This is a genomic window from Bacteroides sp. 3_1_13 (assembly GCF_001185845.1).
Lineage (GTDB): Bacteria > Bacteroidota > Bacteroidia > Bacteroidales > Bacteroidaceae > Bacteroides > Bacteroides xylanisolvens.
On sequence record NZ_KQ236955.1, the window covers coordinates 3,075,937 to 3,191,279 of the forward strand.

Annotated in this window: 107 protein-coding genes, 1 pseudogene and 2 riboswitches (1 of these 110 running past the window's edge); of the genes and pseudogenes, 63 read left to right on the forward strand and 45 right to left on the reverse strand. The window is 46.7% G+C overall.

The window, feature by feature from the left end; genetic code table 11:
- Positions 1-266: 266 nt before the first annotated feature.
- Positions 267-491, reverse strand: a complete 225-nt coding sequence (locus HMPREF9009_RS11245) for a carboxypeptidase-like regulatory domain-containing protein (RefSeq protein ID WP_004314034.1) — start codon at positions 489-491, stop codon at positions 267-269.
- A 584-nt stretch (positions 492-1,075) separates the two neighbouring features.
- Between HMPREF9009_RS11245 and HMPREF9009_RS11250 the strand changes: the two genes are divergently transcribed.
- The 8 genes from HMPREF9009_RS11250 to HMPREF9009_RS11285 all read left to right on the forward strand — a co-directional run bounded on the left by HMPREF9009_RS11250 (position 1,076) and on the right by HMPREF9009_RS11285 (position 13,070).
- Positions 1,076-4,213, forward strand: coding sequence for a SusC/RagA family TonB-linked outer membrane protein (locus tag HMPREF9009_RS11250; RefSeq protein WP_049702156.1), 3,138 nt, complete (start codon positions 1,076-1,078; stop codon positions 4,211-4,213).
- Between the two features lie 40 nt (positions 4,214-4,253).
- Positions 4,254-5,807, forward strand: a complete 1,554-nt coding sequence (locus HMPREF9009_RS11255; RefSeq protein WP_049702157.1) for a RagB/SusD family nutrient uptake outer membrane protein — start codon at positions 4,254-4,256, stop codon at positions 5,805-5,807.
- Positions 5,808-5,828: 21 nt separating this feature from the next.
- Positions 5,829-6,740 carry a zinc-binding metallopeptidase gene (locus HMPREF9009_RS11260; RefSeq protein ID WP_049702158.1) on the forward strand — a complete coding sequence of 304 codons (912 nt, stop codon included), beginning with the start codon at positions 5,829-5,831 and terminating at the stop codon, positions 6,738-6,740.
- A gap of 28 nt (positions 6,741-6,768) precedes the next feature.
- On the forward strand, positions 6,769-8,076 hold the full coding sequence (locus HMPREF9009_RS11265; protein WP_049702159.1) for a DUF4302 domain-containing protein: 1,308 nt from the start codon (positions 6,769-6,771) through the stop codon (positions 8,074-8,076).
- A gap of 1 nt (position 8,077) precedes the next feature.
- Positions 8,078-9,256: a BACON domain-containing protein gene (locus HMPREF9009_RS11270; protein WP_049702160.1), complete on the forward strand. Its 1,179-nt coding sequence runs from the start codon at positions 8,078-8,080 to the stop codon at positions 9,254-9,256.
- Between the two features lie 259 nt (positions 9,257-9,515).
- The gene (locus HMPREF9009_RS11275) at positions 9,516-10,706 is read left to right on the forward strand and encodes a hypothetical protein (RefSeq protein ID WP_049702161.1); all 1,191 of its coding nucleotides are present in this window, start codon (positions 9,516-9,518) and stop codon (positions 10,704-10,706) included.
- A 37-nt stretch (positions 10,707-10,743) separates the two neighbouring features.
- Positions 10,744-12,531, forward strand: coding sequence for a hypothetical protein (locus HMPREF9009_RS11280; RefSeq protein WP_049702347.1), 1,788 nt, complete (start codon positions 10,744-10,746; stop codon positions 12,529-12,531).
- A gap of 20 nt (positions 12,532-12,551) precedes the next feature.
- Complete coding sequence (locus tag HMPREF9009_RS11285; RefSeq protein ID WP_049702162.1) at positions 12,552-13,070, forward strand: hypothetical protein; 519 nt, start codon at positions 12,552-12,554, stop codon at positions 13,068-13,070.
- Between the two features lie 244 nt (positions 13,071-13,314).
- Here the strand turns inward: HMPREF9009_RS11285 and HMPREF9009_RS11290 are convergent, their stop codons facing one another.
- On the reverse strand, positions 13,315-13,587 hold the full coding sequence (locus HMPREF9009_RS11290) for a DUF4248 domain-containing protein (protein WP_049702163.1): 273 nt from the start codon (positions 13,585-13,587) through the stop codon (positions 13,315-13,317).
- 366 nt (positions 13,588-13,953) lie between these two features.
- Here HMPREF9009_RS11290 and HMPREF9009_RS11295 point away from each other — a divergent pair, with 366 nt between their 5' ends.
- From HMPREF9009_RS11295 to HMPREF9009_RS11320, 5 genes are all read left to right on the forward strand, one after another.
- A complete protein-coding gene (locus HMPREF9009_RS11295; RefSeq protein ID WP_049702164.1) occupies positions 13,954-14,466 on the forward strand; it encodes an HU family DNA-binding protein in 513 nt (170 codons plus the stop codon).
- Positions 14,467-15,096: 630 nt separating this feature from the next.
- Positions 15,097-15,957 carry an Rpn family recombination-promoting nuclease/putative transposase gene (locus HMPREF9009_RS11305; protein WP_009038696.1) on the forward strand — a complete coding sequence of 287 codons (861 nt, stop codon included), beginning with the start codon at positions 15,097-15,099 and terminating at the stop codon, positions 15,955-15,957.
- A 287-nt stretch (positions 15,958-16,244) separates the two neighbouring features.
- A riboswitch (cobalamin riboswitch) is annotated at positions 16,245-16,434 on the forward strand.
- A gap of 31 nt (positions 16,435-16,465) precedes the next feature.
- Entirely contained in the window at positions 16,466-18,859 is a 2,394-nt protein-coding gene (locus tag HMPREF9009_RS11310; RefSeq protein WP_049702348.1) for an anaerobic ribonucleoside triphosphate reductase, read from the forward strand.
- Positions 18,860-19,053: 194 nt separating this feature from the next.
- A complete protein-coding gene (nrdG, locus tag HMPREF9009_RS11315; RefSeq protein WP_008026567.1) occupies positions 19,054-19,512 on the forward strand; it encodes an anaerobic ribonucleoside-triphosphate reductase activating protein in 459 nt (152 codons plus the stop codon).
- Positions 19,513-19,748: 236 nt separating this feature from the next.
- Positions 19,749-21,143: an MFS transporter gene (locus HMPREF9009_RS11320; protein WP_049702166.1), complete on the forward strand. Its 1,395-nt coding sequence runs from the start codon at positions 19,749-19,751 to the stop codon at positions 21,141-21,143.
- A gap of 84 nt (positions 21,144-21,227) precedes the next feature.
- Here HMPREF9009_RS11320 and rseP read toward each other — a convergent pair whose 3' ends face one another.
- The 7 genes from rseP to tsaB form a co-directional block, all read right to left on the reverse strand.
- Entirely contained in the window at positions 21,228-22,583 is a 1,356-nt protein-coding gene (rseP, locus tag HMPREF9009_RS11325; protein ID WP_049702167.1) for an RIP metalloprotease RseP, read from the reverse strand.
- A 124-nt stretch (positions 22,584-22,707) separates the two neighbouring features.
- Positions 22,708-23,877 (reverse strand): 1-deoxy-D-xylulose-5-phosphate reductoisomerase, encoded by a 1,170-nt coding sequence (locus HMPREF9009_RS11330; RefSeq protein WP_004317002.1) that lies wholly within the window; start codon positions 23,875-23,877, stop codon positions 22,708-22,710.
- A 97-nt stretch (positions 23,878-23,974) separates the two neighbouring features.
- Positions 23,975-24,835 (reverse strand): M23 family metallopeptidase, encoded by an 861-nt coding sequence (locus tag HMPREF9009_RS11335; RefSeq protein ID WP_004317001.1) that lies wholly within the window; start codon positions 24,833-24,835, stop codon positions 23,975-23,977.
- A gap of 139 nt (positions 24,836-24,974) precedes the next feature.
- The gene (rimM, locus tag HMPREF9009_RS11340) at positions 24,975-25,526 is read right to left on the reverse strand and encodes a ribosome maturation factor RimM (RefSeq protein ID WP_004317000.1); all 552 of its coding nucleotides are present in this window, start codon (positions 25,524-25,526) and stop codon (positions 24,975-24,977) included.
- Entirely contained in the window at positions 25,523-26,827 is a 1,305-nt protein-coding gene (gene murA / locus HMPREF9009_RS11345; RefSeq protein ID WP_008641268.1) for a UDP-N-acetylglucosamine 1-carboxyvinyltransferase, read from the reverse strand. The genes rimM and murA overlap by 4 nt, the downstream gene beginning before the upstream one ends.
- 171 nt (positions 26,828-26,998) lie before the next feature.
- Positions 26,999-27,610, reverse strand: a complete 612-nt coding sequence (locus tag HMPREF9009_RS11350) for a DUF4290 domain-containing protein (RefSeq protein WP_004316998.1) — start codon at positions 27,608-27,610, stop codon at positions 26,999-27,001.
- A gap of 29 nt (positions 27,611-27,639) precedes the next feature.
- Complete coding sequence (gene tsaB, locus HMPREF9009_RS11355) at positions 27,640-28,329, reverse strand: tRNA (adenosine(37)-N6)-threonylcarbamoyltransferase complex dimerization subunit type 1 TsaB (RefSeq protein WP_008026575.1); 690 nt, start codon at positions 28,327-28,329, stop codon at positions 27,640-27,642.
- Between the two features lie 89 nt (positions 28,330-28,418).
- On the opposite strand from tsaB, the gene HMPREF9009_RS11360 reads away from it, so the two are divergent.
- From HMPREF9009_RS11360 to nadD, 3 genes are all read left to right on the forward strand, one after another.
- Positions 28,419-29,297 carry a YicC/YloC family endoribonuclease gene (locus HMPREF9009_RS11360; protein WP_008641269.1) on the forward strand — a complete coding sequence of 293 codons (879 nt, stop codon included), beginning with the start codon at positions 28,419-28,421 and terminating at the stop codon, positions 29,295-29,297.
- 186 nt (positions 29,298-29,483) lie between these two features.
- Positions 29,484-30,053, forward strand: coding sequence for a guanylate kinase (gmk, locus tag HMPREF9009_RS11365; RefSeq protein WP_008641270.1), 570 nt, complete (start codon positions 29,484-29,486; stop codon positions 30,051-30,053).
- 208 nt (positions 30,054-30,261) lie between these two features.
- Entirely contained in the window at positions 30,262-30,852 is a 591-nt protein-coding gene (gene nadD / locus HMPREF9009_RS11375) for a nicotinate (nicotinamide) nucleotide adenylyltransferase (RefSeq protein WP_049702168.1), read from the forward strand.
- Between the two features lie 5 nt (positions 30,853-30,857).
- On the opposite strand, the gene HMPREF9009_RS11380 is transcribed toward nadD, so the two are convergent.
- Together HMPREF9009_RS11380 and HMPREF9009_RS11385 are read right to left on the reverse strand one after the other, a co-directional pair.
- Positions 30,858-32,147 carry an ATP-binding protein gene (locus HMPREF9009_RS11380; RefSeq protein ID WP_049702169.1) on the reverse strand — a complete coding sequence of 430 codons (1,290 nt, stop codon included), beginning with the start codon at positions 32,145-32,147 and terminating at the stop codon, positions 30,858-30,860.
- A gap of 197 nt (positions 32,148-32,344) precedes the next feature.
- A complete protein-coding gene (locus tag HMPREF9009_RS11385; RefSeq protein WP_369798459.1) occupies positions 32,345-33,448 on the reverse strand; it encodes a metallophosphoesterase in 1,104 nt (367 codons plus the stop codon).
- Between the two features lie 160 nt (positions 33,449-33,608).
- On the opposite strand from HMPREF9009_RS11385, the gene HMPREF9009_RS11390 reads away from it, so the two are divergent.
- Positions 33,609-34,502 (forward strand): 1,4-dihydroxy-2-naphthoate polyprenyltransferase, encoded by an 894-nt coding sequence (locus HMPREF9009_RS11390; RefSeq protein ID WP_004316990.1) that lies wholly within the window; start codon positions 33,609-33,611, stop codon positions 34,500-34,502.
- A gap of 3 nt (positions 34,503-34,505) precedes the next feature.
- Here HMPREF9009_RS11390 and rfbB read toward each other — a convergent pair whose 3' ends face one another.
- The 3 genes from rfbB to HMPREF9009_RS11405 all read right to left on the reverse strand — a co-directional run bounded on the left by rfbB (position 34,506) and on the right by HMPREF9009_RS11405 (position 37,128).
- Entirely contained in the window at positions 34,506-35,642 is a 1,137-nt protein-coding gene (gene rfbB, locus HMPREF9009_RS11395; RefSeq protein ID WP_008026598.1) for a dTDP-glucose 4,6-dehydratase, read from the reverse strand.
- Positions 35,643-35,664: 22 nt separating this feature from the next.
- Positions 35,665-36,534: a glucose-1-phosphate thymidylyltransferase RfbA gene (gene rfbA / locus HMPREF9009_RS11400; protein WP_004316988.1), complete on the reverse strand. Its 870-nt coding sequence runs from the start codon at positions 36,532-36,534 to the stop codon at positions 35,665-35,667.
- 99 nt (positions 36,535-36,633) lie between these two features.
- Positions 36,634-37,128 carry a metallophosphoesterase family protein gene (locus HMPREF9009_RS11405; protein WP_009038686.1) on the reverse strand — a complete coding sequence of 165 codons (495 nt, stop codon included), beginning with the start codon at positions 37,126-37,128 and terminating at the stop codon, positions 36,634-36,636.
- Between the two features lie 55 nt (positions 37,129-37,183).
- Between HMPREF9009_RS11405 and ppk1 the strand changes: the two genes are divergently transcribed.
- The 9 genes from ppk1 to HMPREF9009_RS11450 all read left to right on the forward strand — a co-directional run bounded on the left by ppk1 (position 37,184) and on the right by HMPREF9009_RS11450 (position 50,508).
- Positions 37,184-39,367 carry a polyphosphate kinase 1 gene (gene ppk1 / locus HMPREF9009_RS11410; RefSeq protein WP_049702170.1) on the forward strand — a complete coding sequence of 728 codons (2,184 nt, stop codon included), beginning with the start codon at positions 37,184-37,186 and terminating at the stop codon, positions 39,365-39,367.
- A 396-nt stretch (positions 39,368-39,763) separates the two neighbouring features.
- Positions 39,764-42,013, forward strand: a complete 2,250-nt coding sequence (locus tag HMPREF9009_RS11415; RefSeq protein ID WP_008017861.1) for an inorganic phosphate transporter — start codon at positions 39,764-39,766, stop codon at positions 42,011-42,013.
- A 235-nt stretch (positions 42,014-42,248) separates the two neighbouring features.
- The gene (imm9, locus tag HMPREF9009_RS11420; RefSeq protein ID WP_049702171.1) at positions 42,249-42,755 is read left to right on the forward strand and encodes an Imm9 family immunity protein; all 507 of its coding nucleotides are present in this window, start codon (positions 42,249-42,251) and stop codon (positions 42,753-42,755) included.
- Between the two features lie 283 nt (positions 42,756-43,038).
- Entirely contained in the window at positions 43,039-43,665 is a 627-nt protein-coding gene (locus HMPREF9009_RS11425; RefSeq protein ID WP_015531513.1) for an HU family DNA-binding protein, read from the forward strand.
- A gap of 116 nt (positions 43,666-43,781) precedes the next feature.
- The gene (locus HMPREF9009_RS11430; protein WP_008641278.1) at positions 43,782-44,720 is read left to right on the forward strand and encodes a tyrosine-type recombinase/integrase; all 939 of its coding nucleotides are present in this window, start codon (positions 43,782-43,784) and stop codon (positions 44,718-44,720) included.
- A gap of 403 nt (positions 44,721-45,123) precedes the next feature.
- Entirely contained in the window at positions 45,124-47,727 is a 2,604-nt protein-coding gene (locus tag HMPREF9009_RS11435) for a hypothetical protein (protein WP_049702172.1), read from the forward strand.
- 26 nt (positions 47,728-47,753) lie between these two features.
- On the forward strand, positions 47,754-48,620 hold the full coding sequence (locus HMPREF9009_RS11440; RefSeq protein ID WP_049702173.1) for a BT1926 family outer membrane beta-barrel protein: 867 nt from the start codon (positions 47,754-47,756) through the stop codon (positions 48,618-48,620).
- 84 nt (positions 48,621-48,704) lie between these two features.
- Positions 48,705-49,247 (forward strand): DUF4369 domain-containing protein, encoded by a 543-nt coding sequence (locus tag HMPREF9009_RS11445; RefSeq protein WP_049702174.1) that lies wholly within the window; start codon positions 48,705-48,707, stop codon positions 49,245-49,247.
- Between the two features lie 340 nt (positions 49,248-49,587).
- On the forward strand, positions 49,588-50,508 hold the full coding sequence (locus HMPREF9009_RS11450) for a hypothetical protein (protein WP_008026607.1): 921 nt from the start codon (positions 49,588-49,590) through the stop codon (positions 50,506-50,508).
- Between the two features lie 141 nt (positions 50,509-50,649).
- On the opposite strand, the gene HMPREF9009_RS11455 is transcribed toward HMPREF9009_RS11450, so the two are convergent.
- Complete coding sequence (locus tag HMPREF9009_RS11455) at positions 50,650-51,930, reverse strand: O-acetylhomoserine aminocarboxypropyltransferase/cysteine synthase family protein (protein WP_004306892.1); 1,281 nt, start codon at positions 51,928-51,930, stop codon at positions 50,650-50,652.
- 130 nt (positions 51,931-52,060) lie between these two features.
- On the opposite strand from HMPREF9009_RS11455, the gene HMPREF9009_RS11460 reads away from it, so the two are divergent.
- Positions 52,061-53,152, forward strand: coding sequence for an N-acetylmuramoyl-L-alanine amidase family protein (locus tag HMPREF9009_RS11460; RefSeq protein WP_049702350.1), 1,092 nt, complete (start codon positions 52,061-52,063; stop codon positions 53,150-53,152).
- Positions 53,153-53,757: 605 nt separating this feature from the next.
- Here HMPREF9009_RS11460 and HMPREF9009_RS11465 read toward each other — a convergent pair.
- The 3 genes from HMPREF9009_RS11465 to accC are packed head-to-tail and all read right to left on the reverse strand — an operon-like array spanning position 53,758 to position 57,360.
- Positions 53,758-55,293, reverse strand: a complete 1,536-nt coding sequence (locus tag HMPREF9009_RS11465; protein ID WP_004316078.1) for an acyl-CoA carboxylase subunit beta — start codon at positions 55,291-55,293, stop codon at positions 53,758-53,760.
- A 19-nt stretch (positions 55,294-55,312) separates the two neighbouring features.
- The gene (locus HMPREF9009_RS11470) at positions 55,313-55,822 is read right to left on the reverse strand and encodes an acyl-CoA carboxylase biotin carboxyl carrier protein subunit (RefSeq protein WP_004316076.1); all 510 of its coding nucleotides are present in this window, start codon (positions 55,820-55,822) and stop codon (positions 55,313-55,315) included.
- Positions 55,823-55,845: 23 nt separating this feature from the next.
- Positions 55,846-57,360 carry an acetyl-CoA carboxylase biotin carboxylase subunit gene (gene accC, locus HMPREF9009_RS11475; RefSeq protein ID WP_049702175.1) on the reverse strand — a complete coding sequence of 505 codons (1,515 nt, stop codon included), beginning with the start codon at positions 57,358-57,360 and terminating at the stop codon, positions 55,846-55,848.
- Positions 57,361-57,491: 131 nt separating this feature from the next.
- Positions 57,492-57,696: riboswitch (cobalamin riboswitch) on the reverse strand.
- Between the two features lie 276 nt (positions 57,697-57,972).
- On the opposite strand from accC, the gene HMPREF9009_RS11480 reads away from it, so the two are divergent.
- From HMPREF9009_RS11480 to HMPREF9009_RS11490, 3 genes are all read left to right on the forward strand, one after another.
- Positions 57,973-58,296: a thioredoxin family protein gene (locus HMPREF9009_RS11480; protein ID WP_004308986.1), complete on the forward strand. Its 324-nt coding sequence runs from the start codon at positions 57,973-57,975 to the stop codon at positions 58,294-58,296.
- A gap of 238 nt (positions 58,297-58,534) precedes the next feature.
- A complete protein-coding gene (locus tag HMPREF9009_RS11485) occupies positions 58,535-58,852 on the forward strand; it encodes a type II toxin-antitoxin system RelE/ParE family toxin (protein WP_004308987.1) in 318 nt (105 codons plus the stop codon).
- A 7-nt stretch (positions 58,853-58,859) separates the two neighbouring features.
- Positions 58,860-59,174, forward strand: coding sequence for a HigA family addiction module antitoxin (locus HMPREF9009_RS11490; protein ID WP_004308988.1), 315 nt, complete (start codon positions 58,860-58,862; stop codon positions 59,172-59,174).
- Position 59,175: 1 nt separating this feature from the next.
- On the opposite strand, the gene pncB is transcribed toward HMPREF9009_RS11490, so the two are convergent.
- A complete protein-coding gene (pncB, locus tag HMPREF9009_RS11495) occupies positions 59,176-60,342 on the reverse strand; it encodes a nicotinate phosphoribosyltransferase (protein ID WP_004308989.1) in 1,167 nt (388 codons plus the stop codon).
- A gap of 166 nt (positions 60,343-60,508) precedes the next feature.
- Here pncB and HMPREF9009_RS11500 point away from each other — a divergent pair, with 166 nt between their 5' ends.
- A complete protein-coding gene (locus HMPREF9009_RS11500; protein ID WP_049702351.1) occupies positions 60,509-62,185 on the forward strand; it encodes a toxin-antitoxin system YwqK family antitoxin in 1,677 nt (558 codons plus the stop codon).
- A gap of 214 nt (positions 62,186-62,399) precedes the next feature.
- The gene (locus HMPREF9009_RS11505; protein ID WP_004289313.1) at positions 62,400-63,530 is read left to right on the forward strand and encodes a site-specific integrase; all 1,131 of its coding nucleotides are present in this window, start codon (positions 62,400-62,402) and stop codon (positions 63,528-63,530) included.
- 60 nt (positions 63,531-63,590) lie between these two features.
- Here HMPREF9009_RS11505 and HMPREF9009_RS25935 read toward each other — a convergent pair whose 3' ends face one another.
- A complete protein-coding gene (locus HMPREF9009_RS25935) occupies positions 63,591-63,884 on the reverse strand; it encodes a hypothetical protein (protein WP_162129475.1) in 294 nt (97 codons plus the stop codon).
- On the opposite strand from HMPREF9009_RS25935, the gene HMPREF9009_RS11515 reads away from it, so the two are divergent.
- From HMPREF9009_RS11515 to HMPREF9009_RS11630, 24 genes are all read left to right on the forward strand, one after another.
- Complete coding sequence (locus HMPREF9009_RS11515; RefSeq protein WP_004294466.1) at positions 63,789-64,433, forward strand: hypothetical protein; 645 nt, start codon at positions 63,789-63,791, stop codon at positions 64,431-64,433. The genes HMPREF9009_RS25935 and HMPREF9009_RS11515 overlap by 96 nt on opposite strands.
- A gap of 198 nt (positions 64,434-64,631) precedes the next feature.
- A complete protein-coding gene (locus tag HMPREF9009_RS11520) occupies positions 64,632-65,006 on the forward strand; it encodes a helix-turn-helix domain-containing protein (RefSeq protein WP_004294465.1) in 375 nt (124 codons plus the stop codon).
- Positions 64,984-66,108 carry an AAA family ATPase gene (locus HMPREF9009_RS11525; protein ID WP_004289317.1) on the forward strand — a complete coding sequence of 375 codons (1,125 nt, stop codon included), beginning with the start codon at positions 64,984-64,986 and terminating at the stop codon, positions 66,106-66,108. Before HMPREF9009_RS11520 ends, HMPREF9009_RS11525 begins: the two co-directional genes overlap by 23 nt.
- Before the next feature lie 81 nt (positions 66,109-66,189).
- Positions 66,190-67,077, forward strand: a complete 888-nt coding sequence (locus HMPREF9009_RS11530) for a toprim domain-containing protein (RefSeq protein ID WP_004294464.1) — start codon at positions 66,190-66,192, stop codon at positions 67,075-67,077.
- A gap of 242 nt (positions 67,078-67,319) precedes the next feature.
- On the forward strand, positions 67,320-67,766 hold the full coding sequence (locus HMPREF9009_RS11535; RefSeq protein WP_004294463.1) for a hypothetical protein: 447 nt from the start codon (positions 67,320-67,322) through the stop codon (positions 67,764-67,766).
- A 1-nt stretch (position 67,767) separates the two neighbouring features.
- On the forward strand, positions 67,768-68,094 hold the full coding sequence (locus HMPREF9009_RS11540; RefSeq protein WP_017140656.1) for a DUF4134 domain-containing protein: 327 nt from the start codon (positions 67,768-67,770) through the stop codon (positions 68,092-68,094).
- Positions 68,095-68,171: 77 nt separating this feature from the next.
- On the forward strand, positions 68,172-68,537 hold the full coding sequence (locus HMPREF9009_RS11545) for a DUF4134 domain-containing protein (RefSeq protein WP_004294461.1): 366 nt from the start codon (positions 68,172-68,174) through the stop codon (positions 68,535-68,537).
- Between the two features lie 12 nt (positions 68,538-68,549).
- Positions 68,550-68,846: a DUF4133 domain-containing protein gene (locus HMPREF9009_RS11550; protein ID WP_004294460.1), complete on the forward strand. Its 297-nt coding sequence runs from the start codon at positions 68,550-68,552 to the stop codon at positions 68,844-68,846.
- 105 nt (positions 68,847-68,951) lie between these two features.
- Complete coding sequence (locus HMPREF9009_RS11555; protein ID WP_017140657.1) at positions 68,952-71,657, forward strand: TraG/VirB4 family ATPase; 2,706 nt, start codon at positions 68,952-68,954, stop codon at positions 71,655-71,657.
- 23 nt (positions 71,658-71,680) lie between these two features.
- A complete protein-coding gene (locus HMPREF9009_RS11560) occupies positions 71,681-72,088 on the forward strand; it encodes a DNA-directed RNA polymerase subunit alpha C-terminal domain-containing protein (RefSeq protein ID WP_004294457.1) in 408 nt (135 codons plus the stop codon).
- A 34-nt stretch (positions 72,089-72,122) separates the two neighbouring features.
- A complete protein-coding gene (locus HMPREF9009_RS11565; RefSeq protein WP_029429258.1) occupies positions 72,123-74,678 on the forward strand; it encodes a hypothetical protein in 2,556 nt (851 codons plus the stop codon).
- Positions 74,675-75,397, forward strand: a complete 723-nt coding sequence (locus HMPREF9009_RS11570) for a hypothetical protein (protein ID WP_004294455.1) — start codon at positions 74,675-74,677, stop codon at positions 75,395-75,397. The genes HMPREF9009_RS11565 and HMPREF9009_RS11570 overlap by 4 nt, the downstream gene beginning before the upstream one ends.
- Before the next feature lie 19 nt (positions 75,398-75,416).
- Positions 75,417-76,184: a DUF5045 domain-containing protein gene (locus HMPREF9009_RS11575; protein WP_004294454.1), complete on the forward strand. Its 768-nt coding sequence runs from the start codon at positions 75,417-75,419 to the stop codon at positions 76,182-76,184.
- A gap of 13 nt (positions 76,185-76,197) precedes the next feature.
- A complete protein-coding gene (locus HMPREF9009_RS11580) occupies positions 76,198-77,331 on the forward strand; it encodes a hypothetical protein (protein ID WP_007219889.1) in 1,134 nt (377 codons plus the stop codon).
- Between the two features lie 27 nt (positions 77,332-77,358).
- On the forward strand, positions 77,359-77,973 hold the full coding sequence (gene traK, locus HMPREF9009_RS11585) for a conjugative transposon protein TraK (RefSeq protein WP_004294450.1): 615 nt from the start codon (positions 77,359-77,361) through the stop codon (positions 77,971-77,973).
- A 13-nt stretch (positions 77,974-77,986) separates the two neighbouring features.
- Complete coding sequence (locus HMPREF9009_RS11590; protein WP_004294448.1) at positions 77,987-78,370, forward strand: hypothetical protein; 384 nt, start codon at positions 77,987-77,989, stop codon at positions 78,368-78,370.
- Positions 78,371-78,442: 72 nt separating this feature from the next.
- A complete protein-coding gene (gene traM, locus HMPREF9009_RS11595; RefSeq protein WP_004294447.1) occupies positions 78,443-79,594 on the forward strand; it encodes a conjugative transposon protein TraM in 1,152 nt (383 codons plus the stop codon).
- A gap of 13 nt (positions 79,595-79,607) precedes the next feature.
- A complete protein-coding gene (locus tag HMPREF9009_RS11600) occupies positions 79,608-79,961 on the forward strand; it encodes a hypothetical protein (protein ID WP_004294446.1) in 354 nt (117 codons plus the stop codon).
- Positions 79,958-80,800, forward strand: coding sequence for a DNA-methyltransferase (locus HMPREF9009_RS11605; RefSeq protein WP_004294445.1), 843 nt, complete (start codon positions 79,958-79,960; stop codon positions 80,798-80,800). The genes HMPREF9009_RS11600 and HMPREF9009_RS11605 overlap by 4 nt, the downstream gene beginning before the upstream one ends.
- Entirely contained in the window at positions 80,779-81,630 is an 852-nt protein-coding gene (gene traN / locus HMPREF9009_RS11610; RefSeq protein ID WP_004294444.1) for a conjugative transposon protein TraN, read from the forward strand. The genes HMPREF9009_RS11605 and traN overlap by 22 nt, the downstream gene beginning before the upstream one ends.
- Positions 81,627-82,139: a hypothetical protein gene (locus tag HMPREF9009_RS11615; RefSeq protein WP_004294443.1), complete on the forward strand. Its 513-nt coding sequence runs from the start codon at positions 81,627-81,629 to the stop codon at positions 82,137-82,139. The genes traN and HMPREF9009_RS11615 overlap by 4 nt, the downstream gene beginning before the upstream one ends.
- A gap of 58 nt (positions 82,140-82,197) precedes the next feature.
- A complete protein-coding gene (locus tag HMPREF9009_RS11620) occupies positions 82,198-82,818 on the forward strand; it encodes an Lcl C-terminal domain-containing protein (RefSeq protein WP_017140658.1) in 621 nt (206 codons plus the stop codon).
- A gap of 4 nt (positions 82,819-82,822) precedes the next feature.
- Positions 82,823-83,311, forward strand: coding sequence for a hypothetical protein (locus HMPREF9009_RS11625; RefSeq protein ID WP_004294441.1), 489 nt, complete (start codon positions 82,823-82,825; stop codon positions 83,309-83,311).
- A gap of 7 nt (positions 83,312-83,318) precedes the next feature.
- On the forward strand, positions 83,319-85,505 hold the full coding sequence (locus tag HMPREF9009_RS11630; RefSeq protein ID WP_004294440.1) for a type IV secretory system conjugative DNA transfer family protein: 2,187 nt from the start codon (positions 83,319-83,321) through the stop codon (positions 85,503-85,505).
- A 185-nt stretch (positions 85,506-85,690) separates the two neighbouring features.
- Here the strand turns inward: HMPREF9009_RS11630 and HMPREF9009_RS11635 are convergent, their stop codons facing one another.
- The 6 genes from HMPREF9009_RS11635 to HMPREF9009_RS11660 form a co-directional block, all read right to left on the reverse strand.
- Entirely contained in the window at positions 85,691-87,343 is a 1,653-nt protein-coding gene (locus HMPREF9009_RS11635) for an ATP-binding protein (RefSeq protein WP_004294439.1), read from the reverse strand.
- 273 nt (positions 87,344-87,616) lie between these two features.
- A complete protein-coding gene (locus tag HMPREF9009_RS11640) occupies positions 87,617-87,829 on the reverse strand; it encodes a hypothetical protein (protein ID WP_004294438.1) in 213 nt (70 codons plus the stop codon).
- 241 nt (positions 87,830-88,070) lie between these two features.
- Complete coding sequence (locus tag HMPREF9009_RS11645; RefSeq protein ID WP_004294437.1) at positions 88,071-88,448, reverse strand: hypothetical protein; 378 nt, start codon at positions 88,446-88,448, stop codon at positions 88,071-88,073.
- A 34-nt stretch (positions 88,449-88,482) separates the two neighbouring features.
- A complete protein-coding gene (locus HMPREF9009_RS11650) occupies positions 88,483-88,755 on the reverse strand; it encodes a hypothetical protein (RefSeq protein ID WP_004294436.1) in 273 nt (90 codons plus the stop codon).
- A gap of 10 nt (positions 88,756-88,765) precedes the next feature.
- The gene (locus HMPREF9009_RS11655) at positions 88,766-89,068 is read right to left on the reverse strand and encodes a hypothetical protein (protein ID WP_004294435.1); all 303 of its coding nucleotides are present in this window, start codon (positions 89,066-89,068) and stop codon (positions 88,766-88,768) included.
- Positions 89,050-89,247, reverse strand: coding sequence for a hypothetical protein (locus tag HMPREF9009_RS11660; RefSeq protein WP_004294434.1), 198 nt, complete (start codon positions 89,245-89,247; stop codon positions 89,050-89,052). The genes HMPREF9009_RS11655 and HMPREF9009_RS11660 overlap by 19 nt, the downstream gene beginning before the upstream one ends.
- Before the next feature lie 370 nt (positions 89,248-89,617).
- Here HMPREF9009_RS11660 and HMPREF9009_RS11665 point away from each other — a divergent pair, with 370 nt between their 5' ends.
- Together HMPREF9009_RS11665 and HMPREF9009_RS11670 are read left to right on the forward strand one after the other, a co-directional pair.
- Entirely contained in the window at positions 89,618-89,932 is a 315-nt protein-coding gene (locus HMPREF9009_RS11665; RefSeq protein ID WP_004294432.1) for a helix-turn-helix domain-containing protein, read from the forward strand.
- Entirely contained in the window at positions 89,929-91,227 is a 1,299-nt protein-coding gene (locus HMPREF9009_RS11670) for a type II toxin-antitoxin system HipA family toxin (protein ID WP_004294431.1), read from the forward strand. The genes HMPREF9009_RS11665 and HMPREF9009_RS11670 overlap by 4 nt, the downstream gene beginning before the upstream one ends.
- Positions 91,228-91,291: 64 nt before the next feature.
- Here HMPREF9009_RS11670 and HMPREF9009_RS11675 read toward each other — a convergent pair whose 3' ends face one another.
- On the reverse strand, positions 91,292-91,768 hold the full coding sequence (locus HMPREF9009_RS11675; protein WP_004294430.1) for a hypothetical protein: 477 nt from the start codon (positions 91,766-91,768) through the stop codon (positions 91,292-91,294).
- A gap of 137 nt (positions 91,769-91,905) precedes the next feature.
- Between HMPREF9009_RS11675 and HMPREF9009_RS26155 the strand changes: the two genes are divergently transcribed.
- Positions 91,906-92,274: a hypothetical protein gene (locus HMPREF9009_RS26155; protein ID WP_230589170.1), complete on the forward strand. Its 369-nt coding sequence runs from the start codon at positions 91,906-91,908 to the stop codon at positions 92,272-92,274.
- Here HMPREF9009_RS26155 and HMPREF9009_RS11685 read toward each other — a convergent pair.
- From HMPREF9009_RS11685 to HMPREF9009_RS11755, 14 genes are all read right to left on the reverse strand, one after another.
- The gene (locus HMPREF9009_RS11685) at positions 92,232-92,747 is read right to left on the reverse strand and encodes a DUF4313 domain-containing protein (RefSeq protein WP_004294429.1); all 516 of its coding nucleotides are present in this window, start codon (positions 92,745-92,747) and stop codon (positions 92,232-92,234) included. The two genes, HMPREF9009_RS26155 and HMPREF9009_RS11685, sit on opposite strands and share 43 nt — an antisense overlap.
- A 530-nt stretch (positions 92,748-93,277) precedes the next feature.
- The gene (locus tag HMPREF9009_RS11695) at positions 93,278-95,023 is read right to left on the reverse strand and encodes a ParB/RepB/Spo0J family partition protein (protein WP_004294427.1); all 1,746 of its coding nucleotides are present in this window, start codon (positions 95,021-95,023) and stop codon (positions 93,278-93,280) included.
- Between the two features lie 39 nt (positions 95,024-95,062).
- Positions 95,063-95,326, reverse strand: coding sequence for a hypothetical protein (locus HMPREF9009_RS11700; RefSeq protein ID WP_007219653.1), 264 nt, complete (start codon positions 95,324-95,326; stop codon positions 95,063-95,065).
- 462 nt (positions 95,327-95,788) lie between these two features.
- Complete coding sequence (locus HMPREF9009_RS11705; protein WP_004294425.1) at positions 95,789-96,043, reverse strand: hypothetical protein; 255 nt, start codon at positions 96,041-96,043, stop codon at positions 95,789-95,791.
- A 6-nt stretch (positions 96,044-96,049) separates the two neighbouring features.
- Complete coding sequence (locus HMPREF9009_RS11710; protein ID WP_004294424.1) at positions 96,050-96,805, reverse strand: ParA family protein; 756 nt, start codon at positions 96,803-96,805, stop codon at positions 96,050-96,052.
- A gap of 374 nt (positions 96,806-97,179) precedes the next feature.
- Positions 97,180-98,934 carry a hypothetical protein gene (locus HMPREF9009_RS11715; protein ID WP_004294423.1) on the reverse strand — a complete coding sequence of 585 codons (1,755 nt, stop codon included), beginning with the start codon at positions 98,932-98,934 and terminating at the stop codon, positions 97,180-97,182.
- 6 nt (positions 98,935-98,940) lie between these two features.
- Positions 98,941-100,245, reverse strand: a complete 1,305-nt coding sequence (locus HMPREF9009_RS11720; RefSeq protein ID WP_004294422.1) for a hypothetical protein — start codon at positions 100,243-100,245, stop codon at positions 98,941-98,943.
- 13 nt (positions 100,246-100,258) lie between these two features.
- A complete protein-coding gene (locus HMPREF9009_RS11725) occupies positions 100,259-101,155 on the reverse strand; it encodes an SH3 domain-containing protein (protein WP_004294421.1) in 897 nt (298 codons plus the stop codon).
- 26 nt (positions 101,156-101,181) lie between these two features.
- Positions 101,182-102,042, reverse strand: coding sequence for an energy transducer TonB (locus HMPREF9009_RS11730; RefSeq protein ID WP_004294420.1), 861 nt, complete (start codon positions 102,040-102,042; stop codon positions 101,182-101,184).
- Between the two features lie 30 nt (positions 102,043-102,072).
- Positions 102,073-102,501, reverse strand: coding sequence for an energy transducer TonB (locus HMPREF9009_RS11735; RefSeq protein WP_004294419.1), 429 nt, complete (start codon positions 102,499-102,501; stop codon positions 102,073-102,075).
- Positions 102,502-102,542: 41 nt separating this feature from the next.
- Complete coding sequence (locus HMPREF9009_RS11740) at positions 102,543-103,376, reverse strand: SH3 domain-containing protein (RefSeq protein ID WP_004294418.1); 834 nt, start codon at positions 103,374-103,376, stop codon at positions 102,543-102,545.
- Positions 103,377-103,969: 593 nt separating this feature from the next.
- The gene (locus HMPREF9009_RS11745; protein WP_004294417.1) at positions 103,970-104,383 is read right to left on the reverse strand and encodes a single-stranded DNA-binding protein; all 414 of its coding nucleotides are present in this window, start codon (positions 104,381-104,383) and stop codon (positions 103,970-103,972) included.
- A 51-nt stretch (positions 104,384-104,434) separates the two neighbouring features.
- On the reverse strand, positions 104,435-104,806 hold the full coding sequence (locus tag HMPREF9009_RS25945) for a hypothetical protein (RefSeq protein ID WP_007219658.1): 372 nt from the start codon (positions 104,804-104,806) through the stop codon (positions 104,435-104,437).
- Positions 104,807-104,850: 44 nt separating this feature from the next.
- A complete protein-coding gene (locus HMPREF9009_RS11755) occupies positions 104,851-105,297 on the reverse strand; it encodes a hypothetical protein (RefSeq protein ID WP_004294415.1) in 447 nt (148 codons plus the stop codon).
- Between the two features lie 82 nt (positions 105,298-105,379).
- Here HMPREF9009_RS11755 and HMPREF9009_RS25950 point away from each other — a divergent pair, with 82 nt between their 5' ends.
- Positions 105,380-105,703 carry a hypothetical protein gene (locus HMPREF9009_RS25950; protein ID WP_017140666.1) on the forward strand — a complete coding sequence of 108 codons (324 nt, stop codon included), beginning with the start codon at positions 105,380-105,382 and terminating at the stop codon, positions 105,701-105,703.
- 408 nt (positions 105,704-106,111) lie between these two features.
- Here the strand turns inward: HMPREF9009_RS25950 and HMPREF9009_RS11765 are convergent, their stop codons facing one another.
- Both HMPREF9009_RS11765 and HMPREF9009_RS11770 read right to left on the reverse strand, forming a co-directional pair.
- Positions 106,112-106,510 (reverse strand): hypothetical protein, encoded by a 399-nt coding sequence (locus tag HMPREF9009_RS11765; RefSeq protein WP_007219661.1) that lies wholly within the window; start codon positions 106,508-106,510, stop codon positions 106,112-106,114.
- A gap of 524 nt (positions 106,511-107,034) precedes the next feature.
- Positions 107,035-112,011 carry an N-6 DNA methylase gene (locus HMPREF9009_RS11770; protein ID WP_004294413.1) on the reverse strand — a complete coding sequence of 1,659 codons (4,977 nt, stop codon included), beginning with the start codon at positions 112,009-112,011 and terminating at the stop codon, positions 107,035-107,037.
- 265 nt (positions 112,012-112,276) lie between these two features.
- Between HMPREF9009_RS11770 and HMPREF9009_RS25750 the strand changes: the two genes are divergently transcribed.
- Positions 112,277-112,438, forward strand: a complete 162-nt coding sequence (locus HMPREF9009_RS25750) for a hypothetical protein (RefSeq protein WP_155269538.1) — start codon at positions 112,277-112,279, stop codon at positions 112,436-112,438.
- Here the strand turns inward: HMPREF9009_RS25750 and HMPREF9009_RS11775 are convergent.
- Positions 112,423-113,056, reverse strand: a pseudogene (locus tag HMPREF9009_RS11775) (hypothetical protein). The gene HMPREF9009_RS25750 and the pseudogene HMPREF9009_RS11775 sit on opposite strands and share 16 nt — an antisense overlap.
- A 56-nt stretch (positions 113,057-113,112) precedes the next feature.
- A complete protein-coding gene (locus HMPREF9009_RS11780) occupies positions 113,113-113,337 on the reverse strand; it encodes a DUF7688 family protein (protein WP_004294411.1) in 225 nt (74 codons plus the stop codon).
- Positions 113,338-113,720: 383 nt separating this feature from the next.
- Between HMPREF9009_RS11780 and HMPREF9009_RS11790 the strand changes: the two genes are divergently transcribed.
- Both HMPREF9009_RS11790 and HMPREF9009_RS11795 read left to right on the forward strand, forming a co-directional pair.
- Positions 113,721-114,890, forward strand: coding sequence for an ATP-binding protein (locus HMPREF9009_RS11790; protein ID WP_004294410.1), 1,170 nt, complete (start codon positions 113,721-113,723; stop codon positions 114,888-114,890).
- 67 nt (positions 114,891-114,957) lie between these two features.
- On the forward strand, positions 114,958-115,343 hold the start of the coding sequence (locus HMPREF9009_RS11795) for a phosphoribosyltransferase family protein (RefSeq protein ID WP_004294409.1). 433 nt of this gene lie beyond the right edge of the window; only the first 386 of its 819 coding nucleotides appear in the window; it begins with the start codon at positions 114,958-114,960; its stop codon lies off the right edge, out of view.

The following is a 115,343-nucleotide window of genomic DNA, read 5'->3' on the forward strand; positions in this document are numbered from 1 at the left end:
AATATCTATACCTGTAATAATGCTTACGCAGATATTTTTCAGACTGATTTTGGATAACGCCTACAACTTATGGGTATGATACTGCGTATTGCCTCAAGTCGCATAGTGGGGCAAGGGGATATTGTGGGCAGAAGTGGGTATTTCAGCCTCAATTTATCTGCTAATTCAGTGATGAGAGGACGTTTAGACGCAAGAAGGACGCTGAAGAGCTTAGTTGCGGATTTGAGGTAGAATTAAAGACGAAAATAGAAGGAATGGACTAATGATTACCAAGTTCTTGATGAACTTGGTACATTACTAATCACGAACTTTCCATCAAGGTCAGTGGTAGTTCCGATAGATGTACCTTTAATTACAACAGATGCCCCTATGACAGGTTGATTGTCTTCCTCGGAGAAGACAACGCCTGTTACCTTTTTAGAGGTTTGGGCAATTGTCAGGCTAATGCTTGCTAATAAGCAAGTTAATAACAGCGTTAGTTTTCTTTTCATATAGTTTTTATATAGTAGAATAGTCTGTTTTGTTATTTAATTATTTGCAAAAGTAAGCACATTTTTAGAAAAACAAAGAAAAATATGAAAAAAAATGCGAAATTGAACTGTATAGACAAAATACTATTGATGAAAAAGAAATGCAGATGAAACGAGTGTGTAAAAGTGAATTTCTATGCCTTTGTGATGGTTGATAATTCAAAAGAAGTTTCTTTTTGATATTTAAATGTGATAAAATAGCCTGATAAGATGTTTAATAACACATGAAAAATCATTAATTAGCATCTATCGGTAGAAAAAGGATAGTTTTCGGGAAGATTATGAATTTCGTGACCGTTATCTTTTATATTGTCACTTGGAGTTCAGGATAAAAGCTATTTGGGAACTGGAAAGGTCATTATATAAAAGATATTTTCTACCTCTTCAGTAAACCGGTAAAAGACGAAAAAAGTAGATTAAAGGCAAAAAAGGAAGATTATTTTTATCTTATAGTTCCGCATTTGTTTGCTTGTATTCTCTTTAGGTATCTTCTTTTTTATGTTTATTAAAGACTTTATATTTAGATATTTGCGGAGGAATGGGCTATGAAACGTATAAGTTCATCAAGAACTTTGCGAATCACCTATGTCGGCATGAAGCCGCAGGATGTTCCTATTAAGTCGGGGACAATCAAGGTGATGATGAAATCCGACTCCGAAGTATTGCAGGAAGTGGTGGTGACCGGTATGCAAAAGATGGACAAACGCCTGTTTACGGGAGCCACCAAACAATTGGATGCCGATAATGTGAAACTGGACGGTTTGCCCGACATCAGTCGCGGCTTGGAAGGTCGTGCGGCAGGAGTTTCCGTTCAGAACGTTTCGGGTACTTTCGGTACCGCTCCTAAGATTCGTGTGCGCGGTGCTACTTCCATTTACGGAAGCTCCAAGCCCCTTTGGGTAGTAGACGGAGTGATTCTTGAAGATGCCATCGACGTAGGTCCCGACGATCTTTCCTCCGGTGATGCGGAGACATTAATCAGTTCCGCCATAGCCGGGTTGAATTCCGACGACATCGAGAGCTTTCAGATATTGAAAGACGGATCGGCAACTTCCATTTACGGTGCACGTGCGATGGCGGGCGTGATTGTGGTCACCACCAAAAAAGGCCGTGCCGGAGTCAGCAAAATCAGTTATACCGGTGAGTTTACCACCCGTGCCATACCCAGTTACAAAGAATTCAATATCATGAATTCGCAGGAACAGATGGGTATCTATAAAGAGATGGAGCAGAAAGGCTGGCTGAACAGTGCCGACCTTTTCCGTGCCAAAGACACGGGAGTGTACGGTCGTATGTATCGTCTCATCGACGAGTATAATAACAGCAACGGCCAGCGCGGACTTCTCAACACCCCCGAATCCCGCAATGCTTATCTCCGTGAAGCGGAAATGCGTAACACCGACTGGTTCGACGTGCTTTTCACCAATGCCATTTCGCAGAATCATTCCGTCAGCGTCACCGCCGGAACGGAAAAATCATCCTTCTATGCCTCGTTGAGCGCTATGCTCGATCCGGGCTGGTACAAGCAGAGCAAAGTGAAGCGTTACACAGCCAACGTAAACACCACCTATAATCTTTATAAAAACCTGTCGATCAACCTGATTTCTAACGCTTCCTACCGTCAACAAAACGCACCGGGAACGATGAGCTCTAGCCTCGACATCGCTTCCGGAAAGATGTCACGCGGATTCGATATCAACCCTTATTCTTACGCGCTCAATACGAGCCGTACGCTCGACCCGTCTGCGGATTATATCAGCAACTACGCTCCATTCAACATTCTTCACGAACTGGATAATAACTACATCGAAATCAACATGGTAGATGTGAAATTTCAAGGCGAGCTGAAATGGAAAGTGATTCAAGGACTTGAATTGAGTGCCCTCGGAGCTGTGAGATACCAGACCTCGTCGCAGGAACACAACGTGCTCGACGATGCCAACCAAGCCGTTGCCTACCGTACCGGTATGGACGACGCCACCATCCGCGAACAAAACGGATTGCTTTATAAAGACCCCGACAATCCATACGCCCTGCCTATCACCCTGCTGCCCGAGGGGGGAATCTACCAGCGTCAGGACCGCCGTATGTTGGGGCTCGATTTCCGCGGAACCCTCTCATGGAATCACCTTTTTGCCGAAAAACACATCACTAACTTCTTTGCCGGTATGGAAGTGAACAGCCTTAAAAAGGCATATTCTTCCTTTCAGGGCTGGGGAATGCAATATTCGATGGGGGAAATTCCTTCCTACGTCTATCAGTTTTTCAAGAACGGAATAGAGTCCGGTTCGCGTTATTACAGTCTGGGGCACTCCGAAACCCGTAGCATTGCGAGCTTTCTCAACGCCACCTATTCTTATGACGGCCGTTACACGCTCAACGGAACGTTTCGTTACGAAGGAACCAACCGCATGGGCCGCAGCCGTTCGTCACGCTGGCTGCCCACGTGGAACTTGTCCGGTGCGTGGAACGTGCACGAGGAAGCTTTTTTTAAAGCGCTCCAACCCACTCTTTCCAACCTGACTCTGAAAGCTTCTTACTCTCTTACTGCCGATCGCGGTCCGGCGGAAGTAACCAATTCGCAAGCCATCATCCGCAGTTTCTCTCCCTATCGTCCTTTTACCGATATTCAGGAAACGGGACTTTACATCGAGGACATCGAGAACAGCGAACTCACCTACGAGAAAAAGCATGAACTGAACATCGGCATCGACCTCGGTTTGCTCGAAAACCGGATCAACTTCTCTGCCGACTGGTATCAGCGCAACAACTATGACCTGATCGGTGTAGTTCCCACGCAGGGAGTGGGCGGTTTCATCAACAAATATGCCAACGTAGCCACGATGAAATCCCACGGTGTGGAGTTCACCCTTTCCACCCGCAACATTCGCACGAAAGATTTTTCGTGGAATACGGACTTTATCTTCTCCTACGCCAAAAATGAAGTGACCCAACTGAAAGGACTCACCAGCATGATGGAACTGGTATCCGGCAACGGTTTCGCCCGTGAAGGCTATCCCGTGCGCGGACTGTTTTCCATCCCTTTTGCAGGGCTCGACGCGGACGGTATTCCACAGTATCTGATTGACGGAAAACTGACCACTACCGGTGTCAACTTTCAGGAACGGGAGAAACTTGATTATCTGAAATATGAAGGTCCTACCGACCCTACTGTCACAGGAAGTTTCGGTAACGTATTCACTTACAAAGGCTTCAAACTGAATGTCTTTATGACCTATTCTTTCGGCAACGTAGTTCGACTGGACCCTGTGTTCAACTATAAATACTCCGACCTCACCGCCATGCCGCGTGAGTTTAAGAACCGTTGGACCGTCTCCGGCGATGAGGCGAAAACCAATATACCAGTGATTATCAGCGACCCGCAATATCAGGCGAATACCTCGCTATACCTTGCTTACAATGCTTACAACTACTCCACGGAACGTATTGCCAAAGGCGATTTCATCCGTATGAAGGAAATATCACTGATGTATGAGTTCCCCAAAAGCTGGATTGCTCCTGCCAAAATCTCCAACTTGTCGCTCAAGTTGCAGGCCACCAACCTCTTCCTGATTTATGCCGACAAGAAACTAAACGGGCAGGACCCGGAATTTGTGAATACCGGCGGTGTAGCATCGCCCGTACCCCGCCAGTTCACCCTCACCCTGCGCCTGGGACTATAAGTAAAGAATCAGAGAATCAACCTAAAAAAATATACGAGAGATGAAGAAAAAAAACAATCATATACTCCCTGCACTGGTACTGACCGCAAGTTTAAGCCTGACCACCGTCTCCTGCAACGGCTTTCTGGATGAAATGCCGGACAACCGTACGGAGTTGAACACCGACCAGAAAATAGCCAAACTGCTTGTATCGGCGTATGCCGACGCGTCGCCCAACGAACTATTCGAGCTTTACAGCGATAACTCCGATGACAGTGGCCCTACCTACGGTTACTACAAGCTTTCCGAACAAGAGTGCTACCACTGGCAAGATACCAAGGAAGAATATCAGGACACGCCCAATTCTCTTTGGGGAAGTTACTACAGCGCAATAGCCGCCGCCAATATGGCGCTCGATGCCATCGAAGAAAAAGGAAATCCGGCGTCACTCGACCCGCAGAGAGGTGAAGCGCTCGTGTGCCGTGCCTACTGCCATTTCATGTTGGCGAATATTTTCTGCAACGCCTACGACACTCATGCCTCCCAATCTTTAGGAGTGCCATATATGGAAGAGGTGGAAACCACCGTATCTCCCCGTTACGAGCGGGGCACGTTAGAAGAAGTGTACCGGAAAGTGGAACGCGACCTCCTCGAAGGGATCGACTTGATTTCGGACGACAGCTACTCCGTACCCAAATATCACTTCACCCGTAAAGCCGCTTATGCCTTTGCCGCCCGTTTCTACCTTTATTATATGAAGCCCGATTTCTCCAATTGCGACCGTGTGATTGATTTTGCCACCCGTGTATTGGGGACTAACCCCGACGACCTGCTGCGCAACTGGGAAGCGTTGGGCAATCTTTCCGTGAACGGAAATGTGCAGGCGGATGCCTATATTGCCTCTTCCAACGAAGCCAACCTGTTGATAAGCAGCACCGTTTCCAACTGGGGAGCAATCGGGAGTGACTATCTGATAGGCCCGCGTTACTTCCACAACCAGACGCTCGCCACGAGCGAAACCTGTCTGTCGTCAGGATTGTGGGGCAGTTCGGATTATTTTTATCTGAAACCTTTCTCCACCAACGGGTTTGTTGCCAGTATTCTGCGTAAGAGCGGACTTTATGAGGGCACATACCTTTATTATATGCCTGTACTGTTTTCTACGGACGAAACCCTGCTCTGTCGTGCCGAAGCATACGCACTGAAGAAAATGTACTCCCAGTCGGCAGCCGACATCACGAGTTGGCAACGTGCCTATACCCGCAACAAATCGGTGCTGACACCCGAACAGATCAACGCCTATTATAACAAGATGAGTTTTTACACCCCCTTCACGCAACAGACACCGAAAAAGCAACTGGCCCCCGACTTTACGATTGAGGAGGGAATGCAGGAAAATCTCATCCATTGCATCCTGCATATCCGTCGTATCACCACCCTGCACGAAGGGATGCGCTGGCCCGACATCAAGCGATATGGCATCCTGATTTATCGCCGTGATATGGCCAACCAGCGTGTCACCGACGAAATGCCTCCGAACGACTTGCGTTACGCAATCCAAATTCCGCGGAGTGTGATCGTGGCGGGAATACAACCCAACCCGAGAAGAAATTAACAGAGAAAAAAAGTGGAAGTTATGAAAAAACAGCTCATTTATTCTTTGCTTGCCCTTACCGCAGTCTGCCTGGGGGCTTGCAACAATGGCGACGAAATAGACACCGCGCACAGCATTTTCTCCACCGAACCGATGGAGAGAAACGCGTTCGACAATTGGTTGCTCGACAACTACACCTATCCCTACAACATCGATTTCATGTACCGCATGAAGGACATCGAAAGCGACCATAAATACAACCTTGTGCCTGCCGACTATGATAAAGCGGTGGCACTGTCCAAAATCATCAAGCACGTCTGGATGGACGCTTATGTAGAACTGGCGGGAATCGATTTTCTCCGCGTATACGTGCCTAAAACCTTTCATCTCATCGGATCGCCTGCTTACGAAAGTAGCGGGAATATGGTACTCGGCACGGCAGAAGGCGGAAAGAAAATCACGCTTTACAACGTGAACGACCTCAACGTGAAGAAAATCAATATCGAAAAACTGAACGAATATTACTTTGAAACGATGCACCATGAGTTTGCTCATATCCTGCACCAGAAACGAAACTTCGACCCTTCTTTCAACCGGATCTCGGAGGGGAAATATGTGGGAGCCGACTGGTACTACTACATGACTGCAGAGGGAGCCATGCCCCGTACAAACGATATAGCGTGGCCCGACGGCTTCGTGACCGCCTATGCCATGAATCAGGCGAACGAGGATTTCGTGGAAAACATAGCCATGTACGTCACCCACACGCAGACCTATTGGGATAACATGCTGAAGGCAGCCGGAGAAACGGGCGCAGCCACTATCAATAAAAAGTTTACGATTGTTTACAACTATATGCGCGACACTTGGGGAATCGACCTGAATGAACTGCGTAAAATCGTGCTGCGTCGTCAGCAAGAGATTACCGAAATTGATTTAAGTACGATTCAATGAGTATGAATTTTAATTATACATTATCACTATGAAGAAGAATATAACAATATACCTCTTGTTAGCTCTTGCCTGTCTGGGCTTGCAGTCATGCCTCTTTCAGGAGGAGAACTACTTTGACGATTCGTCTGCCAACCGTGCCACAGCCGATGTGAACCGGTGCGGCGAACTTTTGAAAGCAGCTCCAAATGGCTGGGTGATGGAATATTACGTCGGCAAGGATTATTCGCTTGGAGGCATCACCCTGCTTTGCAGATTCGACGGACAGCGGGTGACAATGGCTTCGCAAATGGCGGAAGCAGATGAGACGGTCAGTTCGCTCTATAGCGTGAAGTCGGAACAGGCGACGATGTTGTCATTCGATACCTATAATTATCTGGTGCATTATTTCGGGCAGCCGCAGGGAAGTATGTCTGACGACCCGAACGGGACGCTCGGAGGCGACTACGAATTTATTATTTCGAGTGCTTCTGCCGAGCGTATCGAACTGAAAGGCAAAAAATACGGCAACCGGATTGTGATGAAGGCACTTTCCGAAGACCAGACGTGGAAGCAATATCTCACTAAAATAAAAAAGGTGGAGGACGATGCTTTCTTTTATGAATATGACTTACTGATGGACGGACTCTACACGGGGCAAATGCTGCGCAGCAACTATACGTTTATCGTGACTTATTATGACGAAATAGGAAAAGTGCATCAAAAAACTGTGCCTTTTATGTTTACCGCCGACGGAATGCGTTTTCATGAACCGGTAACGATAGACGGTCAGACGATGCAGAATTTTGTCTGGAAGAACGAGCTTATCAGCTTTGTCTGTACCGACGAAGGGGCTACGGGAATCAAATTGGCGGGTGTCTACACTGCCGGATATCAAAGCTATGATTATTATCCGGGCACTTATCAGATGGATTTTTACCGCCTGAACGATGAAACGCAACAACTGGAAGTGGCCTCGCAGGAAGTCCGGCTATTGAAGAACGAAGACGGAAAGAGTTACTGGCTCAAGGGGCTGGAATATGATATTCTGGTGATGTTTGACAAACCGCGCGGCGGACTTTCCGTCTCCCCGCAGCTTCTCAAAAAGGTGCAGGGCGGATATGTTTATCTGGCTATGTGGGACGTAATGAACGATTATGTGCTCCGTAGTGAGTCTATCGGACTGATTAGTTATGCTACCACTAACGGCATTTACCTGGTGGACAATGGAGTCTGGATGGGAGAAGTTTCCGGATTCATCTTCGGAGTGTACAACTCGCAGGAGGAGGACGCGGCTTTCATCGGATACACGGATGCGTTTGCTTCCATCAGATTGGTTAAAAAAACAATAGAAGAATAGTATGATGAACAAGTTATTTATGATCGTATTGTCTGTATGCTGCCTGCTGATGGCAGCGTGCGGCACGGATAATGATGAAACACCGCAGGGCTTACGCATCGTGGACACGGATGTCGATCTGGCTGCCGGCGGTGGAACGGTGGAAGTGGCTTTGCAGGCTGTCGGAGAACTGACGGCTGTTTCCGGCGCGGACTGGTGTAGGGTGATCGAAGTGACAAACGAGAAAATCACATTACTCGCCAGGGCTAATTATGAATATGTGTCACGTGCCACGCAAGTGACCGTAAGCGATGGTAGCAACGAACAGAAGATTGTGGTGACACAGGCTGGTAATATTTTTGCGCCCGATACCGACCAACAGGTGTTGCGGCTCGGCAATGCTCCTTCACAAACCGTGGTGCGGGTCAACAGCTCGTTCGATTTCAAGGTGAGTATACAGAAAGGAGTCGATTGGGTGGAAGTCCCTACAGCCTCGAAAGAGGAAGGCTTCCTGCTCGTATTGAAAGAGAATAAGACCGGAAATCCGCGTGCCTGCCAACTGATGGTCAGTACCAGTGAGGGGGCACGGAAGTTTTTCTATTATGTCTACCAGTATGAAGCGAGTGACCTGCTCGGAGCATGGGGGAACAGTCAGATTTATGTGAAATGGGATACGAAAAAGATAGCGAAGGCATATTCTTTGTCGGCTACGGAGGTGACGAAAGATGCGGAAGGCGATGGATATACGCTAAAAATGTCGTTAGCCGGCACTCCGGTGGCGCAGTATTTGAAAGATCCTTCGAAGGCTACGATTTCATTGCAGGCTACCTACGAGGATGGGGCTTTTGTAGTTCCTATCGGCGCAGCGCAGAAAGATTTTGTTCTGACGCAGGAGGTGGATGAAACAGCCAATAGTGCAATGAACAGGACAACTGATAATACAGCACTGGAAGAGGAGGTGGTTTTACAAACATTATACGGCTTTTCCGTAGCAGCTTCCTCCAATATTTATTCGAAAGGTAATTTCGGGTTTGCTCCCCTGCTTTATCAGGATGGTTCTGTCGGGATGAGTTATCAGGATGTAACCGGTGCACCGGAGAGCGGGTGTTATCTTGCGATAGCACTGTTCGACGGACAGCAGTTTTCTACGGCAGCATTGAAAGACTATATTCTTTTCCCTGACATTGCGCTCTTTAAATAGTTGGAAACTTGCAACTTATGAATCAACCGGATATAACGTTTCCGGAATAGATGTATGAAGAAAAGAACTACCGTTGTGAAACGGAAGGAGAGGTTAATGACCCTCTCTTAATTTTAACTTTACATATATGACAGGCGGGGAGGACTACCCGTGTGGAGAACGGGAGTTTTTTTCCCGGGATTACCCTGCCTTTTTTATTGCCTTCGCGGGCACTACGGAAGTTCTTTTTAATGATGTAACGATATAAAATAACTCTTATATGGATAAGAAATTAATGAATTTATTAGGTGTCTGCCTGTTCGCTGTTGTGTCTGCGTGTGCGTTGACCGCTTGCAGCGACAATGACACAGAAAATCCGGAGGGCGAAAAAACCGGCGGAGAAAATGGAAAACCTACTCCTGAAACCGTAGAGTTTGTCAACTCCAACTTGGTATACTGGGGAGATGAAGACGGAGTGGGGACGGATCATTTTGTGCTCACTTTGTATACGGATATGGAAGTGGATGCTGCCGGTAATCCGATAGGACCGGGCAAGATAATGGCGTTCAGCCTCAATGTTCCGCCGTTTGCTCCCGGAACCACGGAGTTTCCGCTTCCTGAAAGCACCTTTGATGCGGCACCGAACGGATATACGTTTAATGAATGGACCTTCAACCTCGGATACATGAACCAGATGGATCTGCCGACCGGAAAAGTGGAAGTGCCTGCCGGTACTTTCTATGGTGACGTGAAAGCGTACTCCACAAGTGTTGATGCCGACCTGCTATCCGGAGGTAAAATGACTGTTAAACGGAGTGACGGCGGCGAATATACGATTAGTGGTACGTTGGTAGGTGACTTGTCGCTCAAACGTTATTTCACCTACACGGGAAAACTGACTACTATCGACCGTCACGAAAGCACGGAAGAAACTCCGAACTCTACGCTGACCACCGATCTCGCCCTGAACGAATGGACACAAGCCCGTCTGCAAGATAAGGGCGATTCTTATTACCTGCAAGATGAATCGTGCCGGGTAGTCGAACTTTACCTGGCAGAAGAGGGGATAGGACTTGCCGAAACATGGCCGACAGGCAACGGAAGAGTGCTGAAAGTGGAATTCTTTGTAGAATGGGCTACGGATGTGACACAAGGTATTCCGGCTGGTACGTATAAGGTAGTGGCACGTGACGAAGAGTCGAAGGGTATTCCGCGCGAATTCCTGAAACCGGGAGGCATTGCTTCGGGTTATCCCAATGTATTTACATATCCGCAGGGAACCTGGTACGAGAAAATATCCAACGGAACCATGAAAGAATATGCACGTATAGACAGCGGAACGATGACCGTGGCACGCGATGGGGACAAACATACGCTGACTATTGACTTTATCGATTGTGATAAGGTACACCCGCACCACGTGCGTACCACCTACTCGCAGGATACTCCCGTCAATGTATTCTTTTTTTAATCACACGATTTTATAATTAACCCCAAAAATGAGAGATATGAAAACTAGATTTATTTCCTTTTTCTTGTTCATGTTAACAATGAGTTGTTTTGTGGCATGTAGTAGCGATGACCCGGCGCCCGAGCCTGAACCGGAGCCGGTAGAAACTGTTAATACGTATACGTATAAAGATAAGACGATACAAGCGAAATCGGTGTCCTGCTTTGAACAGGAGGGCATTATATACGTATGTATGAGTCCGTTGCAAAGTCTGGAAACGTTGGAAGACTTTATGGGAAGCGGTAAGGAATATGTAATGATGGGAGTGGATAAGAGTCTGGTAGGCAATCCGGTCACGGTAGGCGGTTCTGATGACGACACTTATGTGGTTTATTACATGGATGCCGACGGAGAGGCCATTGTCACCGTTAGCCCCGACGAATGGAAAGACGTGTTGACACAGGGCAAGATCACCGTGACAATGACACCGGGAGAAAATGAGACATCGGCCGTGAAAGCTGTTTTCGACTTTACACTGAAAAGTGGCGGTAAATTTACGGGCGAGGCGGAGTGCGCTTACAAGGCTCCGGAAAAGCTTCCGAACGAATATTCTCTGGGCGATGAGGTACGTACGTTGAAGTCGGTTGTGGCTACTACGTTAGGAGGTTTCCAATATGTTTATTTAAGTCCGGAGGCCGGCTTGACTACGGTGGAGGATATATCGGATGCCGAATATCTGATGCTGGCTGTTACTCCCGAAATGGTCGGACAAGAAATCGATATTACCGCTGGTGAAGATGTGGAGTACGCTTTCTATAACATGACGAACTTGGGAGCGGATGATATTGACGCAGTAGATCCTTACGGATGGGCGGATGTGTGCTCGGCTGGTAAGCTCAAAGTCGAAAAGACAGAAGAGAGTATAAAGGTAACCTTTAGTTTTACGTTGCTTTCGGGCGAAAAGTTCAAAGGTTCTTATGAAGGTAATTACACCGAGATAAAGCAAAGCACCACCAATATTTTGACTCTGAATGGAGAAAGTACACGTGATATCAAAGCTACCTTCTATGAAAAGACCAATGAAGGAGTTGCCTTGTATCTCACTCCGTCAGGGATTTCATCTGCTGCAGATTTGAATAATGTAAATACATATTACGTACGTCTTTTTGTTCCGAATACAGGACTGGACGGACAGGAGGTAGATATAACAACTACGAATCTGGCTTTTGAGTTTACTTATTATAATCCGTATGATGAAGAAAGAATCGAAGTTTCTAAAGGACATCTGGAAGACGCGGCAGGTACATTCAGTGTGTCGAAATCGGCGGATAATGAATACTCGTTGACGCTCGACCTCAAATATTTGGGAGACAATAGCCTTAAAATATCGGGCAACTACAACGGTACTTTCGAAGTATATGATACGACGATTCCGAATCAATATCAGTTGAGAGCGGACGGCACTCCGGTGACTATCCAGTCGGTAGTGGTAGATAAGACAGATGCGGATATTTGTGCGATTTATATTTCCCGGCAGGCAGGTATCACTACCGTGGCCGGAATGTCGGCAGCGGATGCCGTGGTACGTGTTCCGAAGAGTATGATGGAGGGAGCTATTCACGGATTTTCCGGTAGTGCGGAAAATGCGAAAATATCGATCGCTTACGGAGGAGTGACTTATAATCAGGCTAATACGACGAACGGTGCTCATTTGGCCGCAGGTGGCAATACTTCTGTGGCTCTTCAAGGAAGTGAAATTGAAATGACATTCAAGATTTTTAGTATTGTACAGTACGATGGCGACTTGTCCGGCTACTACAAGGGCACGGCGACCGTAATAGAATAACGATTTAATGAAGTATATTCATGAAGAAAATTTTACTGAAATATTTCAATCTGTTCGCTTTATCGGGACTGCTGTTGGCTTTCGTCGGATGCAGCGACGACAATGATTCGATAACTCCCGGGCCGGACGTGGAGGAAATGCCTTCCATCGGTACTTACTCTTTCCGGGGAGAGGCGAATAAGATTGTGTCCGGTGTGGCTTCTGTGGATGGGGACTATTTAACTTGTGTCCTTTCTCCGGAAAAGATGGATGAGGGAAAGACTGATACTTATTTTGCTTTTTCTCTCCATTTGTATTGGGAAGGGCAGGTGGTGGATGCTTCTACGCTCTATCACAACGACCAGTATGTTTTTATCTACGAAGATCCGATTTATTATTACTCGCAGTATAAAAAGGTTACAGGGACGTTTTATGTGCAGCGTAACAGCGAAACGAATGTGACTGTCAAATTGAATCTGCGGCTTCATGACGGGGTCCGTTTTAAAGCGGAGGTCACTGCCGATTTAATGAAACCGTCGGGAGGAGAACCCTCGGAATAAGGCGGCTTCGGGCGATATTCTTGCCCGGTTATGAATTTATCTTTTAGACGCGGATGACGGACGCGGATTTTAAAATAGCTGTACAGCTTTAAAATCCGTGTCATTCGTGTCATCAGTGTCATCTGCGTCATTCGTGTCTAAAAAATTACTTGTATGCCGGAGGGAAATCCTGTTCGGGCACTACGATGTCAAATATCCATTCAGATCACTCTATTTTCATTCCTTTCCGTACCGTATTTGTTTTTTAGGGTTCTCCCAAAAACTTGAAGAATAGTCCAACTTGAGCCGGAGTAAGTAAGATTGCCTTTTCACTGTAGCCGGTTTGGGCAAGTGCGGCTTGTAATGCCGTATTTTGGGCAATCCAACTGCGGAGGGTGCGGCGTGCCGAAGCAGACTGTATGTGAGGCAGATAAAGTGTGGCCAGCTGACTTTTGCTGTAAGTCTGTATGCGGGGAGAGTTTGCCGTCTCCGACATTTCTTTTGGGCTGACGGAGGTTACTGTTGTTTCTGTTTTCATTGTCGGTACTTTCTATTATTAGTAGGTGTTCATAATTAGTTTATATCATAATTCGTTTATATCATAATTTAGGCGCGGATTACTCCTAAAAAAATAGCCATTAATCAGTGACAGGAACTTATCTGTTTCTTTAAAGTTTATCCTGTGTGAATGCGAAGATACGCTTTTTTATGCCAAGTGGTTCTGCTTTGTACAGAAGCCTCTGTTGGCATAGCTCGTGTAGAAATTGTGTCTTTTTGTTGTCTCTTGTGACGAGTTGTCACGTCGTGTTCCTTTGCTTTTTTCCTTTCCTATACTTTTGCCTTCGTAATCGGTTACAGATAGAATTTATTCATTAATTATTAAAAAGAAGAAAGGAAAAAAAGTATGCCATTAATTTACAAACCGTATCAGGCAACGCTTGCCAACAAGGAAGGACAGAAACTTTATTATCCCCGTCTGGTGAAATTCGGGAAAATGGTCAATACGCAGAAAATGGCGGAATTGATTGCAGAAAAAGCCTCGCTGACGGCGGGTGATGTTCACAACGTGATTCGTAACCTGATGTCGGTGATGCGTGAACAGTTGCTCAACAGCCGCACGGTACGTCTCGAAGGCTTGGGGACGTTTACTATGATTGCCAAGGCAAACGGAAAAGGGGTAGAGTTGGAAAATAAGGTCAGCAGTTCGCAGATCACTTCATTGCGTTGCCAGTTTACTCCCGAATACACCCGTGCCGCCAACGGAAGTGCTACCCGTGCGTTGACCACCGGGGTGGAGTTTGTGCACATCAAGGATGTAGCGGGTTCGTTTGTGGCCGACGATGTCATTGACAAAGACCCGGATGATGATAATAAACCTGGTGGTGGAAGTGGAGAAGCACCGGACCCGGCAGCTTAACCGGGAGTTCAGCCAGCAGCTGAATCCGCAGGGACTAACTGATAAGTTTGTCGGGCAAACTAAAGCCCGAACATGACCGACGGTTGACGGTTGGCTGTCAAATTCCAACGGACATAAAACGGAATCCAACGGACATAAAACGGATTATTAACTTTTAAAAAGAAAACGGATGAGACTATTATTGGAGAAGTTGCTGGATATTCTTGAAGCAGTTCTGCGTTTCCGCCACCGGAGAAACGGCAAGGCAGAAAAGGACTAGCTAGCTGGAAAAGGCTTGGCATACCTGAAAAAAAAGGTATGAAACGGAATGACGTAAAAACATAGAACGTGCCGTCTGCACGTAGTTCGCGGAACAAGTAAAAATAAACGTGTAGCAACTCATAGAGTAAACATAAGTAAGGAGCAAGTAAAGAAGCTGTCTCGAATGGACGAGGCAGCTTTTCTTTTTTCGTATTCCGAAAATACTTTTTCGGAAACATGGCGGAAATGAGAATTTTGATGATAATTTTTTTAAGACAGAAATATTTCTGAATGAGGCAGCTTTTTTTGTATCCATTTATTTTCTTCTATTCTTGACCGTATTCAACAAAAAAACTCTATCTTTGTTTTATAATTGAGACACAGCATATAATGGGAAGATTTATCAATCCCTTTACCGATTTTGGCTTTAAGTTTTTATTCGGCAGAGAGGTAGAAAAGGAGTTGTTAATCGACTTCTTGAACGATTTGCTCGTAGGCGAGCACGTAATCACCGACATCAGGTTCCTTAACAACGAACAGCCGCCGGAAGTAAAAACAGAACGAGGTCTTATCTACGACATCTATTGCGTAACCGATACCGGTGAACGTATTATCGTAGAAATGCAGAACCGGGAACAGCCTTATTTTAAAGATCGTGCCCTCTTCTATCTTTCTAGGGCCATTACGCAGCAAGCGAAAAGGGGAGTTTGGAACTTCCAGTTGGATGCCGTGTACGGAGTGTTCTTCATGAATTTCGTGATGGATAAGGATATGCCCTCTAAAATCAGAACGGATATCGTTCTTTCTGACAGGGATACGGGGAAGCTCTTCAGCAACAAGTTCCGGCAGATTTTTATCGAACTACCGAACTTCAACAAAGAAGAGGATGAATGTGAAAATGATTTTGAACGCTGGATTTATATACTAAAGCATATGGATACACTTGACCGGATGCCTTTCAAGGCTCGCAAGGCCGTCTTCGAGCGACTTGAAAAGTTGGCTTCCAAAGCAAATATGACCCAGGAGGAAAGAGCCCAGTATGAAGAAGAATGGAAAGTTTATAACGATTATTTTAATACGTTGGACTTTGCTGAACAGAAGGGCTTACAGAAAGGCTTACAAAAAGGATTACAGAAAGGTTTGCAAAAAGGTAAAGAAGAAACAGCTCGTAATTTGAAAGAATTAGGTGTGGCTGACGATATTATTATGAAATCTACCGGGCTTTCGAAAGAAGAAATAGAAAAATTATAATTTCTTTCATTCCATTGGGAAGAAAGGCTTGTCGAAAGTGAAAAAATAGTCTATAACTTATGAAGCAAAAGATAGTTGTGGAGACTTTTAACACATCCTTTTTTCGTTAAGAGTAAAGTATCTAAAAACTATATATGTCTTTGGGGTGAAATAAACGGATTTGGAATATTATCCACGTTAAAATCAGAAAAAAGTTTTCCGTTTTGGAAAACTTTCTGTATCAGCGAGAAAGAAAAGTTTCCCGAAATTTAATGTTAAAAGCTAACCAAGCTATGATATAATCTCCTATCTTTGTATCCGGTTTCGGAACTAAAAAGAGGTTTAGTCAATGAGGGAACGCTGTGCAAATCAGCGACAGTACCCGCTGCTGTAATTCTCTAAGAATCCGCACAATAGGCCACTGCATCGATGCCGGTGTGGGAAGGTGTTGCGGGGGAGGGATAAGTCAGAAGACCTGCCGAAGAGATTTTCTATTTTTAATTTATTAATGCTTTCGGGAGTTAAAGTTATGAACTACGCGGAAATTTGTATCATCAAACGTGATGGTAAAAGAGAAGATTTCTCTATCAGTAAGATTAAGAATGCAATCAGTAAAGCATTCAGTGCAAGTGGAATTCAGGATGAGCAGCAGTTGGTTGCTGACATCACCATGAATGTTATCAGTCAGTTTTCAACCCCCACGATCACCGTAGAAGAGATTCAAGACTTGGTAGAAAAGTCGTTGATGAAAGTGCGGCCGGAAGTAGCGAAGAAATACATCATCTATCGCGAATGGCGGAATACGGAGCGTGATAAGAAAACCCAGATGAAACAGGTGATGGACGGCATTGTGGCTATCGACAAGAACGATGTCAATTTGAGCAACGCCAACATGAGCAGTCACACGCCTGCCGGACAGATGATGACGTTCGCTTCCGAAGTAACTAAAGATTATACCTATAAATACTTGTTGCCGAAACGTTTTGCCGAAGCGCACCAGTTGGGAGACATTCACATCCACGACCTGGATTATTATCCGACAAAGACGACAACCTGCATTCAATATGATATGGATGACCTCTTTGAACGCGGTTTTCGCACAAAGAACGGTAGCATCCGCACCCCGCAAAGCATCCAAAGCTATGCTACGCTGGCTACCATCATCTTTCAGACCAACCAAAATGAGCAGCATGGCGGACAGGCGATTCCGGCTTTCGACTTCTTCATGGCAAAAGGAGTGGCTAAATCTTTTCGCAAGCATCTGGCATCGTTCATCAACTTCTATGTGGCTATGGAAAACGGAAATCAGGCCGATGAAAAATCCATCCGCACGTTGATTAAAGAATACCTTCCGTCTATCAAGTCCACCGAGGCCGAACGCGAAACATTGCGCATCGCTCTGGTCGCTTTACAGATCATTATAGATAAGGAACACCTTGCCCGCATCGTCGAAAAAGCCTACCAGCAGACCCGTAAAGATACGCATCAGGCAATGGAAGGATTTATCCACAACCTGAATACGATGCATTCTCGTGGCGGTAACCAAGTGGTATTCAGTTCCATCAACTACGGAACGGACACTTCTGCCGAAGGCCGCATGGTGATCGAAGAACTGCTGAAAGCTACCATTGAAGGCCTCGGCACCAGAGGAGAAGTGCCCGTATTCCCTATCCAGATATTCAAGGTGAAAGACGGCGTTTCTTACTCGGAGAAAGACTTTGAGAAAGCAATGAAAGCGGAGAACATCGAAGCGGCAATGACCGACAGTTACGAGGCTCCCAACTTCGACTTGTTATTAAAGGCTTGCCAGACTACTGCGAAAGCGTTGTTCCCGAACTTCATGTTCCTCGACACACCTTTCAACCAGAACGAGAAATGGAAAGCCGACGATCCGCAGCGTTACATTTACGAATTGGCAACAATGGGCTGCCGTACCCGTGTTTTTGAAAATGTGGCCGGAGAAAAATCTTCTTTAGGACGTGGCAATCTTTCGTTCACCACACTGAATATGCCAAGACTGGCTATCGAAGCCCGTATCAAAGCGGAAAATCTGGTAGAGGATGAACGCAACAAGGACGCCATCGAACAAAAAGCAAAAGAAATTTTCATCGAATCTGTACACCAAATGTCCGCGCTCGTGGCTGACCAGCTTTACGAACGTTATCAGTATCAGCGTACGGCCCTGGCACGCCAGTTCCCGTTCATGATGGGAAATAATGTGTGGAAAGGCGGTGGCGAACTGAATCCGAACGAACAGGTAGGAGACGCCTTGCGCAGCGGTACACTGGGGATCGGATTTATCGGCGGGCATAACGCGATGGTGGCTCTCTACGGACAAGGTCACGGACACAGCCAGAAAGCATGGGACACGCTGTATAAAGCGGTGATGGAAATGAATAAAGTGGTAGACGAATATAAAGAGAAATATAACCTGAACTACTCCGTTCTGGCTACTCCTGCCGAAGGACTTTCGGGACGTTTCACGAAAATGGACCGCCGGAAATATGGAAAAATCCCCGGAGTGACAGATCGCGACTATTATGTCAACTCTTTCCACGTAGACGTGAAAGAACCGATCAGCATCGTTGAGAAAATCAAGCGTGAAGCTCCGTTCCACGCTATTACGCGCGGCGGACACATCACGTATGTGGAGCTGGACGGTGAAGCGCAGAAGAATGTGCGTGCCATTGCCAAGATTGTGAAAGTGATGCACGACGAAGGAATTGGATACGGCTCTATCAATCACCCGGTAGACACTTGCCATAACTGTGGTTACAAGGGAGTTATCTTCGATAAATGCCCTGTATGCCAGAGTGAAAGTATTCTCCGTATGCGCCGTATCACCGGTTATCTGACGGGCGATTTAAGCTCTTGGAACTCTGCCAAGCGGGCAGAAGAGAAGGACCGTGTAAAACATTTGTAGAATAAATGTTTGATAATTGATGAATGGATAATGAACGGTGCTTGATGAAAGCGTTACGGTTCATTATCCATTATTCGGTTATTACTTGCAGCACGTTACTCTCATCTTGTACTGTTCTGTAACGAGTATTTATTCCACATTTATATGGTTATCATCCATTCTCAAATCTTCATTTTCCATTAGCTATTAAAGAAGTGAATTTACTAGGAACTTATTCTGAAACGATTGTTGACGGTGAAGGTATCAGGTTTTCTATTTATCTTGCCGGCTGCTCCCATCATTGTCCCGGTTGCCACAACCCGGAGAGTTGGAATCCGGGAGCAGGAGAAGAACTGACGGAGGAGAAAATACAGTCCATCATTCGTGAAATCAAAGCGAATCCTTTGTTGGACGGCGTTACTTTTTCCGGCGGTGATCCGTTTTTTCATCCGGAAGCGTTCCTGCTTTTACTGAAACGGGTGAAAGAGGAAACAGGGATGAACGTGTGGTGCTACACCGGATACACATACGAAGAAATTAAGGCGCAGCCTCGTTTGAGTGCCGCTCTTGATTATATTGATGTATTGGTGGACGGACGCTTCGAACAGGCTCTTTTCTCTCCATATCTGGAGTTCAGGGGAAGCAGTAATCAGCGGATTTTGAAGTTGAAGTAAATGTAATTCGACATTTGGAGTAAGTTGAATCCAGTAGTTGAGCACTAAAAAAACTTATTTTTCAAAGGAAACAAAAACACCTGTACCGTTGTTTTGTTTACCTTTACGAAACCAAGTGAATCATTTTTCATCACAGAGTAACGCGGTGCTTTTTTTGTAGCCGGTGGGGCTTGCGTCTGTGTTTGTGTCTGCTTGATGGTGAAGAAATAAACGACTACTTACAAGAATAAGTTTTTATGGTACAATCAATAAATCCAACTCAAAAAAACGATGAGCCCGATGGCTTGCCAATGCCTAAACGTATTTGGGCGGTGGTGTCTGTCGGCTTCGCTCTTTGTATGTCAGTACTGGATATTAACATCGTCAATATCGTACTACCTACACTTTCGCATGATTTTGGGACTTCTCCCGCTGTAACCACCTGGATTATCAACGGCTATCAGCTGGCCATCGTTATATCGTTACTGTCTTTTTCCGCTTTGGGTGAAATCATCGGTTACCGGAAAGTCTTTCTTTCGGGCATCGGACTGTTTTGCGTCACTTCATTGATCTGTGCCTTGTCCGATTCGTTTTGGACTTTGACGGTTGCCCGTATCTTTCAAGGGTTCAGCGCTTCCGCCATCACTAGTGTGAATACGGCACAGCTGCGTTACATCTATCCGAAGAGCCAGATCGGGCGGGGGATGGGGATCAATGCAATGGTAGTCGCCATATCGGCTGCCGCCGGACCATCTGTGGCGAGCGGTATTCTTTCCATTGCCAGTTGGCACTGGTTGTTTGCCATCAATGTGCCGTTGGGACTCACTGCATTGCTTCTCGGCATCAAACATCTGCCACGACAGGAGGAGTGTACGAAACGTAAATTCGATTACATCAGTGCCATCGCGAATGCGGTCACTTTCGGTCTGCTCATTTACACGCTGGACGGATTTGCCCACCATGAGAAAATGGACTTCCTTTTCATTCAACTGATTGTGTTGGCAGTGGTCGGTACCTACTACGTGCGCCGGCAACTGACGCAGACCACTCCGCTGCTCCCTCTTGATCTGCTGCGGATTCCGATTTTCCGGCTGTCCATCCTGACTTCCATCTGTTCTTTCATAGCACAAATGACAGCGATGGTTTCTTTGCCTTTTTTCCTCCAGAACACTTTGGGACACAGCGAAGTCATGACCGGACTTCTACTCACACCGTGGCCGTTGGCTACGCTTGTCACGGCTCCGTTGGCAGGATATCTTGTCGAGCGCATCCACCCCGGTATCTTGGGAAGTGTCGGGATGGCTCTGTTTGCCGTCGGGCTTTTCTCGCTTTCCAGTCTGACTGCCGAGTCGTCCGATATTAGTATCATTCTGCGTTTGATGCTGTGTGGGGCAGGCTTCGGATTGTTTCAGACACCGAACAACAGTACGATTATCTCTTCCGCTCCTACGCAACGTTCGGGCGGAGCCAGTGGTATGTTGGGAATGGCCCGCTTGCTGGGACAGACCACCGGGACAACATTGGTCGCATTGCTTTTCAGCTTCGTTGCTCATGACCGGAGTACGGCTGTCTGTCTTATGGTAGGAAGTGGATTTGCTGTTGTGGCGGCTATCGTCAGCAGCTTGAGACTATCGCAGCCTTCCACTCTATAAAAAAAGTATCCCGGATGAGAGAGGAGTGAATACCTGTTCTCATCCGGGATTGTTTTTTATGTCTTTCTTCTGTCGTTTGGTCTGTTAGAAGAAGAACCTTAGAATATCGTTGAAGTTAGCCCATATCAACAGACCGAAGAGTAGAATCATACCGGTCATTTGAGCGTATTCCATAAATTTGTCGCTCGGTTTGCGGCGAGCTATCATCTCGTAGAAGAGGAAGAGCACGTGGCCGCCGTCCAATGCGGGGATAGGGAGGATATTCATGAAAGCCAGAATGATGGAAAGGAAGGCTGTCATATACCAGAACTGGTGCCAATCCCATGTAGCAGGGAAGATGCTGCCGATCGTTCCGAAGCCACCTAGCTGTTTGGCTCCTTCTTTCGAGAAGAGGTATTTCATGTTTCCTACATATCCTTTCAGGGTCTTTACGCCGAGGGAGACACCTGCCGGGAAGGATTCGAAGAAAGTATATTCTTTTTTCACCATAGGGAGCAGGCGGTCTGTGACGAGACAGGCGGTTACACCCATCAGGTAGGCGGAGTCTACACGCATATTCAATGTGTCGGTTACGCCGCCACGCACATAGGTCAGTGTAATCAGGCGCGGATCTATGCTGTCTTTGAGCAGGATTTCCGCGTTTTTCTTACGTTCTGCCATCGCTTCTTTGAAGTCGGAGAAAGAAATCGGTGTTCCGTTCAGGGCGATAATGCTGTCGCCTGGTTGGATGCCTGCTTGTGCGGCAGGAGAATTCACCATCACACTGTCTATCACATACGGGAAACGGTAGGAGGCAAAACGGATGCTGTCTGCCAGAAGGCGTTGCATCAAGTCTTCAGGGATATAAACGGAGGCTTTCGCACCGTTGCGGATAACGCTTACTTCGCGGGCGTCGGCAATCTGGCTCAACATATCGCCGTCATAACGTTCAAAAGGAACGCCGTCGGCAGAAAGAAGGATGTCGCCGTCCTGAAAACCTACGGATTTGGCCGTTTCGTTGAAATCCATACCGAGAGGAGCTTCCTGCACCTTTATATATTGGTCGCCCCACGCAAATAGAATCATCGAGTAGATGAACAGGGCCAACAGGAAGTTGAACAGTACGCCACCCACCATGATTAGCAGACGTTGCCACGCCGGTTTGGAACGGAACTCCCACGGTTGTTCGGGTTGTTTCATCTGCTCGGTATCCATCGACTCGTCAATCATACCGGCTATCTTGACATAACCGCCCAATGGCAGCCAACCTACTGCATATTCTGTGTCACTTTTCTTGGGCTTGAATTTAAACAGGGTGAACCAGGGGTCAAAAAATAAGCAGAATTTTTCTACACGCACCTTAAACAAACGGGCAAAAAGAAAATGCCCGCCTTCATGAATGATAACGAGCAAAGATAAGCTCATAATCAATTGCAGGGCACGAATCAAAAATGTTTCCATATAGTCTATTTACAATTTAAAGCCTTCACTGGATTCTCTGCCAAAGAGAAGATATAAAGGCTATTTTCAATTTATATTAATACTAATCAATTTCTCTATTTTCTTTATTCCTCTACGAAATGAATTATATCAGACTTGCTGCTATCTTTCTTGCTTCCGCATCGGTAGCCACATAATCATCGTATGTCGGATTGGCAATGAAGGTGGCCCGTTCCATTGTTTTCTCTATCACGTCGCTCATGCCGAGGAAGCTGATGCCGTCTTTCAGGAAAGAGGCTACCACTACTTCATTGGCGGCATTAACGATGCAAGGCATGTTCCCCCCGCGATACATCGCTTCGTAGGCGAGTGCCAGATTGCGGAAACGTTTCGTGTCGGGTTGCTCAAACGTCAGGTTCGTGCATTTGGAGAAATCGAGCCTGTCGAAAGAAGAACTGATACGGTCGGGATAGGAGAATGCATACTGGATGGGCAGGCGCATATCGGGCATGCCCAACTGTGCTTTTACAGCTCCGTCTTCAAACTGCACCATCGAGTGAATGACTGATTGCGGATGCACAACCACCTCAATCTGACTGGGTTGAACACCGAACAGCCATTTGGCTTCGATCACTTCAAAACCTTTATTCATCATAGAAGCAGAATCAATCGTGATTTTTGCTCCCATTTCCCAATTGGGATGTTTTAAGGCCTGTGTCTTAGTCACGGACTTCAATTGTTCCAAAGTGTAAGTGCGGAACGGACCTCCGGAGGCAGTCAATATCACTTTCTCAATCGGATTGCCCACTTCTCCCGCTAAACACTGAAAAACGGCGGAGTGTTCAGAGTCTACCGGCAGAATCGGAGTGCGATATTGTTGTGCCAGCTGGTTAATCAGTTCACCTGCTACTACCAATGTTTCTTTATTTGCCAACGCAATCGCTTTCTTGGCGCGGATCGCGTTGATTGTCGGCTTCAGTCCGGCATAACCGACCATGGCTGTCAATACCATATCAATAGGACCTGCTTCCACAATCTGACAGATAGCGTCGGTTCCTGCGTACACCTTGATAGGCAGGTCGCTCAATGCTTCTTTCAGTTCGGAATACTTTTCTTCGTTGGCTATCACTACCACTTCCGGCTGGAACTTCCGTGCTTGGGCAATCAGTAGTTCCACACGATTGTTGGCTGTCAGTGCGTATGCTTCGTACAGGTCGGGATGCTCTTCGATGACTTGCAAAGCCTGCGTCCCGATAGAACCTGTGGAGCCAAGGATAGCTATTTGTTTTTTCTTTTTATTAGTCTCTATATTCATTTTATCTAATTCTTCCTATTTTGTTGACAAACATATCATCGCTGATTATCACTTATATCTCATCACTCGCCATATCTCATCATTCATCATTGATAACTTAAAAAACGATGTATTTTTCCGGATTTACCGGGTGACCTTTATACCAAAGTTCGAAGTGCAGGTGCGGCCCTGTACTAAGTGTTCCGCTATTTCCTACCAGGGCGATGGCTTCGCCTCCTTTCACCCGTTCACCTTCCTTTTTCAGGAGAGAGCCGCAGTGTTTGTAGATCGAAATTAAATCCTGGTTGTGTTGCACGCCAATCAGATAACCGGTTTCAGCGGTGTATGTACTAAGGATGACGGTTCCGTCCATGGTTGCCAGTACGCTTTCGTTGGGATTGGCGGCAATGTCAGTGCCGTAATGTTTCTTTTCGGCATTGAAGTGGTCGGACACCATGCCTCGTGTCGGACGGTATAATATCAATCCGGTCACGTCCGGTTGGGAAGTGATGGAGGTCAGATTATATTTTTCATTCTCCTCATATTGGCGGCGGAATTCTTCTTCCCGCTTGGTTCGTTCCATCAACGTGTCTTCACGGGCAGCAGTCAGCGAATCAAGCGTTTGCACGCTGTCGATAGGCACTTTCCCGCTGAAAATGTCCTGAATGTTCATGATGTAGAGATTCTGCTTGTTGAGCACTTGTTGCAAAGAGTCTACACGCAGCGCATTATCTACAATCTGTGTACGGACTTCACTGTTCATATATCCCGGAAGATAATTGCGCAACGGGGTGAAAGTAATGATGCAGGAAGCAATCAGGAAAAGCACTGCCAGCACGCAAAGTAAAACGGATAGTCCATTGAGCTTGGATACACGAAGTCCGACAATTTCTTCAAGTGTATTTTCATTAACGATCGTTAGTTTATACTTGAACTTGAAATTTTTCCAGAAAGCTTTACTTCGTCTTCTCTTTGGCATCTTTGGTAATTAAAGATTAAAAATTAAACTATTAAAAGGGGCTGCGGCCGGACTAATCTTTGTTTTGCCACGGATGACACGGCTTCCCAGTGAATTTTGATTAATGAAAACCGTGGAATCTGTGTCATTCGTGCCTGATTTATCCGGGAGCTGTGTCATCCGCGTCCAACTCCTCCAGATTGAGTAACCCTTCGGGAAGTTCCACGGTGATGAGTTTCTGTTTCTGATCTATTCCTACGATAAATTCCTCTTGGGCGGGAACGAGTAGTTCCTCTTCTTCTCTTTCAACCACAAAAAGGGTGTTTACCGTAGTGTTATCTACATCTATCACTTCTCCCAGAGGTCCGTGATGAATGTCTTCCATTTGGAAACCGATAAAGAAGTTCCAGGACAATTCGCCGTCTTCCGCTTCTTCCGCATGCTTTACGGGGAAGTAAACTTCGATGTTGGTGAACATTCTGGCACGTTCGGCGGTGTCTATTCCTTCCAGTTTTACCAAAGCGGTGGAGTCGGAACGGAAACGGTATTCTTCAATGAAGAAGGGCACGAAAATACCGTCGAGCAGGCATATCAGATAATCGCAGTCCACACGGTCGAAAATGTCGTCGGTAAACGTAAACTGCAATTCGCCGTGAATACCATGCGGTTTATTGAATAATCCTATCTTATATACTTCTTCTTTCTTTATCATATTCGGGTGATTCTGGCTCCGATAGCGTTCAGACGTCCTTCGATGTTCTGATAACCACGGTCTATCTGTTCGATGTTACTAATGGTACTGGTTCCTTCGGCACTCATGGCGGCAATCAGAAGGGCGATACCGGCACGTATATCCGGTGAAGTCAGGCGGGCACCACGCAACTTGAAGCCATGATTGTGTCCGATGACTACGGCACGGTGAGGGTCGCAGAGGATGATCTGTGCACCCATATCGATTAGCTTGTCCACAAAGAACAGGCGGCTTTCGAACATCTTCTGATGGATCAGTACGCTGCCTTTGGCTTGTGTGGCTACAACGAGCATCACACTAAGCAAGTCGGGAGTCAGTCCCGGCCAGGTGGCGTCGGCTATCGTCATGATGGAGCCGTCGATGAATGATTCTATCTGGTAGGTTTCCTGTGCGGGAACATAAATGTCATCTCCTCTCTGTTCGAGTTTGATGCCCAGGCGGCGGAAGCTCTCGGGGATGATTCCAAGGTTCTCGTAAGAAACGTTCTTGATGGTAATTTCGCTTTTTGTCATGGCTGCCATACCGATAAAACTGCCGACTTCAATCATATCGGGCAATACGGTGTGTTGCGCGCCATGCAATTCTTCCACACCTTCAATAGTAAGCAGGTTGGAGGCAATTCCGCTGATTTTCGCTCCCATTCGGTTGAGCAACCGGCAGAGTTGTTGCACGTAAGGTTCGCAGGCAGCGTTGTAGATGGTAGTAGTGCCTTTGGCAAGCACGGCAGCCATTACGATATTGGCTGTTCCGGTGACGGATGCTTCGTCCAGCAGCATATAGCTTCCTTGAAGTCTGTCGGCTGTTATTTCATAAATGCCCCGTCCTTCATCATAACGGAAGTCCGCTCCTAAATTCTGAATACCTACAAAGTGGGTGTCCAAACGGCGGCGGCCTATTTTATCTCCTCCCGGCTTGGATATCAACGCTTTGCCGAAACGTGCCACCATAGGGCCAATCAGCATGACAGAGCCTCGCAGACTGGAGCATTTCTTTAAAAACTCATCGCTTTCCAGATAAGCCAAGTCTACATTCTCTGCTTTAAAACTATAAGAATCAATGCCTTTCTTTGCAACCGTCACTCCCATCTCGCGCAAGAGCTGAATCAAGTTGTTGACATCAAGAATGTCAGGTATATTGTTCACCGTTACTTCCTCTGCGGTTAGCAATGTGGCACAGATTATCTGCAAAACCTCGTTTTTAGCTCCTTGCGGGTGAATCTCTCCGCAAAGCCGATGTCCTCCTTCGATTACAAATGAAGCCATTAATTAAAGTATTAAGTATGATTAAAGTATTAAGTATCAAGTATTAAGTATTAACCGTACGGTATCGCACGCTAAGTAAATAAGTAAAAGAAATCCAACCAGTGCCAACAAATGGCTGCGATTAATACTTAATACTTTATACTTAATACTTATTTCTTATTTCCTATTTTCTTAGTATCTTCTCTTGTTGTTCTGACGATTATTGGTATAGTTCGTCTTCGGACGATAGTTCTGGTTCAGGCGTTCTGCCATCAGCCGGACGATATCGTCAGTCATTTGGAGTTCCCCGTTGGAGAGTTCGTACAGGTCTTCGGCGATCTTTTTGTCGTCCACTGTATCTTTGTTCCATGCCAGGTAGTCCTTCTTCATGTGGTTGCAGATGAGGGCAATCAGGTTTCTCTTTTCGTTTCCTTCGGGGAATTCGATTGCTTTCTTTATCAGCACTTCCAGTGTGCGTCCGTAATGGCGATAACGCATACGGGCAGTGGAGTAGGGGATCGGATCCGGACGGGTCACCAAGTTATCCTTACGGATGATTTCATACGGGTAGTCAATATCCAGCTCAAAACCGGACATGATAGCCAGGTGATCCCAGAGCTTGTGCTTGAAGTCGGGCACATCACGCAAATGGGGGAACATATTTCCCATAATGTTGATGATGGTGTTGGCACAACGCTGACGTTCTGCACGATCCTGAATGGTCAACGCATAATCTACCATGTTCTGGATGCTACGCCCGTATTCGGGAAGCGGCATTCTTTTCTGTTGAGTATTGTATTGCATTTATTTAATTGAAAGTTTAAAATTAAAAATTAAAGAAGTTTTTTCGGCATGGAAGCAACGAATTCTTTCAAGTAGAAAGGTTCGAAGTAAGCCACGTCTTTATAATCTTCGTCGGCTATTGCTTTTTCTGCCAGCGGGAACATCATTTTAGCCAACGGGTGAATATTGTCGATAAAATGTGCGTTCGGATGCGTGATCTGTTCGCGGCATTTGTCGGCCCCGTTTCCAAAGAAATAAATCGGCTGCTCGTTCAGAAACTCCAAGTAAGAGTTTTCGTCTACAATATCGGCAGCTACTGCACGTTTCACCTGAAGTCTGCGGTCATAAACGGCTGCGTATACTTCCATGCGGCGGGCGTCGATCATCGGACAAAGCAAAGCGTCTTCGGGCAAGTCGTGATACAACAACACCGGAACAGTCAATACTTCCAGCGTCGGAATACCGATCAATGGGACGTTACGTCCGTAACAAACTCCTTTCGCCATAGAAACCCCGATTCGAAGTCCGGTGTAAGAACCCGGCCCGCAGCTCACTGCGACTGCATCCAAAGGGATGGCATGACTGTCTATGAAAGACAACGCTTCATCTACAAAAACTCCTAAAGACACGGCGTGTGAAGGGCCTTTCAAATCTTCTTTCACAAAAATCGTCTGTCCGTCTTGACTGGCCGCTACCGAGCAAACAGAGGTAGAGGTTTCAATATTCAGTATACACGACATAAAAATCAGCTTATTAAATTGTCGCAAATTTACATGATTATTTCCAATTCTTAAAATATTCGTGTACTTTTGCACAAAACTTTAAGGTTATGATACAGTCTATGACAGGATACGGCAAAGCTACGGCCGAACTTCCTGATAAAAAAATAAATGTAGAAATCAAGTCGCTCAACAGCAAGGCAATGGATTTATCCACTCGCATCGCTCCGGCGTATCGTGAAAAAGAGATTGAAATCCGTAATGAGATTTCTAAAGTGCTGGAACGTGGAAAGGTCGATTTCAGCCTGTGGATCGAGAAGAAAGAGGCGGCAGAAAATGCGACTCCTATCAATCAAGTATTGGTGGAAGGTTACTACAAACAGATTTTGGCAATCTCGCAGAATCTTGGTATCCCTGTTCCTGCCGACTGGTTTCAGACATTGCTCCGTATGCCGGATGTGATGACTAAAACGGAAATCCAGGAACTGACCGAAGAGGAATGGAAAATGGTGCATGCCACTGTGCTCGATGCTATCAGTCATCTGGTAGATTTCCGCAAACAGGAAGGTGCTGCACTGGAAAAAAAGTTCCGTGAAAAGATCGCCAATATCTCAAGCCTGCTCGAAAAGATCGCTCCTTACGAAAAAGAACGTGTGGAAAAAGTGAAAGAACGCATCACGGATGCTCTCGAAAAGACATTAAGTGTGGATTACGACAAGAACCGCTTGGAGCAGGAATTGATCTATTACATTGAGAAACTGGATGTCAATGAAGAAAAACAACGCCTTAGCAACCATCTGAAATATTTCATCAGCACAATGGAAAGCGGTAACGGACAAGGTAAGAAACTTGGTTTTATCGCCCAGGAAATGGGTCGGGAAATCAATACGTTAGGTAGCAAGTCCAATCATGCCGAAATGCAGAAAATCGTTGTTCAGATGAAAGATGAGTTGGAGCAGATTAAGGAGCAGGTGTTGAACGTGATGTAATTTATTCACAATAAATTCATTTACGATAATTCATTTACGATTAGACGATTTACGATGTACGATTGAAGTTAGTATTGCGGAATAATAGTGTACACATTTGGATATTTATAAATTCAAAAAATAATATCAATCGTACATCGTAAATCGTCTAATCGTAAATAACTTAATGTCAAATAAACTTTAATAATGACCGGTAAACTAATTATTTTCTCTGCCCCGTCAGGTTCGGGCAAATCTACTATTATCAATTATCTGCTGACGCAGAATTTGAATCTTGCATTTTCTATTTCTGCTACCAGCCGTCCTCCGCGTGGTACGGAGCAGCACGGAGTGGAATATTTCTTTCTTACGCCGGAGGAATTCCGTTGTCGCATTGAGAACAACGAATTTTTGGAGTATGAGGAAGTATATAAGGACCGTTATTACGGAACGTTGAAGGCACAAGTGGAAAAGCAACTGGAAGCAGGTCAGAATGTAGTGTTTGACGTTGATGTGGTAGGTGGATGTAATATCAAGAAGTTTTATGGTGACCGTGCGTTGTCAGTGTTCATTCAACCGCCTTCGGTGGAAGAATTACGTTGCCGGTTAGAAGGGCGCGGAACGGATGCCCCGGAAATCATTGAAAGCCGTATTGCTAAGGCGGAATATGAATTGGGCTTTGCTCCGCAATTCGATTGTGTGATTGTCAATGACGATTTGGAAGCAGCGAAGGCAGAAGCGTTGAAAGTAATCAAAGAGTTTTTAGCCGAAGAATAAGACTTGAGAATGTACAAGAAGAATTGTAACACCCGAAAATGGATGTATCTGTGTGCCGTCACCGGTGTGATGAATCTTCTTGCTTTTATTGTATGCCTTTATTTTCAACAATGGTTCATAAGCGGCATTGCGCTACTTCTCACAATCAGACAAGCTATTGTTTTACCGAAGTGGAGAAAGAAAATAAAGCAAGAAAGAATAGCGGAAAATGAATCAAGTTAAAACAAGAAAAACCGGAATCTTCAGCGGGTCATTCAATCCGATTCATATCGGGCATCTCGCTTTAGCCAATTACCTTTGTGAGTATGAAGGGTTGGATGAAATATGGTTTATGGTAAGTCCGCAGAATCCTTTGAAAACGAAGGTAGAGTTATGGAGCGACGAGCTTCGTCTTCAATTAGTGGAGTTATCCATCAGTGATTATCCTCGTTTTCGAGCTTCAGACTTTGAATTTCATTTGCCCCGTCCTTCGTATAGCGTATATACACTGGAAAAACTTCGTGAAACGTATCCTAACCGGGAATTTTATTTCATTATCGGTTCCGATAATTGGGAACGTTTTGGACGCTGGTATCAGTCCGAACGCATCATTAAAGAGAATCAACTCCTCATTTATCCTCGTCCCGGCTTTCCGGTAAAAGAAGAGGAATTGCCGGAAACCGTGCGTCTCGTTCATTCCCCTGTTTTTGAAATCAGTTCCACTTTTATTCGGGAAGCCTTGAGTGCAGGGAAAGATATTCGTTACTTCCTGCATCCGAGAGCTTGGGAGGCTATTAAGAAAGATAATATACGCCTTTGAATATATTATAATATGTGTCCGGCAGAATATAACGGATAATTTGTCAGCCACTCTTGTTCCCGATAATCTGACATGGAAAAACGGATGCCATGTAGTTCTGGATTCTTTTCAACAAAAGAACGCAGACTTTTCGACTGTAAATTTTCTTCAGCTTTCACTTCGACCGGAATAATACAGATTTCTTTTTGCAAAAGGAAATCCAATTCTCCTTTGGAAGTATCTGAAGACCAGTAATAGATATTCAAGCCTTTCACTGATTTCAGTTGTTGTAACACATATTGTTCGGTAATTGCTCCTTTATAATCGGTAAATAAAACATTGCCTTCCAATAATGCTTGTGGGGGGAGTCCGCTCATTGCTCCCATTAATCCGGTGTCTAGCATAAACAGTTTGAATGCGGAAAAATCTTCGTAGGCCGATAAAGGTATTCCACCTTTCTTTACCCGGTTTACTTTATAAATAAGACCGGCATCTATCAGCCATTCTATGGCCAGTTCAAAATCCTTGGCTCTTGCTCCTTCTTTTATAACTCCATAAATGAATTTGCGATTTTCTTTAGCCAGTTGTGCAGGAACCGAACGCCACACCATACGAATCCTGGGGACTTCGGCAATAGGAGCATGTTTGGAAAAATCACGGTCATAAGAATCCAGTATGTTTTGTTGCAACTGGCGGACTTCGGCATAGTCTTTATGCTCAATAAATGCATTGACTACTTCGGGCATTCCTCCTACGAAATAGTACTGTTTAAGGAAGTCGGTGAATTTAGAACGGAAGGTAGAAATGAGGTTCCAATCTTGCTTTGCAAGCAAGCTGACAAAAGACTCTTGTCCGATAGCTTCTAAAAACTCGGAAAAAGAAAGTGGATATAGGTCTATAAAATCGACTTTTCCCACCGGGAAAGAGTCATTTTGATGCATAGCGATGCCCAGTAAAGAACCAGCTGCAATAACATGATACTGTGGCGCTTTCTCCAGGAAATATTTCATGGCTGTCAAGCCGCGTGGGGCTTCCTGAAGTTCGTCAAAAAGAATTAAGGTATCTGTATCTACTACTTTTCCGGTTACTAACTGGATAGCCATCAAAATACGTTCGATATCAAAATCTTTTTGAAAAACCTCTTTCATTACTTCATTGTCTTCGAAGTTGATGTAGGCAAACTGTTTGTAAGCAGTAGCCGCAAACTCTTTCATAAGCCATGTCTTTCCTACCTGACGGGCTCCGCGAATAATCAAAGGCTTTCGTGTAGACTTTTCTTTCCAATCGTACAATTGTTGCATTGCATTTCTTCTCATACTTCTTTCTTTTATTGTCAGCTACTTATAGGTACAAATGTAAGCACTAAAAAGGATAATAACAAAAAGTCGTACCCTAAAAGTGTGGTATTTAACAAAAAGTTATACCCTAAAAGTGTGGTATGTTACAGAAAGTCGTATCAGAAAAGTGTATGATGCTGCTATTTCTGTTTGTTATTGTACCAAGTTACGATACCTTACTCCGTCAATCGATGAAGAGTAATGACGATGATTTCTGCCGGAGCACCGACACGGATTGGTAACTTTGAAGTTCCTATTCCGTTTGTTATAATCAAAGGTGTTTTTGCTGTATTATATGCCAGTCCGGTGATAAAACGATTGCCGTAGTGTGAGTTCAGTGCCGGGGCGACTCCGAATACACGGACTTGTCCGCCGTGTGTATGTCCTGCGAGAGCGAGGTCTGTATTGACTACTGAAACGTCTTCTATGTAATCCGGCGTATGAACCAGTAAGATGACAAAATCCTTGGGAGAGAGTGCCAAAGTGGGTGATACTCCGTTGCGCCCCAGATCGAAAGGATTGCGCACTCCGGCGATAATAATCTGCTGGCCGTCTTTACGCAGCGTGTCCACTTCGTGTTCTAACGGATGCATTCCGTAATGTTTCATTGTGTTCACAATATCGTCGTGGCAACGTTCGTAATCATTATTACCCATCACTCCATAGGTTCCCATCGGTGTCTTTACACGTGCCAGTGCGGAAAACAAAGGTTCTACATATTCGCAACCTTCCTGATAATCACCACCCATCAAAAGAACATCTGCTTTTTGGGCAATCAATAGACGGACAAGATCGTTCAATCCTTTCTCTTTTAGCAGGCTTTTGTAATGTAAATCGGAAATGAAAGCGATGCGGAAACCTTCAAAAGCTTCAGGTACATCGCGGTGGGTGAAGTCGTATTTTACTACACGATCCACTCCTGTATAAACAGATGACACATCTACGCTGGAAGAGGTTATTGGGGTTCCACGGAGCATCCGGTCGGATTTGTCCGCGTCGGTATCAGTCTCCTTTTTCTTTGTATGTTGCTTTTTGTTTTTAGAAACAGCCAGTGCTTTGAGTTTCGAGTGGTCGGGAGCGAAGAGTCCGGCAATGGCGTTAGTCGTATCCGGATAAATGGAATCAGTATGTAAGACAGGGTGCGGCAAGCTAGCCACCATATTCTTTTTCGATTTGCAGGAAACAAGCAAAAGCAATGCCAACAGGATAACAGGGTAGATTGTTTTCTTCGTCAGTGGATAAATCGTTTTCTTCATCAATGGGATATTTATTTTTTTCATCAATGGGGTATTTATTCTTTTCATCAATAGGGTATTTATTTTCTCCATCACAGGAGCATTTATTTTCTTCATCTTCTCTTAGTTTGAAGTTTTCTGGGGTGCAAAGATACGAAAAATCATGTATCTTTGTCCGTCAAAACTCTTTATAATATATTAAAGTATGGAAGAAGTAAAGCGTAACTCGCTACAAGCATGGATATTAGCTGCACGTCCCAAAACTCTTACAGGAGCCGTTACCCCTGTTCTGATAGGTACAGCTCTCGCTGCGATGGACGGGCATTTTCACTGGTTGCCGGCACTGATCTGCTGTCTGTTCGCAAGTCTGATGCAAATAGCCGCTAATTTCATCAATGACCTTTTCGACTTCCTCAAAGGGACAGACCGGGAAGATCGCCTGGGACCCGAACGTGCTTGTGCACAGGGATGGATTTCTCCGCAAGCGATGAAAACCGGGATTATTATTACGGTTGCTCTTGCCTGTCTTATCGGTTGCACATTACTTTTCTTTGCCGGATGGGAACTGATTGTCGTAGGAGTGCTTTGTGTATTATTCGCTTTTCTTTATACCACCGGCCCTTATCCTCTTTCTTACAACGGCTGGGGAGATGTACTGGTGATTGTCTTCTTTGGATTTGTGCCTGTTGGCGGAACATATTACGTGCAAGCGCTAACATGGACGCCGGATGTCACTATCGCCTCTCTGATTTGTGGACTATTGATTGATACGCTACTGGTAGTCAATAACTACCGTGACCGGGAAGCGGATGCGCGCAGTGGAAAAAGAACAGTGATCGTTCGTTTCGGTGAGAAGTTCGGCCGCTATTTTTATTTGATGCTGGGTGTTACAGCTTCTCTTCTCTGTCTGTGTTTCCTTCGTGAAGGTCATTTTTTAGCCGCTCTTCTTCCGCAACTCTATTTGATTCCTCATTTCCTCACCTGGAAACGGATGGTGAAAATATATAGTGGTAAAAAATTAAACAGCATATTAGGCGAGACTTCGCGTAATATGCTGTTTATGGGTGTTCTTATTGCAATAGGAATGTTGGTAAGTTGAGAATCATTTCCCATACATCTTTTCGTAGTAACCCTGATAATCTCCGCTGGTAACTTCTTCCACCCAAGCCTGGTTGGCTAAGTACCATTCGATTGTCTTTACGATACCGACTTCGAATTTTGTTTCGGGATACCATCCTAAAGCATTTGTAATCTTTGTAGGATCGATGGCGTAACGTTGGTCATGTCCCAGACGGTCTTTAACGAACGTAATCAGATCTTCATTGATCCAGTCGATCGAAATATTTCCGTTTTCGTCTTTCACCTTCTTTTTGAGAACCTGACGATATTCGGGATTCTCTGCCATCAGACGGTGGATAGTTGAAATAGTCAGTTTTACGATTTCGAGGTTTGTTTTCTCGTTATGTCCGCCGACGTTGTACACTTCTCCGTCTTTACCTTCACGTACAACGAGATCAATCGCTTTGCAGTGATCTTCTACATAAAGCCAGTCGCGTACATTACTGCCGTCACCGTAGACGGGGAGATGTTTTCCTTCGAGGATATTCTTGATAATCAACGGAATCAATTTTTCCGGGAAGTGATACGGACCATAGTTGTTTGAGCAGCGGGTAATTGTTACCGGCATTTTATAAGTATCATGGTAAGCCATCACTACCATGTCTGCGCTAGTCTTAGAGGCACTGTACGGGCTGTGAGGACAAAGCGGGGTTGTTTCTGTGAAATACCCTTCGGCTCCCAGTGAACCATACACTTCGTCGGTGGATACCTGATGATAGCGTACACCTTTTCTCCAGGTAGGGTATCCTTGTTCATCTTTTCCCATTACCCATGCGCGGCGTGCACAATCCAATAAGTTCTGTGTTCCGAGAATGTTGGTAATCAGAAACAGTTGCGGATTTTCAATGCTGCGGTCAACGTGACTCTCGGCAGCGAAATTCACCACATAATCAAAACGATACTCAGCAAAAAGACCGTCTACCACATCACGGCTGCAAATGTCTCCTTTGATAAAGACGCAGCGTTCGTTGTCGATGTCTTTGGCAATCGTTCCTAAGTTACCTGCATACGTCAAAGCATCCAATATCACGACTTTGATGTCGTTATGTTTGGCCAAGATGTATTTGATGTAATTTGCCCCGATAAATCCTGCGGCACCGGTCACTAGATAAGTTTTCATATTTTATTCTATTATGTTGATTTTAGGATTGTTTTGCCAATTCGATGAGATACTTTCCGTACTCGGTCTTTTCGAGTTGTTGACCTAACAGAAGCAATTGCTCCGTCGGAATCCATCCCTGACGCCAGGCGATTTCTTCAATACAGCTGACGTAGAAACCTTGCCGGTTCTGAATAGTGGCCACGAAGTTGGATGCTTCCAGCAGACTATCGCAGTTACCCGTATCCAGCCATGCGAATCCGCGGCCGAAGAGTTCCACTTTCAATGTGCCTTCTTCCAGATACAGGCGATTCAGGTCTGTAATCTCATATTCTCCACGTGCTGAAGGACGAAGAGCTGCCGCTTTTTCCGTCACACTGGCATCATAGAAATAGAGTCCGGGAACAGCATAATTACTTTTCGGCACTTCCGGTTTTTCTTCCAGTGAAATAACTTTCCCTTGTTCGTTAAATTCCACTACACCGTATGCGCGCGGGTCTTTTACATAGTAGCCGAAGATGCAGGCGCCTTTTTCTATATTGGCAGCCCGGCGGAGCATGGCAGAAAAGCCTTGTCCGTAAAACATATTATCCCCAAGAATCAGACAGCCCGGTTCACCGTTCAGGAAATCGGCTCCCAATACGAAAGCCTGTGCCAGTCCGTTAGGTTGTTCCTGTATTTTGTAGGAGAAAGACATACCCAGCTCCTCACCCGTTCCCAGCAAATCCCGGAACATAGGCAAGTCACGTGGAGTCGAAATAATCAACACTTCGCGTATTCCTGCCAACATCAGTGTCGACAATGGATAGTAAATCATCGGCTTGTCATACACAGGCATGATTTGTTTGGAAATCGCTTTGGAAAGCGGATAAAGTCGGGTGGCACTACCACCGGCCAGAATAATTCCTTTCATGTTCGTCTGAGTTATTCATTAACAGTGTGCAAAGGTCGGAAAGAATTCCGACGTGGCAAAATTTTAAAATAATTTTTCAGTCAGGCGGGGACATTTATTTTATTTGTCCGCCAGTTCGATAACTTCCAAGTCTTGAAACGCCCCTTGATTGATAACAAAACGCACCAAAGTCCGCACCTTATGGAAACCAGACATACCTGCAGCTCCCGGATTGATATGTAACATATCCAGCGTTTTATCATACTTCACCTTTAATATATGCGAATGTCCGCTGATAAAAAGCTTGGGCGGTCGCGTCATCAGACTACCGATGATGGAAGGATCATACTTTCCCGGATAACCGCCGATATGTTTTATCAGTACTTCCGCACCATCCACCGTGAAACGATTTATTTGAGGATACAGTTTTCTGATTTCCTGTCCGTCAATGTTTCCGTACACCGCCCGGAATGGACGGAATGCGGCTAACTTTTCCGCTACTTCCAGTGAACCGATGTCTCCGGCGTGCCAGATTTCGTCGCACGGTTCAAAATATTCCAGGTATTTCTCATCCCAGTAAGCGTGAGTATCAGATAATAATCCAATTCTTGTCATAAAATTCTTTGTTTAATCCCACAAAGATACTATATTTGGAAAAATCTTAAAGCACATGGAAAGCAAATATAATTATTTCAAGCGAGATATAAGTTGGCTCTCATTCAATTACCGCGTATTGTTGGAGGCTCTGGACGAGCGTCTGCCGCTTTACGAACGTATCAACTTCATCTCTATCTACTCTTCCAACCTCGAAGAGTTTTACAAAATCCGTGTAGCCGACCATAAAGCTGTTGCTTCCGGCGCTACGGAAAGCGATGAAGAAACCGTACAGTCAGCCCGCGAACTGGTAGAGGAAATAAATAAAGAAGTCACCCGCCAGCTGGATGACCGTGTACGCATCTATGAACAAAAAATACTGCCTGCCCTGCGCAAAAATCATATCATCTTTTATCAGGACAATCATGTAGAACCGTTCCACCAACAGTTTATCAAAGACTTTTTCCGGGAGGAAATCTTTCCCTACCTGCAACCTGTGCCTGTATCCAAAGATAAAATTGTCTCCTTCCTGCGGGATAACCGCCTTTACCTGGCAATACGAGTCTATCCGAAGAAAGAAGAAAAAAACAAAGGAGAAGAAACTAAAGAAAATATAGAAAAATATACCGGAGAGTGCATAAATGAAAGAAATGACGGAGAAGGTATAAAAGTAGGTATGGAAGAAGTAAGGCCAAATGTAACAGACCTCCGACAACCCCTTTACTTTGTGATGAAACAACCCTACGCCAAAGTGCCCCGCTTCATCGAACTTCCGTCTCGCGAGAAAAATCATTATTTGATGTTTACCGAAGACATCATCAAGGCAAACCTCAACCTGATCTTCCCCGGCTACGATGTCGACTCCAGCTACTGCATCAAAATCTCCCGTGATGCTGATATATTGATTGACGACACCGCCAGCAGTGCCGACCTCGTCGCCCAACTCAAGAAGAAAGTGAAGAAACGCAAGATCGGTGACGTCTGCCGTTTCGTCTACGACCGTGCTATGCCTTCTGAATTCCTGGACTTCCTTGTGGATGCCTTCCGTATTCAGCGTGACGAACTTGTCCCCGGTGATAAGCATTTGAACCTCGAAGACCTGCGTCATCTTCCCAACCCGAACAAATCCCTTCATAGCCTCGAAAAACCGAAGCCGATGAAGCTGACCGTCCTCGATGAGAAAGAATCCATTTTCAATTACGTCGCCAAAAAGGACCTGTTATTATATTACCCTTATCACTCTTTCGAGCACTTTATCCACTTTCTATATGAAGCCGTGCACAACCCGGAAACCCGTGAAATCATGGTAACTCAATACCGCGTAGCGGAAAACTCCGCCGTCATCAACACCCTGATAGCCGCCGCCCAAAACGGCAAGAAAGTCACCGTATTTGTGGAACTGAAAGCCCGCTTTGATGAAGAAAACAACCTTGCCACCGCCGAAATGATGCAAGCCGCCGGTATCAAGATAATCTACAGCATCCCTGGTTTGAAAGTGCACGCCAAAGTAGCCCTGATCCGTCGTCGCGGATTAAACGGTGAGAAAATCCCCAGCTACGCCTACATCAGCACCGGTAACTTTAACGAAAAAACCGCCACCCTTTACGCCGATTGCGGTCTTTTCACCTGTCGCAAAGAAATAGTGGCCGACCTCTATAACCTCTTCCGTACCCTGCAAGGAAAAGAAGACCCGAAGTTCACCACCCTTTTGGTAGCCCGTTTCAACCTCATTCCCGAATTGAACCGCCTGATCGACCGCGAAATATCCCTTGCAGACGAAGGCAAGCAAGGACGCATCATCCTAAAAATGAACGCCCTCCAAGACCCTACCATGATAGACCGCCTCTACGAAGCCTCCGAACACGGTGTACAAATCGACCTTATCGTCCGTGGTATCTGTTGCCTCATCCCCGGACAGTCATACAGTCGTAACATCCGTGTCACCCGTATTGTAGACAGTTTCCTCGAACACGCCCGCATCTGGTACTTCGGCAACGACGGCACCCCCAAAGTATTCATGGGCTCTCCCGACTGGATGCGCCGTAACCTCTACCGCCGCATCGAAGCCATCACCCCCGTTCTTGCCCCCGACCTGCGTGACAACCTGATCGAAATGCTCGACATCCAACTCGCCGACAACCAAAAAGCCTGCTGGGTAGATGATAAGTTGCAAAACATATTCAAAAAAAGAACATCCGGCACCCCTGCCGTCCGAGCCCAATACACCTTCTACGACTGGCTAAACAAAACTAACAGCTAACATCAAATCCTTTCCGCAGCAACTATGCTGCGGAAAACACATCATTACAACCATACCCAGCCCCCCCATCGTACATACGATCACAATGACCTGCACCCCGCATGGTTTCCCGGCCTACTTTTTTCTCCGTCAAGCGAGCGCCCGTAACGTAGCGTCAAGAAGGGCAGACTGTTTGAGCGTAGCGAGTTTCTGCCCTTTAGCGAAGTGAAGGAAGCGAGTAGGAGAAAAAAGTCAGCCTTGAATTTTTCTTTGCTTCTTTCTTTTGTTTCAAGACAAAAGAAAGATGATTACGAGATAAAAGAAAGACGATTGTAATACAATTGTAACATGTATGACACCTCCCTGCAACGTCAAATCCCGTCCTTTGCAACTGGAAACAACATACACATATTATTTATGGAGACTATTTATTTATGCATTATCATCTTCCTCTTCGTCCTTGCCGTCTTCGATCTGATAGTCGGAGTCAGCAATGACGCAGTCAACTTCTTAAACTCCGCGGTAGGTGCCAAAGCCGCTTCGTTTAAAACCATCCTTTTCATAGCCGGCGTCGGTATATTTATTGGCGCCTCCCTATCCAATGGCATGATGGACATAGCCCGGCACGGCATCTACCAGCCCGAGCACTTCTACTTTGCCGAAATCATGTGCATCTTGTTAGCCGTCATGCTGACCGACGTAGTACTGCTGGACGTATTCAACTCCATGGGTATGCCCACCTCCACTACCGTTTCACTAGTCTTTGAACTACTCGGAGGAACCTTCGCCCTCTCACTTATCAAAGTACATAATAGCGACACCCTCGGTTTGGGCGACCTCATAAACACCGACAAAGCCCTTTCCGTCATCATGGCCATTTTCGTATCCGTCGCCATCGCCTTCTTCTTCGGAATGATCGTACAATGGCTGGCCCGTGTGATATTCACCTTCAACTATACGAAAAAGATGAAATACAGCATTGCCCTCTTCGGAGGTGTAGCCGCTACCGCCATCATCTATTTCATGCTTATCAAAGGACTGAAAGACAGCTCCTTCATGACCCCCGAAAACAAACACTGGATACAAGACAACACATTAATGTTAATCGCCGTCTTCTTCGTGTTCTTCACCGTACTGATGCAAATCCTTCACTGGATGAAAATCAACGTTTTCAAAGTCATTGTATTGATGGGCACCTTCGCCCTCGCTCTCGCTTTTGCCGGCAACGACCTTGTCAACTTCATCGGTGTTCCCCTCGCAGGCTTCTCCTCTTTTATGGACTATACCGCCAACGGAGGAGGAAATCCGAACGGCTTCCTGATGACCTCTCTGCTGGGACCCGCCAAAACCCCGTGGTATTTCCTTATCGGAGCCGGAGCCGTTATGGTCTACGCCCTCTGTACTTCTAAAAAGGCACATGCTGTAATTAAAACATCCGTCGACCTTTCCCGTCAAGATGAAGGAGAAGAAACATTCGGAAGTACCCCGATTGCCCGTACAGTAGTCCGCATCAGTATGACACTTGCCAACGGAATCTCCCGCATTATGCCAAGTGGCAGCAAAGAATGGTTTGACTCCCGCTTCCGCAAAGACGAAGCTATCATTGCCGACGGAGCAGCTTTCGACCTTGTCCGCGCTTCTGTCAACCTAGTATTAGCGGGTCTGCTCATCGCCTTGGGAACTTCCCTGAAACTTCCTCTTTCTACCACCTACGTAACCTTCATGGTAGCTATGGGTACCTCCTTGGCCGACCGTGCCTGGGGACGTGATTCTGCCGTTTATCGTATTACCGGCGTATTAAGCGTCATCGGTGGCTGGTTCATCACTGCCGGAGCTGCCTTCACCATCTGTTTCTTCGTAGCCCTCGTACTTCATTATGGAGGAAATATCTCTATCATCGCACTCATCGGTATAGCTGTATTCATCCTGATCCGTAGCCAAGTGATGTACAAAAAACGCAAAGCGAAAGAACAAGGTAGCGAAACTCTGAAGCAACTTATGCAAGCCACAGACAGCACAGAAGCCCTGCAACTGATGCGTAAGCACACCCGCGAAGAACTTTCCAAAGTGCTGGAATATGCAGAAACCAACTTCGAACTGACCGTCACTTCTTTCCTCCACGAAAATCTTCGAGGACTGCGTCGTGCTATGGGTTCCACAAAATTTGAAAAACAGCTCATCAAACAGATGAAACGTTCCGGCACCGTAGCCATGTGCCGCCTCGACAACAACACCGTACTCGAAAAGGGACTTTATTACTATCAAGGCAACGACTTTGCCAGCGAACTGGTTTATAGTATTTCTCGTCTCTGCGAACCTTGCCTGGAACATACCGACAACAACTTCAACCCATTGGATGCCATTCAGAAAGGTGAATTCAGCGATGTTGCCGAAGATATTACATATCTGATTCAGCAATGCCGTAAGAAAATGGAAAACAACGAGTACAACAATCTGGAAGAAGAAATCCGTCGTGCCAACGACCTCAACGGACAGCTTTCGCTATTGAAACGTAAGGAACTGCAACGCATCCAAAGCCAATCAGGAAGTATCCGGGTTAGCATGGTATATCTCACGATGGTTCAGGAAGCACAGAACGTAGTCACTTACACCATCAACTTAATGAAAGTAAGCCGTAAATTCCAAATGGAGACTGAAATGCCGTAAAGGCTGGAAACGATAACGTCCTTCACTGGAAAAAACGAATGATAACTCGAAAGAAAAGGACTGCTTGATAAACCCTATTTATATAAGTGAGGGTATGTCAAACAGTCTTTTCTTTTTAGAAAGTGGTTGGATAAAAAAGCTCTGTTCTTTAGCATTTGATTTGATAAAATTGTATATTTATAGTCGGTAAGATATTTGAGACGATTTAAAATGCAATGGTGTAAAAATGAAATGAATGAAATATCAATTAGAAATAACTACTTTACTGGTTCCTGTCAATGTGCATCAGTTGTTTGAGAAATGTGAATGGCCCGAACTAAACAGTTTTGACAAAGAAATGGTTGAGAACTATTTCTCTGATTTGGTAAATGGTATTCAAACCGATGAGGCTTTGGACGATTGGACGCTGACCGTTGTCCTTTATATCGGCACTTATTTGGGAGCCAGCCATATTAGTATCCGGAAACATGGAATCACCGATACGACAACAAAAGAAAAAGTGTTGACGATCGGTATACCTCTCCCTTGCAGTAAAACCGTTCGTTGGGGAGTGAAGAAGAAAGAACGGTTTACTGGTAAAATACCGGATGAAAACTATAGGAGAAATAACAGGTTGCTTCCCGTCAACTTTGCGAAATATGATACTATGGGAACCTATATTGAAGATAACATCCGGATAGCCCTTTTGAATTTGTTTGAAGTAGGTTTTACCTTGAAAGGATATAAAGTAAAGAAACGGTGATAGTAACTGAATCGTAATCAAACTTCCTTTTCATAGGGATTAAACTTGCTTATCCCGGCAGGAAAATGTATCTTTGTTGGGAAGAAAACTATAACCGCAAGTTCTGATTATAAAACCGGAACTTTTGATTATGTAATCAGAAGTTTCAGTTATAAAACCAGAACTTGCGGTTTTAGTTTGCCCTAAGGGAAAAAGAACTTTTCTTCTAGGGGAGAACAAGTTTTCTACCTATAGCAAGGATGTTTTCTATTAGTAATCAATATTTCAAATAAACTTTAGTACTATGGCAATGTATGTAATGGAAGAAATGCCCGATATTCATGGAACGGGCGAACAAGTACTTTATCCTCGGTTTGCAATGATGGATCAGGTTTCTACCGAGGAGCTGATACGTCAGATAGCATCCAGTAGTGGTTTTAATGTCGGAGATGTGGAAGGCGTAATTACACAAATAGGTATTGAGATGGCACATCAGATGGCAGAAGGCAAGTCTGTGAAGCTGGATGGCATTGGAACATTCTCTCCTTCGTTGGCGTTATGCAAAGATAAAGAGCGTGAAAAGGCCGGAGAAGGCGAAACCCATCGTAACGCACGAAGCATTGTGGTGGGAAACGTGAACTTTCGTGTAGACAGGAAGATGATAAGGCGTATCAATGGAAGATGTCTGCTGGAAAGAGCTCCGTGGAAGTCGCAACGTTCTTCACAGAAGTATACTCCGGAGCAACGGCTTGCATTGGCTGTCAGATATTTGGAGGAACATCCTTTTTTGACAGTCTACGAATACCGGAAGCTGACAGGTCTGCTGCGCACAGCGGCTACCAATGAATTGCGCCAATGGGCGTATACGCCCGGTTCCGGTATCGGGATTGATGGCAGAGGAACACATCGGGTGTATATAAAGAAAACATAATTCATCATATTTGTATGATGATACTTTGAGATTTTGAATTAAGAGCATTGGGGGGAATTGCGGTGAGGGCGCTTTTCTTCAGGGACGTGCTTGAGTGATAACTAAAATTAATAAAAATGGGGAATTTGATTTCATTTATGAAGGAAGTAGCTGAAGGGCTTCGAAAAAGTGGGAATTATGGAACTGCTCATGTTTACAGGAGTAGCATGAATGCTATCATTGCATTTAACGGGAGCAGGAATCTGTCATTCAAGAAAGTGAATCAGGAGTTTCTTAAAAGTTTTGAAACGTATTTGCGGGAAAAGGATTGTAGTTGGAACACGGTTTCAACCTATATGCGTACATTGAGGGCGGTGTACAACCGCGCGGTTGACCGTCGTATGGCATCTTATATACCGCATCATTTCCGGTATGTTTATACAGGAACGCGTGCTGACAGAAAGCGTGCACTGGAAAAGGAGGATATGGAACGATTGATGAAAGAGCTTCCCAAACAAATTCATCAGGGAAGGGAAGAATTACAACGTACGCGCGCGTACTTTTTCTTAATGTTCATGCTTCGTGGTATGCCGTTTGTAGATCTTGCCTATCTTAAAAAGCAGGATATGGTGGGGAATGTGCTTACTTATCGTCGTAGAAAAACCGGGCGGCTTCTAACTGTGACGCTTCTGCCGGAAACTATGAAACTAATAAAAAAGTATATGAACACCGATTCTGCTTCTCCTTATCTTTTTCCCATACTGACTGGCGGAGAGAGTACCGAAGCTACCTACAGGGAATATCAGATAGCTTTGCGTAATTTTAACTATCAGCTTCTGTTGCTGAAACAAGTACTTGCATTGACTTCTGATTTAAGCTCATATACGGCTCGGCATACTTGGGCTACAATGGCATATTATTGCGAGATACATCCAGGCATTATTTCAGAGGCGATGGGACATTCATCCATTATCGTCACAGAGACTTATCTAAAACCTTTTAAGAATAAGAAAATAGATGAAGCGAATGTGACGATTCTATCTTCGCTGAAAAGGAGCTATGTTTGTGGCAAGTAGCTGATTGATAGTGCTGTTACTTTGTAGGTAACGGGAAGAAAAGACGCTGCAAATATGAGCATATTTCTTAAAACATCCAAACAAAATCGTACATTTTTTCTAATAAACTACTCAAAATAGGAATAAACACAGAAGAACACGTGGATTCTTTGTCTTAGAGCTTTGTTAACGTCTAAATTTTGCAATAGATTTCCCGCCCCTCTACTTTTTCTCATAAGCAGGGGTAAGAAGATTCGTCATATATCGTATTATTTTCTAGTATAGACTACTCTAAAAGAGCAGGCACAAGGTTTTTCCCGTTACCTACAAAGTAACGGGAAGAGGGGGAGTGAAGCGAAATAAATCATGAATTAGTACAAACAAATTTTTTATTTATTAATTGTATAACATTTAATTTACTTTTATGAGAAAATGGACGTATTTAGTCGCAACCTTGCTCATGGCAGGTACGACGGCGACATTCACGGGATGTATTGATACCGATGAACCGGAAGGCATTGCAGAACTTAGGGGAGCAAAGTCTGATTTTATCAAAGCTCAAGCTGCAGTTGAGCTTGTAGAGGCTGAATTGAGAAAAGCACAGGTTGCGGAGCAAGAGTTAGTTAATGCAGGTTTGGCACTTCAGAATAAATCTGCAGAAATTGATTTGCAGTTGCATGAACTGGATATTCAGTTGAAGCAACTCCTGATTGAAAAGGAAGAAGCTGCTACTGCACAAGCAAAAGCAGAAGCGGAAGCTGCCATTGCAAAAGCGGAAGCTGACAAAACTAAGTGGGAAAATGAAAAGGCATTGATTGTTGAGCAGTATAAGGAAAAAATGCTTCTTGCCGAAACTGCCACTGCTAAAGCACAGGAAGCTTACAAACAAGCTATGGAACAGATTGAAGCTTCCAAGTTGTTGCTGACAGATGAAGAACAATTACGTTTAAATGTTGTAGAGGCAAAAGTTGCTTATGCTAAGATAGCTATGGATAAGGCTATGTATGGATATTCAACGACAGAAGTTGAGACTGAACAAAGACTTGTATCTAAATCAACAAGTTCACAGACAAGTGTTGGCGAAGGAGCTGGAACAACAACTACTACTGGTACTGATGAAAAGTATATTACATATTATGTAATTACACAAAATCCGGATAATGCAAATAACGGATATGCAGAAGGCAGCTTGAAGAAACTTCAGGAACAGTTGGCGGACTATCCTAATTGGGTAGCTGATGGAAACATCGAGGCTAAATTGAAGAATGCTGTGGAAATCGCTGAATCCAATTTGAATATAGCACAAAAAACAGCTGATGGATATAAGGCTATTTTGGATAATGAATATACTACATTAGCTGATTGGGAAACAGAGGTTAAAAAGCTGAAGGATGAAATGGCAACATTGGATGTTCAGAAACGACAATATGAACTTAAAAAAGAAGAATTAAAAGTTGCTAATCCTAACTTAGAAAAGAACAAAACTACTGCAGAGAAAAAATTAGCCGATGCTACGGGTGCTCTTGATAAAGTTAATACTACTACTAATGTAGCTTCTGCTTATTCTAAGAAAGCAGATCAGAGCATTCTTAAAGGCTTGAATGATGCTTTTGATGGTATTTCTGGTGGAGTAGCTGGCTATAATAAATCAACAGGTGAATTCAGCTATGCAAAAACTGTACTAGTTACTAAGGCGCAAGAACAGATTGATGGCTGGAATAAGCTTATTGATGCAGCTACTCAAGGGATTGATTTAGAAGATCTTGCATGGTCTAAACTTGAAGTCGTGAAAGCAGATGCTGAAGCAACAAAAGCGAATGAAACTTACGATGCTGACTATAAGGCGTGGGAGAAAGCTCGCGATAAATATATTGAAGTTGAAGCTATTGATATAAATGCTTCAAAAAAAGCTGCCGAAACTGCAATAGCTGCTTATAATAAACTGGGCGATGCTGCTAGAACACAGGATGCTAATATCAGTATATTAGCTACTGCCTTGGCTGAATACTATCAGGATGCTTTGGATAAAGAGCTTAAAAGTACAAAAGCAGAAGCAACAGAGGCTTCTACCAATACTAAAAAAGCAATTTCTGCTTGGATAATAGCCAATCCTTTAGCAAACTTCAAGTCAATTGTAGGGCTAGAATTAAATTTAATAGAATGGACAGCCGGTGCTGTGACAAAAGCTAATAAAATAGAACAAGCTGATGCAAACAAGCTTCTTGAACTTGGAGCATCTGCTGGTGATGTTCCATATGACTCATGGAAAAAAGCTTCAACAAAAGTGTTTGGTGATAACTTTAATCGTGATAATGAACCTAGAAGGGTTGCTGTGTCAGCTGATATGGTTCTTAAGGAAGTTGATGGCAATAGACTGGCAACAGAATTGCAAAATGGTGACTATGGAACTCTTGGTATCTCTATTTATGCTACGGCAGAAGCTGCACGTCTGACAGCTGTGATAAATCAGGCTGATACTTATAAAGCTTTGAAAGCAGAGTTTACTGCTCAAAAAGCTAAAGAACAAACTACGCTGGATAAGAAAAAAACAGAATTGGCTGCAAATGTAACGAAAGCAGAGACTGCTTTGGCTGATGCTAAAACTGCTTATGATAAAATATTTAAGGAAGTAGAGGCAAATATTAAGAAAGTTAGTGAGGATTATGACTATAAAGATGCTATAAAAGATAAGATTGAGTCTACAATTTCTGAATATATTGCTAGCCTTGATGAGTTGGGTGATGATTATAAAGATATGACTTTGGAGGAAATCAAAGAAGCTATTAATGCTGAATATTTAAAAGCTGTTACTAGCCTTCTTGATAAAAAAGCAGCTTTGGCTACTGCTGAAAGAAATTTAGAAAAGTTGGCCGAAGGTACTTATACTGATAATGATTATATCAAGGATACATTTGCAAATATCCAGGAAAAGATCAAAGTAAAACAGGCTGAATATGATGCTGCCAAGGCAGACTATGATGCTGCAAGCGCTCAATTGAAAGCACTTCTTGCTATCTTCTTGAAATAATTCCCTAACTACGTAAAAGTAACAAGATGATAAAAAAACTATGCACATTACTTTTGCTGACCTGTATGACAGCTGCGCCTTCAATGGCGCAGCATTACAGCAGCAGTGATGATGCGTCGTTTGCCCCGAAAAAAGGACAGTGGCAGGTTTCAGTCCTGCTTGGTAGCGGAAAGTTCTTTAACGAGAACACCTCTTATCTGCTTCCTAAGTTCTCCAATGACGGAGGAGTAGTCGGACTTCCCAATGGAGGGAAGGATAACTCCGGCGATCTGAACCGCTATCTGAACATCGGGAGTCTGAATAATAATAGTCTGGTCAATATAGCCGGAATTGAAGGTAAGTATTTCGTGTCTGACAATTGGGATGTAAATTTCCAGTTCAGCATGAACGTCAGCCTCACTCCTAAAAAAGACTATGTAGAAGGAGACAACAGTGTACCTGACATGATTATCCCTGCGCAAAGTTATATCAATGCGCAGATGACCAACAACTGGTATGTATCTGTCGGTTCCAACTACTATTTCAAGACTCGCAACGAACGTATTCATCCATATCTCGGAGGCGCACTCGGCTTCCAGATGGCACGCATTGAAACGACCGAACCATACACCGGAGACACCTACAAGGATAGTGACGACTCGGAAGAACTTCCGTCACAGGTCTATGTTTCCGGAAGTAAAGCCGGTCAGATGTACGGTTTCAAAGTAGCTGCCGTAGCAGGTATTGAGTATAGCATTGCCAAAGGTTTTGTTTTCGGTTTCGAAATGCACCCTCTGGCTTACCGCTATGACTTGATACAGATTTGCCCGAAAGGATTTGATAAATATAACGCCAGTCACCACAATATCAAAATATTTGAAATGCCTGTAGTGAAACTGGGATTCAGATTCTAAGGATGAATGATTATACAAATGTATGAATGAAAAGAGAAAGCCGTTCAGCTGATAGTGCGGACGGCTTTTCTTTTTTAAAGAAGAATGAAGAGCTTAATGAACAGATATGTGAAACTTTTATCTTTTCTTCCGGGAATATGTCTGATAGTGGCTTGCACCGGGCATCAGATAAAAGGTTACGAGATTAACGGCAGTGCACCTTTGCCCGAATTCGAAGGAAAAATGGTTTATATGAAAGATGTTTCGAGCGGGCAGCCGGTAGATAGTGCAGAAATAATCCACGGAAAGTTTGATTTTTCCGATACGGGGACTATTGTGTCGCCCGTAGTAAAAGTGCTTTCTATTCGTGCCAACAAATCGGGACTGGAATACCGCCTCCCTGTTGTCATAGAAAATGGTAGTATCCAAGCCTATATTTCCGATGTGGTTTGCACAGGAGGAACAATGCTGAATGAACGAATGCAGGATTTTCTCATGGCTGTTGATGAATATTCCACAGCCTGCGAGAACAAGCAAACGGAACAGATAAAATTCGGATTTGCGGATTTATTGAAAAAATACATAGAAATCAATGATGACAATGCAGTAGGAGAATATATTCGGACTGCCTATCGTTCATCACTTTGATGCAATCAGATTGCTTTTAAGACTATAAACTAAATTTCCCACATAATAATATCCTCTCCAGATATTTCCTCCATATTTTTATAGAAGGGAATGTTGCATAAGAGAGACAGAAATGCGCCCTTGTGAAAGTCCATATTTCTGTATTGTTATGTTTTGAGGACGTTCCCGTATTTCCCATTCCCTTTTTCCCCCGGGAACGTCCTTTTCAATGACCTTCTGTTGTATATCTCATATAACTTACACTGTATGGAAGAATCTAGTGGATCTGTACTATTGGTAACTTTTCATACAAAGATAGTGTTTTTTACAAATACTTTATATCTTTGCAAAACAATGGCATATGCCGGGATTTAACCATACCACTGAAAATATGAAAACAAAAACTTTATTAGGCTTCTTTCTTCTTTCTGTTATGGCTTTTTGTGTATCAGCCTGTCAAGATGATGCAGAGATTATCTTATTTAGTGGTTCCGAACTGGTTGACGAAACAGGAACTTGTACAAACACTGTTTCTTCTACAGTTTTGTATCTTAACGGATGGGAAGCGGAGAATATCGGGATAGCCAATGGAAAAGGTGGCTACTCTGCACAAAGCTCCGATGAAACAATTGTGACAGCAACAGTCATCGACAACCGATTATGGCTTAGTTCGCATGGTAAAAAAGGGAAAGTAACGGTTACCGTTACTGATAAGGATGGTAATTATGTCACCCTGCCTGTGACTGTTTCTTATGGCGTATTGACATTTATGTGCGTCGACCAACCTGAATTTCAGGTTTCCAGACCCAGTGAAGATATGTTGTCATTGGATTCGGAAAGCGAGTTGCAGGAAAAAGTAAATGTGGCAATGGCTCCTTATTCTTTTATAAATAAAGGAGATATCTGTATTTTGCGGCCGGATGATGTATATCATTTATCTGAAGAAGGAACAGGAGGGAAATTCATTTATAAGACAGAGGATGAGCAAATTCTTGTTGAAGGAACATACCAGATAGAGTGGGCTTCATTGGGTGGAAAACAGAAAAAGGCTTTTGTCTTTACATATATAGATAAAAATAATGTAGAGCAACAACACACGTTTTTTAATTTTAGTCCGTATTTAGGAACTCAAAGTTCTACAAGAGAAAGAGGACCGATTACTACGGCATGGTTGGAGGAGGTATCCGATTCACCTTATCTGGAAGGAGTTTTGCCGGCGGATAGAACAGTTGTATATTGGGTGGATACAGTGATTTCCAGTTTGTCTGCCGAGGATTTATAATCATCTGGAAGGATTTATCGGTTCACATTTGAAATGATTCTCTTCGAAATTAATTTTCTTTTTGTGGCAAATAAAAAGGCACGGGAATGAAAGATTTCCCGTGCCTTCTCTTACTTAGTATTTGATACCTTTACGGTATTGTTATGCGTTCAAAGCCTGTTCGATATCAGCAATGATATCATCCGCATTTTCGATACCTACCGATAGGCGGATCAGGTCCGGACGTACACCGGCTTCCATCAGTTGCTCATCCGTCAACTGGCGGTGAGTATGGCTTGCCGGATGGAGCACGCAACTACGTGCATCGGCTACGTGAGTAACGATAGCGATGAATTCCAGTGAATCCATAAACTTGATAGACACATCACGTCCGCCTTTCAGACCGAAGGAGATGACTCCGCAAGAACCGTTCGGCATATATTTCTGTGCCAGGCTGTAATATTTGTTGTCCGGCAGACCACAATAGTTTACCCAAGCTACTTTCTCATTTTTAGAAAGATATTCGGCCACTTTCTGTGCGTTACGGCAGTGTTGAGGCATACGCAAGTGCAGTGTCTCAAGTCCCAGATTCAATAAGAAAGAGTTTTGCGGGCTTTGGATGCTGCCGAGGTCACGCATCAGTTGCGCGGTTGCTTTGGTGATATAGGCGCCTTTGCCAAATGCTTTCGTGTAAGTCAGCCCGTGGTAAGACTCGTCCGGAGTACAAAGTCCCGGGAATTTTTCTGCGTGAGCATCCCAGTCAAAATTACCGCTATCTACGATACAGCCACCTACGCTTGTAGCGTGTCCGTCCATATATTTGGTAGTAGAATGAACTACGATGTCAGCTCCCCATTCAAACGGGCGACAGTTGATAGGAGTAGGGAAGGTGTTGTCAACAATCAAGGGGACCCCGTGACTGTGTGCGATACGTGCGAACTTTTCAATATCCAGTACTTCCAAAGAAGGATTGGAAATTGTTTCGCCAAACAAAGCCTTTGTATTCGGTTTGAAAGCAGCAGAAATTTCTTCTTCGCTGGCATCCGGATTTACGAAAGTCACATCGATGCCTAGTTTTTTCATCGTCACTCCGAACAGGTTGAACGTACCTCCATAAATAGCGGAAGAACAAACGAAGTGATCTCCTGCCTGGCAGATATTAAAAATGGCATAGAAGTTGGCTGCCTGACCGCTGGAAGTCAGCATAGCGGCTACACCACCTTCAAGAGCGGCGATTTTGGCGGCAACGGCGTCATTCGTTGGATTTTGCAGGCGGGTATAAAAGTAACCACTGTCTTCCAAATCGAACAGGCGGGCCATTTGCTCGCTGGTATCGTATTTGAAAGTTGTACTTTGATAGATGGGCAATACGCGTGGTTCGCCTTTTTTAGGCGTCCATCCAGCCTGTACACACAGGGTTTCCGGTTTGAATTGTTTTGCCATAATGTTATCGGGTTTTAATGTTTTATTTCAAAAAATGTTTTAATGCTGCAAAAGTAGGGAAAATAATTGTATTTTTGCCCTGTTTATGAGTGAAATGATAACTCTTGCGAAGGAGATAGTTAATGTAGTTATGAAAAATAAACTCTATATTCTTTTATTCTTAGCTTTTCTTTTTTCGGGCACAACTCTTTGGGCGCAGCAGAAGGCAACTCCGAAGGCGGGTGAGGGCATCTCTTCTTTTCTGTTGAGGCACAACCGTTCTCCGAAGAAGTATTACGACGATTTTATAGAGTTGAATAAGCAGAAGCTGGGAAAGAATAATGTGCTTAAAGTAGGCGTGACTTATGTTATTCCTCCGGTAAAGAAATCGACAACTACTTCTGCCAAGACTACTCCTGCCAAAAATACGGGTGCCAAGAACACAACTTCCGAAGGCGCCGGGACAAAGCAATCTTCAAAAGCTAAATCGACAAAAATAGGAACCACCATCAATGAGCCTCTGTTTGGAAAGCAACTGGCTAATGTGAAAGTCACTTCCAACCGTCTTGCCGGTGCTTGTTTCTATGTGGTTAGCGGACACGGAGGTCCCGATCCGGGAGCTATTGGAAAAGTGGGTAGATACGAACTGCATGAAGATGAATACGCTTATGATATTGCACTCCGTCTGGCACGTAACCTGATGCAGGAAGGAGCCGAAGTGCATATCATCATTCAAGATGCCAAAGATGGCATTCGTGATGATTCGTATCTGTCGAACAGTAAACGTGAGACTTGTATGGGGGATGCAATTCCTTTAAATCAAGTGCAACGCCTTCAGCAACGTTGTGATAAAATAAATGCCCTTTACCGGAAAGACCGTAAGAATCACTCTTATTGCAGGGCGATTTTTATTCATATCGATAGCCGTAGTAAGGGAAAACAAACGGATGTCTTTTTCTATTATTCGAATAAAAAAGGAGACAGCAAACGATTGGCGAATAATATGAAAGATACGTTTGAGTCAAAATATGATAAGCATCAGCCTAATCGGGGTTTTTCCGGCACAGTGAGCGGGCGCAACTTATACGTGCTTTCCCATACCACTCCCGCTTCCGTTTTTGTGGAGTTGGGCAATATCCAGAATACGTTCGATCAGCGTCGGTTGGTGATAAATTCCAATCGTCAGGCACTCGCAAAATGGCTGATGGAAGGCTTCCTGAAAGATTACAAGGAGAAGAAATAACATTTTTGCTTCTCCTTTCGTGAACAAAATAAAAATCTGAATGTTTTATATATGCAAATCGCCTGATGGCTACTTGTAGGTATGCGAATATATATAGGCTAGTGAATATGCCTCCCCGGCATAACAGGAAGATTGCATAGTAGTTTTGTCGTGTTTTATTTTGTGTTTGTGTTGTGACGGTGCTGCGATGTGAATCGGGGTGCCGTTTTTTTTCGTTTCTCTTGAATTCGTTAAGAGCACGTTATTTCATTTTCTTCTCATTTTATGATATAAAATCTTCTCAATTCAATGAACAAAATCCGGAAGTGTATGTTATTTATTGTGCAAATCGCCTGATAAAGCTTCTTGTGTGTATGCGAATATAGATAAGTCAAGCAAGGTATGCCTCCCCGGCATGACAGGAAGATTGCATAGTAGTTTTGTCGTGTTTTATTTTGTGTTTGTGTTGTGACGGTGCTGCGATGTGAATCGAGGTGCCGTTTTTTTTGTGTATATAAAAAGACTTACTCATAAAAAGAGGGCTTACAAAGATTCTAAAGTATATCGTAGAATCTATGTAAGCCCGTCTTGATGGGAGGGTGCTTTATGCACACCTTATCTAGTTGTTATAAAGGCATATTACCGTGCTTCTTGGGCGGATTTGTCTGCATTTTGTTTTCCGTCATTTCTAGTGCCTGAATCAGACGTTTGCGAGTCTGTCTCGGATAAATGATTTCGTCAATATATCCCAGTTCGGCAGCTTGATACGGAGTAGCAAACTTTTCTTTGTAGGCTTCCAGTTCCTTAGCCTTTGTTGCTTCGTCAGCTTTGCGGAACAGGATATTGATTGCACCGTCTGCACCCATCACTGCAATTTCTGCGCTGGGATATGCGAAGTTCACATCAGCTCCTGTCTGCTTGGAGTTCATTACGATATAAGCGCCGCCGTAAGCTTTGCGGGTAATAACAGTCAGTTTGGGAACAGTAGCTTCTGCGAACGCATAAACTATTTTTGCGCCGTGACGGATGATACCGTTGTTCTCCTGCGTATATCCCGGAAGGAATCCCGGAACATCTTCGAATGTAATCAACGGAATATTGAAACAGTCGCAAAAACGGATAAAACGACTTGCTTTGTCGCTGGCGTCGATGTCAAGAACGCCGGCAAGATAAGCCGGCTGATTGGCTACGATACCTACCGAACGACCTGCCATGCGGGCAAAGCCGATGATGATATTCTTTGCAAAGTTCGGCATGACTTCGAAGAAATAACCGTTGTCTATCACGCGTTCGATAATGTCTTTCATATCATATGGTACGTTCGGATCTGCCGGAACGATTGTATCCAGAAAAGCGTCTTCGCGGTTGGTTTCGTCGGCGCAAGGTTGTTTCCTGGCTTCATCCATATTATTCTGCGGTAAGAAAGACAACAGTTCGCGGATACTCATCAACAGTTCTTCTTCGGAGTTGCACATAAAATGCGTCACACCGCTCTTGCTGCTATGTGTCATTGCGCCACCCAGCTCTTCTTTGCTTACTTCTTCATGAATCACGGTTTTTACTACATCGGGACCAGTCACGAACATGTGACTTTTTTCTTTCACCATAAAGATGAAATCGGTAAGGGCAGGAGAGTAGCAAGCACCTCCGGCACAAGGACCCAGGATGGCCGAAATCTGTGGAATCACACCGCTGGCCATTGTGTTCTGATAGAAAATATCCGCATAACCGGAAAGGCTTTCGATACCTTCCTGAATACGTGCGCCGCCTGAATCATTCAAAGCGATAATCGGGGCACCGTTCTTCAACGCAAGTTGTTGTACTTTCACAATCTTTTTGGCATTGGAAGCAGACAGTGAGCCGCCATATACGGTAAAGTCATAAGCGTAAACAAATACTTGGCGACCGTCTACCTTTCCGTAACCTGAAACGATACCGTCTCCCGGAATTTTGTTTTTATCCATGCCATAGTTCGTACAACGGTGAACCATCAACTTATCCAGTTCAACGAAAGTACCTTTATCGAGCAACATCTCAATACGTTCGCGAGCAGTCATTTTGCCGCTTTCGTGTTGCTTCTCTATTTTATCAACGCCTCCACCAAGAGAAGCGATGCGGTCACGTTCCTCGAACGTGGCGTATGCTTTGTTCATTTCTTCCATAATGCAATCCGTTCTTATATTATGCAATCGGTTCTAATGTTATTAATGTCTGGTCGCCGGTTATGTTATCACCTTCCTGAACCAGAATTTCTTTAATGCGGCAGTCTGAAGTCACTTTGTAGTTACTCTGCATCTTCATGGCTTCGATAACGATAGCGGTGTCTCCCGCCTTCATTTCCTGGCCGACTGCAACAGGTATTTTCACTACTTTGCCCGGCATCGGAGAAATGATACAGTCATTCTGTTCTTCTTCCCCTTTCTTGCGCATACGCAGATATTTTGCTTGGCTGTCCACTATTTCTACATTGAAACTGCTATAATGCGTATTCACTTTATAGCTTTTTCCGTTATCACGGCGAATCAGCTGTGCGTTCGAACTGCGTCCGTCCATCAAGATGTTGCAAGTACCGTTTTCTGCCATCACTACGTCTGCTTCAAACGTTTTTCCATCAATGGTGAGCACTACCTTGTTATCTTCCTTGCTGACCAGTTCTACTTCGGCCACACGGTTTCCTATATGAATTTCCATAATTGAATTCTCTTTGTTAAAATTTAGATTCTCAACACACCCTTATGCAATCCGAACTCTTTCCACTTGCTGATAGGGCGGTTGTCGGCAGCCATACCGCTGTTGTTCTCTTCGAGATTCATCAAATAGTCTATATAAGCAGCGATCAGGGCAATATTTTCGGAATATTCGCTGGTGCGCGTAATCCGTTGTTGCAGAAACTCGCTGTTCTTGGCGATGAATCCTGTGTCATAATGACCTTCTACAAAATCGGGAGTATCCATGATGGCACGCAGATAACTGATGTTGTTTTTCACTCCGGTCAATTTATATTCGTGGAGAACACGACGCATCCGCTCAATCGCATATTCGCGATTGGTAGCCCACACAATCAGTTTACCGATCATCGGGTCATAGTAGATCGGAATTTCATATCCTTCATATACATAACTGTCAATACGCACACCGATACTGTTCGGCTCTGTAATTTGTTTGATGATACCCGGACTTGGCATGAAATTCATTTCAGTGTCTTCGGCACAGATACGACATTCGATAGCGTGCCCGCGTTGCCGGATATTCTCTTGTTTCAGTTGAAGCACTTGTCCGTCAGCAACTTTAATTTGCTCTTTTACCAAATCTACTCCAATCACTTCTTCCGTAATCGGATGTTCCACCTGCAAGCGGGTGTTCATCTCAAGGAAATAATAGTTGCGGTGTTTATCAACAAGGAATTCGATAGTACCCGCACCGATGTAGTTCACAGCTTTAGCCGCCGCTACCGCTTTTTCACCCATGTCTTTTCGCAGTTCGGGAGTGACGAAAACCGAAGGAGTCTCTTCCACGATTTTCTGGTTACGGCGTTGCACGGAACATTCGCGTTCGCACAGATGAATGACGTTTCCATGCTTGTCACCAAGAATCTGGAACTCGATGTGATGAGGCTCTTCAACGAACTTCTCCAGGTAAACCGTGTCGTCGCCAAAGGAAGACAATGATTCGCTCTTGGCAGTGGTATATGCTTCTTCCACTTCTTCGGCACTGTGGATGAGGCGCATACCCTTTCCACCACCGCCCATAGAGGCCTTCAGCATCACCGGATAGCCAATTTTATTGCAAAGCTCTACGGCTTCTTCTACGCTTTTCAGGTTGTCTTGTGTGCCGGGAACTACGGGTACTCCCGCCTCAATCATTTTGATACGGGCAGCAATTTTATCTCCCATAGCTTCCATTGTTTCCGGATTGGGTCCGATAAAGATGATTCCTTCTTCCTGACATCGACGGGCGAATGTGGCATTCTCGGACAAGAAGCCGTAACCCGGATGGATGGCGTCTGCATGAGCTGCTTTTGCCACTTCGATGATTTTTTCTATATTCAGATAACTCTCTTTGGATGCTGCCGGCCCTACGCAATAAGCTTCGTCTGCATAAAGCACGTGCTTCGCGGTCCGGTCTGCTTCGGAGAAGATAGCGATACTCGTTATCTCCATTTCCCGGCAGGAACGCATCACCCTTACGGCAATTTCACCGCGATTGGCTACTAAGATTTTTTTTATCATACTTTTTTCAATTAAGTACATACTTATTAATGTCTTCCCGTCTAATGGACATACTCCACCCGACGAAAAACAGTATTTTTTTGATTTGGGGCTTAACAAGTGATACTCTTTCTCCTAATCCACGAGGAGAGGGGCGTCTTACACAAAATGGCAGGTCTTCTGACTGACTCTTGTCTTATTTGCCTTCCCGAATAACATCAGTGGCGTTAAATTAGTTCAATTATAAGACATTGAACAGAGTTTCACAGCAGCGGGACTGTCCGGGATTTACACCCGGTTCCCTATTAATCATCGTCCGTTGGATACGGATTCTGAACCATTTTGGGGGGCAAAGATAAATAAATATTGAATAGGATGTTTCTTTTTTGCACGAAAGTTTCAATTTTGTGCAATGCTTGTCCTTAGTCCGGAAGATAAAGTGATAAGAGCAAAGTATGATGCGGAGAAGTCTTTTCATCGTACGGAGATGATTCGCTTGGATATGGATAGTTGGTCGGGGAAATGTAAACGGGTTTGATTCTTTAATTTGTGTGTAACCTTGCTTCTTTTCTAAACCATCTTTCTCCTGATATTGTTAGGTTGGTAGTTATTAATTAAAAGGAGATATTCATTATGAAAGAAAAGAAAATAGCTCGTGAAGAAAGAAACCAGGAGAAGCTGGCTAACGGTGATTGGGTAATGGCAGAGTTTTACGCAACGTGGTGTCCTCACTGCCAGCGCATGAAACCGGTTGTTGAAGAGTTCAAGAAACTAATGGTAGGAACATTGGAAGTGGTGGAAGTGGACATCGACCAGGAGCCTGCCCTTACTGATTTTTATACGGTGGAGTCGACTCCTACCTTTATTCTTTTTAGAAAAGGGCAACAGCTTTGGCGGCAATCCGGCGAATTACCTTTGGAAAGATTGGAAAAAGCAGTGAAAGGATTCAAATTCTGAAAAAGATTTTAATCTAACTCCACGGATATGGATTTTGTCACTTTTGTCACAGATAGTATAAAGAAAGCACATGTATACTGTGCTGCTTGGATACAGTTATTTTAATAAGGTGATAGCAGTTTTTATCTAATACTTCTTGGTTTTAACTAAGTTTGATAGAACTGCTATCATTATATCCACTTTTTTAGTGTATTCTTGGAAAAACTACTATCTTTGTACTGTCGTAATAATTAGAGAAATGGTTATTGAGTTTGAAAAGGAGTATCTTTCAGAACTTTATTATGAAGGTAAATGTAACGATAAGAAGCATCGTTTTCAACCTCAAGTAATAAGGAATTATGTGAAGCGAATTGTCACTTTGGCTGAAGCATTGAATGTAGAAGCGCTTTATCCTTTAAATTCGTTGAATTATGAAGTATTGACAGGGAGTAAAAAAGATATTTCCTCTATTCGGATTGATAAACAATATCGACTGGAATTTAAAATATCGACTACGGACTCTGAACCAATCATAACTATTTGTTCTATTATTGACATAACAAATCATTATAAATAAGAATAGTATGTCTAACTTAGGGTATTCTTTTATTCCGGTGCATCCGGGAGAGATTATAAAAGAAGAATTACAATCTCGTGGTATATCGCAGAAACGATTTGCGGAAGTGGTAGGCGTGTCTTATACGATGTTGAATGATATATTGAATGGGCGTCGTCCTGTATCTACGGATTTTGCCTTATTGATTGAAGCTGCTACCAATATAAATGCGGAAATGCTGATGAATATGCAGACAAGATATAATATGCAGATTGCCCGAAAAGATAAGAATGTTATAGCGCATTTGGAGAACTTACGGAAAATATGTGCCACATTGTTATAATTTAGTTCAACCTCAACTCATGCAGGCATGCCTGCACTTCTTCAAGACTGCCGGTATGTTTTCCTTCATCATCCGACAGTTTGATACATTCCCTCCACTCCTGATTGACATTCATCTTGCATTGCGTCAGTTTCATCACGATGTTCGAAGGTTCGAACCCGGTATCGTTGGTGAGATTGGTGCCGATTCCGAAAGAGCAGCGGATTTTGTTTTTGCAGTATTCTTGAATGTCTAATGCTTTTGTAAAGTCGAGGGCATTGCTGAATACGATGGTTTTGGTTGTCGCGTCGATTCCCAACTCTTTGTAGCGGGCAACCAGTCGGTCGATAAACTCAAATTCATTACCGGAATCGCAGCGCACACCGTCGAAAAGTTTAGCTTGTTTACGGCTAAGGTTACTAAGGAAGATGCCGGAAGTATAGGTATCGGAAAGTGCGATACCCAAATCACCGTCATAAACATTCACCCAGTTTTCGAGTGCCATATAATTGGCATGTTTATATCCGAACTGTGCTCCATGAAACATAAACCATTCGTGAGGGTGAGTCCCCATCATTTTCATTCCATATTTCATTGCGAAGTTGCAGTTGGAAGTCCCGGTGCAATATTGCGCTGTCTCGTTCAGTCTTTTGATAACAGTTTCCTGCACATCAATAGAGAATCTTCTCCGTGTACCAAATTCTGAAAAGCGGAGCTGATGTTGGTTCGATAACTCTATTTTCTCCGACAGTTTGCAAAGAATCCCGTTCATGTCTGCTACATGGCCGAAGAACCGGTTTTTGATTTCAGAAACAATAGCGAGCAAAGGCACTTCATATAAAGTCACTTTATAAAGCAAGTCAGTCACTTCGATGTGGAGATGACAGGCTTCATCCAGATGAATATCAATCTTATTCGGGTCGAAACGAAAAGAAGACAACCACTCCCAGTAGACTCTCGGGAGAAATCTGCAATTCTTCGTCATGTATTCCAACTCCTCTTCCGTGAATCTCAACTGACTAAGATTCTTGATCTCTGCCTTGAGTGTTTCCAGAAAAGCTTCGGTATACTTTGTTTCGTTCCGGTCATTGAAACTAAAAGTACCCATTGCATAGGGGAACAGTTTGATATAAGCGTACGAGGTGGTAAACTTATAGAGGTCTGTATCTAGTAGTGTTTTAACAATCATGACGTTCGTTCTTTTCTATTAATAACGTTGTAAAGTTAGTATTTGTTGAACGAAATAATAGCCTGCTGACAGATAATTATTCCATTTTTGGGATCGATTTATACCTGATTATCTGATATTATCATTAATTTTGCCGTAATTATGTATTAAATAAAAGATATTTGGTATGAAAAACGCTTTGGTATATAGCTGCGTATTACTGTTGTTATCATGTGGCGGAAAAACCGGAGGAACTTCGCAATCTTCTTCCACGAATCAGGAAACACAGGAAAACGCTTTAAGCGAAAAAACTACTGCTATTTCCGAAGCTTTCTCTATGGATTTTTATAAAGGAAGTGATTGGATTATTCCTGATACGCTTTCCGAATCATTGCTAAAAGAACCGGAAGCATCTTCTTTGAAGGTCTATGACTCCGACAGTATTTGCCGGAAACAAGTAGATGGCGTGGAACGTTGTTTTTACAAGGACTCATTGATGAACGGTGCTTATAAGCACTTTTATTTTCGCTCGACTGATTCTTTTGTGTCGGAACCCTATTATTCGGTAGTTGTTTATAAAGACGGAATAAAGAACGATACGGTGCGTCATTACAGTATCTCTTCCCATTGTATGACAAGTCGTATAATCACTCTTGACAGTATTTGTGAACTTTATCAATCTTATTATTCCAACGGATATCCCCATATCTTTTACCAGGCTACACGAGGTAAACTTAATGGAGTACGTCAGAGATGGTATTATGATGGAAAGCCGGACTGGTTTGAACACTATAAAGATGGGAAGCTAAACGGAGAGGAAATGAGATGGCATGCCAACGGACATCTATGGCAGGTTAATCATTATATTGACGATCAGGAAGTGTTACCGACCGAATGTTGGTATTATAGCCATTCGGAATACGCTTATAATGACCCTGACGGGGTAGCGGAGGCTCCCGACTGGTATGAGTATAAATATCAGGCATCAGAAGGGACTCCCTTTTATTACATTCAAGAAATTTATGCATTGGAGAACGGCAAAAAGTATCTTCTGAAACGAAAATATTTTGAAAAGGATTCCGATGAGCCGATATACTTCATGGATGATAAGTGTGATTCTGTAAAACGAAGCATTGTGACGGTCGGAACTCAAAAGCGGCTGGATATAAGGAATTATTCTGGCGGGCGGCTACGTCGTTTCGAGAGTTATCCGTACTCGGAGAAAGGCGTGCCGGGTGTCATGACTGAAATTTATTCTGAAGAAGGCAACCGGATTGAAAAGAGTATGTATGACTATCATAGTGGAAGAATGATCTCCTTGCGTATGTATAGCAATACAGGGGCAGACGTGAAAAAACTTGAATTTGCTGAATATACGAATATGAAGGCGGATAGTTGTAATAAACAGCTTGATTCTGGTAAAGGGCGTTATACAGACAATCAGAATAAACTGTCCGTGCGCTGGAAAAAGGGGGAACTCGCACTGCTGAATTCTCCGGCGAAAGAAGATGAAGATGGATTTATAAAATGGTACTATGATGGGTATCAGTCTGATTACGGTCTGCATTTTTTTCACTATTCAGGGTTTGAGAGCTGGGGCTATTTTGTGATGAGTGATGTTACAGGAGAAGTTTACGAATATCGTAGTATAGATACCCCTTTATTCTGTGGAAAATCCGGTCTTTTCCTTGTCGTAGATGAAAATCCGTATAAGGAAGAATGTTATGTCCGCGTTTACAAGATGCTTCCCGAAGGACGTTTGGCGGAAGTTGCCGCACTCAATCGGGGAGGAGGGGATTATTTTGAGGTTGATTTGGACGATTTTGTCTGGGTGGGTGTAAGTTCATTCATTACCAATAAATAAACAGGTATATTAAAGATGAAAAGAAAATCCAAACAAGTATAGATAAATTAGCTTTATATCAGTGTTTTATAAAGACGCTCTTTCTTTCAGTTGTTTTCATTATTTTCTGTTAATCGGTTCTTTTTGGGTACATTTTTGTTCCTTGTTTGTTTCTTGATTTCAGTTTTAATTCGTACATTTGCATACGAAAAATAACGAATGAAAGAATACGATTATGCCACGAATAAAGAAGCCTAAAAAAGTAAAAGAACCAATCCGTCTTCGGATGAAGGATTTGTCCGATGGCAGCAAAAGTCTGTATCTGGATATATACCGCAACGGCAAACGGACATACGAGTACCTGAAGCTGTATCTTATTCCGGGAACGGACAGCAATACCCGTCGGCAAAATGAAATAACAATGGCTGCCGCAAATGCCATCAAGTCGAAACGTATTATCGAACTGACCAGTGGTGAAGCCGGTATCGTGAACCATACGGATAAGATTTATCTGCTGGACTGGATGCAAACCTATCTGGAGTACCAAGAGAAACGCGACAAGAAGGGTATCGGTCAAATCAAAGCCGTTACCCATATCCTGAAAGAATATGCAGGGGAAAGATTTATATTGGATCGGGTTGACCTCGCTTTTTGCCAAGGCTATATCGACTACATGCTGACAACCTTCCGCCCTAAAGGAAAGCCGATAGCAGCTTCTACACGCAACACCTATTATCAGATATTCAATGGCGCCCTGAATGCTGCCGTTCGGGCTAAACGGTTGTTGAGAAATCCGTTTAACGAGATGGAAAAGTCGGAGAAGCCCAAAATGCCGGAAAGCGTGCGGTCCTATATGACCATCGAAGAGGTACGGGCATTGATTGCCACTCCGATGCAGGAAGGGAGGGTAAAAAATGCCTATCTGTTCTCCTGCTTCTGCGGACTGCGTATCAGCGATATTGTCGGCCTGAAATGGAAGAATGTCTTTGTCGATAACGGCCAATACCGTCTGGCGGTAGCTATGCAGAAGACCAAAGAACCGATTTACCTGCCACTCTCCAACGAGGCGTTGAAATGGATGCCGGAGCGTGAGGACAAGGCTGCGGACGATCCTGTGTTCAACCTGCCTTCAAATATCAATCAGTATCTCAGACCGTGGGCCGAAGCGGCCGGAATCACCAAGCGTTTTACTTTTCACACCGCCCGGCATACATTCGCGACCATGATGCTGACGCTCGGTGCGGATCTCTATACCGTATCGAAGCTGCTTGGCCATACCTCCGTGAGAATGACACAGGTGTACGCCAAAATCATCAACCAGAAAAAAGACGAAGCAGTCAATTTGGTTAACGGCCTATTCGACTGATGTAGTCATACATGTCAAATTCAATTTACAGGTAAATATTTCCGGCTTTTCTCCGATATTTCAAATGGTCGAAGTAATGCCACTATTATAATAAGTATAAACCCATAAAAAACAATTCGACATGAAAGGACAAAACAACAGGTCCTCTCTTTTTTTGAAGGGAGACCACATCTGCACCACTTCGCTACGGAACAGGATGTAGCGGAAGAATTTTACGAGTTGCTCTCCGAAGCAAGGGAGCTTTATCTTCAAGACGTCATGGCAGACGGCAAACGATATGGCCGCTACGTGGATGACTTTATAAACAGCCACCGGTACATCGACTGCAACAGTGCGGTTTGCAGGAATTGCCATGAAATGAACATTCATATCATCAGAGGGCTGTTGCTCGATTGTACAAGTCTCGTCAAAAGCCTCTTTACCGCAGAAACATTTTCTTTCGAGGAGTGCATGGCCTTGAAACAAAAGTACGACATTGCCGGAGTATGGTTCGACTCTTCACGTACAGAAGATTCCAGAAACGCTCCACCTCTCTCCTTTGGTTGCAATTTTTCCCGTGAACAGATGACAGGTATTGTGGCTTGCGCCAACGCTTATCATCTGTTTTGCGTTTCCACTCTCCGCATCGAGGACATGGAAGCGCTTTTTGCCTGCAAGGAGAATTTCTGTATACGTGTGAACAATATCCGCCATGTGGCGGTTCTGTTCGATGCGTTGCTCGAAAACACCTTTATCCTGCCTCACTGGCAGTCGGTTCTCGACAAGGGGCGGTTCCTGTTGTCCAAAGACGGCACAAGATATGTTACCGCTTCAAGCCTCTCGTCTGCCCTCTCTGCGGCGAGGAACAACATTACATCGGCAAACCTCGGCATACGAAAAGCCATCAGTCGGCTGAAAATATGACACGAAGTGCCAAAAAGCCAAGTATGTGAAAGATAAAACAGTGATAGTTGCCGTGATACGTGCATAGTATCATGCCGGAATTTCCGGCTGTCCGGTTCACATCACATAACTTTGACCTCCGTTAGCGCGCTGCATAACGGAGGTAACTCTCCATTGTCTAATTTTAACATGTATTTTATGCAAAACAGAACAACATTCATGGAGCGGTTAAGCGAACGGCTGACCGCCATAGAAGCGGTTCTCAAGAAGTTGGAACCGGTGGAAGGTCTGTTGGAGCGTGTGGCTTTGCTGGAAAATACCATTTACACGACCAAGAAAGTCTTCACTTTTCAAGAGGCGTGCATGTATATCGGCGTGTCCGAAAGTATGTTGTACAAACTCACATCGAACAAGGAAATCCCGCACTACAAACCTCGCGGCAAGATGCTTTACTTCGCGAAGGAAGAGCTGGACGCATGGCTCTTGCAAAACTACGAACCTACGGTGGACGATGCCATGCGTATGGCGACGGAAGTATCCGCAACCCAACCGTTCTTTAACCAGAAGCGCTATGGAAAACGAAAAAAGAACTGACCGTAACTCGTGGGCGGAACTGGACGAGAATCGCCTGTCGGATATTCTCACGGCATCGCAGATAAAGGCCACGGACACCTACGTGACTCCGCCCCAGATTATATGGATCGACAACTCCACCATAGCGACGCTCGGCAATTTTAGCGCTTCGACGGGTAAGGCGAAGGCGAAAAAGACGTTTAATGTCTCTGCTATTGTCGCCGCGTCACTGGCGGGCCGGCAGGTTTTGAACTACCGGGCGCATCTGCCCGAAGGCAAGCGTAGGATCTTGTACGTGGACACCGAACAGAGCCGTTTCCATTGCCATAACGTGTTGGAACGTATTCTCCGCCTGGCGGGGCTGCCCACCACAACCGACAACGAGAATCTCGATTTCATTTGCCTGCGGGAATACACGCCAGCCGTGCGTATTGAGGTCATCGACTACGCTCTGCGACAGAACAAAGGGTACGGGCTGGTCATCATTGACGGCATCCGCGACCTGATGCTCGACATCAACAGCACCAGCGAATCGGTGGAGGTTATCAACAAGATGATGGAGTGGTCGTCGAAATACGACCTGCATATCCATTGTGTGCTGCACCTGAATAAAGGCGACAACAATGTGCGCGGGCATATCGGCACGGAAATGAGCAATAAGGCGGAAACGGTGCTGGTCATCACCAAGAGTGCGGAGAATCCCGTTATCAGTGAAGTTCATGCGCTGCATATCCGCGAGAAGGAGTTCAAACCGTTTGCTTTTTCCGTTGATGACGAAGGATTGCCGGTCATGGTGGATAACTATTCGTTTGATGGCAGCGTGAGACCGAAGGCCCGGAGCAGCTTCATGGATTTGTCCATCGAGCAGCACCGGGAGGCGCTTTCCGCCGCTTTCGGGGACAGGCCCATCAAAGGTTTCGAGAACGTACTACAGGCTCTCATGGCTTCCTATGAGGCTATCGGGTTCAAACGGGGACGCAGCGTCATGATAAAACTGCTGCAGTACCTGACGGAAAACCTAAAGCTGATCGTCAAACGGGACAAGCTCTTTTATTACGATGTGACCCCGACCGAAGCCTTGCTTTTCGACGAAGAATGCGAGGACGCGGAAGGTGAAAAATAATTTAGTTTACTTTGGTCCGGGTATATATAGGAGAAAAACCAAAGTAAACCGTTTTTTGAAAACAAGTGAAAAGAAAATGACATGACCATAGCGGAAGCAAAACAACTGCGTATCGTGGACTATCTTGCCAGCCTCGGCTACCACCCCCAGAGTGTAACATCGAAACAATACTGGTATTTGTCGCCGCTACGCAATGAGCGTACCCCGTCGTTCAAGGTCAATGACCGGCTCAACGAATGGTATGACTTTGGCGCAGCGACGGGCGGAGACCTTGTGGAACTGGGCAAGCACCTTTACCGGACGGACAGCGTGAGCGAAGTGCTTGCCTATATAGGCAAGCACGAGAACGCTATCCCGATACAAAGGGTGCGGATTCCGGGGACAACGCCCCGACCCGTCGAAGCCGACATGAAGGACGTGCTCATCGTACCGTTGCAGCACCATGCGCTGCTCTCGTACCTTCATTCCCGTGGAATCGACGGAGACATCGGCCGCATGTTCTGCCGGGAGGTCCATTATGAATTGCGGCAACGGCGCTACTTCGCCCTTGCCTTCGGTAACGTGGCGGGCGGGTACGAGATTCGCAATCCTTATTATAAGGGCTGTATCCGGTGTAAGGACATCTCTGTCATCAGGCATTCTCATAGTGAAGCACAGAACCGGGTTTGCGTGTTCGAAGGCTTCATGGATTTTCTCTCTTACCTGACGCTGAAACAGACGGGTGATGATACGGTCTGCATCGGCGCACCTTGCGATTACCTCGTGATGAACTCGGTGAACAACCTGAAAAAGGCTTTGGAACACTTGCAGGTGTACGAGGAAATACACTGTTATCTCGACAATGATCTCGCCGGACAGAAAACGGAAGAGACCATCGCCGGCATGTACGGCAAGCGGGTACACAACGAAGCACTCCGTTATCACGAGTACAAGGACCTGAACGATTACCTGCGTGGAAAGAAACGGTAAGGCATTATCGTTACCCCTCCCTTGAAAGCTCTCCTCCCGGGAGGGCTTTTTTTATGCCCGTTTTTCCCGGTACATTCGCCTTAAAGTATGAAATTAAAGTTCAATTTATATGTTTCGTACTTATTTCTATGTAATAAAATACTGTTTGATATAAAGAGATTTCGTTATATCGAATATAATACATTTCTTTGCATTTGTACTTTCAAAGTTCAATTAAAGTTTAATTTCATACTTAAAAACAAATGAGTTCATACTTTATATTCGCCCTTGTACTGACGGGGCTGTACATCGTCTATTACGCAGTCAATATTACCCGTGACCTGTATGGAAAGAAGGGAACGGAGAAGACTGACGAGGAAGTTTTCGACCTCGGTCCGATGGATGCCACGGAAGAGAGTGTCGAGGTTTCGGAGAACGAGACCGGGTTTAGTATCGGAAATGAGACATGCGACACGGAAGCCGTAGCTGCCCCACCTGCGGTACAAGACGGCGATACAGGGAAAAAGGAGGCAGCCGCGAAAGAGCGGCTTGAAAGGCTGAAGGCCAAGGCGGAGGCGCAGATGGAAGAGATCGCTCCCTACCTGTCCGACGGCTTTACCGACGAAGAGATGTATAAGGCGTTGATTTCCAAAGGACGCTTGGACAACCGTCCCTGCCTGAAATGGAGACCGGTCAAAGATAAGCTGTAAGATGTCGAAAACGAAAAAGATACTATGTGCGCTTTGTTCCATCATCCCCTGTTCAGCTCTGGCGAAAAGCGGCAGCGTGAATTACAGTTGGGGTGCGGATGCGCTGGCGACGATGCACGACTACGTGGTAACGATGATGTTTTACGTCCAAGCTCTATGCTGTGCCATCGCCGGGATTTGTGTGATTGTGTCCGGATTCCAGATTTACGTAAAGATGAACACGGGCGAGGACGGCATCACCAAGTCCATCATAACGCTTGTCGGCGCGTGTCTGTTCCTGATCGGTGCGTTCCTCGTCTTTCCTGCCTTTTTCGGCTATCGCATATAGAAACCGGCAACCGGCGGCGTGTTGCCGCGATGATGATTCGGAAGAACTGCAATACTTACCCTAAAAAATAAATAATCATGTTTCAAAAAACTAAAAGACAAATGAAAAGAATGTTTTCTACGAAAAAGATGCAGATGCTCACGCTGATGTTGCTGTGCGGCACAACAGCCGTCATGGCCCAGAACTCCGCAGGCGATTATTCCGCCGGTACGACTGCACTGGCGACCGTGACGGAGGAAATTGCCAAGTATGTCCCCATCATGGTCAAACTGTGTTACGCCATCGCAGGCGTGGTGGCTATCGTGGGCGCTATCTCGGTATATATCGCCATGAACAACGAGGAGCAGGACGTAAAGAAGAAGATCATGATGGTCGTGGGAGCCTGCATTTTCCTAATCGCTGCCGCACAAGCACTTCCGATGTTCTTCGGTCTCGGCGCATAAACCTCCCGCACGATGAAAGGCAAGGACGAACGTTATCCCGATTACCCGTTGTTCAAGGGTCTGCAACGGCCTTTGGAGTTCATGGGGATTCAGGGACGCTACATCTACTGGGCGGCGGGTGTTGCCGGCGGAGCCATCGTCGGTTTTATAATCGCCTACTGTCTCGCAGGGTTCGTGGTCGGACTGGTCGTGCTGGTTGCGGTCGTCTCGGCGGGTATCGCCTTTATCATGCTCAAACAGCGGAAAGGGCTGCATACCAAGAAAGACGGGCGCGGGGTGTATATCTATGCCCACTCGAAGAAGCTGTGAGAAGAAAAGAAAAACCATCACGGGCAACGTGTGGTCTTGTTGAATGTTGAACGCGGGCCGGCCGCCTGAAATCCGGGCGGCCCGGCCTTTTTATCGTATTTTGAGATGACTTTGTACATCATTCTACTTTTTATCGCCTTGTGTGCCGGCATGGCCCTGTCGGTCTATGCGTTCGGTACCGGAGGCAAGCGCAAGCGTATCTTTCAGGACATCTATTTTTCCGTGGAGGAGACGAACGGCGTGGGTGTGCTCTATACCAAGACGGGCGAATATTCCGCTATCCTGAAAATAGAGAACCCCGTGCAAAAATACTGCGCGAACATCGACAGCTACTATGAGTTCACGCACCTTTTCACCGCCCTCGCACAAACGCTCGGCGAAGGATATGCCCTGCACAAACAGGACATCTTCGTCAGGAAACAGTTCGAGAACGAGACGGGCGACAAACACGAGTTCCTCTCGTCGGCCTACTTCCGCTACTTCAAGGGGCGCAACTACACGGACAGCGTGTGTTACCTGACCATCACACAGGAGGCGAAGAAGAGCCGACTGTTCTCGTTCGACAACAAGAAGTGGCGCGATTTTCTGGTCAAAATCCGCAAAGTGCATGACCAGTTGCACGATGCCGGGGTGCAGGCCAAGTTCCTGAACAAAGCCGAGGCAAGCGAATACGTGGACCGCTACTTTGCCATGAACTTCAAGGACCGGATCGTGTCGATGACCAACTTCAAAGCAGACGACGAGACGGTCTCGATGGGCGACAAACGCTGCAAGGTATATAGTCTTGTCGATGTGGACTGCGCCGCACTGCCTTCACTGATACGACCTTATACCAATATAGAGGTCAATAACACGGATATGCCCGTGGACCTGCTGGCTGCCATCGACAGCATTCCGAGTGCGGAGGCTGTCATCTACAACCAGATTGTCTTCCTGCCCAATCAGAAAAGGGAACTGGCCCTGCTGGACAAAAAGAAGAACCGGCACGCCAGTATTCCCAATCCGAGCAACCAGATGGCCGTGGAGGACATCAAGCGGGTACAGGAGGTCATCGCGCGGGAAAGCAAGCAGCTTGTGTACACCCATTTCAACCTGATTGTCGCCGTACCGACTGGTACGGACCTGCAAAAATGCACGAACCATTTGGAGAACGCTTTCGGGCGTATGGGTATCCATATCTCCAAGAGGGCGTACAATCAGCTGGAACTGTTCGTGAACTCGTTTCCGGGTAACTGCTACGGCATGAACGAGGACTATGACCGCTTCCTGACGCTGGGTGACGCGGCGGTGTGCCTGATGTATAAGGAGCACATACAGCACAGCGAAGAAACACCTCTGAAAATTTACTACACGGACCGCCAAGGCGTGCCGGTGGCTATAGACATCACGGGAAAGGAAGGAAAAAACAAACTGACAGACAACTCGAATTTCTTTTGTTTAGGGCCTTCAGGCAGCGGCAAGAGCTTCCACATGAACTCTGTCGTGCGCCAGTTGTACGAGCAGGGAACGGACGTGGTGATGGTCGATACGGGTAACAGCTACGAGGGGCTTTGCGAGTATCTGGGCGGCAAGTACATTTCCTATACCGAGGAAAGACCGATTACCATGAACCCATTCCGCATCAACCGGGCGGAAATGAATGTGGAGAAAACGGGCTTCCTGAAAAACCTCGTACTGCTCATCTGGAAAGGCTCGCAGGGTACGGTCACAAAGACGGAGGATCGCCTGATAGAACAGGTTATCACGGAGTATTACGACACCTATTTCAATGGGTTCGACGGCTTCACGCCCCTGCAACGGGAGGATTTGCGTAAGGGGCTGCTCATCGACGACCGTAACCATGCCGAGAAGCAGGGCGAAGACGAAGGAGAGCGGGCCGGGCGTATCGAGCGCATGATCGACGAGATGGAACGCCGCCGTAAGGAGCTAAAAGTGGAAGAGCTGTCGTTCAACTCGTTTTATGAGTTTTCCGTGCAGCGCATCCCCGACATCTGTGCCGAGAACCACATTTCGGGCATCGACATCTCGACATACCGTTACATGATGAAGGACTTCTACCGGGGCGGCAATCATGAAAAGACGCTGAATGAGAACATGGACAGTTCACTGTTCGATGAGACGTTTATCGTCTTCGAAATCGACAGTATAAAAGATGATCCTCTCCTGTTCCCTCTTGTCACACTGATTATCATGGACGTGTTTCTGCAAAAGATGCGTATCAAGAAGAACCGTAAGGTACTGGTCATCGAGGAAGCGTGGAAAGCTATTGCCAGCCCGCTCATGGCCGAATACATCAAGTTTATGTACAAGACGGCCCGTAAATTCTGGGCTTCGGTCGGTGTGGTGACGCAGGAAATACAGGACATTATCGGCAGCCCTATTGTCAAGGAGGCCATCATCAACAACTCGGACGTGGTGATGCTGCTCGACCAGAGCAAGTTCCGCGAGCGGTTCGATGAAATCAAGGCTATTCTCGGCCTTACCGACGTGGACTGCAAGAAGATATTCACCATCAACCGGCTGGAAAACAAGGAAGGGCGCAGTTTCTTCCGCGAGGTGTTCATCCGCCGGGGAACGACCAGCGGCGTGTACGGCGTAGAAGAACCAAGAGAATGTTACATGACCTACACCACGGAGCGGGCGGAGAAAGAAGCTCTTAAACTCTATAAACGGGAATTACGGTGCAGTCATCAGGAAGCTATCGAGGCGTACTGCCGCGACTGGAACGCCAGCGGTATCGGGAAGTCCCTGCCGTTCGCCCAAAAGGTCAACGAGGCCGGACGGGTATTGAATCTTCATGTAAAACAATAACAATCAAATTATCAATTACAAAAATGGAAAAGATAGACATCAGCCAAAGTGTAAAGACACTTGAGTTCGGGAGCAAATATGAAGCCCGTATCCAGCGGATATTCCGTGAGTTCGACATCAAGACCATCCGGGATTTATGCCAATGGCCCGGAAAGGACTTGGTAAGGGTACGCGACATGGGTAGAAAAAGCATTGAGGAAATAGAGGAGGTTCTGGAAAGATACAATCTCCGGTTGGGGATGCTCGGTAAGGAACTGGACGAATACGCCGGCATAGAAAATTCCGTACAGGACGAGGAAGAAGAGGCGAAATGGGAACAACGCAGGTACGAGATCGCCAAGGAGGTATTCATACATCACCGTCTGGTGGCAGAATCCGCCGTATATGAGGCCGACGGACTGATACGTGCACTAAGAGGCATGACGCGCTGACGGGCGTCTGTTTTTAACTGGGAAAGAATCCATGATGAAACGGCTGTCACTTATCCTCATACTCCTGTCGCTCGTCGTCGTGCAGCAGGTCCACGCACAGTATTACAGCGTGAACTACGATGCGCGTACCGTGGCGGCAATGGCTACCGCTTTCGGTACGGAAGCCGTGGCGGAAAGCTATTACCGGGAGCAGGTCGATGACATTCTCAAGCACTACAATGCGGCGGAAGTGGCCACGGCAGGGATTTTTGCGTCCAAGTTCTTGGAACATAAAGCCTTTTCCGACCTCGGCATCTGGAACAGCAGTACGGAGAATTACTACTACCGCCGCATTTACCGCATGGTCTCTGAGAAAATCATGCCGAAGATATGGGTGGTGGCGAAACTGATGCTGCGCTCGCCGCAAACGGCTATCTACTGGGGCAGCTACCTGATGAAAATCTGCGACGAGACGAAAAGTCTGTGTATGCAGTTCGAGAGTGTAGTGACGAACAGCACTCTGGGCTTTTCGGACATCGTGTTTCTGGAAATCAACCGAAACATCGCCCCTCTGCTGAAACTCTCGGAAGTGGGCGACATCGACTGGCAGCATATGTTGGACGATCTCGCCAGCGTGCCGGGTAACTTTACCAAGGAGAACCTGCAACACGACATCGACAACCTCTACAACATGGGTGTCGGTCTCGCCTCGGCTGGTATCGGAAATATCGGTGACGCCCTGCTGCAGACCAGTTCGTTCCATGAGCTGATGGGCGGCAGGATCAGCAAGATTATCGACCTGTACGATCATTACGGTGCGCTCTTCGAGCAGGCGGAACATGACCTCGGCGGTCTGCTGATCGACATGGTGGGTGGAGAGGATAACGTAGCGGGACTGTTCGATTTCAGCAACTACGACCTGACCTCGTGGATAACGGATTATCTGGACGAGACAGCGGGAAACTACTACACGCAACGGTGGTATATCGGCCGACGCGAGCAAGGGAGTATCGCCCTGTGCGATTACTACCCGCCGACGGACGATAACAGCATACTGAACGGTGGAGAGTGGACGCGTTTCGAGACGACCGATCCCGGCTTCTATCCCAATGCATCACAACGGGAGCAGGCACTCGCCAATTCGGAACGGTATGCCGGATGGTCGAGAAGCCGGGTACAGCAACTCAACAACCAAAACGACGGCTATACCTATAATATTAACTACTGGCAGAACGGTTACATCATCAGCCGGGGCGGCAAACAGACGAAGAAAGCCTATGCCTACGAAATCCATGTGAAGAAAAGCTGGAACCGGGAGGAAATCATTTACGAGGAGGTGTTCGATTCTTATTCGATGGACCTAAACACGTTCAAGGCGCAACTCAATGCCCGTCTCTCGGAGTTCAACGACAACGAGGAGGGTTATACCTATTATATAGCTTCCGACGCACGGAACTATTATCAGGCAACGGATGCCGCAAAGTTACAGGGCTGCGAGAGCGTGACCATCAGTGTAACCTGCTCGGACGGGGCTACGCTCGGTCAGGGCACGACACAGTACAAATGCCGGAAGTGCGGCAAATCCCTGAACGCCCATTCAAAGGAGTGTGCCATGCAGACCACGGTTACGGAGAACGAATTGGACTTATCCGAGTTGGACGCCATGCTGCAGGAGGCGGAGAAGCAAGTGGCCGTCCTTCAGTCGCAAATCAATGCGTTGGAGAATGAGAATGCCGACCTGCTGAAAAAAATCGCCGAGGCGAGCGTGGAAGATGCGGCGGTGTACCGACAGCAGTACAATGCGAACAAAACACAGATAGACCGCCTGAAAAGCGAGCTGTCCGAATGGCAGAAGAAACAGCAGGAATATACCGACGCAAAAACCGAGGCGGCGGGCGATAACGATGTGGCAACGGACGACTATTACCGCATACCGGCCATCATGCAGGACTGCAAGACGGCTTACAGCCTGTCGTGGCAGGACGGCGGGGCGTGGAACGGCTACACCTATGTCCGTAAGGCGACCATGCCGAATATCAACGGGGTCATCACGTTCAAGGCAACGGTCTCGATAGCCCGCAAACCGAAATATTTCCTCGGTATCAAGATACACCGTGCCATCGTGCAGATCAGTTGGGAACTGACCACGGAATATACCGACACGTATGTGGCCGACGTGCTGACGCTCGACCCGAACCTGTCGGACGCGGAGAAAACGAAACTGGTGAACGACCGTATTGCGGAGATTGCACGGGAGCATCCTTCGTGCAAAATCACGACGGAATACGCCCGTACCCCGCCATTGGAAGAGACTCCGACCGGAGAGGTGTACCATCTGCTGTGGTCGAGCGACCGGCTCGAAATCGCACGGGAAGTGGATTCCCGGATTACAAAAATATATGCAGACCTCGTGTCGCTGGAAAAGATGATGCACTATAAGCGGAGTATCATCGACGTGCTGAAGGACGTGCTGCCCGAACTGGACATGGACGAGGGACGCAGGCTGACGCTCGTGGAGGAATGCCACGAACGTTGGGTGGAGAATGCGCGAAACCTGCGGAACGGAAACGGCAGGAACGGCAAAGACAGCGGAAAGGAGGTGCGGCCATGAAACGTGCCCTGCTGATGACAGTCGTGCTGCTGGCTCTCCTGCCCGGCATCGCCAAGGCGCAATGGACCTTCGACATCGTGTCGGTAGAAGCTTACATCAACGACCACAAAAAACAGCGCAGTCTGCTGCTGGCCCGCAGTACGCTGGAATACAGCAACAAGCTGCTGCACGAATACAGCCGCGAGGAGATCGGCGAGTACAAGGAACTGAATGTGGACTTGGACCGCTATACCCGCGCCTTCGACGTCATCGACGTGATGTACCAGTCCTTGCGGACGGTACTGAACGTGAAAAGCACTTATACGGCGGTCAGCGACCGTATCGGCGATTACAAGAGACTGCTGGAAGATTTCAACGAGAGAATCGTGAAACGGGGACGCATCGACCCCGGCGACGTGGTGATACTGGCTATCAACGAGAAAGCGATACGGGACATCGCCGATGACGGGGAGCAGCTCTACAAGTCGGTAAGCGACCTTGTATTGTATGCCACCGGAGCAGCGGCCTGTTCTACTTCCGACCTACTGCTGGTGCTGGAGGCAGTGAACACGTCGCTGGACGACATCGAGCGACATCTGAACCGGGCATATATCGAGACGTGGCGGTACATACAGGTGCGTATCGGCTATTGGAAAGAGAAGATTTACCGTCCCAAAGTCAAGGAGATTATCGACGGGGCTTTCGGACGGTGGCGCAAAGCGGGACGGCTGGATTATTAACGAACGATGAAAGGGAAAAATGAAACGAACATTATTACTCATGGCGGTTGTGACAATCACAACTGGCGGCATCAAGGCGCAGTCGGTCACTTACAACCACGATTCGCCGAAACAGAATCAGATTACGGTCATGGAAACCGGCACGGGTGCTCTGTCGCCCGAACTCTACTACACGCTGCTGCACAACAAATACAAGAAGTCGGCGGCGAGTAAGAACAAACTGTCGTTCCGCACGCTGGCGGGTGTGAACCTGTACAACCAGACGGACGAGGCGGAAGCCATCGACTCAGCGCTGGTCAAGCGTGCCGAAATCGAGGCGCTGAACGTGGCCGACCGGCAGATCGACCTCGCGTGGCTGGCCGAAGGCGATAAGATAAACGCTCAAATGGAACGGCTTCAGCGTAACATCGACCGAATCCTCCTTGCCGGAGGCACGACGGACGACAAGGAACGGTGGACGGAATACTACCACGTGTACCAGTGCGCCATCAACGCCACCAAGGATGCCTATATGCCCAATGCGCAACGGAAGAAGGAATACCTGCGGATTTATGAGGACGTGGTACGACAGAACGAGATTCTGGTCGGTTTCCTTGCCCGAAGACAGAACGCTACGGTTACGGACGGGCTATTGAACGCAACTGTCGACCGGAGGCTGAACAAAGGCGGTATCGTCCGAGAGGCAATGGGCCGGTGGAACGAATCGCGTTTCACAGTGCGAGGGTCACAATCGGACGGTGGCACGGATACAGGAGACGGAGACGAGACGGTAAACAGAGGGAACTAAAAGCATATAACCTATGGCAGACGGAAACATACTTTCAGATTTCGGTATCGACCTCTTGGAAGAGGAGATCGACGACGTGATTTTTCAGACCAACGAGTTCCTGACCGATGCGACCTTTACGGGGTCACAAGGACCGTTCTGGTGGATATTGCAGATGTGCATGGCGCTGGCCGCACTCTTCGCCATCATCATGGCGGCAGGTATGGCGTACAAGATGATGGTCAAGCACGAGCCGCTGGACGTGATGAAACTTTTCAAGCCGTTGGCCGTGTCGCTCATTCTCTGCTGGTGGTATCCTCCGGCAGATACGGGCATGGCTGGCAGCGGGAGCAACTGGTGCTTTCTGGACTTCCTCTCCTATATTCCGAACTGTATCGGTTCGTACACACACGACCTCTATGAGGCCGAAGCCTCGCAAATCTCGGATAAGTTCGAGGAAGTGCAGGAATTGATTTACGTGCGCGACACGATGTACACCGCCCTTCAGGCGCAGGCCGATGTCGCCCATACGGGTACGTCGGACCCAAACCTCATTGAGGCGACGATGGAACAAACTGGCGTGGACGAGGTTACTAACATGGAGAAGGATGCAGCGAAGCTGTGGTTCACGTCGCTGACTTCGGGGGTCATCGTGGGAATAGACAAAATCATCATGCTGATAGCCCTTGTGGTATTCAGAATAGGTTGGTGGGCCACGATTTACTGCCAGCAAATTCTTTTGGGAATGCTCACCATTTTCGGACCTATCCAGTGGGCGTTCTCGCTCCTGCCCAAATGGGAAGGTGCGTGGGCGAAGTGGCTCACGAGGTATCTGACGGTACATTTCTATGGGGCGATGCTCTACTTCGTGGGCTTCTACGTGCTGCTGCTGTTCGACATCGTACTTTGCATACAGGTAGAGAACCTAACGGCGATAACGGCAAGCGAGCAGACGATGGCGGCTTACCTGCAAAACTCCTTCTTCTCGGCGGGCTATCTGATGGCGGCAAGCATCGTGGCCCTAAAATGCCTGAACCTCGTCCCCGACCTTGCGGCATGGATGATACCGGAGGGTGACACGGCGTTCTCAACCCGAAACTTCGGCGAGGGCGTGGCACAGCAGGCCAAAATGACGGCAACAGGCGCAATGGGTACGGTAATGAGATAACAAAGTAACGATAAATATTCAAACAAAATGGTCATCAAGAATTTAGAGAACAAAATCAAACTGGTCGGAATTATTTGTACCGCCTTTCTTGTGGGCTGCGTCATCATCAGCGTGTCGAGTATCTGGACGGCCCGCACGATGGTTACGGACGCTCAAAAGAAAGTATATGTGCTGGACGGCAACGTGCCCATACTGGTACGCCGCACGACAATGGAGGAAACGCTCGACGTGGAAGCCAAGAGCCATGTCGAAATGTTCCACCACTACTTCTTTACCCTTGCTCCCGACGACAAGTACATCCGCTACACGATGGAGAAAGCGATGTACTTAGTGGACGAAACGGGCTTGGCACAGTACAATACGCTCAAGGAGAAAGGTTTCTATTCCAACATCTTGGGAACGAGTGCCGTCTTTTCGATTTTCTGCGACAGTATCACCTTCAACAAGGAGAAGATGGAGTTCACTTACTACGGGCGGCAGCGTATCGAACGGCGCAGCAATATCCTGATGCGCGAACTGGTTACGGCGGGACAGCTCAAGCGTGTACCCCGGACGGAGAACAACCCGCACGGGCTGCTCATTGTGAACTGGCGCACACTGCTGAACAAGGACATCGAGCAAAAGACAAAAAGCAACTATTAACTCTACCAGTCCTATGAATATCAAAGGATTCAGACGTATGCTGTTCGGCGAGAAGATGCCGGACAAGAACGACCCGAAATACAAGGAGCGCTACGAACGCGACGTGGATGCCGGGCGACGCTTCGCCAAAGCGACACGTATCGACAAGGCAGTGGCCAAAGTACAGGGTTTCGCCAACGCCCACCGGACGCTGTTTCTCGTCATCGTATTCGGCTTCGCCATCTGCGGGCTGACATGGAATATTTACCGCCTGACGGTGGTGTACCGCCATCATCCAGTCCGCCGAACGGCCACGGAAATGCAGGATTCCGTGCTCCGGGAACGGCATAAGATGCTTTCCGTACCGCATGTACGAAGATTCGATACGAAGGAAAGCGGTACGGAAAGGCCGGAATAGAACGGCAGGCTTATGAATATGCCGTTTGAGAGAACTATAAGCAAGTATGTGCAACTCAATTAAAGGGAAACAATGAACAATATCTTCAAGAGAATCAATTTCAGGCAGCCGAAGTATATGCTTCCGGCTATCCTCTATATCCCCCTTCTCGGCACGTCGTACTTCATTTTCGACCTGTTCCATACCGAGAAGGCCGAGGTACAGGACAAGACACTCCAGACGACCGAGTTCCTGAATCCCGAATTGCCAGACGCCCAAATCAAGGGCGGCGACGGTATCGGCAGCAAGTATGAGAACATGGCCAAATCATGGGGCAAGATACAAGATTATTCCGCTGTGGACAACATCGAGCGGGACGAACCGGACAATAACCAAGAGGAATATGAATCGCAGTACACCGAAGAGGACATCGCCCTGCTTGACCGGCAGGAAAAGGAGAAAGATCTGGCAGCGGAAGCGGCCGATGCCAAGAGGCGGGAGCAGGAAGCTCTCGCAGAACTGGAAAAAGCACTCGCCGAAACGAGGTTGAGAGGACAACGGGAGGTCATGCCGTCCGAAACGGACAGCACCGCAACGGCGGCTCCGCCAGACACGATGACGCAGGCCAAGGGAACCATCGACGAGGAAAGCCGTTCGGTCAAAGCTCCTGCGGAGACGGACAAGGCAAGCGAGGTGGTGAAGAAGGTAAAGACGACTTCGGACTACTTCAACACACTGGCGAAAGACGCTCGGGAACCGAAACTCATCAAGGCGATCATCGACGAGAACATCAAGGCCGTGGACGGCTCGCGTGTGCGGCTGCGCCTGCTGGACGACATCGAAATCAACGAGAGCGTGGTCAGGCGTGGTACTTACCTGTATGCCACAGTGAGCGGTTTCTCTTCCGGACGTGTAAAAGGAAGCATCAACAGCATATTGGTGGAGGATGAACTGGTCAAGGTCAGCTTGTCAATCTACGATACGGACGGGCTGGAAGGACTTTACGTACCCATCAGCCAGTTCCGCGAGACAAGCAAGGACGTGGCGAGCAGTGCCATGTCGGGCAGCATGAACATGAATACCAGCGGATACGGTAACAGCCTCGCCCAATGGGGTATGCAGGCGGTGAACAATGCCTACCAGAAAACGAGTAATGCCATCAGCAAGGCTATCAAGAAAAACAAGGTGAAGCTGAAATACGGGACGTTTGTGTATCTGGTGAACGGACGGGAAAACAGGAACTAAAAGGGCAGTGACAATGGAATCAGATATATCAAAACTTCATAAGGGAACGGACGGCTTCTATTACGAGGACTACATCGCTCCCGATAAGCCCGAAACATTCGTCGGGAAGCTCGTAAGTACCGAATGGTGGCACAAAGGGGTACGATTCGCCCTGATATGCAACTTTCAGGCAGAAGACGGGCGGAGGATTGCCTTATTCGCCTTCCAAAAGCATACCGGTTTTTACGGGCCGAGAGACGGTGCGGTCAATTTCAAACATGTGGAGAAGAATACCCTCTGGGAGTGTGAAATCCGGAAAACCCGGACGGAACGCTGTACCTGGATGAGCGCCCGGCAAATTGTAGAACCGAAAACAGACGCAATATGATAGAGACGGATCGCATTTACCTTATGGACTGCATGGAGGGCATGAAACAGATAGCGGATGGTAGCGTGGACGCCATAATCGCCGACCTACCTTACGGGGTGTTAAATCGCAGCAATCCGTCGGCGAACTGGGACCGCCAGATACCGTTAACAGCCTTGTGGGAGCAATACCGGCGGATTACCAAGCCGGACAGCCCCATTATCCTGTTCGGGCAGGGGCTTTTCTCCGCATGGCTCATGCTGTCGCAACCCCGGCTATGGCGGTACAACCTCGTGTGGCAGAAAGATCGGGTGACGGGACATCTCAATGCCAAACGTATGCCGCTCCGGCAGCACGAGGATATTCTGGTATTCTATAAAAAACAGCCGGTCTATCATCCGCAGATGACACCGTGTCCTTCGGAACGGAGAAATCACGGGAGGCGTAAAACGGAGGGATTTACCAACCGTTGTTACGGAACGATGAAACTCTCACCGGTACGCATAGCCGATGACAAATATCCGACCTCGGTCATCTTCATGCCGAAGGAACACAAGAAAGGTGCGTTCTACCACCCGACACAAAAGCCCGTGGCGTTGATGGAGTACCTGATACGGACCTACACCGACGAAGGCGATGTTGTACTGGACAACTGTATCGGGTCAGGCACAACCGCCGTGGCCGCTATCCGCACGGGACGGCACTACATCGGATTTGAAATCGAACAGGCGTACTGCGAGATTACCGAGCGGCGGATTCAGGAGGAACTGGAATGCAGGAACAAGGCACAAGAGGAAAAAGAGATAAGGGAAGAAAAACAAATCAATAAATCAATGACATGGACAAAAAAGGAATCGTAACGGCATTTCTTCTGGCGGCAGGGCTACTGGGAATGCCGAATGTACAGGCACAACGAACCTACGAGGAGATGGAACAACTTACGGTAAATGAACAGGTAACAACGGTCATCACGGCCTCGGAACCGGTACGCTTCGTGGACATCTCCACCGATAAGGTTGTCGGCGACCAACCGATAGATAACATCGTCCGCCTGAAACCGAAAGAGGGCGGACACGAGGACGGCGAGGTGCTGGCCATAGTGACCATCGTAACGGAACGCTACCGCACACAGTATGCACTGCTCTACACCACACGGGTGCGGGAGGCGGTAACAGACAAGGAAATCCAGTTGCAGGAACGAAACGCCTACCACAACCCGGCGGTCTCGATGTCCACCGTGGAGATGACACGCTTCGCCCGGCGTATCTGGAACTCGCCCGCGAAGATCCGCAACGTCGCCACCAAGGCACACCGCATGACCATGCGGTTGAACAACATCTACGCCGTGGGAGAGTATTTCTTCATCGACTTCTCGATAGAGAACCGGACGAACATACGTTTCGACATTGACGAGATACGGGTGAAGCTGGCGGACAAGAAACTGACCAAAGCGACTAATGCGCAAGTCATCGAACTGGTCCCGGAACTGGTGCTGGAGGCAGGCAAGACGTTCCGGCACGGCTACCGGAATGTGGTCGTGGTTAAGAAAATGACGTTCCCGAACGACAAGGTACTGACCATCGAGATGACGGAGAAACAAATCAGCGGGCGTGCCATCAGCCTGAATATCGACTATGAGGACGTGCTGTCGGCCGATTCGTTCAGCACGGCATTGCTGGAGGAGGAATGACAATGAGAAAGACGATTATCCTGACGATTGCCTGCATGTGCCTCGCCGTCGGTGCGAATGCACAACGGGGCAGCGGCCGCCTTTCGCTCAGTGCGGGGCTGCTGTACAAGAACGGGCTGGACGTGACGCTGGCCTACGAACACGAGATGAACTACCGCCATGCGTGGGAGTTCTTTGCCAACGGCTACCTGCAATGGGCAGAGTGCGAATCCTGCAAGCATGTATGCCCGAAATCTTTCTGGCAGAATTACCGTACCTACGGCTTCGGCGTGGCTTACAAACCCTGCGTCACGAAGGGACGCAACCATTACGGAAGCCTCCGTATCGGGGCTTCGGGCGGAAGCGATACGAGGAAGTTCCTTGTCGGGCTGCATTTCGGCTACGAGCACAACTATGTGTTGCGGGCGGGCTGGACGCTATACTGGCAAGTCAAGGGAGACGTGATGATAAAGGGGGCCGATGTGCTGCGTACAGGGGTCGCCCTTGGTATTAAACTACCTATAAAATAAGGGAAATATGAAACAGAACATTATCAGAAAGGCTTGCCCGATTTTGCAGGCTGTCTTTATGTCCGGGGTGTTGGCCGCCTGTGACGCACATATCGAAGTACCCGACACGGCAGTACGTCCCGGGCACGTCCTCTGTGTGGACGGCAAGGCCGTGCCGTACAGCGAGTACGAAAATTCCGGGAAACAGGCGATTGCCGTCGTCTTCCATACCTATTCCGACGGAGAAACGGAAGGCAACGGGTATGCCGTTTATCTGTGGGACATGGCACCGAAGGCTTTCGCCGACAGCCTCGGCGTCGAGCAGGGTACGTCGGCAGACATCACGGCATACGACGGGAATGCGAACACGAATGCACTGCACGGGACGGACGAAACGACTTCTCCGATGGCCGAATCCGTTTTTGCCCTGTGGAAATACGGGCAGAGCGCCTATGTGCCCTCAGTGGCGCAGATGCGTCTGCTGTACGCGGCACGTGGCATCATCAATCCGGTCATCGAGAAATGCGGCGGAGACCCGCTTCCGACTGAGGCCAACGAGTGCTGGTACTGGACATCGACGGAGGTGGAAGGACAGCAGACGGTCAAAGCATGGCTCTACTCGACAGCCAGCGGAGCCATGCAGGAAACGCCCAAGACGCAGGCGCATAAAGTGCGTCCCATTATAACCATCAACAACTGAATTTATGATTATGAACGGAATTAAAGATTTCAATGCACCACAATATGTGGATATAGTACATCCGGACAAAGGATTTTTCGGGTATCTGTTGAGATGCAAATGTCCTAAGCAAGAGGACGTTTCCGGTAATTACATATTCCTCGATGATGGAATAGACTGCTACGAGAGGTTTCCTTCCGCAAAGAACCGCAGGGAAGAAATCCGGACGGAATGGAACGGTCGTATCAGCCATTACCATGATATTTTCCAAGGGCAGCTCTACTATGTCAATAAAGAATTGATTGAAGGTTTCATTGATTTCATGACTTGTGGCTCTGACGATGCTGTCCGGATTTTCCTTGAGAAGTTTACAGCGGAAGTACGGGCTTCTGCAATATATGACGCTTTAAGGCTTAAACCTCTATATGCAGTTTCCCATGTCTGCCAGCTTACTGCTGATAACCGTATACAATGGCCTCATATCCATGTCCTCTGGGGCATTAAAAAGAATTGACATAGCAATGGAAGAGAGCAAGGAATTACAGGGATTTTACCAGATATTCCGTGCGGTGGTGTATGTTTCCGTCCTCATGGAGTTCTTCGAATATGCCATCGACCCGGCGACCTTGGACCACTGGGACGGCATCCTTTGCAATATTCACGGACGTATTAAGCAATGGATGATATACAACGACGGGAATCTCGTGTACAGCAAGTTAGCCACGATACTGCTTATCTGCATCACCTGTCTCGGAACACGGAATAACAAGCATTTAGAGTGCAATGCACGCACTCAGGTCGTGTACCCGCTTGTAGGCGGTCTGTCGCTGCTCGCCCTGTCGGTATGGCTGTTCAACCACCCGATGGAAATACGACTATACACCCTGCCGCTGAACATCATTTTCTATATGGCGACTTCCCTTGCGGGTGTGATACTGGTACACATTGCACTGGACAACATACCAAAGTTCACCAAGGACGGTCTGATGAAAGACCGTTTCAATTTCGAGAACGAGAGCTTCGAGCAGTGCGAGGAACTGATAGAGACCCCGTACAGCGTGAACATTCCCATGCGGTACTATTACAAAGGCAAATTCCGCAAAGGCTGGACCAATATAACCAACTGTTTCCGTGGAACATGGGTCGTCGGAACACCGGGATCGGGTAAGACATTCAGCATTATCGAGCCGTTTATCCGACAACATTCGGCCAAGGGATTCGCAATGGTGGTCTATGACTACAAGTTCCCGACGCTGGCCACGAAACTTTATTACCACTACAAGAAGAATCAGAAGCTCGGCAAAGTGCCTAAAGGGTGCAAGTTCAACATGATTAACTTCGTGGACGTGGAATACAGTCGCCGAGTAAACCCTATCCAAGCGAAGTACATCAACAACCTCGCCGCGGCGAGCGAAACGGCAGAGACGCTGTTGGAGAGCCTGCAAAAGGGCAAGAAAGAGGGAGGCGGCGGCAGCGACCAATTCTTCCAGACATCGGCTGTGAACTTCCTCGCTGCCTGTATCTATTTTTTCGTGAACTATGAACGCGAACCTTACGATGCCAAAGGGAACAAGTTGTACGCCGAGAAACGGCAAGACCCCGAAACGAAGTTCTGGAAACCGACAGGCGTGGTGCGGGACAAAGAGGGCGGAGAGATCGTGAATCCGGCCTACTGGTTAGGCAAGTATTCGGACATGCCGCACATCCTTTCGTTCCTAAACGAGAGCTACCAGACCATCTTCGAGGTACTGGAAACGGATAACGAGGTAGCACCATTACTCGGCCCGTTCCAGACGGCTTTCAAGAACAAGGCAATGGAGCAGCTGGAGGGTATGATAGGCACGTTACGTGTCTATACCTCGCGCTTGGCGACCAAAGAGAGCTACTGGATATTCCATCGTGACGGGGACGACTTCGACCTGAAAGTGAGCGACCCGAAACATCCGAGCTACCTGTTGATAGCGAATGACCCGGAAATGGAAAGCATTATCGGCGCTTTGAACGCCTTGATATTGAACCGTCTCGTTACCCGCGTAAATACTGGGCAGGGCAAGAACATTCCCGTGAGCATCATCGTCGATGAGCTGCCGACACTGTATTTCCACAAGATAGACCGCCTGATCGGTACGGCACGAAGCAACAAGGTAAGCGTGACGCTCGGCTTCCAAGAGCTGCCGCAGCTTGAAGCGGATTACGGAAAGGTAGGTATGCAAAAAATCATCACGACGGTGGGCAATGTGGTGAGCGGTTCAGCCCGTGCCAAGGAGACACTGGAATGGTTGTCCGGCGACATTTTCGGCAAGGTGGTGCAAATCAAGAAAGGCGTTACGATAGACCGGGACAAAACCTCTTTCAACCTGAACGAGAATATGGACAGTCTCGTGCCCGCTTCGAAAATCTCGGATATGCCGACAGGCTGGATATGCGGACAGACAGCACGAGATTTCATCAAGACGAAAACCGGTATGGGCGGCTCGATGAACGTGCAGGAAGCGGAAGAGTTCAAAACCTCGAAGTTCTTCTGCAAGACGGATTTCGACATGAAGGAAATCAAGAAGGAGGAAGCGGCGTATGTACCGTTACCAAAGTTCTACACGTTCAAGTCGAGGGAGGAACGGGAACGCATTCTTTACCGGAATTTCGTGAATGTGGGAATGGAGGTAAAAGAAATGATAAAGGACGTTCTGAACAAACGAGGGGCTAAATAGGATTCCGATATGAGGGAAAGTAAAAAAAACGCCTGCAATGATTTCGTGTCCATTGCAGGCGTTTCTTGCTCCCTATCTATTGTAGAAAATCCTGTGGTCCAAAACCAGCTTCTTGCGGTCCCTAAAAAAATCATTGATAAACAATGTGTTATAATCTTGCGGCCCAAAATCGGTTTCTTGCGGCCCTACACGAAAGAAGGGAAATCAGGTGTTTTTATATAACGGGTATATTTACCAGCCCCCTCTTTTTGTATAATACCAGCATCTTCCATTTTGGAGATAAATGCCCGAACCTGTTTTTCGGACAATATATCTGCGAATATTTCCTTGAGGGCAGCCCGGTTGATAAAACCATTTTTACGGAAACAATCCGATACCGACTTAAGATGGTTCATATTCAATCCTTTCAGTTTTTCAGCCGCTTCATTCCGGTACTCTTCCGACAAGCGGTAAGCTCCATTTTCGTCTATTACAAGACCTTCTTCAGATAATTTTCTCAAGATATTCCCTTCAAGTCCCTCGTAATCCCTCATTGCGATTTTATACAAAGTCAGCAATTCAAAGACATTCAGTTGTTCAGCAGGTGTCCTTTTGCTCTGCTCGTTCCTGATGAAAACGACAAAATCCTTATCCAGTACGGGAGCCTTGAACGTGAGACTTACCTGATAGGGGTCTGTTCCCGAATAATCCGGCAGTGCCTTTCCCTCCATGATACAGTTGTAGAACATCTTGTCAACCCCTTGGCCGGAACGCTCCACCAATCCTGTCTTCTGCAATATCTCACTCATCAGTTTACTACGCGGAACGCTGTTTACCGTCAAGATGTTATTTATATCCACACCTGAAGGGAAACCACCGGCATTGGTAATGGTTATGCTGTCGGGATATTGCTTGATGACCACATCGCTCTGAATCAACATCGAACGGTGGCAGCAGGCATTCAAGATTGCTTCCCTGATAGCCTCCTTGTTGAATGAAGGTATGTCAAATATATATGGGCCGTCATTGTAATGCAGAAGCGGATTGCTTGCCGGTTGGTTAATGTAATCCCAAACCTTGTCAATGGCTATAAACAGTGGCAGCTGAAATTCCTTGCGTGCGGTGTATTGTATCATCGAGTGATACATCCTGAACTCCACGACAATGTTGTTCTGCGGCAGGTATTTCCGTATGGCTTCGGGCTTTCCGAGCAGGATAAGCGCCGCATAGTTCAACTTTCCGTCTTTCAACAAATCCAAATCCGACAACACCTGTTCGTCGGGGTAAGTCCGGAAAAGTGGATTTTCCTGTTTACGGGCATACTGGCTCTTCATTTCCGCAATGGCTTCCTTATCCAGATCCCCTATGGTAAGCCCCTCGCATATCTTGGCCGAGAAATCCGGTTCCTGTTCCGACAATATCCTGAATATTTCGGCATCGGACATTTCACGCAGGCTTTCTCCGGTACGCATGAGAGGTACGCCCTCAAACCTCAATAGTCTGCCTATCGGCCGGGAGGGTACGGAGAGGACAAGCACACGCTTACCGTCCTCGTAAAGCTCGGTCGCTTCTATCCTTATTCCCAACCTTTCGTAAATTTCATCCGTGAGTTCTCCCACTTTGTCTTGGGCAAAATCCGAGCCGACAACCGTATGAGGCATTTTATCCGCCATACCCAATACCAGCCGCCCGCCTTTTTCATTCGCCAAAGCGACAATATACCCCAACACACACCGCCGCCTTTCTTTCGGATCAACATGCTTTCCACCTGCAAACGGGTAATTCCGCTTTGCTTCCTTAAATTCTATATGGTCTTCGCTTTCGCGTAGTTGTTTCAAATCCTCAATCATCATTTCCATAAATGTAATTTCGGTATAAAATAGAGTGCAAAGGTATAAAAAATGTGGGAGATACAGGGTATTTACAGCTATTTCTCTTAAATACAAATTAAGTACACATCAATAAAAATCGATATGTACTTAATTCATATAAAACTGTTTGCAGGTTCACATCATAAAAGTACAGTACCTCTATCCCAGTGTGAAGTTTGTTTTACGAACGACCGAAATCGCTTACGAACGACAAATTTTGTGTCACATAAAATAGAAGATCACGAAAATAAGGGACTGTTGTCAACCGGCATAAGCTCCGCTGGGCAAATGTTCATTTAGTGCATTTACAATATCTTCTCTTGCCGAATTAGAATCGACGGACATCGTTAATCCTCCTGATTGATTCGGTGATAAACTAAGATTAGTACAGCCATAGTCTCTTTGAATATAGCCATATGCTATTCTCACAGCCTTTTTATCTGTCGTTCCATTGATATTAATTTCATGTGTCATAATGTAAATATGATTAATTTCCTACTCTTTGAAGGGCTTTTCGGATTCCGCCCGTTATTATTTTGTGAACCTGCACCGCAAATATAAGGGGAACAGGCAGCCACAGACAATCCGTTTTACGAACGACCGAAATCATTTACGAACGGCAGATTTTTATCCATTTCCATCGTATCATGCACAGAAAAGCCGTACCCTGTTCGTTTTCCGACAAGGCACGGCTTTCATCCCCCAAAAAGAGGAATCAGACAGTGACAACAGTTACATATAAATTCTGTCGCTCCTGTTCGCAGAATTTATCGTACTCGGCTTTGTCCGTACCGCTTTCGATAGCCCGGTCGATGACACCGCCCAGTTCGTCGAAACAAACCTCGCTGTTCACACATTCCACGTCCATTCCCTTCACAAGATAAACCTCGTAATAATCCGAGCCATTGAGCACGACGATGACATATCCCGCGTGCAGTCGTCCATTTACCTTGATGCGGAGTGCCGGCAACTCCCTGTACAGGGTGGCGGCAAATTCTTCGATACTCCACGACATGAGGACGGTCATGGGGGTTAATGTTACTAACTGTTCCTTAATGATCTGTGCAACCTGCATTACATATTCTTTTTCCATAACTCTAAGTTTATAAATTATCGTTCCAAGATTTTTACTCGAACCAGTCGGGGTTACTCTCTTTGAGTTCGGCAATCAGTTCGTTTTCGGGAAGCTGAATGCTTTTCTCGTCGGTGAAGTAGAAAACCTCGTCGTAGATACTTTCAGCTTCTTTGCTGGCGAAACCTTCGTTTTCGTCATCGAAACTGCAGGGCTGCAGGGCATCCAGCAGGGTGGTCGGGGCAATCAGCAATTCTTCGCCATCGTTGGCTTCCACAATACGGCATACATAGCTCTTGCCGCCAAATTGAATTTCATTTGTTCTCATATTATCCTCCTTATCTTAATGGTATATTACGTCCGTGTTCATTGAGGTATTCCATGATGCGCTTCGCTTCCTCGTGCGAGGCTTGGTTCCGTTCGTCATAACGCCGGTTGTCGTCCGCCATGACCTTGATACACGCCTTAATCAGGCGGTAGAGGCTTTGCTGAAGCGTGGGGTGCATGTCGGGGATTGCCGCTGCGAACCATTCGGGGTTGAAACTGAAACTGTTTACCGCCATTTCCCAATCTTTGGCGAGGCGGTACTCTTTGCTTTCTTTAATGTCCATATTCTTGAATTTTAATAGTTCTCGTTGCATATTCTGTCAAGTTCCCTAATTATGGGTGTCACCTCTTTTCCTGTAAGACTTTCTATGTCATACAGCAAATGCTCCAAGCGGTCATACGCCTTTTCTCCCGCTTTTGTAAATTCTCCGGTGCTGTCGAATGCGTTACCTTCACACCCCAGTTCTTGCAATAATTCTTCTAATGTCTTCATTTGTTGAATTTTTAACGTTTGTTTTTCTTTCCCTCTGCTCGGCTTCCTTGTTACCGGAGCCGCTTCGGGTTTTATGGTGCTTTCCGGGGCTGGCGAAAAAGCCCTTTCCGACGTTTTTTCTTGCCAATTACGCTTCGCAGAAGGAAGAATTTGCAAGAAATGCAATTCAAAACGACGGAATCAGGCGCGACAGCCCATATTTGCACCGATAAAAACCGATGCGGTGACGGACAGGAAAGCCAGACGGAAGAGAATACGGAAACCTGAAAGCAATAGAAAAGGACGACTGGAAGCTAAAAAAGAGAAATTATATATCTATATATGGATAATTGTTCGTATATTTGTATATAAATAGTGATATATTGATATTATGGAAGCAACGAACTATACCACAAACAGTGATATGCTGACACTTCTGGCGTCGCGGGTCAAGGAGTACCGTCTGGCAGCCCGCATGAGCCAAAAGGAACTGGCCGAACAGTCGGGCGTGAGCCAGACGACAATCAGCCATTTTGAACAAGGGGTCAGCCGTAACCTGACCTTGGCCAATTTCATCTCCCTGCTGCGTGCGCTCGGTCAGGAAGAGCGGCTCGCAGAGATTCTGCCGGAACTTCCCATGCCGCCGATGGCGCTTCGGGAAATCGAGAAACTGATACCTAAACGAGTAAGGAGGGGTAAGAAATGATAGAAAGTCTCGATGTAATCCTATGGGATAAAAAGGTCGGCACGCTTGTCGCCAATCGGGAAGGACACCGCAGCAAAGCCTGTTTCTACTTCGACAGCGATTATGTCCGCGACGGCTATGACATCGCCCCGCTCCGTGCGCCGGTAAAAGGGGTTGCCGCACAGCGCGGCCTGCCGGTCTATCCCGATGAAGAGCGGCTTTTCGGCGGCCTGCCGTCGTTCATAGCCGATTCACTGCCCGACCATTGGGGAAACACCGTATTCAACGAATGGGCCAAAGTGCATCATATCCGTATGAGGGACTTGTCCGCCCTCGACCGTCTTGCCTATATCGGACGGCGTGGCATGGGGGCATTGGAATTCGTCCCGCCCACTGCCGAGGAACTGGAGACACCGTTCAAGGTCAAAATCGCCGACCTCTACCAACTGGCCCGGCAGGCTTTCGAAGAAGCCGGACGGTTCAACGTCCCGGTATCGGGCAACCTGATGGTCGAAAGCCTGTTCAAGGTGGGCACGTCCGCAGGAGGGCGACGACCCAAGGCGGTGGTCAACGTCAATTTCGAGGAGGGACAATGTTACTCCGGACAGGTGGCGACCCCTTATCCGGGCTACACGCCGATGATCGTCAAGTTCGACGAACACCAGAAGATGCCGACGACACGGATAGAATACAGCTATTACCTGATGGCCGTGGATGCCGGGCTTCAGATGATGCCAAGCCGCCTGCTGGAAGGCGAGCAGACAGCGCACTTCCTGACCGAGCGTTTCGACCGCCGGAACGGCAAGAAGGTGCATATCCAGACATTGGCTGCCATGAACCCCTCGGCGGATTCTTACGAAGCACTGTTCGAGGTAGCTTGCCGTATCGGCGTGCCGCCGGGGGAACTCCGGCAACTGTTCCGCTCGATGGTGCTGAACGTGCTGGGCGGGAACGTCGATGACCATAACAAGAATTTCAGCTTCCTGATGGGCAATGACGGGGGTTGGCACGTTGCTCCAGCCTACGACTACACGTTCTCGGTCGATCCGGACGCGCCGTATTATGTAAACCGCCACAGCATGACGGTCAACAACAAAACGGAGGGCATTGCAGCAGAGGATTTGATGGAAGTAGCCCGCCGGTACGGTATAAAGGCCGCAGAGCCGTTCATAGAAAAGGCCATAGGTATCGTCTCGCGTTACCCGGAATACGGCCGGGAGGCCGGTGTCGGAGAGGAATGGATAAAGACGATAGAAAAGGAAATCACCGCACGAGTGGAATGCGTGAGCGACAACCGGACGGGCCGATTAAAATAGAACATGAGATTTCATGCAGGGAAAATGAACCCACCCGCTTTTGTGGCAGGTGGGTTTGTCATTGTCATTCCGCCCCTTTCTTGCTTAGGAGGGTCAACTGGTCGGGACGGTCGGGAAACCAATAGGCGTCGCTGTCAAGATACACGCATCTGCCACCGTTCCAAGGCTTCCTGAAAGCCAACACCTCTTTGGGGCCGAATACTACTCCATAATCGTTTGTAAATGCTACCATGTCGCCTACGGCCAAATCGTCCTCCGTTTCCATGACTTCGGAAAGGCGATTGTAAAACTCCATGCCTTCGGCTTCACGTTCCGCTTTCCAGCGCAAAAAATCCTCTTTGTGACTTCTGCCCGTGCTTATCGGCAATAATTCCGAAGGCAAAACCTCCGCTTCCGAAGTACCGGATGAAATCAGAATAATGCTGTCGTCTTCCATGTTTTCCGGTGCAGAAATCACTCGGTAAGCCCCGTCGGACAAACCGTTGTCCGGGTCATGCCAGTAAAGCAGATTCCCGGTCTTGATAAAATCGTATTTTCCCATTGTCTTGTAAGTTATTGATTATTTATTTCCCTTTTTTCGATCCCTTTCCTTCGGAACCGCTTCGGGGTTTTACTGATGCAGTACACGGTCATCGGTACAGCTTCATACGACGGCTCTTCTTGCCAATTACGCTTCGCTTGGGAAGGAAGAATTTGCAAGAAGTGCACTTCAAGCCGGCGAATCAAGCGCGATGTTCGACTTTCGCATCGGATAAAACCCGTGCGGTGAGGGACGGGAAAGCCGGACGGGAGAAACAGGCGGCTCGTGCCGCTATAAAAGGGAAAGAATGCAGTTATAAGAGGAAACGGGTGGTGGGGGGGGGTATTTGGGAGGCTGACTATAAAAGGACGAAAACGGGCGATAAAGACAAAGGAGATAGCGCACCGACTGTGTTATCGGTACGCCATTTTGTACATTCAAATTTCGGAACCCGATGCTTTTCTATTCGTGGAACAATCCTTTTTCAAAAACATTCTTCTCCGAATGGCTCGATGTTCGCTTTTTGAAAAATTTGCGGGTTATGCTGATAAAGAAGCGGCAGGTTCAACATAGCCATAGGGTATTCCACGAAGCCGCTCCTGCGCTTATACTCGGAATCGGTTGCCAGTCCGTTTTTCACCAAGAACTCCATTGCTTCGGGGTAATGATTGACGTCGATAAATGTACGGTCCGGCAGACCGAGTGCGTCCATTTCCTCCAAATTAACGGAAAGCACGATATATTCGTCTTCATCTTCCACCATTACCAAGGTGAGAGCTAACCAACCATTGCGGTAAAACTCTGGTACGAGGTAATACTGTTCGCCTCTGAACTCGTATTCTTTCTGCCTGAAAGAACTGTCCGGCTCTACGATTTCAAATTCATCTTCGCCTGTGGCAAAGGCTATCATAGGGTTACTGGCATCTACATACGCTTCACCTGCTTTGTAACACAAATACTCTTTGTTTTCCGAACGAACGATTGTAAATTGAATTTCCATAAACTTTTTTCGCTATTAATTGATTAAACATCGTTTTTATTTTTTCCCTTCTTTCGGAAGCCTTCAGGCTTCTCCCGTCGGGATTTGATTTTTACGTGCATCAAAGATTGCCTTTCAGGGAGAAACAGGCAAGGAATTTGGACAGAATTTTATAGTTGCGGTATTGAGCGTCCGCGAAATATGGACGATTGAAAATCGGGAAAGCTGCTGAAAAATTGTGTTCAAATAGCGTAGCGGTACTTGAATGTTCCTCCAAGGCAATACCTTTGCACCGGAAAAAGCATGTCCCGACGGGCAGAGCCGTCGGCGAAGGGATTTCCATACAAAAGGAAAACGAAGGGGTAAAAAGGGAGATCTGCCGGTGGCAGGTGCTAAAAAAGACAGCCGGGCTGCACTGCATGGCACAGCCCGGCTTCGGGCATTGCCGTACCGATGTCACGTATGCAGTCCTCACAGTTATCGTTACCTCCTTTTGTAGGTAATATGCAAATCAGCAGAACGGATTTCTCCGCCCTGCTTCTGAATTATGGTCAAGCTGCCGTTTCTTCAGGCTGTGGCAGTGCTTCGGGTTGCGCTTCTGCCGTGACTTGTGTTTCTTCGGTCTCGGCGGCTTCTGTCTGCTTCTCCTGCTGTTCCTTTACCAACAGCACGGCTTTGCGTTCCTCGATACGTTTATGGCGTTTCTCATACACCTCATTGTATTCACTTTCAATTCCGGCGAGCGTGTCGGGCATGTGCTTACGGGCAAAATCGAGCAAGAGGGTGGCGGCAGCGTTACTACCGTATGCGCCTTTGAAGCTCTCTATCAAGAAATCCCTACGGATAACGGCTTTCTGCTTGGCTGTGAGGTTGGCGATGATGTCCATCTTTTCTTCGTCCGTAAGATGTTGATAGACTTCTTTCTCTTCGATACCGAATATCTCGAAGTGTTCCTTGCGGAGAGACGACAGCAGGAAGAAATATATCATCTTTTCTTCGTCCTGCGTGAATTTGCTTTCGGACATATCGACATCCAAAATCTGTTTCTTGGTATCTTCTACCGTTTTCTCACGGGCTATTTCCTTGTTACGCTCGTCCTGCTTCTCCAGTTTCTCCATCGGGGAGAGCGTTTTTTCGGTTGCTTCGTTTGCATTGACGGTGGCACTTGCCTTATAGCGCAGTGTAATTTCTTTCTGCCCGATGCAGATATAAAACGTAAGTTCGCCCGTGTCGATTCGTTCATGGATTGACCTGCATTTTTCCATATAGTTGCTGAAATCCTGCTCGTACTCCTTGTATGCCTGTTCGTATTCCTCGATAGTGTCGTATTCTTCCTTTTCGGGAGCTACGGGCGTTTCGGGGTATGCCGTGGCATAGGTATTTAAATGCTCAACCTCGTACCCCATAGCGGTAAGGCGTTCCACTGCAACCACATTATTGTTGAAATCTTGGTAGCCCAACGATACGGAGGGGTATTGTTCCACAAACTGCAAGGCTTTCTCCACGAGATAGGAGGCGTTCATTTCGGCCAGACAACTCCGGTTGGCGCAATTTCCGCAACCACCCTCGCAGAACAACATCATGTTGTTGGTATTGTGGGGGCATGAGGCGCACAGGGTCTTATCGAATGCGTAACGGCTAAGGTCTGTCGTGAAATCCTGTTCGATAAACTTTGCTACCTCGGCGGCTTTCAGTCCTCGCCAACTGTTGTAAGAATCGGCTTTCAAATGCTTGTCGTACACCTCTTTCTGAATATCCGTACCGTACCGGCAAATTTCGCTCGCCACGCTGATTGTGATTTCGTCCTTTTCCAGAAGTTCGGCTATTTCGGGTATCAGTGAGACGAATTTCAAACGGGTACGGATATAGTTCTCGTTCTTGCCGAACTGCACGGCCAACGACTGCACATCATAGCGACCACTCTCTATAAGTTTTTGGTAAGCGTTGGCTTCTTCTATGGGGGTAACGTCCTTGCGTTGCAGGTTCTCCGTTACGGCCATTTCGGCGGCGGTCTCGTCCGAAACGTTCAGCAAGATAGCCGAAATTTCTTCCAATCCTGCCAAAAGGGAAGCACGATACCTGCGTTCTCCGAAAACAATCTCAAACTTTCCGCTTTCATCAATGGGGCGCACTCCGATAGGTTGCAATACTCCCTGCTGACGAATGCTCTCGGCCAGTTCGGCAAGGCTCACCTCGTCAAAGTACTTGCGTGGGTTATAACTGCTCGGCTGAATGTTTGCCAGTGCTACCGATACGATGTTTTTCTCTGCTACAGATTGAATGTTTGCTGTTTCCATAATTCATAAATTTTAAATTGTTATTAATTGATTGTTTGATTAATTAATGCCGTTTTTATCGGTGTCATACTCGTACATCTGCGGATTGTCGTACCCCTCGAACGATAGCCGGAACGTGTCGAAGTCTTTCCTGCTTGCCAGTCTGACGGTATCGTTTTTCCCGATGAAATAGGGTTCGAGCATTGTCCGAGACGGTGCGCCAAGCGTTACCCTGTCTGCCAACGTGCAAACTTTGTCGGGTTGTTCGGGCATGATATAACCCAGTGCGTACTCGTTGTAAACTACCAATTTGATTTTATCCATATCGCTGTCAATTTTAAGTTGTTTTTTTCTTTCCCTCTTTTCGGTTCCTTTCTCTGCCTGAACCGCTTGAGGTTTTACGGATGCGGTACACGGCTGTCGGTACAGCTTCATACGACGGCTTTTCCTGCCAATTACTCTTTCGCAGAAAGGAAGAATTTGCAGGAAATGCACTTCAAGCCGCCGTATCAAGCGCGACAGCAGACCTTTGCATCTGATAAAACACAACGGTGACGGCAGAGAATGAGACCGGGAAAGCGGTAAAGGAATCGGTAGAAAAGGAATATGCCTGTTAGGGTTAGAAAGGGAATAAAACGGGCAGCATGCCTGCGCTTGCAGGCAGGTAAAAAAGAATAGGCGGTAAGACTATAAAGGAGGAATGCGCCCTATGGAAACAGCGGGCGGGTAGAAAAGGACGCATGGCTGCCGTCTCCTTGGTGGGGAGACGCTGCAGCCATGATCTTTTTACTGTTCGTTCTTTTCCAGGTACTCTTTCATCGCCTCGTTCACGATGTCTTTCAGCGACATGTTCTTCTTGATGGCGAGGAATTTCATGCGGTTATGGATGCTCTTGTTGATGATAAAGTTGCAATGGACCGCCGTTTCTTTTTCCGTGGGGGCTGCTACCGGCTGCTTCCCGCCGGTAGATTTTTTCGTGGGCGACAGCAACCCGTCCAGTCCGCCCTTCATGCTGTCTTTCAGTAAATCGCTCTTGCTCATATCGGGTTATTTTAATTTCAGTACCTCTTGTGCCAGAGCCATGTAGTCCTTAGCTCCGTTGCTGTTCTTGCTATACTCGAAGATGTTCTTGCCCTTTATAGGCGCTTCGGCCAAAGATACATTGTCCCGTATAACGGTCTTGAACACCTTGTCGCAGAATGAATCCTTGACGAGTTCGGCCACGCTCTTGTTCAGCGTCTTACGTTTGTCAAACTGCGTAATGACGATACCGCCAATGGCGAGTTTCGGGTTCAAGCGTTCCTGGACGGTGGTAATCACGTTCATGATCTTGGCCATGCCGCGCATAGCGAGGAACTGTGCCTGTACCGGGATAATCAGGTAGTCTGCCGCAGTAAGGGCGTTCAGTGTCAGCAATCCCAGCGAGGGCGGACAGTCGATAAGGATATAATCGAATTTCCGGTGATCGAGCGATTTGGCTATCAGCCCGCTCAATATCAGTTCCCGTCCCGGCTCGTTGATGAGTTCGGCCTCGGCAGCCGAGAGATCGAGACAAGACGGTACGACGGTAACACCTCCTGCCGTTTCAACTAACGGCAAGGGGTATTTGCCTTTCATCGCCCCGTACACGGTCTGTTCCTCCTCAATGGAGAGGCCGAAGGATTCCGTGAGATTTGCCTGACCATCCATGTCGATAGCCAGCACGCGCTTTTTCTTTTGCTGCAAGGCCGCAGCCAGATTGATGGTGGTGGTCGTCTTTCCGACCCCGCCTTTATGGTTTAGAACCGCAATTATTTTTGTCATAACATATTGCCTTTAAATTCAATACAAAGATAATACTATTTTTAGTAATTACTAAATTTAGTATATACTAATTTACTACAATATATCATTTTAGTATATTAGTATTATAGTATTTACTATTATACTAAATATAGTATATGCTATACAGTAAGGCAGATTTGCTCTGTACTACAGTACTTTTTAAATGCAAGAATTAAGTGTATTCTTCAGAAAAAATCCTTCGAGTACACTTTACAGATGAGTACAAAAAAACAAGAGAATCCATAGCAATTATTGTAGCAATAGATTCTCTTGTCTAATAAGGCTTGGTTTATTTATCAGCAAATTTCAAATGAGAAAGGGTCAGAAAGTAAATCAATAGATATTTTACAAATTTACCAATACTCGATGGTTCGTTTCTCTGTATATTCTTCTGGAGCAGTATATTCATCGCCGACATAGTTCCCATTGTCATCATACTTATCGTATTCGGTGGTGTAGCTTACCTTCCGCTCTATCCAATTCTTGTGCTTGTCGAACTTGGTATAGGTATAGCGATAAGTGGTGTTACCTTCTTCCGGGTGCTCCTGTATCATCGTGGCCGGGTATTTGCTGTCACCTTCATAGCTGTATTTCCAAGTGACGTATGCCATGTGCGAAGTAAACTGATGACTGATGATACGATTGCGCTTATCAAACATATAGGTCTGGTCAAGTTCCGTGTTGGTATCAGCATCTGGACAAATATCCGTCCGCATACCATCTTTTGATTCGATGTTCACCACATAATCTCCCCATCCCTCCACTTTATAGGAAGTAGCTGTGGCATATTGATAGGCCGCTTCGTCTCCGAACTTGTTCTGCATGGCAATCAGATTGCCCGCCTGGTCAAATTTGAGTGATTCCTCATTGCCGTTTACCGACTTGACTTTACCGGACAACCCATAAATATCCGTTCCTTTGTAGCGTAAACTACCCATTAGGGCAGGTTGACCGTTTTCTTTTGCAGCTTTCATGGAAGCAATCGTTTCATCGTCCCAGTAATCAATGCTGCGGACAACTGTCAGGCTGGGAGCCTCACCCGCTTTGACAGCAGAAGAACGATCCCGATTCGATGTAAATCCGTCTCTGAAAGCCTTATAGTAGGTACGCAATGCAGGTATCTCATCGATGTTAGCCGGGAATGTAACGGTAGCTTGTGTCCAGTTTCCTTTTTCATCATATACATAATCGTAGGAGACGGTAAACGTCATGTCATCCACCCGCCAGTTGTTGCCTTTACTTTTATATACACCTCCGCTATACGTCCAAGTAGCCAAGTCTCCGTGTGAGTTATACGCAAAGCTGCTGGTACAAGTCAGTGTTTCGTTCCCCCCGTCAAATTCAACGGGAATCTTCTCTACGGCTTGTGTGCACAGATGGCCTGTATAGACATAGGTTGTCACCGATTGTCCTGTCTTGTAACTGTCGATGTCTTTCAAGAACATGTTCGTGGTCTTCGGTGTTTCAAAAGACTTCAAGTGAGCGAGCGAGTCAAACTGCATCTCATGAAGCGTCACGCCCGATTCATTGACCGTGCCATTCTTTTTTTCGGGCAGGATGGATTGCAATACCCCATTACCGTGATAGGCATACAGAAAAGTGGTTGTGTCATAATGTCCCCGCCCGTTCTTGTCGCGACGTATCAACCGACCTGCACTGTCGTATGTGAAGCCGTCATCTTTTTTCCGGCGTTTGTAACGTCCGTCATCTACCGATTTGATTTGGGTCAGATTGGAATTGCCGTTATATTCATACGAAATGACATCAAATCCGGTTGCACCCACATTGAAAGAAGTGCGCCGCTGTTCGGACAAACGGCCGTTAGGCAAGAACTCGTATTGCGAGGTGCTTGTCACACCCCATTGTGCATTGTGGTATTCGTAGGTGACCAGCTTCGGATAGTTGCGCAATCCCATCTTTGCCCAATCCGTAGGATAGTTTACGAAATAAGGCATCAGATGTTCCGCATTCATATCCACTCTTACCGGATCAAAATACACCTGAAGCGGTGTATAAGGCTGGTTGCTTTCTTCACTGCCACAGCTTGCTGCTCCTATCGACAGCAAGCAAGAAAGACCGACAGCTTGTATGGTCTGTAATGCTTTCATGTTCCGTTATTTTTGATTTGTTGGATGATTTTCCTTGCAGGGGACCTGCTTGGTGACAGGATGATAAGAGATATTCCAGACGGGATAAGCTCCGACCTTATCTACACAGCACGAATACAGATAACAGTTCCCGTGTATCGAACTTTCCGAACCCAGCAATCCGGAGATGTATTTGCATCCTTTTCCCGACACAATGATTTTGCCTTCATTCACCACCTGATGGAAAGAGGAACCTCCGAAACTGCCGATTACTCCTCCGATGGCGGAAAATTCAGCCAGCAGGTCATGCTTGATTTCGATGTTGCCTGCATTGTACAGATCCAACGGATAGATTCGTTCGTAGTTGTGAGGTGTCAGTTCGCCACATACCCCTCCGATATTAAATGTAGCAGATGTATTCTGTGTGTCCAAGCGGATGTTTCCCCAATTATGGAGATGCTCTATATCAGTTTCATTGGTTTTGAAAAGTCCGACAACACCACCGATGTAGCTATGATCAGGTTGGGCATCGGCCTTCCACTGCACGGTCAAATCGCCTTTATTCTCGACGCAGACATTCTCTTTGATAAAGATTTTACCATAATTGGTGGCCCTCCCGATGACTCCACCTATGTAGGCATCACTGCACGGATTAACGGTGAGGTTGCCCTCATTGATTACCTTGCCACGCAAAGCCACTTCCACTTCGGAGCCGTAGCTATCCAGGTCTCCGACAAGTCCACCCAGACAGAGTGTACAGATACCCTTATTGTCAGCGAATGAGATATCCACCTTGCTGGTACAATTCTTGATACACCCATTCTTGAACTTTCCCGCCAGAGAACCGGCAAGCAGGCTATAACCGTCTTCTCTCTTTTGAGCGTCGATGGTCATGTCACCTGCCAATGTCAGATCCTTGACCACAGCTTCTTTTTCACCACCCATTTCTTCAAACAGACCGACATCAAATACTCCTTTGGAACTCTCTTCAATGACCACCCGTATTCCGTCGAAGGTAATGGTATGTCCGTTGCCGTCGAACTCCCTAACCGGGAATTTAATCGGTGTCCATTCACCGCTGATTTCGATGTCCTTCACCAGTTTAATCCGCACTTCATCTGCTGGAATCTCCCTGCCTGCATCGGTGAGCAGCGTTTGTGCTTCCATGTTTTTATCCTTGATTTCGAACGTTTCGTTCAGGAAACGCAGTTCACTCTCTTTTCCGATTTCAAATACCTGTTCCGCCTCGTTGAAATGCAAGGCGGTGACTTTCTCTTCACACGATGTCAGCCAAAAAGGCAGGCAAGCGACAAGGTAAACCATTCTTTTCATGATGCTGCTCTTTTTACATATCTGCTGCATAATTCTCGCCCTCCATGATAAACATTCCCGACTCTTTCCAGTAATACACCACATAAGGCTCTACTTTCGACATTTCATTGATGTCCTGCGTGGGCATTCCACTAAAATAGGTAAAGACCAGTGCGTTACCCTCTATTTTTCCGGCATACGACTCCACGCTTGACATAGGAATGCTTTCACCTTGTGGAGGATACATGGTCGTTTTGACCATAAAAACTTGTTCTCCTTTCTTTTCCAGTGTGAAAGATATTAAGCCGTTGGCATAACTTTTTGTAAAGGCTGATTCTGGGATGGTATTATCTTTCAAGTAAAAAGCATACTCCGGAGAAATATATCCGATACGTTTGTCTTGGGCAGAAAGCTCTACCTTGAACCATCCCTTTTCTTTCCCCAAGAATCTGAAACTTTGTCCACGGTTGGCTTTCATTAAAGGACTACCCGATACAGGGGTGGAACGGACATTGATTTTATCTCCTCCACTGATGAATACATAGTTACATTTATCTTTCTGCTTAAACACTACCGGCTCTGAACCGGGTGGCAAGAAGGACAGTTCCTTCGTGGTGGGATTGTACTTGAACTCCGCTTTTTGTTTTCCCATACTGCTTTCTACGGCAACCGAAGCCTCTGTATTATCAATGTGATAGACGTCTACAATACTATAGGCAAGCCCATAGCCTCCTTCAAACACATTGTAAGCACCGTAACTGCCATCTGTCGGTGTGTTGTACAGGTCTATTTCCAACTGAATCTGGCTGTTGCCTTTCCAATATTCCCATTTGCCCACAAAGGGTTTTGTGTCATCTGCTTGTATAGACGCGTGTACACTCAAGAAGCCACAAACAAGGCTTATCAAACTTAGGCATATCAATTTTTTCATTATGCTGTTGCTTTATATGGTTAAAATTAAAGACTAAAAGTGACATATACGGCAGACTGTACCCGTACAGGCTGTCCGTCTTTGATTCCGGGTGTCCATTCCTTTAAGGACTTGACCACTCTTACGGCTTCGGTATTGAGATTGGCATGAACCTTTTTCACAGCCGTAACATCAGATACCGAACCGTCTTTCTCCACTATAAAGGAAACAAGCACGTCGCCCTGAATCTTCTGCTGTTTGCAGATCATGGGATAACGTATGCTTCGGGCAATATCCGCCAGCAATGCTTGGTTTCCACCGGGGTATTCCGGCTCCTTATCCACCTCGCTGCCTTTGTACACCTTATTGGGGCTTACCTTGGATTGTGCCGGTTCTCGTCTATCTTCCTTCGGAGTGGTTGGCATACCAAATCTTCTTTCGGGAGTATCTTTGTCTGTTTCTTTTTGCTCTTCCAGTTCCTGTTGTAATATTCTTTGCAACACTTCACTGGAGATAAGAAAACCGTTAAACTTGGAAGGAGCGTACCCGGAGAATGCCGATACCACTTCGAAACTGAATGTTTTTCCCTCCTCGATACGTGGGAAATAATAAGTGCCCGCTGTTTTTATCCGATTGCCCGGCATCAGGTAGAACAAGTCTATGGGCAAACTGCGGCTTGTCTTCTGTGCCACTCCCTTTATCTGAAATTTATAGCCGCCATTGGCGCGTCCCGTACAAGTAACGCTGGTAACATGCCAATAACGATCCACTCCGGCATCGCATTTGAACGGCACATTTACCGGATAACTCTTGGGAGGAATGGAAAAACTTGTTTGCGCAAAAGTCGCATGACTCATGAAAAATACCCCTAAGACAATGAGGCATAGTAAAATAGATAATCGCTTCATACGTATATCGTTTTATAGTTTTTAGATTCATCAGAGTTTAAACGTGATAGGCAGAGTGTATTCCACATTTACCGGTTTGCCATCCTGTGTACCGGGAATCCAACGAGGCATGGACTTCACTACGCGGACAGCTTCCTTATCCAAATAAGGATCTACAGACTTGGTAACACGAATATTTGAGATAGAGCCATCGCTCTTGACTGTAAATTTCACCAACACTTTGCCTTGTATTTTCTGTTCCTTGCAAACTGTCGGATACTTTAGATTCTTTGATAAAAATTGTACCAATGCGGTGATACCACCGGGAAATTCCGGAGACACCTCTCTCTTGTTCTGGGAAACTTTTGCCATCGAAGGCAAATCATTGATAGTTCTTGCCTCATTTGCAGCCTGTGTATCCAAACAATTGCCAATCAGCAGTGCGGATAGTAAACTGCTCAAAATAATTTGTTTTTTCATACAGTTTTATTGTTTAATTATCAATACGTTACATTATTCATTTATTTGCGATAAAATCCGGAACTGTCGCGTCCCCATTTGCCGCCAAATTGGTCGGTATAATCACACTCGCTATAGGGAGAATCTTGTGTAAGATGATATAATGTTCCAGAATCAGTAAAACTTGCTGTTTTCAAACCACTTGAACTGCTTGATGATGAACCGCTCCAAGACTCCGTCGCTCCCTTATGCAAGTCTTTAAAACCGAGAATACCCATAATAAGACCTATCCCGTTGCCTATACTGAATCCCCATTGGGCCATATCCCACATGGTACCAGAGTCTATCCAACCCAGCCAATCAAGAATAAAACCTACTGCCAATCCAATCGCTCCAACAATCAAACCTACAACCAGCATCAATGCGAAGAATTGTAACACAATCTTGATAATGTAGATGGCTATGCCTAAAAACAGTATCCACTTTATCGCTGTGAACCAAGCCGATTCTCCTTCGGAATCAAACAACCAAGAGGTTAAGTCCCATGACTCTTCTTTGGTGGAAGTACCCGCTTCGTCTGTTTCTGTTACGGCTTCCAGATACGATGCGCTGACATAACCCTGCCAGCCATTATAATTGATATTAGCCCATCCGTTTTCTATAGATACAACATCAATCACGTTATCCTTAGACAATTGTCCTAATAGTTTTCCGTTTTTATTGGCTGAAGCTCGTACATTAAGACCGTTGGGAGCGGTCACTCGATAATGATCTGCAAAAGATTGCGTACATAGGGAAAAATTAAGGATTAGAAACAAAACCCATTTAACAATGTTTCTGCTAACGAACATATTCTTCAGCATACAAATACTTTGCTGGCTATATCTGTTCATCATAAATTAAGACTCTTGCAGTCCCGTAGAGTCTGCTTGATTAAACCACGAAGCGTGGAACTGCAAATGCCACGTTCTAAGTCGGAGGTCGTAGGAATAACCTTTATTCAGAGTATGGTAATAGCAGCCCACGCTATAGCGTGAGAAACCAATTACGCTTTTCTCTCTGAATAGTCTTGAATTTCCTACGTTCCCGACTTCGAGATAAGCATAACGCTTCTTTCTTTTCTAATATGTCTTGGAAAGAGTTTCCTCAATCCGGCACAAAGGTAGTGAAATTTCATGAAACAGGACCTTATATACCGTGATTTTCTTAAAGTTAGGAGTGGATTTTAAGTCTATTGTGCTAAAACCAATATTAAATAAACTGCAAGAAAGACAAATCTATTAAATAATGGGCTAACATTTTCTGAAAAACTCTGTAAGGATAGAAAAAATGTTTGAGATGTATGAACTCTTAAGAAAGGACGAAACTAAAAAACAAAAATATAGTATCTACTAATTTTAACAAGAATAGGTTTACTAATTTCCTATTTTACTATGATTAGTAAATACTATATTTAGTATCTGCTTATTTTCAGATAGTTGTTATCTTATCAGAAGGGCAAATCCTCCTTTTCGTCCTGCGGGAAATCGGCGGGAGGAACGGGTGCGCTGTCTGCACCGTTTACATCGTTGTCCGCTCCGGCTGCCGCACCCTCGCGTTTTCCGGTATTGATAAAGGCAATGCTTTCTGCCGTGATGGAGAGCTGTATTTGGCTCTCGCCATTCTTGTCTTTCCACAGGGAAGATGACAGCGTACCGTCAACGAGTATGAGTCTTCCTTTCGTCAGATATTCGGACAAATGGATATGGTTGTCCTTGTTGCTACGTACCCTTATCCAAGTGGTAGTGTTTTGTCCTCTTGAATAATCGTCAACGGCTATGTCCATAGCCATGAATGAGCCGTGTACTCCTGAAATAACCTGGCAATCTTTGCCGATGCGTCCGATAGTGTGAACATGTAACATAATAGAAAATTGTTTGTGGCAAGGTGGTTGGTCCTGCCGTTACCTAACTGTTTATTTTTTCCCTTCTTTCGGTTCCTTTCTCTGCCTGAACCGTTCCGGGATTTTATAGATGCGGTACATGGCTGCCGGTAGAGCTTTATGCGACGGCTTTTCTTGCCAATTACTCTTCGTAGAAGGAAGAATTTGCAAGAAATGCACTTCAAGCCGCCGGATCAAGCGCGGCAGCCGACCTTTGCATCTGAAAAACCGGACGGCGATGGCAGAGAGGAGACCGTAGAGGTTATATCTATAACTGATATAAAGGGAAGAGGGCTTCGCCAAAGTATAAGAGCAGAGGGAAAGAGAGAGGTATAAAAGGAAGCCGCCAACGGAGTTGCGGTATTTATAAACGGATATCGTGCCCTCCGCCAATGGTGTTGCCATAGGCACGATTCCCGTTTATAGCCTATTTTGACCGGGCCGGTATCTCAAAGAGAGGAAGGCAGCAAATCCCCCATCCTCTGTTCCGGCATAGTGCAAAATCCCCGAACGATAGTAGCTCCGTTTACACCCTCAAGTCTGGCGAACATTTGCAACGCGTCAAATCCACAGTCGAACTGTTCCATGCTGACAGCGGGGGCAAAATGAACAATACCGTGGGGATAGCTCTTCGAGACACCTATCCACCCACGCAAATAATCATCGAAGCGTCCTTCTGCTTTTGAGGCGTAGAACTCTTGCGAATGGGAGCTGCAAATACTTTTGCCGTACATTTCATCTCCTAAAATCAAAGTGCCTGTTTGCGGGTTATACATAAAACGCCGATTGGTTATCTGAAGAATATCTATGATTTCCCGTTTGACGTCGATAACCATCAGGATTTTTTCAACCTGCCGTTTTGTGCGTTTGCCTGTTTTACAGTTTTTCTTGTCCATCTCTTGTCTTTTATGTGAAACATCTGTTTTTTACCCTTTTTTCGGTTCTTTTCTCTGCTTGAACCGTTCCGGGATTTTACAGATGCGGTACACGACTGCCGGCAGGGCTTCATACAGCGGTTTTCCCGGCCAATTACTCTTTCGCAGAAAGGAAGAATTTGCAGGGAATGCACTTCAAGCCGCCGGATCAAGCGCGGCAGCCGACCTTTGCAGTTGGAAAATCGGACGGCAACGGCAGAGAAGAGACGGGAACGGTCCGGAAAGTATGACGGTAAAAGGGGGTACGGCCTTGCCGGATATAAATGCAGGAGAAAATGAAGTAGAAAAGAGTGCGGCTTGGGCGGGTCAGGCAATGGTCTGCCGGGGCAAACATGAAAGGGATTCTCCTTATCCGTCCCACGCCTGAATTTCGACCGAGCGGAATGAAAGCGCGGGGCGGATAAGAAGTATCGCCGTTTGCCCTTGACGTGGCAGGTCACAAGGGAAAGATACGGAACAGAGGCGGAAAGTCCGAAACCAGCGGCATAAAGACCGGTCGGGCTGTGGAATACCGTGTTGTTTCGACAGGTCGAAGCTCCGGCATGGAACGGCACGATCCGGGCTGCCGCCGGTTTTGAACGGGCCTCCCGTACCTTTCCCTGACGACTTGTTACGGCACAGACTTTCCACTGGTTCACGGGTTGGGAAAGCCGGTATATAATGGGGAAACAGCCTGAAGGTAAAAAAGGAGGAAGCCTCGTTTTGAAAAAATGACCGCCGCAGCTATGGCGGCGATCCGTCATCATTGGCATGTGATGAGCAGGTTACATTTTGGTTATTCGTCTTCGTAGTATGGTATGCCATGCCTTACCACTGTCTTTTCCATTTCTTCCCACCAGACTTCACTATGGCGGTCGTCGTCAAAATCTATGGATTCATTGTCACCGAGCCGCAGCCTGTCGCGTGTCTCCATTTCCGTTTCAAACACGATCTGTTCCATCTGTTCGTCCGTAACATGACAGGTGTCGAATGGTTCCGGCAAGGATTCCAGTTCCCGGCGGGAGAGTTCGGATTTGCCGCAAACGAAAACCTTGTCGTAGAAAGCGTCCTCTTTCGGCGGCAGTTCGGGGTCTTGTTCCGGCAGCATGTCCGGACAATCTGAATCGTACAGGTGGTTCTCGCCGCGTTCCTGCGTCTGCCGGTTGTTTTCAAGCTCATACATTGTAAGTTTCATTTTTTGAATTATTTTTATGGGTTATACAAGTTATTTATTCACGTGGGCGTATCTTTTGTAATTTCTTTCCATGTTTCAATTTGTTTTTAAGTTTTTATTTCCCTCGGTTCGAACGATTACAGGGAGGGAAGTCCGATGCTTTTTTCTGCCTCGTCTTTGCATCATAGGATTTGCGGCAAGGATTCCATGAAAAATACGCTTGGAATGAAATGAGAAGGAAGATTTTTCATCAGGAAAATCGAAGATGGGCCTTGCGGCAAAGTTTTGAGATGCAATCAACTTTGCGGGAAAAAAGTGTCGGGCTTTGCGGTCGTCGGTCCGTGATGGTAACTCAATCTACAAGAGGTGGAAGCAGAAGTCTGCTTATAAAAAGGAGTATGATATAAAAGGAGTCATCGGAGGTACAAGGGGCAGATTCCGCTACAACCGGGTATGGCCGTCGGCAGACCGTAAGGTGAAAAAAATCCCCCTGCCCAGTCATTGTGAACTGAACAGAGGGAAAAGGTTAAATTTATGAATTACGGTCAGGCCGCTTTGTCGCCGGCCTCGTGTCCGGAAAGGACTGGCTGCGTGCGTTCCGCCTCTTTCATGCTTTCGTCAATCCGGTGCTGTAAAGCGTTGCACTCCTGTTTGAGCCTTGCCAACTCGTCCGCCTTGCTCCACTTACGGGCTATGATTGTCTCTAAGGTAGGTATCTCGCTCTCCAGCTTGGCTATCTTCTGCCGTTGTTCCTCAATCATGCCGGGCAGCTTTTCAAGGGCGGCTTGCGGGTATCGGGAGGATTCCACGAAGCCCAGAGGCAATGCTCCCGATATGCCGCAACGGTATTTCAGCCCGCTTACACCCTCGACGAGGAACGTGTTGCGGTAGAATGTACCGCCCATGTCATATTCACTGTACACCGACAGGTTCAATCCGGCATACGTGCCTATCGTGCTGATTGCCCCGTTGCGGTAGGTTTTGGAAATGCGGTGCAGTTCCCGTCCGGTCTCTTCCGCCGTAGCTTGTGCGAGGTTCAACAACCGGGTCGTCCGGTCTCCGGTGTAAGAGGTGATATACTCCCAGTCCTGTGTCATGCGTTCTGCCGCACTCTCGGCCTTTATCATATCTTCCTGATTGGCGGCTATCTTGCGTTCGGCCCTGATGCGGTCTTTCTTGAAAATGGCCTGTTCCTTTTCGAGCTGCATAATCTTGTTGTCGAGTTTTGTTTTCTCCAACAGGTCGGTATTTCCCGACAAGAGAGCCACGAACTCGGCGAAGTTCATGCCGTTGTCCTCGTCCATAGCGTCCTCGTCGATACGGCGCACGGCAATCGTGCCGTTGTTGATTTGGTTAATGAACATCTGCTTGTTCTTCAACAGGTTAAACTTGTAAGCGTCGAGTGTCTTTTCAGTGCCATAAATCACCACGTCCACAGTGTTGTTTCCCCAGAGCTTGACGGTGTTGCCCTTGCGTACCGCCCTGCCGTTGCGCTGTTCCATGTCAGCGGGGCGCCAAGGTATCTCCAGATGATGCACCGCCACGGCCCTTTCCTGTGCGTTCACTCCCGTTCCCAACATCGAGGTAGAGCCGAACAACACCCGTACCCTGCCACTGTTCATGTCCGCAAAGAGTTTCTTTCTCGCCCGTTCGGTCTTGGCGCACTGGATAAACTGGATTTCATCGGCAGGAATCCCCATAGCCACCAGTTTGTCCTTGATGTCGCTGTAGATGTTCCACTCGTTCGGCTTGTAGGTGGAAAGGTCGCTGAAGACGAACTGTGTACCCCGGTTGGCGGTCGAACGCACGTAGTAGTCGTAGATTGTCCGTGCGCAGATAGAAGCCTTGTTGTTCCCGTCGTCGCCGAACTTGTCGCCCAACAAGCGCATATCGAGGGACATCTTGCGTGCCACGTTGGTAGCGACAAGCATTTTTGCCTTGTCGAGATTGTCCGGTTGCGGAATATCCAACCCCAAATCTTCCCATTGTCCGCTGTGTGCAAAGGCGACGAGCCGCCCGATCATTTCCTCTTGTTGGATAGTGGGCGCACTGGAAAGGAAACGCACGTTTTTGTCCGGCACGTCGAGGTTTATCATGTCGGCGGTACGATAGTCGGTAATCTCCCGCAGGAACATCGCCAGTTCCGGCACTTTGATATAAGTACGGAAACGCTCTTTGCGCTTTATCGTACCCGTTACGTTCAGCTCGTAATCAGCGGTCTTTTTCGTGAAGATAGCCGCCCAAGCGTCGAAACAGCTTACTTGTTGCCGTTTGAGTTCCCTCGGACGCAGGTATTTGAACATCACGTACAGTTCGGTCAGCGCATTTACGACCACCGTACCGGAAAGGAACGTAGCCCCCAAGTCCTTTCCCGTGCGGCGTTGAATGTCCCGAATGGCAAACAAAAGGTTCATCGCCCTTTGCGAGCCTTGTGCGTTGCCGATACCCGCTACTCTCGTGTGGCGTGTCTGGAACATCAGATTTTTATAGCAGTGGCATTCGTCCACAAATATGTGGTCTATGCCCATCAAGCGGAAATCGACGGTATCGTCTTTCCGGCGGTCTATCTTCATCTGCAGTTCGGCGAGCTTGGCTTTAAGGTTCTGTTTCCGGGTTTCCAGTCCTTTCTGCATTCTGCCGCTCCGGTAGCGCATGGTGGACTGTTCCAACACTTCGAGGCTGCGCTCCACGTCGGCCAGTTCTTCCGAGAATATGTCGTACATGGTTTCTTCGGACTGCGGAATCTTGCTGAACTGGTCGTGTGTCAAGATAATACAATCCCAGTTATTGTTCTTGATCTTTGAAAATACCTCTTTGCGGTTGGCAGGGGTGAAATCTTCCTTGCCCGGATAGAGCACCTTGGCTGCGGGATATGCCTTGCGGAACGTGTCGGCAATCTCGTGCACGTTGGCTTTCAGTCCGATAATGAGAGGCTTCTGAACCATTCCGAGACGTTTCAACTCATAAGCGGCCACGCACATAATCATCGTCTTGCCCGTGCCGACCTCGTGCCAACAGATACCGCCGCCGTTCTGCTTTATCATCCAAATGGCGTCCTTTTGCGACGGATAGAGGCTGTCGTAGGAGAACTGCTCGAAAGAGAGGCCGGGGAATGTCTGCGCCGAGCCGTCGTAGTGCGGACGCACGTAACAGTTGAAACGCTCGTTGTATGTCCTTACCAGTTCGTCCCGGACTTCCAAAGGCTCGTTGTCGAGCCACTGGTTGAAACGTTCTCTGATTTCCTGTATCTTGGCGGCGGCTTCCTGTATGGCTTCCTCGTCCGGTACTCGTACCTTGCTGCCATCCCGGTATTCCTCTCTCGTTATTTCGGGAACGGTATCGTGCAGGGCGTGTACAAACAAGTCCTCGCCGTTGTAGCTGCGCACGGAATAGGTATTGTATGCCACAGGCGAATATCCCTGCAGCCGAATCAAGTAAGTGTCGTTCACGTCGAAATACATCACGTTCGCACCCACTCCGAAGAGTTCGGAAGCAAAATCGGCGTACAGTTTCGTATCTATCCACCGCTCGCCCATGTTGATGTCGAGTTCTTCATAGGGTATCGGTTCGGGTATGGCGTTCTCCAGTGCCTTTGCAGACGCTTCGACCCATTCTTTCTCCTTTCCGGTGAGGTCAGGGAGAAATGAAAGTGTCTCTTGCTGCTTGGCTATGACATTTCCGGCAAGGAACTTCCCTTTGTGCTCCCATTCTCCGGCTGCCGGATTGTAGAAGATTTCCCCTTGCAGGGCTTCGATGATTTCTTCTTCGTCCTTGCCTGTGGCTTGTGCCATGTAGTCCATATCGACCTTGCCGTAAAAGTTCAGACTGCTTGCCAGAGCTTCTATTGGTGTGAGCGTTTCCGTGTCGTTTATCTTTTTGAAAGCAACGGGTTCACGCATGATGTCGGCTTTGAAGATGTCCCTGCCGACCTGCATTTCTATCGTGAACACCTCCGTACCGAGACTGTCGAGCATGATAAACTCCTTGTTGTCGTTATCGTGGAAGAATCCCCATTTGGCAACAAAGGCGTCATATAGGGCATTGAGTTGTTTACGGAACTCCGGGTACTCCTTTTGTTCTTCCCGTTCCCTGCCGGACAGCTCGAAATACGCCTTGCGTATGGGGAAATAGTCGGCGGCCCTGTCCGTGTTTACCTTGCCATCGTCCACCGGCACGAAATCGACGGCTGTCTCCGTGTAACGGCTCGACTTGCGGAACCGGAGCGTACCTACCTGCCCCTCGAAAACGACCATTGCGCCGTTCTTCATCCATGTTTCCATGTCCTCTGTGTAGGCACGTATGCCTTTGGCTGTCTGCGGCTCGCCGAAAAGAGACATCTGTACGGGGGCGTTGTCTTGGCCGTGACCGCCGAAAAGAGCCTTGCGAAAATAGCGGTCGAAATCGTATTTGAGCAGTGCGGAAAGGTATTGGGACATGGCGTTTTCATCGCCTAACCACTGGTATTTGCGAACGTACTTTCCGAACTGGTTCAGCGCAATGCGACTGTCCGTGGCAAGGGCGGTCTTGGGGAGGGTAAAGATTTTATTCGCATAGTCGGTCATTGTTCCTGCCGTGTCGGCCTTTTCCTTGGAGACCTGCAAAAACATCTTCTCCCGTAACGAGAGGGTCGCCTTGCGGCTGTGTTTCTGGAATATCAAGAGGTCGCTCCCTACCTCTATGCCACTTGTCTGCATGAAAAGGGTATCGGGCAGCCGTAGGGCCGTTATGAGGTCGGCATGGTTGACGAGGTACTCGCGCACGAACTTGTTGCCCGGTGTGTCGGCAATTCCTCTCGGCGCAACGAACGCCAGTAGGCCGCCCTCGTTCAACAGCTCCATTGCCTTGACAAAAAAGTAGTTGTGTATGGTCTTGGCTGACTGTTCGTACATGCCGCCTTTCTTCCACATTTCCGCATCGAATACCCGGAAATTGCCGAACGGGATATTCGAGGCGATAACATCGAAGCTCCCATGCTCCAGATGCTGGTCGGCTATCGTCTCGAAACCTGCCGTTACCGTGGTTGTCTTATCATGCAGAAGCGACAGGATAAGTCCCGTAAGGCAATCTTTTTCAAAGGCGTAACCGCGAGTGTCGGGCATGGCGACGGGCAGAAAACCGCCGATTCCCGCACTGGGTTCGAGAAAGGTGCGCATTTGCAGGCCGTTATCCATGAATGTGGCGTGTATCTGCCGGGCTACTGCGTCTATGAGGAATTTCGGCGTGTAAAAAGCGGTCAGGACGGAGGATTTTATACTGTCGATGACGGCTTGCCGCATGGCATCGTCATAATAAGGATATGCTTCTATCAGGTCTTGCAACCTGTGGATATGCTCGGCCACATCATTGCTGACGGTGTGTTCCGTTCCTATGCTCAACACGTCTTTAATACCCCCGAAACCGGAATATCGGGATAATACCTCTTTCTCTTGGTCGGTGGCCTGTCGGTCGTCGATACGGATTTTCATTGCCGTTGCAATGGCTTCCACGTTTGCCACCAGTGATTTCAATTTGTTGTAACTCATAATTTAACCTTGTTTTTGTTTCCCTCTGTTCGGCCTGTTTGCGACCGCAGGGATTATTTTTCTGCCCTTTGAAGGTGGCAGGGACAATCGAACAAGGCTGAAGCGAAAAAATACGCTCGACAACGGAGAGGAAGATTTTTACGCCTCACTCGCGGCGTAGCCGGCATTGGCAGGATTGGAACTGCCGGATACCTTTGCGGAAAAATAATACCCCGCAGGTCGCTGCAAGGCTGGGCACGGAAACCGACAGCTAAAAGAGGGAGGTATGAGAATGGGTACAAGGGCAACAGGACGAAACGGGCATAGAAAAGGAGAAAATCATCGTATAACAGGGCATCGTGCCGTCGGCAGACCGAAATACAAAACCCGTATCGAGCCTTACCCGATACGGATTATAGTTTCATTGTACAATCAGTCGATGTCGTAACCTATCATGTATTCATCGTTGATAAGCAAGTAATAGTAACCGTTCAGACAGCCGCGATATTCCTTGCTAAAACCAGCCATCACATCGCCGTTTTCTCGCGGCTCGCACCATAGCGTACCGTCATATCCGCGAAAGTCGAAACGCACGGTAGAAAACTGTTTACCCTGTTTCACGGCTTCCCTGAAAAGGTGCATATCCACACTACCGCAATATTTTTCGATTGTGGAAAGCCGGATACACTGGCCGTCTATGCGTGTGCCGGTCGTAATGCGGTTCTCGTAAAGGGATTTTTCCAAATCGGCATTGGCGATTTTACGCAGCCAGTCATTCGCGTGTGTAGCGAGCTGGGCAAGTTTCTGGTATTTTAAAATCATTTTCCTGTCCGTGTCCACTGCCTGCCTCCTGCTCTTGGGACGGGTAATATATCTCCTCGATACTTGCCCAGTTCGTAAAAATATAGCCTCTTTTCCGTTTCCCCGGTGCGACAATGCCGATGACATTTTCGTTACGGTTGATAAACAAACGCCTGCGTTTCCCCTCAATCTTTACATACAATGACGTAGGGTTTTGTTCGTTGCGGAGATAGGCTTCCGCCGGGTGAATAGTAAATGCTTCCATATCTGCAAATCATTAAGTTCTGTTTTTCTCGTTGTTGAATTTTCGGGGCTTGCGGTTCAGGGCTTCGGGATTTCGCCCGTTCTTTGCAGTACCCCGTCCCGATAGAACTCGATAATACCGGGCTTGAAGCCCATCTCGCCGAGGGCTACATACTTGATATAATCCCGGTATTTTTCGCCGGAAAAGTTCTTGCCGCATAAGTTGTTGAAGAACATCGGGATAGAAAACCCGTCCTCGCTCGACAGCACCACTTTGCCGTCCTGTCTGATTTCATCTGTCATACTCGTTTTGTTTTTAAGAGTTCGTTAAACATTGAAAGCCGTTTTTTTCTTTCCCTGCTTTCGCCTTGCGGTGCAGGTCTGTTTTTCGACTTTTTAAGGCAGAGAGAGGATAAAGCATCGGCATAATGAGCCAAACCCGGATAGAAAACCGACTATGCAATGGTCTGTTTTCGCCATCCGAATGGAATGCGGCTTGGCGTTTATGCGCTTTGTCCTACATTCGCCGACAAAAAGAGAAAGGCAGATCCGCCAACGTGAGAGAGAAAATTGCCGATACAACAGAAAAAAAACGGCGACAGGCAGGAGAAACTACCCCGAAAAATTTGCGCCGCAACAGGATTTATGTAATTTTGCAGTCGTATTTCAAAATTGCATAAACAAATATGGAGACAAAATATATACGCAGGGAATTATCCGCCGTGATAGAAGAGGCGTACCGTTACTTTTCGGTCATAACCGTTACCGGGCCCCGACAGTCCGGCAAGACGACGCTGATCCGTAATCTGTTTCCGCACCTGCCGTACTACTCTTTGGAGAACCTCGACGTGCGGAGCTTTGCCGAAAACGACCCGGTCGCTTTTCTGAACCAGCACACGGAGGGCATGATTCTCGACGAAGTGCATAATGCCCCGAACCTTTTGTCGTATATCCAAGGTATGGTGGACGCTGATGCAGACCGACGCTTCATCCTTTCGGGCAGTTCGCAGTTCGCCATGCTGAAAAAGGTTACTCAGTCCTTGGCGGGACGTACCGCTGTATTCGAGCTGCTGCCCATGTCCTACTCCGAGATACGGGAGATAGCTGCCGATACGCCGCTCGACCATCTGTTGTTTAACGGGTTCTATCCCGCCATTTATTCAGGGCGCAACGTACCCAAATTCCTATATCCGGCGTACATGAAAACCTATCTGGACAAGGACGTGCGCGATTTGTTGCAAATCAAGGACATGATGCAGTTCCACACGTTTATCCGGTTATGTGCCGGGCGTATCGGCTCGTTGTTCAAAGCCTCCGAGCTGGCGAACGAAATCGGCATCAGTTCCCATACGGTTACAGCGTGGCTGTCTGTATTGCAGGCATCCTATATCGTGGCCCTACTGCCACCATATTTCGAAAATACGCGCAAACGGCTGACCAAAACGCCCAAACTCTACTTCACGGACACGGGGCTTGCCTGCCATTTGCTCGGCATCGAATCGCCGGAACAGCTTGCAAGGGATAAAATGCGGGGAGCGTTGTTCGAAAATTTCATCGTAACGGAAGCGTTGAAACGGAGATACAACCAAGGTAAGGAGAGCAACCTCTATTTCTACCGGGATTCGAACCAGAACGAGGTCGATTTGTTGTTGAAAAAAGGTTCGGAATTTTACGGTATCGAAATCAAGTCGGCAATGACTTACCATGCTGATTTTGAAAAGGCATTAAAACAGATGGACGGCTGGGTCAAAGGTCCTGTAGAGGGCAAGGCGGTGATCTATGCAGGCACGCTCGAAAACACCGCAGGGGAAATCAAACTCTTGAATTACACTCATCTGGACAATGTGCTGGATTGATTTCGAAGGAGACAAAAGGTACCGTCAATCAACCTAAACGATATAGACGTATTTAATCCGGCCGATTATGGAAGCGAAACTTTGGTTTATTCTTTTGTGCAGTGTCGTGGCTCTTCTCCTATATGTCATCGGTTTCTGGAGAAGGAAGGCCGGAGAAGCGGCATTCGCAGCCGCACGGGCAGCCGCTACCGCCGAGGATCGTGACCGTTATTGCCGTCTGGCTGTCATGGCGGGCCATCGGGAGGCCTGCAAGATGTTCTGTCTTGCCCGTTCGGACTTTTTCGAGGACCACCGACCGCTCGAACCGTTCAAGTCACACGGGATAAAGGTCGTTTTCTACGGGTATTACTATCCTTCGCGGTACACAGACCTGCTCAACGAAGAACAGCGTGCGTTCTGCCGTTCCCTCTACCAGTTCAAAGAGGGTGAGAATCACGGTATCGGCTTTTTCAA

Excerpts from the sequence above, each read along its gene's own strand:
- HMPREF9009_RS11565 (WP_029429258.1), top strand. The coding sequence starts at position 72,123 with ATGAAACGGCTGTCACTTATCCTCATACTCCTGTCGCTCGTCGTCGTG.
- HMPREF9009_RS25945 (WP_007219658.1), bottom strand. The coding sequence starts at position 104,806 with ATGGCAACACCATTGGCGGAGGGCACGATATCCGTTTATAAATACCGC.
- tsaB (WP_008026575.1), bottom strand. The coding sequence starts at position 28,329 with ATGTCGTGTATACTGAATATTGAAACCTCTACCTCTGTTTGCTCGGTA.
- murA (WP_008641268.1), bottom strand. The coding sequence starts at position 26,827 with ATGGCTTCATTTGTAATCGAAGGAGGACATCGGCTTTGCGGAGAGATT.
- ppk1 (WP_049702170.1), top strand. The coding sequence starts at position 37,184 with ATGGAAAGCAAATATAATTATTTCAAGCGAGATATAAGTTGGCTCTCA.
- HMPREF9009_RS11720 (WP_004294422.1), bottom strand. The coding sequence starts at position 100,245 with ATGAAAAGAATGGTTTACCTTGTCGCTTGCCTGCCTTTTTGGCTGACA.
- HMPREF9009_RS11570 (WP_004294455.1), top strand. The coding sequence starts at position 74,675 with ATGAAACGTGCCCTGCTGATGACAGTCGTGCTGCTGGCTCTCCTGCCC.
- HMPREF9009_RS11455 (WP_004306892.1), bottom strand. The coding sequence starts at position 51,930 with ATGGCAAAACAATTCAAACCGGAAACCCTGTGTGTACAGGCTGGATGG.
- accC (WP_049702175.1), bottom strand. The coding sequence starts at position 57,360 with ATGATAAAAAAAATCTTAGTAGCCAATCGCGGTGAAATTGCCGTAAGG.
- HMPREF9009_RS11590 (WP_004294448.1), top strand. The coding sequence starts at position 77,987 with ATGAATATCAAAGGATTCAGACGTATGCTGTTCGGCGAGAAGATGCCG.
- HMPREF9009_RS11540 (WP_017140656.1), top strand. The coding sequence starts at position 67,768 with ATGTCGAAAACGAAAAAGATACTATGTGCGCTTTGTTCCATCATCCCC.
- HMPREF9009_RS11650 (WP_004294436.1), bottom strand. The coding sequence starts at position 88,755 with ATGAGAACAAATGAAATTCAATTTGGCGGCAAGAGCTATGTATGCCGT.
- HMPREF9009_RS11430 (WP_008641278.1), top strand. The coding sequence starts at position 43,782 with ATGGGGAATTTGATTTCATTTATGAAGGAAGTAGCTGAAGGGCTTCGA.
- HMPREF9009_RS11415 (WP_008017861.1), top strand. The coding sequence starts at position 39,764 with ATGGAGACTATTTATTTATGCATTATCATCTTCCTCTTCGTCCTTGCC.
- HMPREF9009_RS11640 (WP_004294438.1), bottom strand. The coding sequence starts at position 87,829 with ATGACACATGAAATTAATATCAATGGAACGACAGATAAAAAGGCTGTG.
- HMPREF9009_RS11555 (WP_017140657.1), top strand. The coding sequence starts at position 68,952 with ATGACTTTGTACATCATTCTACTTTTTATCGCCTTGTGTGCCGGCATG.
- HMPREF9009_RS11330 (WP_004317002.1), bottom strand. The coding sequence starts at position 23,877 with ATGAATATAGAGACTAATAAAAAGAAAAAACAAATAGCTATCCTTGGC.
- HMPREF9009_RS11535 (WP_004294463.1), top strand. The coding sequence starts at position 67,320 with ATGAGTTCATACTTTATATTCGCCCTTGTACTGACGGGGCTGTACATC.
- HMPREF9009_RS11255 (WP_049702157.1), top strand. The coding sequence starts at position 4,254 with ATGAAGAAAAAAAACAATCATATACTCCCTGCACTGGTACTGACCGCA.
- HMPREF9009_RS11385 (WP_369798459.1), bottom strand. The coding sequence starts at position 33,448 with ATGAAAAAAATAAATATCCCATTGATGAAGAAAACGATTTATCCACTG.
- HMPREF9009_RS11390 (WP_004316990.1), top strand. The coding sequence starts at position 33,609 with ATGGAAGAAGTAAAGCGTAACTCGCTACAAGCATGGATATTAGCTGCA.
- HMPREF9009_RS11435 (WP_049702172.1), top strand. The coding sequence starts at position 45,124 with ATGAGAAAATGGACGTATTTAGTCGCAACCTTGCTCATGGCAGGTACG.
- HMPREF9009_RS11645 (WP_004294437.1), bottom strand. The coding sequence starts at position 88,448 with ATGGAAAAAGAATATGTAATGCAGGTTGCACAGATCATTAAGGAACAG.
- HMPREF9009_RS11705 (WP_004294425.1), bottom strand. The coding sequence starts at position 96,043 with ATGAGCAAGAGCGATTTACTGAAAGACAGCATGAAGGGCGGACTGGAC.
- pncB (WP_004308989.1), bottom strand. The coding sequence starts at position 60,342 with ATGATTGTTAAAACACTACTAGATACAGACCTCTATAAGTTTACCACC.
- rseP (WP_049702167.1), bottom strand. The coding sequence starts at position 22,583 with ATGGAAACATTTTTGATTCGTGCCCTGCAATTGATTATGAGCTTATCT.
- HMPREF9009_RS11630 (WP_004294440.1), top strand. The coding sequence starts at position 83,319 with ATGGAAGAGAGCAAGGAATTACAGGGATTTTACCAGATATTCCGTGCG.
- rimM (WP_004317000.1), bottom strand. The coding sequence starts at position 25,526 with ATGATAAAGAAAGAAGAAGTATATAAGATAGGATTATTCAATAAACCG.
- HMPREF9009_RS11560 (WP_004294457.1), top strand. The coding sequence starts at position 71,681 with ATGGAAAAGATAGACATCAGCCAAAGTGTAAAGACACTTGAGTTCGGG.
- HMPREF9009_RS11790 (WP_004294410.1), top strand. The coding sequence starts at position 113,721 with ATGGAGACAAAATATATACGCAGGGAATTATCCGCCGTGATAGAAGAG.
- HMPREF9009_RS11360 (WP_008641269.1), top strand. The coding sequence starts at position 28,419 with ATGATACAGTCTATGACAGGATACGGCAAAGCTACGGCCGAACTTCCT.
- rfbB (WP_008026598.1), bottom strand. The coding sequence starts at position 35,642 with ATGAAAACTTATCTAGTGACCGGTGCCGCAGGATTTATCGGGGCAAAT.
- HMPREF9009_RS11500 (WP_049702351.1), top strand. The coding sequence starts at position 60,509 with ATGAAAAACGCTTTGGTATATAGCTGCGTATTACTGTTGTTATCATGT.
- HMPREF9009_RS11440 (WP_049702173.1), top strand. The coding sequence starts at position 47,754 with ATGATAAAAAAACTATGCACATTACTTTTGCTGACCTGTATGACAGCT.
- traM (WP_004294447.1), top strand. The coding sequence starts at position 78,443 with ATGAACAATATCTTCAAGAGAATCAATTTCAGGCAGCCGAAGTATATG.
- nadD (WP_049702168.1), top strand. The coding sequence starts at position 30,262 with ATGAATCAAGTTAAAACAAGAAAAACCGGAATCTTCAGCGGGTCATTC.
- HMPREF9009_RS11270 (WP_049702160.1), top strand. The coding sequence starts at position 8,078 with ATGATGAACAAGTTATTTATGATCGTATTGTCTGTATGCTGCCTGCTG.
- HMPREF9009_RS11380 (WP_049702169.1), bottom strand. The coding sequence starts at position 32,147 with ATGAGAAGAAATGCAATGCAACAATTGTACGATTGGAAAGAAAAGTCT.
- HMPREF9009_RS11615 (WP_004294443.1), top strand. The coding sequence starts at position 81,627 with ATGACAATGAGAAAGACGATTATCCTGACGATTGCCTGCATGTGCCTC.
- rfbA (WP_004316988.1), bottom strand. The coding sequence starts at position 36,534 with ATGAAAGGAATTATTCTGGCCGGTGGTAGTGCCACCCGACTTTATCCG.
- HMPREF9009_RS11710 (WP_004294424.1), bottom strand. The coding sequence starts at position 96,805 with ATGACAAAAATAATTGCGGTTCTAAACCATAAAGGCGGGGTCGGAAAG.
- HMPREF9009_RS25950 (WP_017140666.1), top strand. The coding sequence starts at position 105,380 with ATGCGGTACACGACTGCCGGCAGGGCTTCATACAGCGGTTTTCCCGGC.
- HMPREF9009_RS11305 (WP_009038696.1), top strand. The coding sequence starts at position 15,097 with ATGGGAAGATTTATCAATCCCTTTACCGATTTTGGCTTTAAGTTTTTA.
- traN (WP_004294444.1), top strand. The coding sequence starts at position 80,779 with ATGGACAAAAAAGGAATCGTAACGGCATTTCTTCTGGCGGCAGGGCTA.
- HMPREF9009_RS11245 (WP_004314034.1), bottom strand. The coding sequence starts at position 491 with ATGAAAAGAAAACTAACGCTGTTATTAACTTGCTTATTAGCAAGCATT.
- HMPREF9009_RS11730 (WP_004294420.1), bottom strand. The coding sequence starts at position 102,042 with ATGAAGCGATTATCTATTTTACTATGCCTCATTGTCTTAGGGGTATTT.
- HMPREF9009_RS11725 (WP_004294421.1), bottom strand. The coding sequence starts at position 101,155 with ATGAAAAAATTGATATGCCTAAGTTTGATAAGCCTTGTTTGTGGCTTC.
- HMPREF9009_RS11280 (WP_049702347.1), top strand. The coding sequence starts at position 10,744 with ATGAAAACTAGATTTATTTCCTTTTTCTTGTTCATGTTAACAATGAGT.
- HMPREF9009_RS11250 (WP_049702156.1), top strand. The coding sequence starts at position 1,076 with ATGAAACGTATAAGTTCATCAAGAACTTTGCGAATCACCTATGTCGGC.
- HMPREF9009_RS11600 (WP_004294446.1), top strand. The coding sequence starts at position 79,608 with ATGGAATCAGATATATCAAAACTTCATAAGGGAACGGACGGCTTCTAT.
- HMPREF9009_RS25750 (WP_155269538.1), top strand. The coding sequence starts at position 112,277 with ATGAGAATGGGTACAAGGGCAACAGGACGAAACGGGCATAGAAAAGGA.
- HMPREF9009_RS11520 (WP_004294465.1), top strand. The coding sequence starts at position 64,632 with ATGGAGCGGTTAAGCGAACGGCTGACCGCCATAGAAGCGGTTCTCAAG.
- HMPREF9009_RS11745 (WP_004294417.1), bottom strand. The coding sequence starts at position 104,383 with ATGTTACATGTTCACACTATCGGACGCATCGGCAAAGATTGCCAGGTT.
- HMPREF9009_RS11735 (WP_004294419.1), bottom strand. The coding sequence starts at position 102,501 with ATGAAAAAACAAATTATTTTGAGCAGTTTACTATCCGCACTGCTGATT.
- HMPREF9009_RS11780 (WP_004294411.1), bottom strand. The coding sequence starts at position 113,337 with ATGACAGATGAAATCAGACAGGACGGCAAAGTGGTGCTGTCGAGCGAG.
- HMPREF9009_RS11605 (WP_004294445.1), top strand. The coding sequence starts at position 79,958 with ATGATAGAGACGGATCGCATTTACCTTATGGACTGCATGGAGGGCATG.
- HMPREF9009_RS11470 (WP_004316076.1), bottom strand. The coding sequence starts at position 55,822 with ATGGAAATTCATATAGGAAACCGTGTGGCCGAAGTAGAACTGGTCAGC.
- HMPREF9009_RS11755 (WP_004294415.1), bottom strand. The coding sequence starts at position 105,297 with ATGGACAAGAAAAACTGTAAAACAGGCAAACGCACAAAACGGCAGGTT.
- HMPREF9009_RS11700 (WP_007219653.1), bottom strand. The coding sequence starts at position 95,326 with ATGGATAAAATCAAATTGGTAGTTTACAACGAGTACGCACTGGGTTAT.
- HMPREF9009_RS11580 (WP_007219889.1), top strand. The coding sequence starts at position 76,198 with ATGGCAGACGGAAACATACTTTCAGATTTCGGTATCGACCTCTTGGAA.
- HMPREF9009_RS11660 (WP_004294434.1), bottom strand. The coding sequence starts at position 89,247 with ATGAAGACATTAGAAGAATTATTGCAAGAACTGGGGTGTGAAGGTAAC.
- traK (WP_004294450.1), top strand. The coding sequence starts at position 77,359 with ATGGTCATCAAGAATTTAGAGAACAAAATCAAACTGGTCGGAATTATT.
- HMPREF9009_RS11290 (WP_049702163.1), bottom strand. The coding sequence starts at position 13,587 with ATGAAAACAGAAACAACAGTAACCTCCGTCAGCCCAAAAGAAATGTCG.
- HMPREF9009_RS11545 (WP_004294461.1), top strand. The coding sequence starts at position 68,172 with ATGTTTCAAAAAACTAAAAGACAAATGAAAAGAATGTTTTCTACGAAA.
- HMPREF9009_RS11405 (WP_009038686.1), bottom strand. The coding sequence starts at position 37,128 with ATGACAAGAATTGGATTATTATCTGATACTCACGCTTACTGGGATGAG.
- HMPREF9009_RS11260 (WP_049702158.1), top strand. The coding sequence starts at position 5,829 with ATGAAAAAACAGCTCATTTATTCTTTGCTTGCCCTTACCGCAGTCTGC.
- HMPREF9009_RS11625 (WP_004294441.1), top strand. The coding sequence starts at position 82,823 with ATGATTATGAACGGAATTAAAGATTTCAATGCACCACAATATGTGGAT.
- HMPREF9009_RS11525 (WP_004289317.1), top strand. The coding sequence starts at position 64,984 with ATGGAAAACGAAAAAAGAACTGACCGTAACTCGTGGGCGGAACTGGAC.
- HMPREF9009_RS11425 (WP_015531513.1), top strand. The coding sequence starts at position 43,039 with ATGGCAATGTATGTAATGGAAGAAATGCCCGATATTCATGGAACGGGC.
- HMPREF9009_RS11310 (WP_049702348.1), top strand. The coding sequence starts at position 16,466 with ATGAACTACGCGGAAATTTGTATCATCAAACGTGATGGTAAAAGAGAA.
- HMPREF9009_RS11740 (WP_004294418.1), bottom strand. The coding sequence starts at position 103,376 with ATGATGAACAGATATAGCCAGCAAAGTATTTGTATGCTGAAGAATATG.
- HMPREF9009_RS11670 (WP_004294431.1), top strand. The coding sequence starts at position 89,929 with ATGATAGAAAGTCTCGATGTAATCCTATGGGATAAAAAGGTCGGCACG.
- HMPREF9009_RS11635 (WP_004294439.1), bottom strand. The coding sequence starts at position 87,343 with ATGGAAATGATGATTGAGGATTTGAAACAACTACGCGAAAGCGAAGAC.
- HMPREF9009_RS11655 (WP_004294435.1), bottom strand. The coding sequence starts at position 89,068 with ATGCAACGAGAACTATTAAAATTCAAGAATATGGACATTAAAGAAAGC.
- HMPREF9009_RS11450 (WP_008026607.1), top strand. The coding sequence starts at position 49,588 with ATGCCGGGATTTAACCATACCACTGAAAATATGAAAACAAAAACTTTA.
- HMPREF9009_RS11515 (WP_004294466.1), top strand. The coding sequence starts at position 63,789 with ATGGCAGACGGCAAACGATATGGCCGCTACGTGGATGACTTTATAAAC.
- imm9 (WP_049702171.1), top strand. The coding sequence starts at position 42,249 with ATGAAATATCAATTAGAAATAACTACTTTACTGGTTCCTGTCAATGTG.
- HMPREF9009_RS11765 (WP_007219661.1), bottom strand. The coding sequence starts at position 106,510 with ATGAAACTTACAATGTATGAGCTTGAAAACAACCGGCAGACGCAGGAA.
- HMPREF9009_RS11445 (WP_049702174.1), top strand. The coding sequence starts at position 48,705 with ATGAAGAGCTTAATGAACAGATATGTGAAACTTTTATCTTTTCTTCCG.
- HMPREF9009_RS11715 (WP_004294423.1), bottom strand. The coding sequence starts at position 98,934 with ATGAAAGCATTACAGACCATACAAGCTGTCGGTCTTTCTTGCTTGCTG.
- HMPREF9009_RS11275 (WP_049702161.1), top strand. The coding sequence starts at position 9,516 with ATGGATAAGAAATTAATGAATTTATTAGGTGTCTGCCTGTTCGCTGTT.
- HMPREF9009_RS11460 (WP_049702350.1), top strand. The coding sequence starts at position 52,061 with ATGAAAAATAAACTCTATATTCTTTTATTCTTAGCTTTTCTTTTTTCG.
- HMPREF9009_RS11490 (WP_004308988.1), top strand. The coding sequence starts at position 58,860 with ATGTCTAACTTAGGGTATTCTTTTATTCCGGTGCATCCGGGAGAGATT.
- HMPREF9009_RS11675 (WP_004294430.1), bottom strand. The coding sequence starts at position 91,768 with ATGGGAAAATACGATTTTATCAAGACCGGGAATCTGCTTTACTGGCAT.
- HMPREF9009_RS11505 (WP_004289313.1), top strand. The coding sequence starts at position 62,400 with ATGCCACGAATAAAGAAGCCTAAAAAAGTAAAAGAACCAATCCGTCTT.
- HMPREF9009_RS11485 (WP_004308987.1), top strand. The coding sequence starts at position 58,535 with ATGGTTATTGAGTTTGAAAAGGAGTATCTTTCAGAACTTTATTATGAA.
- HMPREF9009_RS11285 (WP_049702162.1), top strand. The coding sequence starts at position 12,552 with ATGAAGAAAATTTTACTGAAATATTTCAATCTGTTCGCTTTATCGGGA.
- gmk (WP_008641270.1), top strand. The coding sequence starts at position 29,484 with ATGACCGGTAAACTAATTATTTTCTCTGCCCCGTCAGGTTCGGGCAAA.
- HMPREF9009_RS11530 (WP_004294464.1), top strand. The coding sequence starts at position 66,190 with ATGACCATAGCGGAAGCAAAACAACTGCGTATCGTGGACTATCTTGCC.
- HMPREF9009_RS11550 (WP_004294460.1), top strand. The coding sequence starts at position 68,550 with ATGAAAGGCAAGGACGAACGTTATCCCGATTACCCGTTGTTCAAGGGT.
- HMPREF9009_RS11770 (WP_004294413.1), bottom strand. The coding sequence starts at position 112,011 with ATGAGTTACAACAAATTGAAATCACTGGTGGCAAACGTGGAAGCCATT.
- HMPREF9009_RS11335 (WP_004317001.1), bottom strand. The coding sequence starts at position 24,835 with ATGCCAAAGAGAAGACGAAGTAAAGCTTTCTGGAAAAATTTCAAGTTC.
- HMPREF9009_RS11265 (WP_049702159.1), top strand. The coding sequence starts at position 6,769 with ATGAAGAAGAATATAACAATATACCTCTTGTTAGCTCTTGCCTGTCTG.
- HMPREF9009_RS11575 (WP_004294454.1), top strand. The coding sequence starts at position 75,417 with ATGAAACGAACATTATTACTCATGGCGGTTGTGACAATCACAACTGGC.
- HMPREF9009_RS25935 (WP_162129475.1), bottom strand. The coding sequence starts at position 63,884 with ATGGCAATTCCTGCAAACCGCACTGTTGCAGTCGATGTACCGGTGGCT.
- HMPREF9009_RS11320 (WP_049702166.1), top strand. The coding sequence starts at position 19,749 with ATGGTACAATCAATAAATCCAACTCAAAAAAACGATGAGCCCGATGGC.
- HMPREF9009_RS11665 (WP_004294432.1), top strand. The coding sequence starts at position 89,618 with ATGGAAGCAACGAACTATACCACAAACAGTGATATGCTGACACTTCTG.
- HMPREF9009_RS11480 (WP_004308986.1), top strand. The coding sequence starts at position 57,973 with ATGAAAGAAAAGAAAATAGCTCGTGAAGAAAGAAACCAGGAGAAGCTG.
- HMPREF9009_RS11695 (WP_004294427.1), bottom strand. The coding sequence starts at position 95,023 with ATGGAAACAGCAAACATTCAATCTGTAGCAGAGAAAAACATCGTATCG.
- HMPREF9009_RS11295 (WP_049702164.1), top strand. The coding sequence starts at position 13,954 with ATGCCATTAATTTACAAACCGTATCAGGCAACGCTTGCCAACAAGGAA.
- HMPREF9009_RS11350 (WP_004316998.1), bottom strand. The coding sequence starts at position 27,610 with ATGCAATACAATACTCAACAGAAAAGAATGCCGCTTCCCGAATACGGG.
- HMPREF9009_RS11465 (WP_004316078.1), bottom strand. The coding sequence starts at position 55,293 with ATGGAAGAAATGAACAAAGCATACGCCACGTTCGAGGAACGTGACCGC.
- HMPREF9009_RS11620 (WP_017140658.1), top strand. The coding sequence starts at position 82,198 with ATGTCCGGGGTGTTGGCCGCCTGTGACGCACATATCGAAGTACCCGAC.
- HMPREF9009_RS11685 (WP_004294429.1), bottom strand. The coding sequence starts at position 92,747 with ATGGAAATTCAATTTACAATCGTTCGTTCGGAAAACAAAGAGTATTTG.